Source organism: Paenibacillus sp. JT22N7 (genome assembly GCF_059383875.1).
Map to the genome: position 1 here is coordinate 519,043 of NZ_JBXENY010000004.1, position 115,343 is coordinate 634,385.

Annotated in this window: 98 protein-coding genes and 1 tRNA gene (1 of these 99 running past the window's edge); 28 read left to right on the plus strand and 71 right to left on the minus strand. The window is 48.0% G+C overall.

Annotated elements, in window-relative coordinates:
- On the minus strand, nt 1–95 hold the beginning of the coding sequence (locus AC50Y5_RS13825) for a Crp/Fnr family transcriptional regulator (protein ID WP_056036285.1). 586 nt of this gene lie to the left of the window's left edge; only the first 95 of its 681 coding nucleotides appear in the window; it begins with the start codon at nt 93–95; the stop codon falls past the left edge of the window.
- 430 nt (nt 96–525) lie between these two features.
- Between AC50Y5_RS13825 and AC50Y5_RS13830 the strand changes: the two genes are divergently transcribed.
- From AC50Y5_RS13830 to AC50Y5_RS13850, 5 genes are all read left to right on the plus strand, one after another.
- Nucleotides 526–2,082, plus strand: a complete 1,557-nt coding sequence (locus AC50Y5_RS13830; protein ID WP_056036283.1) for a helix-turn-helix domain-containing protein — start codon at nt 526–528, stop codon at nt 2,080–2,082.
- Between the two features lie 7 nt (nt 2,083–2,089).
- Nucleotides 2,090–3,832 (plus strand): sensor histidine kinase, encoded by a 1,743-nt coding sequence (locus tag AC50Y5_RS13835; RefSeq protein WP_494861365.1) that lies wholly within the window; start codon nt 2,090–2,092, stop codon nt 3,830–3,832.
- Between the two features lie 267 nt (nt 3,833–4,099).
- Nucleotides 4,100–5,476: an ABC transporter substrate-binding protein gene (locus tag AC50Y5_RS13840; protein ID WP_056036279.1), complete on the plus strand. Its 1,377-nt coding sequence runs from the start codon at nt 4,100–4,102 to the stop codon at nt 5,474–5,476.
- An 87-nt stretch (nt 5,477–5,563) separates the two neighbouring features.
- Nucleotides 5,564–6,451 (plus strand): carbohydrate ABC transporter permease, encoded by an 888-nt coding sequence (locus AC50Y5_RS13845; RefSeq protein WP_430161922.1) that lies wholly within the window; start codon nt 5,564–5,566, stop codon nt 6,449–6,451.
- Nucleotides 6,448–7,254: a carbohydrate ABC transporter permease gene (locus AC50Y5_RS13850; protein WP_056036276.1), complete on the plus strand. Its 807-nt coding sequence runs from the start codon at nt 6,448–6,450 to the stop codon at nt 7,252–7,254. Before AC50Y5_RS13845 ends, AC50Y5_RS13850 begins: the two co-directional genes overlap by 4 nt.
- Before the next feature lie 132 nt (nt 7,255–7,386).
- Here the strand turns inward: AC50Y5_RS13850 and AC50Y5_RS13855 are convergent, their stop codons facing one another.
- On the minus strand, nt 7,387–8,418 hold the full coding sequence (locus AC50Y5_RS13855) for an alpha/beta fold hydrolase (protein WP_494861368.1): 1,032 nt from the start codon (nt 8,416–8,418) through the stop codon (nt 7,387–7,389).
- A gap of 211 nt (nt 8,419–8,629) precedes the next feature.
- On the opposite strand from AC50Y5_RS13855, the gene AC50Y5_RS13860 reads away from it, so the two are divergent.
- Nucleotides 8,630–9,322 (plus strand): MIP/aquaporin family protein, encoded by a 693-nt coding sequence (locus AC50Y5_RS13860; RefSeq protein ID WP_056036272.1) that lies wholly within the window; start codon nt 8,630–8,632, stop codon nt 9,320–9,322.
- Nucleotides 9,323–9,444: 122 nt separating this feature from the next.
- On the opposite strand, the gene AC50Y5_RS13865 is transcribed toward AC50Y5_RS13860, so the two are convergent.
- From AC50Y5_RS13865 to AC50Y5_RS13890, 6 genes are all read right to left on the minus strand, one after another.
- Nucleotides 9,445–10,560, minus strand: a complete 1,116-nt coding sequence (locus tag AC50Y5_RS13865) for a response regulator (protein WP_494861371.1) — start codon at nt 10,558–10,560, stop codon at nt 9,445–9,447.
- On the minus strand, nt 10,557–12,290 hold the full coding sequence (locus tag AC50Y5_RS13870; protein WP_494861373.1) for a sensor histidine kinase: 1,734 nt from the start codon (nt 12,288–12,290) through the stop codon (nt 10,557–10,559). Before AC50Y5_RS13870 ends, AC50Y5_RS13865 begins: the two co-directional genes overlap by 4 nt.
- Nucleotides 12,291–12,592: 302 nt before the next feature.
- On the minus strand, nt 12,593–16,453 hold the full coding sequence (locus tag AC50Y5_RS13875) for an RCC1 domain-containing protein (protein ID WP_494861375.1): 3,861 nt from the start codon (nt 16,451–16,453) through the stop codon (nt 12,593–12,595).
- Between the two features lie 701 nt (nt 16,454–17,154).
- Complete coding sequence (locus tag AC50Y5_RS13880) at nt 17,155–18,582, minus strand: NAD-dependent malic enzyme (protein ID WP_056036258.1); 1,428 nt, start codon at nt 18,580–18,582, stop codon at nt 17,155–17,157.
- Between the two features lie 46 nt (nt 18,583–18,628).
- Entirely contained in the window at nt 18,629–20,050 is a 1,422-nt protein-coding gene (aspA, locus tag AC50Y5_RS13885) for an aspartate ammonia-lyase (RefSeq protein ID WP_494861377.1), read from the minus strand.
- A 24-nt stretch (nt 20,051–20,074) separates the two neighbouring features.
- Nucleotides 20,075–21,340 carry a cation:dicarboxylate symporter family transporter gene (locus AC50Y5_RS13890; RefSeq protein ID WP_494861548.1) on the minus strand — a complete coding sequence of 422 codons (1,266 nt, stop codon included), beginning with the start codon at nt 21,338–21,340 and terminating at the stop codon, nt 20,075–20,077.
- A 240-nt stretch (nt 21,341–21,580) separates the two neighbouring features.
- Here AC50Y5_RS13890 and AC50Y5_RS13895 point away from each other — a divergent pair, with 240 nt between their 5' ends.
- The 5 genes from AC50Y5_RS13895 to AC50Y5_RS13915 all read left to right on the plus strand — a co-directional run bounded on the left by AC50Y5_RS13895 (nt 21,581) and on the right by AC50Y5_RS13915 (nt 27,650).
- Nucleotides 21,581–22,879, plus strand: a complete 1,299-nt coding sequence (locus AC50Y5_RS13895; protein WP_494861379.1) for an ATP-binding protein — start codon at nt 21,581–21,583, stop codon at nt 22,877–22,879.
- Nucleotides 22,857–23,786, plus strand: coding sequence for a DNA-binding domain-containing protein (locus AC50Y5_RS13900; RefSeq protein WP_494861381.1), 930 nt, complete (start codon nt 22,857–22,859; stop codon nt 23,784–23,786). Before AC50Y5_RS13895 ends, AC50Y5_RS13900 begins: the two co-directional genes overlap by 23 nt.
- A 737-nt stretch (nt 23,787–24,523) precedes the next feature.
- Nucleotides 24,524–25,363, plus strand: a complete 840-nt coding sequence (locus AC50Y5_RS13905; protein WP_056036248.1) for an AraC family transcriptional regulator — start codon at nt 24,524–24,526, stop codon at nt 25,361–25,363.
- Between the two features lie 181 nt (nt 25,364–25,544).
- Nucleotides 25,545–26,603, plus strand: a complete 1,059-nt coding sequence (locus AC50Y5_RS13910; RefSeq protein WP_056037018.1) for an NAD(P)/FAD-dependent oxidoreductase — start codon at nt 25,545–25,547, stop codon at nt 26,601–26,603.
- A gap of 15 nt (nt 26,604–26,618) precedes the next feature.
- Nucleotides 26,619–27,650, plus strand: coding sequence for an iron-siderophore ABC transporter substrate-binding protein (locus AC50Y5_RS13915; RefSeq protein WP_494861384.1), 1,032 nt, complete (start codon nt 26,619–26,621; stop codon nt 27,648–27,650).
- Nucleotides 27,651–27,753: 103 nt separating this feature from the next.
- Here the strand turns inward: AC50Y5_RS13915 and AC50Y5_RS13920 are convergent, their stop codons facing one another.
- From AC50Y5_RS13920 to AC50Y5_RS13940, 5 genes are all read right to left on the minus strand, one after another.
- Complete coding sequence (locus AC50Y5_RS13920) at nt 27,754–29,346, minus strand: ABC transporter permease (RefSeq protein ID WP_494861386.1); 1,593 nt, start codon at nt 29,344–29,346, stop codon at nt 27,754–27,756.
- On the minus strand, nt 29,343–30,227 hold the full coding sequence (locus AC50Y5_RS13925) for an ABC transporter ATP-binding protein (protein WP_056036242.1): 885 nt from the start codon (nt 30,225–30,227) through the stop codon (nt 29,343–29,345). Before AC50Y5_RS13925 ends, AC50Y5_RS13920 begins: the two co-directional genes overlap by 4 nt.
- Nucleotides 30,228–30,619: 392 nt before the next feature.
- Nucleotides 30,620–31,564 carry an alpha/beta hydrolase gene (locus AC50Y5_RS13930; protein WP_494861389.1) on the minus strand — a complete coding sequence of 315 codons (945 nt, stop codon included), beginning with the start codon at nt 31,562–31,564 and terminating at the stop codon, nt 30,620–30,622.
- A 31-nt stretch (nt 31,565–31,595) separates the two neighbouring features.
- Nucleotides 31,596–32,651 (minus strand): LLM class flavin-dependent oxidoreductase, encoded by a 1,056-nt coding sequence (locus tag AC50Y5_RS13935; RefSeq protein ID WP_056036238.1) that lies wholly within the window; start codon nt 32,649–32,651, stop codon nt 31,596–31,598.
- A 111-nt stretch (nt 32,652–32,762) separates the two neighbouring features.
- Nucleotides 32,763–34,013 carry an MFS transporter gene (locus tag AC50Y5_RS13940; RefSeq protein WP_056036236.1) on the minus strand — a complete coding sequence of 417 codons (1,251 nt, stop codon included), beginning with the start codon at nt 34,011–34,013 and terminating at the stop codon, nt 32,763–32,765.
- A 318-nt stretch (nt 34,014–34,331) separates the two neighbouring features.
- Here AC50Y5_RS13940 and AC50Y5_RS13945 point away from each other — a divergent pair, with 318 nt between their 5' ends.
- Complete coding sequence (locus tag AC50Y5_RS13945) at nt 34,332–34,937, plus strand: TetR/AcrR family transcriptional regulator (protein WP_494861392.1); 606 nt, start codon at nt 34,332–34,334, stop codon at nt 34,935–34,937.
- 208 nt (nt 34,938–35,145) lie between these two features.
- Here the strand turns inward: AC50Y5_RS13945 and AC50Y5_RS13950 are convergent, their stop codons facing one another.
- Nucleotides 35,146–35,370 carry a winged helix-turn-helix transcriptional regulator gene (locus AC50Y5_RS13950; protein ID WP_494861551.1) on the minus strand — a complete coding sequence of 75 codons (225 nt, stop codon included), beginning with the start codon at nt 35,368–35,370 and terminating at the stop codon, nt 35,146–35,148.
- Nucleotides 35,371–35,502: 132 nt separating this feature from the next.
- Here AC50Y5_RS13950 and AC50Y5_RS13955 point away from each other — a divergent pair, with 132 nt between their 5' ends.
- Entirely contained in the window at nt 35,503–35,856 is a 354-nt protein-coding gene (locus AC50Y5_RS13955) for a DoxX family protein (RefSeq protein WP_494861394.1), read from the plus strand.
- Here the strand turns inward: AC50Y5_RS13955 and AC50Y5_RS13960 are convergent.
- From AC50Y5_RS13960 to AC50Y5_RS13975, 4 genes are all read right to left on the minus strand, one after another.
- Nucleotides 35,843–36,766 (minus strand): NAD-dependent epimerase/dehydratase family protein, encoded by a 924-nt coding sequence (locus AC50Y5_RS13960; RefSeq protein WP_494861396.1) that lies wholly within the window; start codon nt 36,764–36,766, stop codon nt 35,843–35,845. The genes AC50Y5_RS13955 and AC50Y5_RS13960 overlap by 14 nt on opposite strands.
- A 101-nt stretch (nt 36,767–36,867) precedes the next feature.
- A complete protein-coding gene (locus AC50Y5_RS13965) occupies nt 36,868–37,476 on the minus strand; it encodes a DUF4304 domain-containing protein (RefSeq protein ID WP_494861398.1) in 609 nt (202 codons plus the stop codon).
- A 306-nt stretch (nt 37,477–37,782) separates the two neighbouring features.
- Entirely contained in the window at nt 37,783–38,247 is a 465-nt protein-coding gene (locus AC50Y5_RS13970; protein ID WP_494861400.1) for a DUF8821 family protein, read from the minus strand.
- A gap of 156 nt (nt 38,248–38,403) precedes the next feature.
- Entirely contained in the window at nt 38,404–41,823 is a 3,420-nt protein-coding gene (locus AC50Y5_RS13975) for an S-layer homology domain-containing protein (RefSeq protein WP_494861402.1), read from the minus strand.
- 337 nt (nt 41,824–42,160) lie between these two features.
- On the opposite strand from AC50Y5_RS13975, the gene AC50Y5_RS13980 reads away from it, so the two are divergent.
- Nucleotides 42,161–43,306 (plus strand): response regulator, encoded by a 1,146-nt coding sequence (locus tag AC50Y5_RS13980; RefSeq protein WP_494861404.1) that lies wholly within the window; start codon nt 42,161–42,163, stop codon nt 43,304–43,306.
- A gap of 197 nt (nt 43,307–43,503) precedes the next feature.
- On the opposite strand, the gene AC50Y5_RS13985 is transcribed toward AC50Y5_RS13980, so the two are convergent.
- Nucleotides 43,504–46,593: a hybrid sensor histidine kinase/response regulator gene (locus tag AC50Y5_RS13985; RefSeq protein WP_494861406.1), complete on the minus strand. Its 3,090-nt coding sequence runs from the start codon at nt 46,591–46,593 to the stop codon at nt 43,504–43,506.
- A 72-nt stretch (nt 46,594–46,665) separates the two neighbouring features.
- On the opposite strand from AC50Y5_RS13985, the gene AC50Y5_RS13990 reads away from it, so the two are divergent.
- A complete protein-coding gene (locus AC50Y5_RS13990; protein WP_235533170.1) occupies nt 46,666–46,812 on the plus strand; it encodes a hypothetical protein in 147 nt (48 codons plus the stop codon).
- Nucleotides 46,813–47,011: 199 nt separating this feature from the next.
- Here the strand turns inward: AC50Y5_RS13990 and AC50Y5_RS13995 are convergent, their stop codons facing one another.
- The 4 genes from AC50Y5_RS13995 to AC50Y5_RS14010 form a co-directional block, all read right to left on the minus strand.
- Complete coding sequence (locus AC50Y5_RS13995; protein ID WP_494861408.1) at nt 47,012–47,788, minus strand: class B sortase; 777 nt, start codon at nt 47,786–47,788, stop codon at nt 47,012–47,014.
- Between the two features lie 19 nt (nt 47,789–47,807).
- Entirely contained in the window at nt 47,808–53,810 is a 6,003-nt protein-coding gene (locus AC50Y5_RS14000) for a DUF7601 domain-containing protein (RefSeq protein WP_494861410.1), read from the minus strand.
- Nucleotides 53,811–54,679: 869 nt separating this feature from the next.
- Nucleotides 54,680–55,141: a DUF8821 family protein gene (locus tag AC50Y5_RS14005; protein WP_056036209.1), complete on the minus strand. Its 462-nt coding sequence runs from the start codon at nt 55,139–55,141 to the stop codon at nt 54,680–54,682.
- A 23-nt stretch (nt 55,142–55,164) separates the two neighbouring features.
- The gene (locus AC50Y5_RS14010) at nt 55,165–55,644 is read right to left on the minus strand and encodes a GyrI-like domain-containing protein (protein ID WP_056036206.1); all 480 of its coding nucleotides are present in this window, start codon (nt 55,642–55,644) and stop codon (nt 55,165–55,167) included.
- Nucleotides 55,645–55,750: 106 nt separating this feature from the next.
- Between AC50Y5_RS14010 and AC50Y5_RS14015 the strand changes: the two genes are divergently transcribed.
- Complete coding sequence (locus AC50Y5_RS14015) at nt 55,751–56,716, plus strand: helix-turn-helix transcriptional regulator (RefSeq protein ID WP_494861413.1); 966 nt, start codon at nt 55,751–55,753, stop codon at nt 56,714–56,716.
- A 407-nt stretch (nt 56,717–57,123) separates the two neighbouring features.
- The gene (locus AC50Y5_RS14020; protein ID WP_494861415.1) at nt 57,124–58,014 is read left to right on the plus strand and encodes a hypothetical protein; all 891 of its coding nucleotides are present in this window, start codon (nt 57,124–57,126) and stop codon (nt 58,012–58,014) included.
- Nucleotides 58,015–58,239: 225 nt separating this feature from the next.
- Here AC50Y5_RS14020 and AC50Y5_RS14025 read toward each other — a convergent pair whose 3' ends face one another.
- The 3 genes from AC50Y5_RS14025 to AC50Y5_RS14035 form a co-directional block, all read right to left on the minus strand.
- A complete protein-coding gene (locus tag AC50Y5_RS14025; RefSeq protein ID WP_494861417.1) occupies nt 58,240–58,809 on the minus strand; it encodes a hypothetical protein in 570 nt (189 codons plus the stop codon).
- A gap of 360 nt (nt 58,810–59,169) precedes the next feature.
- Complete coding sequence (locus AC50Y5_RS14030) at nt 59,170–60,549, minus strand: FAD-binding oxidoreductase (RefSeq protein ID WP_494861419.1); 1,380 nt, start codon at nt 60,547–60,549, stop codon at nt 59,170–59,172.
- A gap of 274 nt (nt 60,550–60,823) precedes the next feature.
- The gene (locus AC50Y5_RS14035; RefSeq protein WP_494861424.1) at nt 60,824–61,789 is read right to left on the minus strand and encodes an alpha/beta fold hydrolase; all 966 of its coding nucleotides are present in this window, start codon (nt 61,787–61,789) and stop codon (nt 60,824–60,826) included.
- Nucleotides 61,790–61,889: 100 nt separating this feature from the next.
- Between AC50Y5_RS14035 and AC50Y5_RS14040 the strand changes: the two genes are divergently transcribed.
- On the plus strand, nt 61,890–62,801 hold the full coding sequence (locus AC50Y5_RS14040; RefSeq protein ID WP_494861426.1) for a helix-turn-helix transcriptional regulator: 912 nt from the start codon (nt 61,890–61,892) through the stop codon (nt 62,799–62,801).
- Nucleotides 62,802–63,384: 583 nt separating this feature from the next.
- On the opposite strand, the gene AC50Y5_RS14045 is transcribed toward AC50Y5_RS14040, so the two are convergent.
- From AC50Y5_RS14045 to AC50Y5_RS14070, 6 genes are all read right to left on the minus strand, one after another.
- On the minus strand, nt 63,385–63,708 hold the full coding sequence (locus AC50Y5_RS14045; RefSeq protein WP_494861428.1) for a DUF2834 domain-containing protein: 324 nt from the start codon (nt 63,706–63,708) through the stop codon (nt 63,385–63,387).
- 154 nt (nt 63,709–63,862) lie between these two features.
- The gene (gene rlmH, locus AC50Y5_RS14050) at nt 63,863–64,342 is read right to left on the minus strand and encodes a 23S rRNA (pseudouridine(1915)-N(3))-methyltransferase RlmH (RefSeq protein WP_056036182.1); all 480 of its coding nucleotides are present in this window, start codon (nt 64,340–64,342) and stop codon (nt 63,863–63,865) included.
- A 218-nt stretch (nt 64,343–64,560) separates the two neighbouring features.
- Nucleotides 64,561–65,577 (minus strand): homocysteine S-methyltransferase, encoded by a 1,017-nt coding sequence (gene mmuM, locus AC50Y5_RS14055; protein ID WP_494861431.1) that lies wholly within the window; start codon nt 65,575–65,577, stop codon nt 64,561–64,563.
- A gap of 100 nt (nt 65,578–65,677) precedes the next feature.
- The gene (mmuP, locus tag AC50Y5_RS14060; protein ID WP_056036179.1) at nt 65,678–67,051 is read right to left on the minus strand and encodes an S-methylmethionine permease; all 1,374 of its coding nucleotides are present in this window, start codon (nt 67,049–67,051) and stop codon (nt 65,678–65,680) included.
- Nucleotides 67,052–67,325: 274 nt separating this feature from the next.
- A complete protein-coding gene (locus AC50Y5_RS14065; protein WP_063838033.1) occupies nt 67,326–67,493 on the minus strand; it encodes a CxxH/CxxC protein in 168 nt (55 codons plus the stop codon).
- 366 nt (nt 67,494–67,859) lie between these two features.
- Nucleotides 67,860–69,206, minus strand: coding sequence for a S1C family serine protease (locus AC50Y5_RS14070; RefSeq protein WP_494861433.1), 1,347 nt, complete (start codon nt 69,204–69,206; stop codon nt 67,860–67,862).
- 192 nt (nt 69,207–69,398) lie between these two features.
- Between AC50Y5_RS14070 and AC50Y5_RS14075 the strand changes: the two genes are divergently transcribed.
- The gene (locus tag AC50Y5_RS14075) at nt 69,399–69,638 is read left to right on the plus strand and encodes a hypothetical protein (RefSeq protein WP_494861435.1); all 240 of its coding nucleotides are present in this window, start codon (nt 69,399–69,401) and stop codon (nt 69,636–69,638) included.
- Here the strand turns inward: AC50Y5_RS14075 and AC50Y5_RS14080 are convergent.
- The 15 genes from AC50Y5_RS14080 to AC50Y5_RS14150 all read right to left on the minus strand — a co-directional run bounded on the left by AC50Y5_RS14080 (nt 69,607) and on the right by AC50Y5_RS14150 (nt 87,242).
- Entirely contained in the window at nt 69,607–70,413 is an 807-nt protein-coding gene (locus tag AC50Y5_RS14080) for an MBL fold metallo-hydrolase (RefSeq protein WP_056036170.1), read from the minus strand. The genes AC50Y5_RS14075 and AC50Y5_RS14080 overlap by 32 nt on opposite strands.
- 62 nt (nt 70,414–70,475) lie before the next feature.
- Entirely contained in the window at nt 70,476–71,213 is a 738-nt protein-coding gene (yycI, locus tag AC50Y5_RS14085) for a two-component system regulatory protein YycI (RefSeq protein ID WP_494861438.1), read from the minus strand.
- A 14-nt stretch (nt 71,214–71,227) separates the two neighbouring features.
- A complete protein-coding gene (locus tag AC50Y5_RS14090; RefSeq protein ID WP_494861440.1) occupies nt 71,228–72,589 on the minus strand; it encodes a YycH family regulatory protein in 1,362 nt (453 codons plus the stop codon).
- Nucleotides 72,589–74,433 (minus strand): cell wall metabolism sensor histidine kinase WalK, encoded by a 1,845-nt coding sequence (walK, locus tag AC50Y5_RS14095; protein WP_494861442.1) that lies wholly within the window; start codon nt 74,431–74,433, stop codon nt 72,589–72,591. Before walK ends, AC50Y5_RS14090 begins: the two co-directional genes overlap by 1 nt.
- Nucleotides 74,430–75,194, minus strand: a complete 765-nt coding sequence (gene yycF, locus AC50Y5_RS14100; RefSeq protein WP_494861444.1) for a response regulator YycF — start codon at nt 75,192–75,194, stop codon at nt 74,430–74,432. Before yycF ends, walK begins: the two co-directional genes overlap by 4 nt.
- 312 nt (nt 75,195–75,506) lie before the next feature.
- Entirely contained in the window at nt 75,507–77,075 is a 1,569-nt protein-coding gene (locus tag AC50Y5_RS14105; RefSeq protein ID WP_494861446.1) for a peptidoglycan DD-metalloendopeptidase family protein, read from the minus strand.
- A gap of 143 nt (nt 77,076–77,218) precedes the next feature.
- Nucleotides 77,219–78,058, minus strand: coding sequence for a hypothetical protein (locus AC50Y5_RS14110; RefSeq protein WP_494861448.1), 840 nt, complete (start codon nt 78,056–78,058; stop codon nt 77,219–77,221).
- Nucleotides 78,059–78,176: 118 nt separating this feature from the next.
- Entirely contained in the window at nt 78,177–78,728 is a 552-nt protein-coding gene (locus tag AC50Y5_RS14115; protein ID WP_494861450.1) for an NADPH-dependent FMN reductase, read from the minus strand.
- A gap of 96 nt (nt 78,729–78,824) precedes the next feature.
- Nucleotides 78,825–80,111, minus strand: a complete 1,287-nt coding sequence (locus AC50Y5_RS14120; RefSeq protein ID WP_056036143.1) for an adenylosuccinate synthase — start codon at nt 80,109–80,111, stop codon at nt 78,825–78,827.
- A gap of 188 nt (nt 80,112–80,299) precedes the next feature.
- Nucleotides 80,300–81,661, minus strand: coding sequence for a replicative DNA helicase (gene dnaB / locus AC50Y5_RS14125; RefSeq protein ID WP_056036140.1), 1,362 nt, complete (start codon nt 81,659–81,661; stop codon nt 80,300–80,302).
- Between the two features lie 19 nt (nt 81,662–81,680).
- Entirely contained in the window at nt 81,681–82,124 is a 444-nt protein-coding gene (gene rplI, locus AC50Y5_RS14130; RefSeq protein WP_056036137.1) for a 50S ribosomal protein L9, read from the minus strand.
- Complete coding sequence (locus AC50Y5_RS14135) at nt 82,121–84,088, minus strand: DHH family phosphoesterase (protein ID WP_056036133.1); 1,968 nt, start codon at nt 84,086–84,088, stop codon at nt 82,121–82,123. Before AC50Y5_RS14135 ends, rplI begins: the two co-directional genes overlap by 4 nt.
- Before the next feature lie 18 nt (nt 84,089–84,106).
- Entirely contained in the window at nt 84,107–85,057 is a 951-nt protein-coding gene (locus tag AC50Y5_RS14140; protein ID WP_235533169.1) for a DUF2232 domain-containing protein, read from the minus strand.
- Nucleotides 85,058–85,715: 658 nt separating this feature from the next.
- A complete protein-coding gene (locus tag AC50Y5_RS14145; RefSeq protein WP_046232653.1) occupies nt 85,716–86,138 on the minus strand; it encodes a CBS domain-containing protein in 423 nt (140 codons plus the stop codon).
- Between the two features lie 54 nt (nt 86,139–86,192).
- On the minus strand, nt 86,193–87,242 hold the full coding sequence (locus AC50Y5_RS14150) for an LCP family protein (RefSeq protein WP_056036130.1): 1,050 nt from the start codon (nt 87,240–87,242) through the stop codon (nt 86,193–86,195).
- Nucleotides 87,243–87,453: 211 nt separating this feature from the next.
- Between AC50Y5_RS14150 and AC50Y5_RS14155 the strand changes: the two genes are divergently transcribed.
- Complete coding sequence (locus tag AC50Y5_RS14155; RefSeq protein ID WP_056036127.1) at nt 87,454–87,807, plus strand: DUF4870 domain-containing protein; 354 nt, start codon at nt 87,454–87,456, stop codon at nt 87,805–87,807.
- A 404-nt stretch (nt 87,808–88,211) separates the two neighbouring features.
- Here AC50Y5_RS14155 and AC50Y5_RS14160 read toward each other — a convergent pair whose 3' ends face one another.
- Nucleotides 88,212–88,979 (minus strand): DUF1836 domain-containing protein, encoded by a 768-nt coding sequence (locus AC50Y5_RS14160; protein WP_056036123.1) that lies wholly within the window; start codon nt 88,977–88,979, stop codon nt 88,212–88,214.
- Nucleotides 88,980–89,223: 244 nt separating this feature from the next.
- Between AC50Y5_RS14160 and AC50Y5_RS14165 the strand changes: the two genes are divergently transcribed.
- Nucleotides 89,224–90,546: a hemolysin family protein gene (locus tag AC50Y5_RS14165; RefSeq protein ID WP_056036120.1), complete on the plus strand. Its 1,323-nt coding sequence runs from the start codon at nt 89,224–89,226 to the stop codon at nt 90,544–90,546.
- Between the two features lie 77 nt (nt 90,547–90,623).
- Here the strand turns inward: AC50Y5_RS14165 and AC50Y5_RS14170 are convergent, their stop codons facing one another.
- The 7 genes from AC50Y5_RS14170 to AC50Y5_RS14200 all read right to left on the minus strand — a co-directional run bounded on the left by AC50Y5_RS14170 (nt 90,624) and on the right by AC50Y5_RS14200 (nt 97,022).
- Nucleotides 90,624–91,019 (minus strand): hypothetical protein, encoded by a 396-nt coding sequence (locus AC50Y5_RS14170; RefSeq protein WP_056036118.1) that lies wholly within the window; start codon nt 91,017–91,019, stop codon nt 90,624–90,626.
- 26 nt (nt 91,020–91,045) lie between these two features.
- Complete coding sequence (locus AC50Y5_RS14175; protein WP_494861455.1) at nt 91,046–92,194, minus strand: cation:proton antiporter; 1,149 nt, start codon at nt 92,192–92,194, stop codon at nt 91,046–91,048.
- A 187-nt stretch (nt 92,195–92,381) separates the two neighbouring features.
- Entirely contained in the window at nt 92,382–92,726 is a 345-nt protein-coding gene (locus AC50Y5_RS14180) for an MmcQ/YjbR family DNA-binding protein (protein WP_056036111.1), read from the minus strand.
- Nucleotides 92,727–92,843: 117 nt separating this feature from the next.
- Nucleotides 92,844–94,022: an NAD(P)/FAD-dependent oxidoreductase gene (locus AC50Y5_RS14185; RefSeq protein ID WP_056036107.1), complete on the minus strand. Its 1,179-nt coding sequence runs from the start codon at nt 94,020–94,022 to the stop codon at nt 92,844–92,846.
- Between the two features lie 31 nt (nt 94,023–94,053).
- Nucleotides 94,054–94,482 (minus strand): DUF1641 domain-containing protein, encoded by a 429-nt coding sequence (locus tag AC50Y5_RS14190; RefSeq protein WP_056036104.1) that lies wholly within the window; start codon nt 94,480–94,482, stop codon nt 94,054–94,056.
- Nucleotides 94,483–94,831: 349 nt separating this feature from the next.
- On the minus strand, nt 94,832–95,998 hold the full coding sequence (locus tag AC50Y5_RS14195) for an AI-2E family transporter (protein ID WP_056036102.1): 1,167 nt from the start codon (nt 95,996–95,998) through the stop codon (nt 94,832–94,834).
- A 31-nt stretch (nt 95,999–96,029) separates the two neighbouring features.
- Complete coding sequence (locus AC50Y5_RS14200; protein WP_494861461.1) at nt 96,030–97,022, minus strand: substrate-binding domain-containing protein; 993 nt, start codon at nt 97,020–97,022, stop codon at nt 96,030–96,032.
- Nucleotides 97,023–97,205: 183 nt separating this feature from the next.
- Between AC50Y5_RS14200 and modA the strand changes: the two genes are divergently transcribed.
- On the plus strand, nt 97,206–98,084 hold the full coding sequence (gene modA, locus AC50Y5_RS14205) for a molybdate ABC transporter substrate-binding protein (RefSeq protein ID WP_494861463.1): 879 nt from the start codon (nt 97,206–97,208) through the stop codon (nt 98,082–98,084).
- Nucleotides 98,081–98,755, plus strand: a complete 675-nt coding sequence (gene modB / locus AC50Y5_RS14210; protein ID WP_494861465.1) for a molybdate ABC transporter permease subunit — start codon at nt 98,081–98,083, stop codon at nt 98,753–98,755. Before modA ends, modB begins: the two co-directional genes overlap by 4 nt.
- An 88-nt stretch (nt 98,756–98,843) precedes the next feature.
- On the opposite strand, the gene AC50Y5_RS14215 is transcribed toward modB, so the two are convergent.
- Nucleotides 98,844–99,137 carry a metal-sensing transcriptional repressor gene (locus tag AC50Y5_RS14215; protein WP_494861467.1) on the minus strand — a complete coding sequence of 98 codons (294 nt, stop codon included), beginning with the start codon at nt 99,135–99,137 and terminating at the stop codon, nt 98,844–98,846.
- Between the two features lie 13 nt (nt 99,138–99,150).
- Nucleotides 99,151–100,515, minus strand: a complete 1,365-nt coding sequence (locus AC50Y5_RS14220) for an MATE family efflux transporter (RefSeq protein ID WP_494861469.1) — start codon at nt 100,513–100,515, stop codon at nt 99,151–99,153.
- A 177-nt stretch (nt 100,516–100,692) separates the two neighbouring features.
- On the opposite strand from AC50Y5_RS14220, the gene AC50Y5_RS14225 reads away from it, so the two are divergent.
- Together AC50Y5_RS14225 and AC50Y5_RS14230 are read left to right on the plus strand one after the other, a co-directional pair.
- On the plus strand, nt 100,693–100,971 hold the full coding sequence (locus tag AC50Y5_RS14225; protein ID WP_056036077.1) for an ArsR/SmtB family transcription factor: 279 nt from the start codon (nt 100,693–100,695) through the stop codon (nt 100,969–100,971).
- 64 nt (nt 100,972–101,035) lie between these two features.
- On the plus strand, nt 101,036–102,226 hold the full coding sequence (locus AC50Y5_RS14230; protein WP_494861472.1) for an MFS transporter: 1,191 nt from the start codon (nt 101,036–101,038) through the stop codon (nt 102,224–102,226).
- A gap of 476 nt (nt 102,227–102,702) precedes the next feature.
- Here AC50Y5_RS14230 and AC50Y5_RS14235 read toward each other — a convergent pair whose 3' ends face one another.
- The 7 genes from AC50Y5_RS14235 to rpsF form a co-directional block, all read right to left on the minus strand.
- A complete protein-coding gene (locus AC50Y5_RS14235) occupies nt 102,703–103,464 on the minus strand; it encodes an SDR family oxidoreductase (protein WP_494861474.1) in 762 nt (253 codons plus the stop codon).
- 123 nt (nt 103,465–103,587) lie between these two features.
- On the minus strand, nt 103,588–103,977 hold the full coding sequence (locus tag AC50Y5_RS14240; RefSeq protein WP_494861476.1) for a nuclear transport factor 2 family protein: 390 nt from the start codon (nt 103,975–103,977) through the stop codon (nt 103,588–103,590).
- 95 nt (nt 103,978–104,072) lie between these two features.
- Nucleotides 104,073–104,732: a VOC family protein gene (locus tag AC50Y5_RS14245; RefSeq protein ID WP_494861478.1), complete on the minus strand. Its 660-nt coding sequence runs from the start codon at nt 104,730–104,732 to the stop codon at nt 104,073–104,075.
- Nucleotides 104,733–105,038: 306 nt separating this feature from the next.
- Complete coding sequence (locus AC50Y5_RS14250) at nt 105,039–105,488, minus strand: MarR family winged helix-turn-helix transcriptional regulator (RefSeq protein WP_494861480.1); 450 nt, start codon at nt 105,486–105,488, stop codon at nt 105,039–105,041.
- Between the two features lie 230 nt (nt 105,489–105,718).
- Nucleotides 105,719–106,003, minus strand: coding sequence for a 30S ribosomal protein S18 (gene rpsR, locus AC50Y5_RS14255; protein ID WP_046234583.1), 285 nt, complete (start codon nt 106,001–106,003; stop codon nt 105,719–105,721).
- A gap of 18 nt (nt 106,004–106,021) precedes the next feature.
- Nucleotides 106,022–106,573, minus strand: a complete 552-nt coding sequence (ssb, locus tag AC50Y5_RS14260; protein WP_056036071.1) for a single-stranded DNA-binding protein — start codon at nt 106,571–106,573, stop codon at nt 106,022–106,024.
- A gap of 38 nt (nt 106,574–106,611) precedes the next feature.
- A complete protein-coding gene (gene rpsF / locus AC50Y5_RS14265; protein ID WP_046234581.1) occupies nt 106,612–106,896 on the minus strand; it encodes a 30S ribosomal protein S6 in 285 nt (94 codons plus the stop codon).
- A gap of 259 nt (nt 106,897–107,155) precedes the next feature.
- Between rpsF and AC50Y5_RS14270 the strand changes: the two genes are divergently transcribed.
- Nucleotides 107,156–107,338, plus strand: coding sequence for a YjzC family protein (locus tag AC50Y5_RS14270; RefSeq protein WP_056036068.1), 183 nt, complete (start codon nt 107,156–107,158; stop codon nt 107,336–107,338).
- A gap of 514 nt (nt 107,339–107,852) precedes the next feature.
- The gene (gene cntE / locus AC50Y5_RS14275; RefSeq protein WP_494861483.1) at nt 107,853–109,052 is read left to right on the plus strand and encodes a staphylopine family metallophore export MFS transporter CntE; all 1,200 of its coding nucleotides are present in this window, start codon (nt 107,853–107,855) and stop codon (nt 109,050–109,052) included.
- Between the two features lie 123 nt (nt 109,053–109,175).
- Here cntE and AC50Y5_RS14280 read toward each other — a convergent pair.
- The 5 genes from AC50Y5_RS14280 to AC50Y5_RS14300 form a co-directional block, all read right to left on the minus strand.
- Nucleotides 109,176–109,266: transfer RNA gene (locus AC50Y5_RS14280), tRNA-Ser, on the minus strand.
- A 51-nt stretch (nt 109,267–109,317) separates the two neighbouring features.
- The gene (asnB, locus tag AC50Y5_RS14285) at nt 109,318–111,237 is read right to left on the minus strand and encodes an asparagine synthase (glutamine-hydrolyzing) (protein ID WP_494861485.1); all 1,920 of its coding nucleotides are present in this window, start codon (nt 111,235–111,237) and stop codon (nt 109,318–109,320) included.
- A 213-nt stretch (nt 111,238–111,450) separates the two neighbouring features.
- A complete protein-coding gene (locus tag AC50Y5_RS14290) occupies nt 111,451–111,693 on the minus strand; it encodes a DUF951 domain-containing protein (RefSeq protein ID WP_494861487.1) in 243 nt (80 codons plus the stop codon).
- Nucleotides 111,683–112,558, minus strand: coding sequence for a mechanosensitive ion channel family protein (locus AC50Y5_RS14295; protein WP_494861489.1), 876 nt, complete (start codon nt 112,556–112,558; stop codon nt 111,683–111,685). The genes AC50Y5_RS14290 and AC50Y5_RS14295 overlap by 11 nt, the downstream gene beginning before the upstream one ends.
- 13 nt (nt 112,559–112,571) lie before the next feature.
- Nucleotides 112,572–112,811: a putative Se/S carrier protein gene (locus AC50Y5_RS14300; protein WP_494861491.1), complete on the minus strand. Its 240-nt coding sequence runs from the start codon at nt 112,809–112,811 to the stop codon at nt 112,572–112,574.
- Nucleotides 112,812–112,927: 116 nt separating this feature from the next.
- Here AC50Y5_RS14300 and yyaC point away from each other — a divergent pair, with 116 nt between their 5' ends.
- Nucleotides 112,928–113,530, plus strand: coding sequence for a spore protease YyaC (gene yyaC, locus AC50Y5_RS14305; RefSeq protein WP_056036050.1), 603 nt, complete (start codon nt 112,928–112,930; stop codon nt 113,528–113,530).
- Nucleotides 113,531–113,559: 29 nt separating this feature from the next.
- On the opposite strand, the gene AC50Y5_RS14310 is transcribed toward yyaC, so the two are convergent.
- A complete protein-coding gene (locus tag AC50Y5_RS14310) occupies nt 113,560–114,042 on the minus strand; it encodes a DUF4446 family protein (RefSeq protein WP_494861493.1) in 483 nt (160 codons plus the stop codon).
- Nucleotides 114,043–114,069: 27 nt separating this feature from the next.
- A complete protein-coding gene (locus AC50Y5_RS14315) occupies nt 114,070–115,242 on the minus strand; it encodes an aminotransferase class V-fold PLP-dependent enzyme (RefSeq protein ID WP_494861554.1) in 1,173 nt (390 codons plus the stop codon).
- Nucleotides 115,243–115,343: the final 101 nt, after the last annotated feature.

Here is a 115,343-nt window from a genome sequence, read left to right on the forward strand (position 1 = left end):
AACTCCTGGAAGAGCTTTGCCAACGTGAGTTGCTCGGCTTCACCGCTATCCGTTACGTTTCCTTCCCAATAGGAGGACATACCCTCTTGGTCCATCGTCGTTCCACCCTTCTCTAGCTGTTGGTGAATTCAAAGTTTACCTATCGGTATTTGCAATTATAATCCATGGTTCAAAACAAAAACAGTCGGCTAGCCGACAAAATATAAGCCGTATCAAACGGCACGAGTGAGAAAGCTGTCTACAATCAGGTCTGGATCGCAACGTTAGTGAGGAACAGTCATATAAAAATACAATTATTCAGGTTTTCGTCGTATACTTGGCGAAAGTTAGTCTATTTCTAAGAGCACCTTGAGTCCTCTAATTTATCTGTCATTTACGAGCCCTCCATGAATGAAATAGGGCATACAGGAAATTATTTTACATAGAGAAAGAATTTGAAAGAGACAGGCTCAGTCGTATTTAGTTACATGGCACAAAAAATGATAACTTCATTTTAAGTATTAAGAATATGGAGGCAAGGAAAAGATGAACTGGGTTAAAGTGATGCTCGTGGATGATGAAGTGCTCGCGATCGAGCATATGAAAAATTTAATATCGTGGCAGCAGCTCGGATATGAGATCGTCTGCACGGCGAATAAGCCGTCGCAGGTCGTAAAATTGGCGCGGGAGCACCGACCGGACCTGATCATTATGGATATCGTCATGCCCGGAAAGGATGGGCTGGCGCTTAGCAGGGAGCTGCTGGCAGAGGGACTGGTGCTGAAAATCGTGCTGCTCACCTCCTACAAGGAATTCGAGTACGCCAAGGAAGCGCTAAAGCTCGGCGTCTCGAATTATTGGATTAAGCATGAGATGGATGCGGAAGCGGTCAAGCGGGAGCTTGGCGGCTTAAGGGAAGAGATCGAGAGCGATAAGCGGCTCCGAAAAAATGATCGCGGCCGATTGCTCATTGATTGGCTCGGCGGGAGACCTCTGTCGGACGCACAGTGGAGGACGGCGACGGCTGAGGTGGGCGAAGCGTTCGACCGGCTTCATCTGCTGGTGCTTGAGCCTGCCCGAATTACTCCGCTGCTGCCCGGCACGGCTATAGGTAAACCCGAATGGCCGACAGAGTGGCCCGATACAGGAGATTCCAGCCTGCTAGCGGCGATCCCCTTTCTAGAAAGCTGCTTTGTTCTTATTTACGGGGATAAGAGCAGCAGGGGTGAGGGCAAGATGCGAGAGCTGCTGGAGGAGAAGGCGGTCGAGGCACGCCGGACGATAGAACAGTTGACGGGCCGCTCTGCATCAATGGCGATGGCCTACGGTTTGCCAAACCGGGCAGACGTTCCGGCAAAGCTGGCTGAAGCTTTGAAATGGCTGTCGCAGGCCATATTCTATGCCCCTAGCCACCTGTTCCGGCTGAACGAGCTTCCGCGTGCAGAAGAGAACGCCCCCATACATTTGGAGTGGGAAGAAGGCCTGGCGAAGACGAAAGAACTGCTGCCGGGCCACCAATATGAAGCAGCAGCACGGGAGATTTCGGCTTTGTTCGCGCGAGCTTTGGCGGCAAAGGATGCGGTTGGCTTCGCCGATCTGTGCCGGCAGCTGGTCGCCGTATTGAACCGCTATCGCTCCACTTGCGGACTGCCTTCTCTAGCAGAAGCTTGGGCAGATGGCCCCGGCACAACAGCCGATTGGACCTCGCTTACGGGGATTCGCGATTGGTTTTTGTCGGAGTTAAATGCGCTTGCAGAAGCGACATCCGGGCTGCCCGCGGTGTCCCGTAAAGTGCGCCAGGCACTCGAGCAGATGGAACGGCATTACGGCGATCCCGAGCTCGATGCAGATGCGATTGCAAGGCAGCTCGGCATTTCGCGCGACCACTTCCGCCACTTGTTCAAGCTGGAGACGGGCCAGACGGCACTCGACCGGCTTACAGAAATCCGGATGGAGAAGGCTAAGCAGCTGCTGGAAGAGGGGAATCTCAAGGTGTATGAAATCGCTGACCGGGTCGGCTTCCGCAATGGGCAGTATTTCAGCCAAGTCTTTCGCAAGACGACGGGCATGACCCCGCTCGAATATATGGAGAAACGCAGGTGAACTTGCAATGCGCATGAGGATACGCACCAAAATTATCGCCAGCACCGTTCTAGTCGTCTCCATTTCGCTTATTCTTAGCGGCTTCTTCATCTATGACTACGCAAAGGACATTATTCGCGAGCAATCGATTAAGGACAGCCGGACGAAGCTCGCGCAAATTTCGTTCCAGTTGAAGAAAATTCAGGAGCAGGTCGTCAAGACAGCAGAGTACATCGTATCCGACGAGGAGATAACCGCCCTTATTAACGCGCCAGCAAGCGAGGATATTGAGGTGAACTATTTTCGCAAGCAGGCCGTACAGGAAAAGCTCGGGCGGTTCGTGGCGCTCAGCAATTTTATTCTGAATGTCGTGATCGTTGCACCGAACGAGGAAACCTATTCGAATTATAGCGGATATGAGGAATATTTCTCCGAGTACTTGAAGCAGGACTGGTTTGTGAAAATGAAAGATACACGCGCTGCCTATAGCGAGCCGCACTCCTTCTTCTTTATTAGCGGCAACCGCCAAGTATTTAGTTACGTGCTGAAATACCGTCCGATCGGGCAGGACTTAGAGGCGGATAGCTATCTTGTTATCGATATTGCCTATTCCGAACTATCCAACGTCTTCTTGCAAAGTGCGCAGGATTTCGAGCAAATCGAGCTGTTCACCGGCTCAGGGGCTTTGCTGTTGGAGGCGAATGAGAAGCTGCCGGATGCAGACCGGGCGTTTATGGCGAGCACCTTGCATTCCGGCCAGCCGTTCGCGGAGGACGCCCGCACCATCGTGTTGACCGACGATGCGATGAGCCAGGGATGGAAACAGGCGGCTTTGCTGTCTAAGAGCAAATTATTTATGAAAATTAATCGCGTTTTCTTTTTCTATATCATCATCATTATTACCGCCATTATCGTAACGCTCATCGTCATGCTGCCTATTATCGTCAATCTGATGAAGCCTTTGATCCGGCTGACAAATGCAATGAAGCGCGTAGCGGTCGGCGATCTTGGGACAAGCGTCCAAATCCGCAGCGGGGATGAGCTGGAAATTTTGGGCACAGGCTTCAATCGGATGGTTAGAGACTTGAAAAGCCTGATGGACACTGCCGTACAGAATGAAACGGTGAAACGGCAAATGCAAATCGATTTATTGATGGCCCAGATCAATCCGCATTTTCTGTACAACTCCTTGAACACTGTCATTTACTTGTCGCATGCCAATCGCGGAGCAGAAGCGGCCGAAGTGACGCAGGCGCTCATCTCTATTTTGCAAAATACGATCAAGACGGGGGAGGGAGCTGTGCGAGCGCCGTTGTCGGAAGAAAAGCGGATTATCGACAAATATACGGTCATCCAGCAGACGCGTTACCCTGGTCAATTCCGGCTCGTCTGGGAGGTGGATGAAACGCTGCTTGACCGTTCGGTTCCCCGGCTGGCGCTTCAGCCGCTCGTGGAGAACGCGATTGTACATGGCATCATTCCGTCGGATCTGGAAGAGGGCACGATTATTGTGCGGGCTTACCGGGAAGGGGAACAGCTTGTTTTGGAAGTGGAGGACGACGGGCAAGGCATGACGGTGCCCGAGGAAGGCTGGAGGATGCAAATAGGACAGGTGGGACAAGAGCCTGAGCGTACGAGGGGAATCGGTCTGTCCAACATTCAGGAGCGGCTGCAAACCCATTTTGGCGCTTCGGCGCGGCTGGAAGTATTTAGCGAATGGGGAGAGGGCACCCTGATACGAATTAAGCTTCCTTGGATGGAACAAGCGTAAACGGCTGAAGCCGTCCTTTGGCGGCAAAGCTACCGTTTCGCGGAGAAATATAGAGAAAGGATGGAAAAATCATATGCTTTCCTATATTTCAAGCGTAAACGGCTGACGCTGCCCTCTGGCGGCAAAGCTTCCGTTTCGCGGGTGAAATCGACTTGATCACCGGATTTTATACGAAATCACCGTTTTGGCTGATTACCGCCTAACAGGGTCCTGAGTTACGATAGCAGTGTAAGCACTTACAAAATTATTTTAGGGGGACTCACCAACATGAACATCAAAAAGAAGGCCAAATGGGTGGGCGGTTTCGTATCTGTGCTGATGCTGACTGGGCTGCTCGCAGCCTGCGGCGGCAACAACACCACTGGAGACAACGGTACTGGCAACAACGGAGGCACTGCTGCTCCTGCGGCATCAACTGCGGCCAGCACAGATCCAACACAGATTAGCGGCACCGTTAAAGTCTGGGATTGGGATGAAGCGTTTCAGAAGGGCATGATCGTAGAATTCAATAAAAAATATCCGAACATCAAAGTCGAAGTAACGGTCGTTAATCCGAACGATTACTTGCAGAAGCTGCAAAGCGGTATCGCTTCCGGCTCTGACGTTCCGGACGTCATTCTTGGGGAGTCGGCCTACCGCGGCAAGCTGTTTGACCTTGGTGTGCTCGACAATCTGGAAGCGGCGCCTTATAACTTCGATAAAAGCACCATTATAGATTACGTTGTGCCTTACGTCTCTAATTCCAAGGGCGAAGTCATTGCCGTTGATCAATCGCTAACGCCTGCTGGCTTCGCTTACCGGAGAGATTTGGCGAAGCAATACTGGGGCACAGATGATCCAGCTGAGCTAGAGAAAAAGATTTCCACTTGGGATGATTTCATCGCTGCCGGCAAGGAGCTTAAAGAGAAAAGTGCTGACAAGGTGCTCATGTTCCCTGGTCTGGGCGACGCCTTTCTCGCTTTGAAAGGTCAGAATTTTGCTTCCTACGTAAACGGCACAGAAATCGATTTGACGAGCAAGCTGCAAAAGCCTTTGAACCGCTTGTTTGAGATGCGTGACGCTGGCATTATCGGCAAAAATGAACTGTGGACGCCAGCTTGGTCTGCTTCCATGGCGAAAGGCGAGTTCATGTTCTATCCAATGGCGCCATGGGGAGCCAAATGGCATATATCCGCGAACGATCCGGACGGTTCGGGACGCTGGGGTCTTCTCAAAGCGCCAGAAGGCGGATTCACCCGCGGCGGAACGGCGATCGGCATTTACAAGGACAGCAAAGTTAAAGAGGCCGCTTGGGCATTTATCCAATACGCTTACTTGTCCGATGAAGGCTCGGCCTTCAACTTTAAGACGTTCGGCAACATGACCAGCTCCAAGTCGTTCTATGAAACCCAAAAAGCGCTCATCGACGCGCCGGGGCCTTATGATGAATTTTTCGGCGGTCAAAATCTTGCGAAATACTTCGTCGAAAATATCGTTCCAGATATGAAAGGCGAAGCACAGTCCAAATACGATTCCGTTGTAGACTCTGTGTTTAACGCGCTGTACCCGCTATGGATGAAGGATGGATCGGTCACTGCCGACTCCGCGCTGCAAAAGTTCATCCAAGAAACGAAAAACAAAGCGTCCGACGCGACCATCAAGTAAATTTTGGGAAAACGAGGGATGACCGTGAATGCGGAACGCATAATTAAGACTTCCGCCGCATCCAGCAAACGCAGATGGGGGCCACGCATGTGGCCCTATCTTTTCGCCCTGCCTTTCGTGCTGACGTATGCGGCGTTTCAATTGTATCCAGTCCTTTACTCATTCGTGCTCAGTCTGCATGACTGGAACGGCATAGGCGACAAGACGTTTATCGGCTTAAAAAACTATGTGCAGCTTTGGACGAATGACCCTTTGTTCATTAAGTCCTTGTGGAACACCCTGATTATGATGGCGATGTTTATTCCAGTAACCTTGATTTTAGGGCTCACGCTGGCGTATTGGACTTTCCATTTGACGCGCGGCAAGAGATTATTTCAGACCATTAATGTACTGCCATATATTACGACTCCGGTAGCCATCGGCTTTATTTTTTCCTACTTGTTTGACTGGCAGACCGGTCTTGTGAACCTGCTCCTTACGAAATTCAGCCTATTGGAAGAAGGTTTTTACTGGCTTCAAGACCCATGGGGCTCCCGGGCTATTATTGCTCTAATGGTCATTTGGCGCAATCTCGGGTATTTTATGATTATTTTCATGGCCGGCATGACCGTCATTCCGCAAGACGTATACGAAGCGGCCAAGATGGATGGCTCTACGGGACTTCATACCTTCCGCAAAATTACGATGCCCTTGCTGCGAAATATTATCGTATTTCTCGTCGTCACCTCCGTTATTAATGGATTGCAATTGTTCGATGAGCCAAAGCTGCTTTACGGCGGATGGTCGGGCTCCGCACAGGTAGGCGGTCCTGATAACACAGCCCTCACTATTATTTGGAAATTTGTGGATGAGTCATTCGGTTCCAATACACGTTTCGGCTATGCTTCGGCCATTGCCTACTCGCTGTTCCTGCTAATCGTATTATTCTCCATTCTTAGCTATAAACTCACAGCACCTAAGGAGGACAAACGATGAAAACAGCCAGCATGTGGTTTTGTCTAATTGTCATCTCCCTGCTCTCGCTCTTTCCGTTCTATATTATGATCGTGATGGGAACGCATTACAGCGAGGATTTATTCAAGGGAATTCCGATTCTTCCGGGCAACTATTTGGGAGAAAACCTGAAGACCGTCCTGCAGGCCGATTTTCTAAAAGTATACGGAAACAGCTTGATCGTATCCGTTGCCTCTGTCTTGCTGGCGACACTCACCAGCACACTCATCGGCTATGCCGTGGCGAAATTTGAATTCCGCGGTCGCAAGCTGCTTCAGACCTTCGTTATTATTACGATGATGGTACCGACCCAGGTCGGATTAATCGGTTATATTATTGAAATGAGACATCTCGGTGTCGGCAATACGCTGTGGCCGGTCATTCTCGTCTGGGCGGCATTTCCGTTCGGTGCATTTTTTATGATCCAGTTCATGCGCGATTCGATTCCAACCGATTTACTGGAATGCGCGCGTATTGACGGCTGCTCCGAGCCGGGTATCTTAATTCGCATTGTACTGCCGATAATGAAACCGGGCTTGGCGACGCTGGCAACGCTGGTGTTTCTATGGTCATGGAACAACTATTTGCTGCCGCTCGTCACGATTAACAAGTCCGAGTGGTACACGCTTCCAATCTTTATCTCGAATCTGGGTATCGTTCACCGGACGGATTACGCAGCGCGAATGACTGCCCTTACGATGACGACGATTCCCGTGCTGATTCTGTTTATTCTTGGTTCGAAAACGTTCATGAAAGGCCTGACCGCTGGTGCGGTCAAAGGCTAAACGTTATAGCAAGGCCACCAAGGCCAGCCAGCTATATTGTGCTTTCAATATGAGAAGGTGAATAGGCTCTCCCTACAGCACAGGTTTTATGACAAACTTGTCTGCTATAGGGGGAGCCTATTCGTTATTTTACTAATCTAGAAAGGTATCCGACATCCACTTAACAAAACGTTCCTTTTCTTCATATTGCGGGTAATGCGCCGATTCCGCATAAGGAAGGAATTCCTTGTGCTCAGCTTCAATGCTGTCAAAATAATGCCGAGCTGCTTGGGATGAAGTCATAAAGTCATAATCCCCCATTACAAAATAGAAGGGCAGATCAAGCTTGTTGACCAAGGTTGGCAACGGTTGCTTAAAAACCTCCTCAATCAATATCCCTTGGGATTGATTCATCCCTTTGTTGTAACGGATGGCATCGAGCAAGTTGTATTCGCTAGTGAACGTCAGATTCACCAGGGTAGCGTCTGGGATTTTGGTTAGTCTGGAAGCCCCGCCGTATTTATTAACATAGTCGCGAGGAGTCAGAGCATCACCATTCTCAATAGCTTCCTGCAATTGCTGCAGTTGATCTGCATCCTCCGCATTTCCTTCTTGCCCAGCCTGTTCCAAAACGTAATGCAGAGCGTCGATCTCGCTTTCTACCGTATCCCCCATTTGACCGATTCCGATATAGGCTTCGTACTTTTCAGGAGCTCTGGAAGCAGCTTGCGTAGCAAGATAGGTGCCGTAGGAATGCCCGATCAGGATAATCTTTTCTTTGCCAAGCCGCTTTGCTATGTAATCCGTTACCGCGAGCAGATCCTTCACCAGCAAATCAGAGGAAAGGTTAGAATAGTCCTCGGAAAAATGATAGGATTTGCCGCTCGCCCTTTGATCGTAGTTAACGATGGTAAACTTCGTTTCCAACAGATCCTGCATGCTTTTTGCAAAGGGAATTTCCGAAGCACCTGGCCCTCCATGCACATTCAAAATGACAGGGTTATTTCGATCATTGCCCCTAATCATAATCTCTTGTTTGGTCCCATTCAGATCAACGTGCTCCAGTACATTTATACTATTCTCGCCTTTTATACGAGGCGTCCATGTCGGGAAGAAGAGCGCTAGCAGGATTAGTGCAATCAGGATGGTGCTAATCATTAAGGCTGGTTTTAAAACGGTTTTCATCTCATGTGTTCCTTTCCATTCCATATCATTTCAGCTGATCATTCCATATTACTTCACTGTCGATCCTTCTAAATCCATCGCATGAATGAAATAGGGCACCGTCTCTGGTTGTATATAACCTCTAGTTGAGCGCTTCTCCACACCATGTTCAGTTTTTGTAGATAAGCCTCCTTTATAATCAAAAAGATTTTTAATCCTTGGGAGGTAAGTTATGAACGCATCATTCAAAAAATATGCAGCCGAATTTATTGGAACCTTCGTCCTTGTTCTATTCGGCTGCGGCAGTGCGGCTACAGCGGGAGCTGAGCTTGGCTATTTGGGCATTGCATTGGCATTCGGGCTGTCTATTGTGGCGATGGCCTACGTCATCGGACCGATATCGGGGTGTCATATCAATCCGGCGGTTTCACTCGCCATGCTTATTAGCCGGAAGCTATCGGGGGCGGATTTCATCGGATACGTGGTTTCGCAAATCGCTGGCGCTATTGCAGGCTCCGCCGTTTTGTACGCCATCATCGTCTCCGCAGGCCTGCCTACGACAGGGCTCGGCCAGAACGGTTTTGGCCCTGGGTACGGAATCGGAATTTCAGCACTAATGGCATTTATTGTCGAAATCATCTTAACCTTCGTATTTATTTATACGATACTGGGAGTGACCTCTACGGAGGGCAATGGAAATGTAACGGGCCTCGTTATCGGGCTGACGCTCGCTTTTGTCCATATTCTTGGCATCGCCTTAACCGGAACGTCCGTCAATCCGGCAAGAAGCTTGGGACCCGCATTGCTGCTTGGCGGCGAGGCGTTATCCCAAGTGTGGGTATTCCTTATTGCCCCGCTTGCCGGCTCGGTGCTGGCCGTTGCCGCTTACAAGTGGCTGAACAGCTACAAGGCGAAGCAAGCCTAAAATGATTTTAAGCTCGTTATGAGGGATTTCGGGAGGAAAGGGCTACTGGGAGGTTTTCCAGCAGCCCTTTTTTTATGTGTATTTTTCTATAAAAAAGACCCCCTCCATATAGGAGGAGGCGATCACCGGTATATTTTATAAATCTGAAGAAATTCCTCTGAAGGCTGCAGGCCAAGCTCATCAAACAGCAATTGCGTATAGTGCTCATAATAGCCGCTTATGGATTGCCGATCTCCCATAGCCACGAGGATTTTCAGCAGCAGCAGATTTGATTCATCTTCAAATTCATTGCGCGCTACGATTCTTCTCGTTATTTGCGCCGCTTCTCTATAACGCTTCTGGTCCAGCAGCCAGCTTGCGAGACGCTTCGCCAAGGAATCATAGATAATGGCCAGCCTCTCACGCTCGACAGCCGCCCACTCAAAGGATTTATCATCAAACAAATCGCCTGTAAATTGTTTCTCCAGCTCTATAGCTGTCGCTGCATTGGATTCATTGATTTCATATAAAGCCTTCGCCTGCTGCTCAAATTGAATAAAATCGACATCAGCCTGATTCAAGTCAATCCGATACTGCTCTTGCGCTGAAATGACCACCTCTTTCAACCCATGCGGCGACAAGACTTTTCTAAGCTGGTATGCCGCTGTACGGAGATACGTTTCTGCATTTTTAAGAGGCATTTCTGAGAAAATGTCCTCTAAAATACGGGTTTTAGAGGTGCTGCGGCCATGGTTGATGAGCAAATAGGCGAATAATTCCATGCTTTTTTTAGAAATCCATCTTACGGTACCTTCTTGCCTGCTGCTCACCTCGAAACACCCTAAACCACGAACCACTAGTCGATTAGAGGAGAGGTCCCCCGTAGGATGGGAAGAAGCATCCTGTCTGCTCGCCGCTTGTGTAATGGTCTGGGCTAAGCGCTTGCGGGTAACCGGCTTAACCATGTAGTCCAACGGATAAACATCGAAAGCTTGAATGGCATATTCAGAATGGGATGTCGTAAATACGATATCCAGCTTAGCACGAAGGGAACGCAAGCTGTGGGCGAGCTTGAGCCCATCATCCCCCGCTATCTTGATATCTAGAAACGCCAGCTCCACGTCATTTGCCCGAACAAAGTCCAGCGCCTCAGCTGCCTTCTGGAAGCTTCCAACAAGCTCCACGTCATCCATAGTGGATAACAACCGCTTCATAGCAAGCAGCATAGCAGGCTCATCGTCAACGATAACCACCTTCATCGCTCTGTTCCGCCTCTCACGCTGAATTGAAATAGGCTACCTTGTCCTAGTTTGCTTTCCACCCATAAATTTCCCCCGCCTAGTTTGACGAATTGCCGGCTTACAAGCAGTCCAAGTCCCGCTCCCTTTTCCCCTAAAGTACCCGTCAATGCGTCCAACTGCTGCTCACTAAGCAGCCTGTGAACCTGATTCTCGTCCATCCCAACTCCGTTATCGTGAACTGAAACGATTACCATGTCCTCTGATAGCTGGGCGTCAATATGAACGGAGCCGCCCACCCCAGTAAATTTAATCGCGTTGGATAACAAATTGCGGATAACTAAGCCAAGCACCTGCTGATCAGCGTACACATAAGTCTGTGCAGCAATGGTATGATGTACATTTATTTGCTTGGCCTCGCTTGTAATATGCAGCAGATGGATGCACTCCTCCACAACCTCAGACAGCTCCAGCAGCTGTAGCCGGAGGGACACATCTTCCCGCTGACTGCGGAACCACTCCAGCAAATTATTGGCTATGCCGAGCGTATTGCGGATCTGGCCACCTAGCGCCTCAACGATTTCCCGGTGATCGCTCTCCATTCTGGCTCTGTCCTCTTCTAGAAGCTCAATCAGTTGGAACTGTAATGCCAGTGGACTGCGGATATCATGCGAGACGATCGTAAACAGTTGATCCTTCAGCTGGTTAAGCTGTGCGATCTGCTCCAGATGGCGCTGCTTCTCTGTTATATCGAAGATAAGGGAAATACTGCCCTGCGTATGCTTGCTCTGCTTTTGCAGCGGATACACGTTTATGCTGTAAATTTTCCTCTCGCCATTAAGCCAAGTGTCAATTTCCACACTGCCCTGCTGCATGGACATGCACAACTTCTGCCATTGCGGCCATGGTGCTAGCAGCTCCGCCATTTCCCGGTCATAAATCTCGGCATGGCCCAGCTCTAAAAACCACTGAACAGCCTTTTTATTGCTGTCGATGATCTTTCCTGAAGCATTCGCGATCAATATACTTTCCTGAAGCGTATCGAGCACGGCATCCCTGGCATAAGGAACAATAGAGAAAAACTTATACCGCATGGCAATGACCAGCATGATCATACCTGTAAATCCACAATAAACCGAGAGCCTTAGCAGCCATGACGACATTTCAGGATTCACGAATTTAATAATCTCAAGCACCAGAGGCAATGATCCTAGACATAGAACCCACATGCCTGGCTTGCGAAAATCATCTCGAATATTACGCACATAATGAATTAAAAAATAAATACATACAGCCACGATGCTGTAGCAAACTAGCGTAAATATGATGGAATAAATAGTTCTTGTCGTTATTAATTCGCCATTATAGAGCTCAATCGTGCGAAAAATCAAATGAAGCTCAGGGTTGAGCCACACCAGCAGCGACCATAGCACAAATACCGTGAACAGCAGGACCTTCCAGCGAAGCTTAATGATCTTGTCGGAACCGATCAAATAATAGACAAATAGAATTAAGAAAGGCACCATTAAATTAAGCATCGTATGCTGAATATTACGAAAAATCAGCTTTTCCGTTAATAGAGAACGGCTCTGCTCCATAATGATGGCACCGGAGAAAATCATTCGACAAATCGTCAAACCGATGAGATAGCCCACTCCGCGCACTCTTCTAAAACCATACTCCGATAATAAAATAATCCCCATCATGATTAATGAAGCAATCATAGAGACGAGCTCTATTGTGGAATCCATAAGGATAGTCCCTCTATATTTGACATAAATAGAATAATAACTTTTTACTCTCTTCATACAGTATACGAATACGAAACCATGGAGCGCAATATATGCCTCCTCCTATTTCATCAAAAAAACCAATTATTCGACAGCATGGGATAAGGGCTAAAGCCGCAGCGTATAGAGAAAGTCAAAAAAAGACTGGCCGAGCATATCATTAACCAATGACATACTCAGCCAATCTAAGTTATAAATCGGGGGATGGGCACTGCAGCATCGGGGGATGAGTACTGCAGCCTATTAAATAAAAATTTGTTGGATTAATAAAGAAAGTTCCAAAGCCGCAACAGCAGGGCAGTAGCTTCGGCTCTAGTTGTAAGTCCAGCTGGCACAAATTTATTGCCTTCCCGGCCCTCTATCAGCCCATTCGCGCGAGCATTGTGAACATGCGTTTTGGCCCAGGCTGGAATATTTGCATCATCGGTAAAGGAAGCAGCTTCCTGAGTGTCAATCTCCCACTTCATTGCCCGGGAGACCATCGCAGCCATTTCCGCTCGGCTTACCGTTTGCTGCGGCCGTAATGTCCCATCGGAATACCCTTCGAGAATACCCTCAGCTACCGCTGTCTGAACGGCCTGTTGTGCCCAGGCTGGAATGCTGTCCTTATCGCTAAAGGGCATCGCAATCGATTTATTGCCAATGGGAATTTGAAGGGTGCGAAGCAGCATAAGAGCAAACTCTGTCCGAGTTACGTAGCCATTAGGCACGAAGGCATCGGCACTCATACCCTCCACAATTCCAAGTTTCGCTGCTTCGCAAATATTTGATGCAGCCCAATGATTATTAATATCTTCAAATGTACATGCAGAGCCTGTATTTCCATTATCAGAAATACGATTAATCTTTAACGTATACGTTTTTATCGTTCCATCCTCGGCTTGAACCGTGATGGCGAACACATTTACTCCCATGACCAAAGGTACAGAAGTTGTCTTTATTACTTGTTCTCCCAGCAATCTAACCGCTGCCATGACATGAGCAGGTGCCAATTGCAGCTCAACTTCTTTTGCATCCGTCTTCGTTCTATACTCCGTAGTCCCGGGTGTAAATACAGGCGACAGCTCTACTGCCTTACCGCCTGCAAAGACGTTCAAATAAGCTAGGTTTGCATTGCTAGAACGTGTTACGGATGGCGGCGTTGCTGCACTCACTATGCTAAAGCTTGCAGTTGCTGCATCAAGCGCATTGCCATATTCATTTTCCACTTCGCCTCCAGCCACATTCACCCTGTATAAGCCATTGTTAAGCGTGCCATTAAACGTCAACGTATACGTTAGCAAAGATTCATCAAACGTTGTCGTATAAGAAGTAAATGCTTGTCCGTCCTTCGTCAGGCTAATCAGAGGCTTTGCATTTGCAGAGGTGAGTGGAGCCCCATCATTAATCCAATATACCGATTCGCTCACAGTCACGGAGACTTGAGTAGGCGGCACAACGAATGCTTGCTGATCGGTAAAGCCACCGAATGCAGTGACGGGTTGTGCCGTGTTATACAACAGGCTGAGCATGTTGGATGCTGTATTGTCCAGTCCTGCGGCATTTACTGCTGCACCCGCACCAATCGATACCGTCACAGCTTGACCACTCGTCAGCGGTGTAATGGTCGCTGTGTAAGTCGATGCGTTAACGGAAACCAAATTAGATGCTGTAGCGTTAACGACTACAAGGTCATCCACGGTGAAACCATTTACATTCTCGTTGAAGAATATGTTCACCGGAAAAGCCGCATTCACGGTTTGGCTTGCTGAACTGGTTACCGTTACTGTCGGTGCCGTGTTGTCCAGCACAAAAGGATTGGATACAGAATTTACAATATTACCCACTTTATCTTTGGCTTGAATGTGCAAGTACCAATCGCCATCAACATTTGTTTGGCTTAACGTATCCTCGCTGCTGAAGGCCGTCCAGCCTCCCGTCGGAACGGCTGTTCCTTGCGTCCAAGCATACAGCAGCGAGGCAGGCTCCACGCCGCTTTGCGTGTCACTAACCGTTACTTTGCTTGAGACGCTTGTTGCAGGCGTTAACCCTCCATCAGTGCTGAACTTTACCACTGGTGGAGTTGAATCAATCTCTAGCGTAATCGTATACCTTTGATTAGGAAAGAAATAGGGCTCGACGCGAACAGGAATGACCGTATCAGCCGTCGCTCCCGCTACATTGATTGTCGCCGCACCGCCACTCAATATAGACTGATTGTTCACATACACCAAAATTTGGTCAGGGTCTGTCATCGTCGGTGTTATATGGGCACTGGACAAAGACTGCCCGTCATAATAATAGGTGTAGGAGGTAACAGTGACGTCAAAGGCTTCCGTAAAATCGCCCTCTTGCAGCTTCAAATCGATCAGCTTGCCCGGTACGGTGCTTTGGCCAAAATCGTCGTTACCCCAGGCAATGACGCTTCCATCTGCTTTCAAAGCGAGCGAATGCTCAGCGCCAGCGGCAATGGACACTACATTTGCCAATCCAGCTGGCACGTTAATCTGACCGCTAGCATTGCTTCCCCATGCGACGACGGTTCCGTCTGCTTTCAAGGCAAGCGAATGCTCAGCGCCAGCGGCAATGGACACTACATTTGCCAATCCATTCGGCACCGCTCTTTGGCCACTATTATTATTTCCCCAGACAACGACAGTGCCGTCCAATTTCAGGGCTAGCGAATGGTTGGCGCCGGCAGCAATGGACACAACTTGATCCAGTCCAGCCGGAACTGTGCTTTGACCGTAATGATTTCTTCCCCACGCGACGACCGTATGGTCTGATTGCAAGGCGAGCGAGTGAAATTCTCCTCCAGCAATTGCAATCACTTCATCGAGTCCGATCGGAACCGTGCTTTCATTATAAGCATTGTTTCCCCATGCAGTGACCGTCCCATCCGCTTCCAGCGCAAGCGAATGATTAGCTCCCGCCGCAATCGATGCTACATTTTCCAGTCCAATAGGAACACTACTTTGACCATTGCTGTTGCTTCCCCACGCTGCAACAGTGCCGTCCGATTTCAGCGCGAGCGAATGATTCGCTCCTCCAGCGATCGACTCCACGCTTCCCAGTCCAGCCGGTATCGCACTTTGTCCATCGCCATTGTCTCCCCAAGCGGAGAGGGTACCATTCGATTTCAAGGCAAGCGTGTGAGACCAGCCCGCTGCGATTCTGCTCCCTTTAATGGGCGAAGCATGATCCGCTGGAACGGTCCTCTGACCATTAGCGTTGCTCCCCCACGCGACCACTGTGCCATCGGCTTTCAAGGCGAGTGTATGAAACCAGCCGGCAGCAATCGCAACCACATCATGCAGTCCCGCCGGTACGTTCGTCTGACCTGCATCATTTTCTCCCCAAGCAACAACAGTACCATCCGCTTTCAGAGCAGTCGCAGTCGCCCTGCTTGCAGAGATCGATATGACTTTGCCATCTGCCGCTGCATTTGGAATTACCGTTTGACCACTAGCGTTGTTTCCCCATGCAACAATCGTGCCATCCGCTTTTAATGCCATCGCAAATAAGGACCCTGCGGCAATCGATACTACGTCACTCAGGCCAGCAGGGACATTCGTTGCGCCAGGCTGACCCCATGCAACGACCGTGCCATCCGCTTTTAATACGAGCGAAAACTCTTTTCCGGCAGCGATTGCGATCACTTCTTGCAATGCCGCTGGGGGTACGCTTGACTGGCCATATTGATTGTCCCCCCATGCTACAACCGTACCATCCGCTTTCAAGGCGAGTGAAGAACCTCCTCCTCCAGCAATCGCTGTCACCCCTCCCGCTGCTAATTCATTCGGCACTGTTATTTCGCCCGAGCTATTGTTCCCCCATCCGACAACTGTCCCATCTGCTTTCAGAGCGAGTGAATGCTCACTCCCAGCAGCAACAGAGATTACATTAGCAAGGCCTCTCGGTACATTCGTTTGGCCCCCACTATTGAGTCCCCATGCGACGACGGTACCATCCGCTTTTAACATGACGGAATGGTTGGCTCCTGCGGAAATCTGTACTCCCTTCACACTTCGCATGCCCTCTTGTGCTGCATAGACGGTGCTCTGCCCATAGGGTGTAAGCAATCCCATTAGCAGCACAAGGATAAGTACAAGGTAAACCGGCTTTCTCGATTGATTGGATGACAATATGTACGCCTTCTTTCATGCCAAAAATTTTGGTTAAAATTCCCTAGTTGAAATTTTAACAAATCCCCGTGAAAGAATAATGAAAGACTTGTTGCTAGGTCCTGTATGCAAACGTAAGCGAGCTGGATCCCGAAAGAAACCAGCGTTTCAACTTCTACCCTCTACTATCGAGAATGGCATAACTTGGAGGACACAGCATCCGCTAATTCAACCGAATCACTGGTTTTGGTACAGGCTTCGGACACAGGAGCCGCTAATGTGCTGCCTATCTTCATTTTGAGAGGAATGTGAGAGCAATAGCGAATCTCCTGTCCGCTTACGACCTGAAATGGGATTAAGAGCTAGAATAGCGGAAGCTCAGTCCGCCAAAAAAGGAATGAGCTTCCAAAACTGCGTGGTCTCAGTCACAGTGCTTTCTGTAGCTGTAGGTCTCTGCACTCCCGATAAGACAATCATTGAGATAGACTCATCCAGCTCTATTGACGGTACCCTTCCCCGCAAACTGGCTGTCCCTTACATCCAAGAGTATTAGAAGGACAAGCTCAAGTAGGATACATGTCATATTTTGGAAAAAGTTCTTGGTAATATGGGTAAACCAGTTTTACTGCCTAAATGATAAAAAGCAGTTATCACAAAAGAACACTTTTGTGATAACTGCTCCTATGAGTAAGCTTCGCAACGCACCGTAATAGTAGCCGAAATTACTCTTTATTGGAATCTCTCAATTTTTTTCGGGCAACTCCGGTATTATAGGCTGCTTCTATAACGGCCTCTCTTACCTTTTCCACTACTTTCTGGTTGAATACGCTCGGAATAATATACGTTTCGCTCAATTCTTCATCCGTCACAACGGATGCGATCGCCTGAGCGGCTGCAAGCTTCATCGCTTCATTGATTTCACTCGCCCGGCAATCCAAGGCACCGCGGAAAATGCCCGGAAAGCAAAGCACGTTATTGATCTGGTTCGGCTTGTCGGACCGCCCTGTCGCCATCACTCGAACGTAAGGCTCGGCCAGCTCTGGATCGATCTCCGGTACCGGGTTCGCCATTGCAAAGACGATCGGGTCTTTCGCCATGGATTGGACATCTTCGACCTTGAGAATATTCGGAGCCGATACGCCGATAAATACATCCGCTCCCTTGATCACTTCAGACAAGCTGCCTGTCTCCAGATGCGGATTAGTCAGCTCGGCAAACGCCTTCCAATGAGGATTGCCATACGGGATGTTCCGATTAATGGCGCCCTCGCGGTCCACACCAATCAAATTGCGCACGCCTGCGGCCAGAAGCATCTTCGAGCAAGCAATGCCTGCTGCGCCGATACCGTTCACAACGACTTTAATATCCGACATTTGCTTACCGGTAATTTTGAGCGCATTGAGCAGCCCGGCCAAGATGACCACAGCGGTTCCGTGTTGGTCATCGTGAAACACAGGGATGTCCAATTCCTGCTTCAAACGCTCCTCGATTTCAAAGCAGCGCGGTGACGAAATGTCTTCCAAATTGATGCCTCCGAATGCCGGAGCGATGGCCTTTACGATGCGGATAATTTCTTCGGTGTCCTTCGTATCCAGGCATATCGGAAAAGCGTCCACACCAGCAAATTCTTTGAACAGCATGGCCTTGCCTTCCATCACCGGCATGGCCGCCATCGGCCCGATGTCGCCAAGTCCGAGTACAGCTGTTCCGTCAGAAACAACGGCAATCGTATTGCGCTTGATCGTCAGCGAGTAGGCCTTATTCGGCTTTTCCGCAATCGCTGTACAAACTTGGGCGACACCGGGTGTATATACCCGCGATAAATCATCACGGTTTTTCACCGGTATTTTGGAGGTGATCTCAATTTTACCGCCCAAATGCACAAGGAAGGTCCGGTCCGACACATGAATGACTTTAACGCCTTGCAGCTTCTCAAGCGATTCGACAATCTGCTTGCTGTGTGCCTGATCGGATACATTAACGGTAATATCGCGGACGGTGCTCGTACGGCTCGATGAGATAACGTCAATCCCCACGATATCCCCGCTTGTCCTTTCAATTGCAGCAGCGATATCGCCGAGAGAAGTTAGTTGTTTATCTATTTGCAGCCGAAATATCATATAGGTACTGGCACCACTTGTTACGGACATCTCGCTCTCTCCTTTGTGGGTCACTCTATTTCTAGAAATTGCTTTTTTATCTTTGGTCCAAAAGCTCCACTCCCGCAATGCCCGGGTTCGTCATCTCATACGGATCAAGAATGATTTGGAGCTCCTCTTCCGTCAGCACGTTGTAAAGCAGGCAAAGCTCACGAACCGGACGGCCTGTCAAAATCGCTTCTCGCGCAATTCGGGCAACAACCTCATAGCCAAGATGCGGGTTGAGCGCAGTGATAACCCCGACGCTTTTCTCCACATACTCTTTGCAGCGCTCGACATTCGCTTCGATTTCCTCCAAGCAATGAGCGCGAAAAACTTTAAATACTTGATTCATCATGCTGAGGGATTGAAGCAAATTAAATACGAGTACTGGCTCCATGACGTTAAGCTCAAGCTGCCCGGCTTCAGAAGCCAAACAAATCGTATGGTCATTGCCTATGACCTGGAACGCCACCTGATTGACAACCTCCGCCATAACCGGATTGACCTTGCCTGGCATGATGGACGAGCCCGGCTGGCGGGCAGGCAAATTCAATTCCCCGAATCCGGCACGCGGCCCGGAAGCCATCAGGCGCAAGTCATTGGCGATCTTGGACATGTTGATCATGCATACTTTGAGCGCCGCAGACACTTCTGTATAAGCATCCGTATTTTGCGTAGCGTCGACCAAGTGCTCTGCATTGATAAGCGGCAAGCCGCTAAGCTCGGCAAGCGATTCAACGACCCGCTTAATGTAGCGGGGATCGGCATTGAGGCCCGTTCCAACGGCCGTTGCCCCCATATTGACATCGTACAAGTGGCCGCGGGTTTGCTTGATCCTCTTAATATCACGCTCCAGAACCCGGCTGTAGGCCTCAAACTCCTGCCCGAGGCGGATCGGTACGCCATCTTGAAGATGCGTCCGCCCCATTTTAATAATGCCATCGAACTGCACAGCCTTTTTCCGAAACGCCGCCAGCATTTCCTCCATCGTCGCCAGCAGCTTATCAATTAAAACGAGTACGGCGATATGAATCGCTGTCGGAAAAGCGTCGTTGGTCGACTGGGACATATTCACATGCGTGTTAGGACTAACATTGAAATAATCGCCCTTCGTTCCTCCAAGGATTTCGATCGCCCTGTTGGCAATGACCTCGTTGGCATTCATATTAATGGAGGTGCCTGCTCCGCCCTGTATCGGGTCAACGATAAATTGCTCATGCCATTTTCCATCTATAATTTCCTGCGCCGCTTGCATAATGGCTTTTCCGGTTTCCGGGTTCAGCTGTCTAATTTCCATGTTCGCTTCAACTGCCGCATGTTTAACGATAGCCATCGCACGGATTAGCTCTTCATGAATGCGGTAACCTGTAATTGGAAAGTTTTCTACTGCTCGCATCGTTTGAATGCCATAATAGGCGTCTTCCGGCACTTCTTTAGAGCCAAGGAAATCTTTTTCGATTCTAAAATGAGCTGACATTGGACATTCCCCCTTGTTATGGTCTTACGAACTTTTTTTGAGCGTCTCCAAATATTGTTGTCCCTTATTCTGATCATATTGTTTCTCCCATTTCGCCATTACAACCGCGGCGATGGAATTTCCAAGGACATTGACTACTGAACGGGCCATATCCAAAATGCGGTCAATACCCGCGATAAAGGCAAGCCCTTCGAGCGGAATGCCAACTGACCCAAGAGTGGCCAGCAGAACGACGTACGAAGCGCCCGGCACCCCGGCAATTCCTTTCGAGGTCAGCATCAGTACAAGCACCAGCATAATTTGAGAGCTGATCGGCATGTGAATGCCGTACATTTGTGCGATAAACAATGCCGTTATCGCTTGATACAAGGTCGACCCATCCAAATTGAACGAATATCCGACCGGGATGACGAAAGAGGTAATGGATTTAGGAACTCCGAACTTCTCCATCTTCTCCATCATCTTGGGAAGCGCTGTTTCGGAGCTTGCTGTCGAATACGCGAGTATGAGTTCATCTTTCAATATGCGAATGATCGATATAAGACTAGTTCCGCATAGCTTCGTTATCAGGCCGAGAATAAGCACTACAAACAGAATCATGCCCACATACACGGCCAATACTAGCTTCCCCAAAGGAAGCAGCGAGGCAATGCCGAATTTAGATACCGTCATGCCGATTAATCCAAAAACGCCGATCGGAGCAAATTTCATAATTTGATTCGTTACCCAAAACATCGATTCGGCAAGACCTTGGAAGAAAGAAAGAACCGGCTTCCCTTTCTCGCCGATAGCGGCAATGCCCAGACCCAGAAATACCGAGAAAAAGATGATGGCGAGCATATCGCCAGCTACTAATGATTCGAAAATGTTTTTTGGAACAATGTTTACAAAGGTATCCATAAAGCTATGATTGGTCACCTTTTCCGTTGCTTCCACATAACCCGAGATGTCCGACTTGGCTAACCCCGTCATATTAACGCCAGCTCCGGGCTGAAAAATATCCGCGATGAGCAGGCCGAAAACAATGGCTGCTGTCGTCACGATTTCAAAATAAAGAATCGTCTTCCCGCCCAGCTTGCCGAGTTTTTTAATATCTCCAACACCAGCTATTCCGACAACTAGAGAGGAGACGACAATGGGAACGACAATCATCTTGATCAATCGTATGAAAATGTCCCCCGCCGGCTTCAAGTAGCTTTCGATGGTTGGGTTGCCATAAAAGATAGCCCCTACAGCTACCCCTAATACGAGGCCGACTAAAATTTGAAAAGCCAAACCAAATTTTTTCATCATGCTTCCCCTTTTCTGTAGGTTATTAAGCGCTTTCATATTGTATAATTTCGCTATTCCTTTGAATGGTTTCATTGTACAGGCAAGCTACACAAATCTATTTAAATCTACATATTCGTTATAAGAATTTATTAATTTCGGCATAATGAGGAGGAAGAAAGAAAGCTTTTTACGGAGGAATATGGAAAAAGATGTCGAATGACTGTTACGTCGTGCAAGAAAGGAGGCTGGGATGTAGCATTGAAAGACAAATGGCTTTTGTTTCTGCTGATGGTTGTTTCGGTGCCGCTTGCGGGGGAATTGAATTTTTATCCGTTTCATAATGATTTTCGGGTCAGTCTGGGAACGCCCACCTTCTTTCTGTTTTTACTCTGGCTGAGGTTTCCTTCCCCTTTTGTCTCCGGTCTGCTTGTCGGCGCTGCGGTTACCTTTTTTCGCACGGGGCTTGAGGTGGCCATCGAACCGGCCAGGAGCTGGGACGCTGCTTTTCTGCACCACTATCCGGTATTCTTCTATTATTTGACCTATGCGGTGGCATTTAGAGCTGTACGACTGAATCGTTATCATAACCGCCCCATTGTTCTCGGCTTATTAGGCGTGACGATTGAAATTGCTGCATCGTTGGCAGAACTGCTGATGCGCTATTCGGTTACGGAGCAAGTCGTGAGCTTCTATACTTGGAATCAAATTTTGCTCATCGGGATTTTTAGAAGCTTCTTTGTGCTTTCCTTATTCAATCTCGTCATATTGCGCCAGTCGAAGGCGGCCGAGGAGCTGACGCGCAAGGAAAACGAGAAGATGCTTCTCCTTATCTCGGAGCTGTACGAGGAATCCATTCAATTGAAGAAAACGCTGCACAATGCGGAGAATATCGCCCGGGACAGCTACGGGTTATATCAATCTTTAAAAGCTGAACAACCCGAGCCGCTTGATGAGCTAGCACAAAAGGCTCTACAAATTGCTGGCCAAGTTCACGATATCAAAAAGGACAATCAACGCATTTATGCCGGGCTGTCCGACTTAATATCGCACGAAAGCGACTATATGCCATTGGAGGCATTAGTTGATATTGTTCTACGATCGAATCAGAAATATGCCCGCTCGCTCGGCAAGCAGATCGATTTTTCGCTGCATACGGAAGGTGTCTTTCCTTTGTGTCACGTATACGTTTCATTGTCCTTGCTCAATAACTTGGTCGTGAATGCCGTCGAGGCACTAAATGAAGCGGGGTCTATCCGAATGGAGGTTAAACGGGAGCAGGAAGCTGTCGTTTTCCGCGTAGCCGATAATGGCCCGGGAATTGCACCCAAGTATCGGGAGAAAATCTTCATACCCGGATATACGACGAAATACGATAAATCCGGCAACCCTTCTACGGGAATCGGTCTGGCTTATGTCAAGCAAGAGACGGAGCGTCTGCTTGGAACTGTCCAAGTTCAAGCTGGGAACGATGAGCAAGGCACTATTTTCACGATCACACTGCCTGTGGGTCAAATAGGAAAGGAGGAGTCGAAGGATGCGTTTCTTTATAATCGATGACGATCCGGCCGTACGCTCCATGCTGGAGCAAATGATTGAGGATGAGGATTTAGGAAGTGTTGTAGGGGAAGCCGAAGACGGAGCGTATGTCGATAATACGCTGCTCGACCTTAAGCAGGTGGATATCGTTCTGATTGATTTGCTGATGCCCATTCGCGACGGCATAGAAACGGTTCGAGAAATATCGAGCAGCTTCAAAGGAAAAATCGTCATGCTGTCTCAAGTGGAGTCGAAGGACATGATCGGCAAAGCCTATTCCTTCGGAATTGAACATTATATCACCAAGCCGATAAATCGTTTGGAATTTATTTCGGTCATACGCAAAGTTTCCGAGCTGCTGCGATTGCATCAATCGCTTCGAGATATTCAAAAGTCGCTCAGTGCCTTAGGCTTAGGCGGCGCAATAACGGAGAAAGAGGCAGCCTCTCCTGATAAAAGCATCATCACTTGCGGAAACTACGTGCTATCCGACCTAGGGCTAATCGGCGAAGCCGGCTGCAAGGACTTGCTGGAGATGCTCGATTATTTGTTCCGTTACGATAGCGAGCATCCATTGGAGCAAGGCTTCCCTCCGCTTCAAGACACGTACAAACAGCTCGCCTTGAAAAAACTCGGCCCCACCGCTTCTGAGACCGACTTGAAAAAGGAGGGAAAAGCCGCCGAACAGCGTGTACGGCGAACGGTGAACCAAGCGCTAACCCACTTGGCCTCCCTGGGGTTACTTGATTACTCCAATCCGAAATTCGAGCAATACGCGAATAAGTTTTTTGATTTAAGCGACATCCGCAAACGGATGAAGGATATAGAGGATGAAGAATCGGCGTCCATTAGCATGATCAGGCAAAACACCAAAAAATTTATTCAAGTCCTTTATTTTGAATCCAAAAAGTTAATGAGCCAGCGATAAGTGGGCGCCGGGAGCCACTTGCGGGCAAGGCCCTAGCTAAAAACGCAGCCTCATTGGCTGCGTTGATAAAGGCTCCCCGGCCATTATCTCTGAGAGGGAAGCAGCTTCCCCTCATTCACTGTTTGTTTGGGCAGGCACTAGGGCATGTATGCAAATGTAAGCGCGACTAGAGCTAGATCCAGAGACAGAGCCAGATCAAGCCAAGCCCAGCATGTCACACGTATTTCCTGTACTGCCGAGAAGATCAGTCCCCGTGAATATGAACTTGTGTACTTAAAGGCAGCTTCATGCTCTTCGTTTCAAGAGTTTTCTCCCAGGATCAAGATAGGTTCGGCGGACACAGCAGCAGCTATTTCAAGCGGATCGTGGGTTATAGCACAGGCTGCGGACTCAGGAGCCGCTATTGTGCTGCAAATGACCATTTTGGAGGGAGGATTAGGGCGATAACGGATCTCCTGTCCGCTTATGGCCAGAAATCGTAGAAAATGCCAGAATAGCGGAATCTGTGTCCTCCAAAAACCATATTTCAGCAGCAACCCTTCCGTTTTCTATACGTCATTATTTGCTGATCCTTATGCCAAAGTAAAGACCGCTTTGGTTGCAGCGCCCCGCAACCGCTGGTTGCCGCCCTTTTTTCGCCTATGAAGTGAACCAATAGCCGCCATCCCGCTACAGTTTTGCTCCGTTCTGACGTATACTTCTATATAAATAGATACTAACGGAAGAAGTGAGGGAGCATGATTAATGTCGAAGAATTAGCCGAAATGTTTGCGGGCCGTTCCTATGATATAGCTGAAGTCCATCGGTTCGTCATCCAGCCCGACAACATCCTGCGCGGTTATAAAACAACAAGACACGGGCTATTGTTTCCCATTCGTGGAGAAGCCCGATTACAGGTGGATGATGCCACCTATGATCTGCAGCCGGGAGCGATTTTTCATTCACCCCCGAACAAGCTGCTGAATTCGCATGTGACAAGCCAATCGGTGTATGAATATTATCTCGTGTTATACCGGCTTGATAACCAGCAAGACACGGATAGTGCCCACACATGCGATACCCATTTCAGACTAGAGCCGGGTGTCCACTCGCGCGTACATGAACATTTGGCCATGCTTCATCAGCATATGCATTCCCCAGGCGGGATTGGAAAGCTTCGAGCTAAGGAATTGTTTCTTGGCATTATGCATCAGGTGCTCGTAGGCTGCAAGCACAGAGAAAGTGGTGAAAGCGGCTATCCGCCTGACAAAACAGCGATCGAAGAAGCAGTTGCCTATATTAACGGCCACTATATGCATCCATTGACACTGGGCGAGCTTTCCGAGCTGCATGCGATGAGCCCAAAACGTTTTTCTTATTTCTTTCATAAATATACCGGATTCCGCCCGATTGACTATGTCATTCATTATCGAATGGAACGAGCCAGCGAGCTATTAAAAATAGGTCAATTCCCCATCCGCGACATTGCGGGAAGTGTCGGCTATTCCAATCCGCTGTATTTCAGCCGCATTTTCAAAAAGAAGTTTGGCTTGTCCCCTTCCGCTTATTCCGAAAAACAGGAGCATGAACATTTATAAACAGGAACTAACAAATCCCCCATGCTCCCGCTCCTTCTTTCTCCCCTTTGATAATAATCCATATCCCATTTGTGATTTGTGCATTCGCAAGCATTCCGGTTCTTGCTATACTACATATTGATAATAATAATCATTATTGATTAAATGAGGGATCAACAACAAAACGAGGTGAATAGGCATGATAAATGAACAAGAATTATATGACCTAACGATTATTGGTGGCGGTCCCGCCGGATTGTTCGGAGCCTTTTACAGCGGGCTGCGGGAAATGAAAACCAAGATTATTGAATTTCAGCCCCAGCTTGGCGGCAAGGTTCATGTCTATCCCGAAAAAATGATCTGGGACGTAGGAGGCGTGACTCCGATACTGGGAGCACAGCTGATTGACCAGATCGTAACGCAGGGGATGACGTTCCATCCGGAGGTGGTGCTCGGCGAGAAGGTCACCTCGATTGACCAAAACGAAGACGGCCATTTCGTCTTGCATACAGCGACCCAGCAGACGCATCTGTCCAAAGCGGTGCTGCTCGCGGTTGGCGGGGGCATTTTGAAGCCCATTAAGCTGGAGATTGAAGGGGCAGAACGGTTCGAGGTCACCAACCTGCACTATACCGTCAAATCATTGGCCCGCTTTAAGGATAAAACCGTATTGATCTCAGGCGGCGGCCATTCTGCAGTAGACTGGGCCAATGAGCTCGCTCATATTGCCAAGAAGGTTTATTTGACCTACCGGAAGGATGCTTTAAAGGGACATGAAGCGGAAGTGACCCGCCTGCAAAAAAACGGTGTGGAATGCCTGCTTAACAGCACCATCGACAAGCTGATCGCAACGGAGGATCATAGCCGGATCGAAACTGTGCTGCTGAACCAGAATGAAGGGGAAAACCTATTCAAGCTGGCAATCGATGAGGTCATCATCAATCACGGCTACGAGCGCGACAAGGAATTGCTGGGCAACAGCAAAATCAATATCGAGCTGCTCAATTATCAGGTTGCGGGAACACCATCGAGCGAAACCTCTGTGCCGGGCCTCTATGCCGCTGGCGATATTCTGCATCATGAAGGCAAGCTGCACCTCATAGCGGGAGCGTTCCAGGATGCCGCCAATGCCGTCAATAAAGCCAAGCAGTTTATAACACCAGATGCTAGCGCTAACGGGATGATATCCTCGCATAACGAACTGTTCACGGAAAAAAATCGCGATTTAATGAAGCATCTTTATACAAAATCACACACTTAATCTGGAGGATTCCTCATGAGCAAACTGCTCGGACTCATTGTTTCCTTTTTTATTCTGACCGCTCTCATCGCCGGTTGTTCTGGCGCAAGCGGAAATAATCAGCCAACAGAAAGCGATCCTGCTCCAAGCGCGAGCAGTCCCTCTCCTTCTGGAAGCGCACAGACCGCCGATACAAGCGCAGACGAAGAAAGCACTGCCGCAGCCGCTGCCGCTTGGCCAAGAACGATTACCGATGGCGCGGGCCATGACGTTGTGCTAGAGGAGCAGCCCAAGCGCGTAGCGGTGCTTCATCCTTTGTATTTGGACTACTTTTTCGCCTTGGACACGCCTCCTATTGCGTCCGGCAGTGCGGCAAGCGCGCTCGCAGAATACGCTACACTGAAGCCTTATGCCGACACAGCCGAGGTTATTGATTTGGGTAGCGGACGGGAGCTCAATCTTGAGAAGATTATCGAGACAAATCCGGATGTCATTGTGACCTTTAAAGGGCATATAGACGCCCTTTATGACGAATTGAGCAAAATCGCTCCGGTCGTTCAAATCAATTACGCAGATACATGGGAAGAGGCCACCATGCTTAGCGCCCAAATTGTAGGCAAAGAGGAATTGGCAGAGCAATACATTAAAGAAACGAAAGAAAACATTGAAAAATCCAGACAGCAGCTTGGCGCTTTGAAAGATAAAACGTTTGCCCTGCTGCGGGTTGGCGATGACGGCACCTTTCATGCCCAAGGCACAAACAACACGACGTACTACAATGAAACGACTGGCTTTGGCTTGCTAGTGCCGAAAGGCTATCCCGCAGACAACGATGTGCTTTCCGTGGAAGCTCTGTCCGATATGAACCCGGATTACATTATTTTTCAGCATGATATAGCGGTGGCCAAAGCCGCCGTTAAGCAAAACGAGAGCCTGGCGGTATGGCAATCACTTGAGGCAGTCAAAAACAATCATGTCCTTTATTTCGACAATTCCCTTAATACAGGAAGTGTGCTCGCTGTTCGGCTAGCCGCAAACCACTTTATGGAATTGGCCGCCGATCAATAACACGAGCTTCTTATCCCCCATTTGCCCCTTACATGAAAAATTGAAAAATCAGACCAAAAAAGCGTCAAAAGCACATCACTGTGCTTTGACGCTTTAACTACTTTTAACTATACATTCTCGCTTGACGTGCTCTTCCCATGACGGCCAGTATCAGCAAAATAATAGTCGCTAGCAAGTAATACACATATACCCCTCGGTCCAGACCTTGCGGTGTCGACCCTATAAAATCCACAGCCTCCCACTTGTTCAAGGGACCCAGATACCACAGCAGCATAAATACCACTTGAAACAGCTTGCCATTCCCAGACCATATGCCCAACGCTACAGCTAATGTAGGTATAAATATTCCGCCAACGACCATAGCCTTTAAGCTTTCCCATTCGCCTGCAATAAGAAAATGAATGAGCGCTCCGCTGCCCGTCAAATAAGCAACGATAATTCCAGCAAGCCACAATCCGATAAATGTATTTCGAACGGGATGCACCGCTGTGAAAATCAATGAATGGGTACGGTAATCCGTTTCATTTGTCCCCATAGTCGACCAAATGAGGATAGGCAGCAGCCATGTAAAAGGTACAACATACGCTGTTAAAGATTCTATCGGCAGTACTAAACCTAATACGATCATAACCAACGCTGCCAAGTACCACCACACGCGTTGCCCTTTGAGCATAAGACGCAGTTCCAGAGCTAATGTTTTAAAATAGTTTGGTTGCCCCTTTGCAGCAGCATAAGGAGTTAGCTTTATTTCTGTTTCCTTCCTATATGCAGGCTTATTGTGCGGCTCTGCTTTTTTAGCTTCATCGGGCTTGCTTGTTCTGTTTATTTTAACGTAACGTGTCAGATCAAATCGGTGAAAAAAGAATGAAGCCACTGTTACGATCATTACTGCCGCAGCAAGCCACATATACCGTTCTAAAAACATCTGGATCGTCCAATGTACGCCGTTCCAGTCGTAGGTTAGCAGGTCTCCCTTCAAGGGGCTTATCCCTGAGACATGGCCTCCATGGCTATTAGGAATCCTTTCGTTTGCCTCGCTCGACATGTTGGTAATAATCGGTGAAATTCCGAACATATCCTGGGTGGAGTGAGTTGCCTTGGTCGAAAAAATCAGCGAAAAGATCCATATCATAAAATATATTAAATTGCCCAATCCCTTACGCAGCCCAGGTACAGCTTCAAAAAAGATGGCAACTGAAGCCACCAAAGCCATTGTCGGCAATGTCGAATACATAAATGGTAGCCATAAAGCGACCAAATCAACCGCGTAATCTTCCCCTCTAATGAGCTGCATGGCAAGCGCAGATACCATTAACACAGCAACGATAGACAGCAAGTAAACGAAGTTGCTCCACATTTTGCCCATGGTGTACATCCACCTAGTAATCGGAGTCGTCGCAATGATTTGCCCAACCCCAGTCTGCACATCTCGTTCTATCGCATTTTTCACTAGAAAAAACGCCGGAAGACTTAATAGCATGGATGCTAATACCGCGACTCCGCTACCGACCCATGCAGAGTTATATAGGCCGCGCATCGATTGCAGCGATAAGGTTAAATAATTTTCATCACTTGAAGGTATGCACTTATATACGAGGAAAATGGAGAGGAGCACTGTAATCAAAAAGCTATAGCGTCGGACCCTTTCCAAATAGTCAGCTTTCATCATATGAAAGAGAATACGAAGCGAGGTCATGCTGTTGCCCCCTGCTTGTGTGCTGAAATGTAATACAAATATGCATCCTCTAAAGTCGGCGTAACCAAGCGGCTCTCCGCAGAAGGCTGAGTATCGGCAATAACCCTTACACGTACCCCTTCACTGGTTTGAATGGTGCTGCTGACCAGCAGTTGTTTGCGTACCTCCATCCATGTATGACTCGGGATCAGCCACTCCCACACTTTGCCTACCGTTGCTGCCAATAGTTCGCTTGGAGCCGCCTGTATGACACTTCGACCTTGATTGACAATGGCGATATCGGTTGCGGTCGCTTCAATGTCGGATACGATATGGGTGGATAAAATAACAATACGTTCTCCAGATAATTCGGATAGCAGATTACGGAACCGAATACGTTCCTCAGGATCAAGCCCAACTGTGGGCTCATCAACAATCAGTAGCTGAGGATCGTTCAGTAACGCCTGTGCTATACCTACTCGTTGCCTCATCCCGCCAGAAAAACCGTTCAGCGGTTTTTTGCGAACCTCATGCAGATTAACCAGGTGCAGCAGCTCGTCAATTCTTTTTCTTGCGATTTTATAATCCAGCCCTCTGATTGACGCCAAATATTCCAAAAACTCAACCGCATTTAAATGCGGGTAGACGCCAAAATCTTGTGGCAAATAGCCTAAAATGTGCCGCACAGCATTGGGTTCTTTCGTAATATCGATGCCGTTCCAGCTCACCTTGCCCCCTGTCGGCCGAGTAATGGTGGATAAAATTCTCATCAACGTCGATTTCCCAGCACCATTCGGGCCCAGCAATCCCAAAACGCCTGTTGTTATCTCTAGAGATAAGTCCCTGAGTCCATAAAAATCCCCCTTATATTTCTTGCTCACATTTTCAATGATTAATTCCATAAATGCACCCCGCCTATATGTTAATTAAATACCTCTGCAACTTACTTTAACTAAAAATTACCTTTTCCATATCTGTCTTAGGTTCAATTCATTACTGGACTTGGGTCTCGGAGAGAACGGAGGGGAAACGTTAGGGGGTGCACTGGATATCGACCATGTGGGTACGAACGTTGTCATTACGCAATCCGGAAACGGACTAATCAAGATTGGCGAGGTAAAAGGGACCACAACCCAGAATAAAAAGCAGTAGCGGTAAAGCCATCGCCGTTGACTAGGAAAGGGGCTTTAGCTGCGATCAACAGGTTCTACTTCAAGATATCGTATCATACTTATATTGCGAAAAAACTTGCCCCTACTTATGGTACGGTTCCGCTTAAAGGTCATCTATGTGTTCAAGGATTAAGCGCTCTCGCCATCGCATCTATATAGCTCTGACTGGCGCGTTGACTGACTTCCGCTTGTGGAACCATCATTTCAAAGCTGTGGAAAGTGCCGGGATACATATGAAATTCGACGTCTACACCCGCTTGCGCAAGTCGTATCACATATTCGATCGTCTCATCTCGAAACAAATCGAGCTGACCTATGCACGTATAGGTAGGCGGTAGCCCTGCCAAACTTTCCGCTCTCGACGGTACCGCATATGGAGATAACTCGCTGTCTTCTGTGTGCTTACCTAAGTACATGTTCCAAGCCTCCAAATTATTCGTCCGATTCCAGATTGCGTTATCGGCCGTAATCTCATAACTTGACGCCGTAACATTTCGGTCGTCGATCATCGGATACAGCGGCATTTGGAAAATGAGGGCTGGACCACCCTTGTCACGGGCCATTAGAGCAAGAGCTGCAGTCAGACCACCGCCCCCGCTTGCACCTGCAATTGCGATCCGATTCAGATCGATGCCCAGCGACTCAGCCTCGCCCGTCATCCACGTTAAGCTGGCATAACAGTCATTGATAGCAGCTGGATAGGGATGCTCCGGGGCAAGTCGATAATCAACAGACACGACGACGCAATTAGCCGCTTGCACAAAACGTTCGCACAATGCATCGTCCATATCAGGGTTCCCCAGCACATAACCTCCCCCGTGAATCCATAACATCGCCGGAAGCTTAGCATCCGTTTCCGTTCGCTCACTTGGTTCGTAAATTTTGACCCGCACCTCCCCTTCTGCGCTTGGGATCATGCGGCTTGTCGTGCGTACATGCGTTGACCCCTCAATAGGAGAACTCGACAAATAGCTCCTGCTCAATTCTAAATTTCCCTCCAGTTGAAAACCAGGAAATTGTGTTAATATCGGCCTTAATTCCGGTAATACCCGACTTTCGAGATCCATGCAAATTCCTCCAATATCATTCAATGTACTTTCAAATGTCCATCTCAGCTTCCCACTTGGCTACTTCCTCCCGAACTCGGGGTGCTACCTCTGTTCCAAGCAGCTCAATGGCTCTCATTACCTCGGCATGCGGCATCGTGCTTAACGGTACATACAGCATAAAGCGTGTAACGCCTACATTTTTGCGAAGGTGAATGATCTTCTGGGCAACCGTCTCGGGGTCGCCGACATACAGTGCACCTTCGAAGCTGCGCGCGGCATCGTAGCTAGAGCGATCATAATGCGCCCATCCCCGCTCCATGCCTAATCGATTCATACCTGCCATGGTAGAAGGAAAAAATGTATCTGCAGCTCGCTTCGTATTCTCTCCAACAAATCCTATCGAGTGCGCCCCAACCTTAAGCCGCGATTCGTCATGGCCAGCGTGCGCCGCTGCTTTCTTATACAGCTGCACGAGCGGTGCAAAATCCGTTGGACTTCCACCAATGATCGCCAGCATCAGTGGTAGTCCTAACAAACCTGCACGGACAGCCGACTCCTGTCTCCCCCCGCTGCCAACCCATATCGGTATTGAATCCTGAACGGGCCGTGGATATACGCCCAAATTGTTAATCGCTGGCCGATGCCCGCCCTTCCAGGTTACTTTCTCGGATCCCCGTATTTTAAGGAGCAATTCCAAATGCTCTTCATACAGCTCAGCATAATCGTCCAAATCATAGCCAAACAATGGGAAAGATTCGATAAAGGACCCTCGGCCCGCCATAATCTCCGCACGTCCATTTGAAATGCCGTCGAGCGTAGCAAAATCCTGAAACACACGCACCGGATCAAGGGAAGAAAGCACTGTCACAGCGCTGGTCAGCCGTATCCGTTTCGTCTGAGCTGCAGCCGCAGCCAGTACAATAGCTGGTGAAGATGCCGCATAGTCCTCCCGATGATGCTCACCTATGCCAAACACATCAAGTCCCACCTGATCAGCAAGGACAATTTCCTCGACAACTTCACGCAGCCGCTGTGCGTGACTGATCACTTCACCCGTGTGAACATCCGGCTTGGTTTCTACAAACGAGGTTATACCTATTTCCACGAACACCCGCTCCTTTAATCAAAAAGTTTCTATTGCATTGAGAGAAATTAATTCAGATTGATTTGTAGCTGCAGTTTTATGACGATGAATCTGTACTCATGCGACAGAAGCTTACTTTATTGCGGCAGCCGTAGTGCGGAGAGTCATTGCCCAAAACAGCAGCGCTGCAGCACTAACAGAAGCCCCAAGCATGCATACTCCTTCCCAGCCGTAATGCGCGTAGATGTGGGTCGAAGCAATGGAACCACCAGCACTTCCAATCGAATAGAACACCATATACCCGGCGGTAAGTCGACTACGAGCCTCTGCACGCAACGGGAGGATCATCGTCTGATTCGTAACATGTACGGCCTGTACGGCCAAATCGAGAAGCACGATACCAATGACCAATGCAAACAGCGATTGTTCTGTATAGCTGATGAACAACCATGAAACCAATAACAAGGTTAGAGCAGTGCCCGTCGTTCTCTGTCCGTAACCTCGATCAGCAAGCTTCCCCGCTCGAGCTGCAGCTAACGCTCCAGCTACACCTGCAAGACCGAATGCTCCAATTGCACTGTGCGAAAGCGATAATGGTGCAGAGCTAAGAGGCAGTACGAGTGAAGTCCATAAAATACTGAAATCAGCAAAAATCAGCAGAGCGAGAATAGAACGGATACGTAATATTCGTTCTTGAATAAATAACCTAAACACCGATCCTAGCAGTTGAGGATAGGACAGTGATTTCACCTCGCGTTCAACACGAGGCAGTACCTTATAAAACATACAAACCATAACAAGCATCAGCGCTGCAGAGACCATATACACGGATCGCCAACCCGCAAGATCGGTTAATATGCCTGAAATGGACCGCGCAAGAAGTATGCCGATTACGATCCCGCTTGTTACCATGCCAACGACACGTCCCCGTTCAGCAGGCGCCGCCATAGTTGCCGCGAACGCCACAAGAGTCTGCGTCACAACGGCTAGCAGGCCCACCATAGCCATACCTGCAAATAGTACGGTGCTGTTGGCCGCTGTTCCAACGATAACCAGAGCTATCATGGACAATAACATCTGACCGATAACCAAGCGGCGTTGGTTCAGTAAATCTCCAAGCGGTACCAAGAGCAGCAGGCCCAATCCATAAAAAATCTGCGTGATGGTAACAACGATGCCAATGATCGAATAGTCAATACCGAACTCACTTGACAGCCGATCGAGTATCGGTTGTGCGAAGTAGATATTGGCAACCGACATCCCGCAGGCAACCGCAAACAATAGAGTCACATAGCGAGACATAGAAGCAGGTTGCTCTGAATCAGACCCGATCAGCGGTGCCTGTGACGAATCTGCCTTGCTATTGGCGTTGACTGCTGCCATTTCTAAAACCTCCTCTGTTTTGTACACACCTTTCCCCCTTCATATGACATGATAATAAAAATAACATACTAATCGGTACGTTATTATCCCCAGTAAATATAGACCGCTGTTATACTTAATGTCAATAAAAAAATGATTTTACTGGTCATTTCCTTATAAATCTTCTCCTTTGTTGAAATAGACCCGGCTTCATTTGACAAATTATCCGGCTAAATATAAAATGATAATATACTTTTTGGTACAGAAAAATCGACAGTTGAGATGTCCGGAATCATGGAGTAATGAACAAAAATTCAAGATTAACGAGGGGTATTCATTATGGCAAGAACCCGTGAATTTGATGAACAAAAAGTATTAGAAGCAGCGATGGAGCTATTTTGGGAAAAGGGATATGAAGCTACCTCATTAAGCGATTTAACTTCCAGAATGGGGATTCAACGCCCTAGTATATACTCGACCTTTGGAGACAAGAAAGAATTGTTCGAAGCTGCGCTACGAAGATACACAATGTCCCGCGCATCCGAAGTACGAGCTAGACTACAGAACCATTCTTCTGTAATAGAAGCTTTTTCCGCTTATTTTGAAAGCGTGGTTGTTGAGGAATATGCAGAAGATCGAAGTCGGGGCTGTTTATGCATCAATACCATGGTCGAACTTGCGCCCCATGACGAGAAATTTGAAATTCTCACCAGAGAACATCAAATGTACCTATCTGTCATATTTCAAGAGACCATTGAACGAGGTATTCAATCAGGTGAGCTCAAGCGTGGTATCAATGCGAAGGCTTTGGCGCAGGCGCTAATCTTATCGTTAATCGGACTAACCGTAATCTTGAAATCTCGTCCAGAGCGATCATTTGTTGATCAGGCGATAGCGGTCACACTTACACTGCTTAATTCGAATGAAGTCACCCCCGTTAAATAGATTTTTATAAAAGTGATCATAGCATGGATTCCAATTGTAGTATTTGCTAACTTAGCCATAGATCTATCCTCTATTTACCATCACTTGTGATACGGTACACCACGCTGTCTGTAACGGCAAGTTTTTGGGCACCTTAACAGGTGCCCTTCGCATTATTTAACGCCTAGCAGGCTTATATAACCTCTGCTCGCTCTATTTTTTACCCAAATTAATCATCTGAACCAACTTCTCCGTGCAGCTCAATCATATGCTCGCTATGGGTCTCTCCCCAATCGTTAAGTGCCTGCAACACCGTGCTTAAGCCTTTGCCGTATTCTGAAATGGAGTATTCCACTTTCGGCGGAATCTGGTTATACACCTTGCGATAAACGATATCGTTATACTCAAGCTCTCTTAATTGCTGCGTGAGCATCTTTTTGTTGATATCCGGTATTGCTCTGTGCTAGGTAAAGGTAACTTTTTGTTAGCTATGTTTAGTTAAAGTGCCTACTTCCTTAAATGAATGACTAAGGTCTATTATACCTTTAGCAAGTAGCGAATACGCAGCCAGGAGGAGGCTTTATTAATGAATATCGTGTTATGGATCGTTCAAGGTCTGGCAGCACTGGGTTTTGTTTATTCAGGGTGGTTGAAGGCGTTTCAGTATGAAAAAGCCAAGGCGTCCTGGGGCTGGGTAAAGGACGTTTCAAAAGCGTTCGTGGTCTTTATTGGGTTAGCAGAATTGCTCGGGGCAATTGGAATCATTTTGCCTCAAGCGACAAATATCTTGCCTGTACTGACGCCAATTGCCGCAATTGCATTTGCCGCAGTCGTTCTTTTTGGCGCCCTCTTTCATATTAAGCGTAAGGAATACCGGGAAATCAGCGTGAACATCGTCTTCTTCGCGCTCGCTGTATTTGTTGCGGTCAGCCGTTTTTAGGCCGATGCTCTTCGTGAGGCATAATCCAACTTTTGGCTTGTTCCTCCAATTGAACAACGGTTTCTTCGAATTTTTTTATTGGAAGGTAGCCCAAGTCATTTCTTATTTTGTTGCAATTATACGTCATTCTAATTGGGTTTCCATCGGGTACTATGAGCGTTTTTTTCATAGCATGCGCAAGACGTACAGTAAACTCTCTTTCTGTATAGTTTCCGTCCACAGCGTTGTAGGTCTGATTTACTGCCGCAGGATGCGTCGCTGCTAATACGCACATCTCAGCTAAGTTATCCGCATGCACCCATGGTGTCAAATCCTCAGGATGAATCCAATCCACCTTTTCTACAGCAGCAAGCTTTGCGACCAGCTTGTCGCCCCAGTGGGAGTTTTTTTCGGCACAAATAATGCCTGGGCGCAAAATGACACCTTTTAGTCCATTAGCCATTGCATCTTGTAAAATCCGTTCCGATTCACATTTCGTTGAAGTGTATACCTCAGAGTGGCCATATGCTAAATTGCGTGCTTCATCCAGCTCCACATCTCCTTCAAGATGACCATAAACAGATACAGTGGAAATATGTACGAAGCGTTCAACTCCTGCCGATATAGCCCCCTCAACCAGATTTTGGACCCCATGAATATTAGATTGCTCAGCAGTGGCTCTATCGCCACCGAGATACGCCGCAGCGTGAATGACAATGTCAACATCTTTTAGCGCTTCCTTAATCGCTTCCCTATCCGTTAAGTCTCCAATTATGGGTATTATGCCAAGATTATTGCAGAGGTAAATTTTTTCTTTGTCACGTATAAGCCCTTTGACTTTTGCCCCCTCTTTGAGGCACTTAGTCGCAATTTTGTCCCCTGTAGTTCCCGAAACACCTGTTACAAGAACAACTTTATCTTTAAGTTTCATTTAATTTCTCCTATATTAAGACAAGCGTTCCTCTTAACCAATGAATTCCACACTAATTTTCCGCAAAATATGCCCTTTAACTGCAATAATCATGTCTGAGGTTATAGCTTATTAAATTCCACTCCGTATTTATTGAAGATGGCCTCGTACTTATTTTCGAATATGGCCCACCGATTTTCCGCTCCGTACTTTTCCTGCAAAGCCTTCAAATATTGGTTAGCCGCTGCTGTATCGTTCGATTGCAAAAGCAGATGAAAGCTCTCTTCGCCCAGATGCAAAAATGGACCCGAAATGTAATAGTCCACAATGGATCTAGCACTGGTCATCGTATCATAGAAATGAATAACTTCTTCTAATCCGCCTAACAGCGTTTTTCTTAACTCATCCCTATCCGTATCAGGAGTAATTGCGAATCGATCTGGAGCAGCCGGGGCAATTTCCCCGATTCTTGCTCTGAAGTGACACTCCGCTTCCTGAGGCGCCGTCAAAATCTCTTTCGATTGAATCTGCGCCAACTTCGCTGCATAAATGCCGCAGTTCACATAAAACATAACATTTTCCGCCGAATTGCCCGAGGATTTTTGGAAATTGAACATGTAGATGAGACCATCTGTTTTTCTACTGAAATTCAAACTCTTCTTGGCAAAGCCATGCTTTGCAAGGAACGGCTTTACATCCTGCTTTATCAGATCGATAAATAGCTGCTGCAATACAATTCCTCCTGTCTGACTTTTCATATTACTGCCAAACCCGGTTATATGACGAAGTCCTGTGCACGTTTGTTATTTTTATTATAATGCTCGTGTTTCCTGAGTCCACCTCCTTTTTACCTGAATTTTGGAAATGATTTTTATAAGGGTATCCTATTTTCGCTGTCACTTCTAACTTGATTCGCCATGCTGTCGGTTATGACAAGATTTAGGGCCATCCTTTGCGGGATGGCCCTTTCTTTGATCTCGTATTTTTTGCAAACAGAATAAGTGGATAGACCCCTTCAAATTGCGGTTTTGCTTATTTTAATATTCTTTTTTAATTACAAAAAATGAGCCCCGAATGGTACCAGCTAGTTTAGACTTCTGTCTGGCAAACTTAAACTTCTCTTCTAGCTCCTTTGGTATCTCCATCCCCTCAGAAAGCTTAAAACCAACGGCCCGCTTCTTAGGGTCATCAACCGTATACATGACGTTGATTGCAAGACCATCCTCATAAAAGACATAGGCAAATTTGATATTTTCCACTTGAAACTGCGACGTTTCTAAAGGTTTGGCCGCAAATTCAATATCACGTTCTTCTTTCAAAATCCGGTTCACATATTCAAGAGTCTCTTGGCTTTCACCAGCTTGTACAACCGTAAATTCATGCTTGTATTTGTTCATGAAATAACGGGCTTCATTAGCACGTAATCCAGCCAGTGCTTCTACTACAGGTGAAGACTCTAAACCAACTGTAGATACATTTTTAAAATCAACGATATAGGACATTTCCATCTCTCCTTTTATTTTATTATTTCCAAAAAACTTGCTGTTATTTATGAAACAGTTCAGCTAAACGGATCTATCGGCAAAAATAGATGTATTAAGCATAAAAACAACCTTTGCTCACTTTAAATGTAAGCAAAGGTTGTTCGATCTACAAGATTACTTATCAATAATGTCCGTTATTTTCAACATTCTTGCAATTAATGCCGTGACCTCCGCACGCGTCATTGGTGCTTTCGGACTGAGAACCTCTGGTCCATTACCTTGAATAATTTCCGCTGCGATCAGTTGGGCAACATCTGCTTTTGCCCAAGCAGATACGTCAGGCGCATCCTTGTATCCAGCCAGTGCCGAAGCTGCTTGTTCTTCACTCAACGCGGCTCCTGAGTCTATCATACGGTATGCACGGGCAATCATCGAAAATCCCTGTTCTCTAGTAATTTCCTGATTGCCGTAGAAGCTTCCATCGTTGTAGCCGCGAACGATACCGAACTCATTCGCAATGGCTACGGAAGCACCGTACCATGCTGAATCCGTAACATCCGGGAAAATATTTTGCGGTGCATCCTGACGCATTAAGCCCAGACCCAATACAACAATGTCAGCAAATTCCGAGCGCGTAACATTGCGGTTCGGCGAAAACGAATTGTTGCCCGTTCCTTCAAGATCAAGTCTTGCTGCAACATTGTTCGTGTCCATTTTGCCCCAATGGTTCTTCACATCGTCGAAATCTCGCGGATTCCAGATGACCGAATAGGAACCATGGCTGCGCAAGTCGTTAATTTGTGCGTAATAACGGCCATTGATTTTCGCTAAAACCGTCGGCACATGGAATACACTTCCGTCCGAATTAACAACGACACCTGTCGTGATACGGTTCGGATCGATACCTTCCGGAAGAGCGATGTACTTAGGCGCATATCCACTCAGTTGCTCAGATCTTTTCGTCTTACCGCTATTCGTGAAGGTCAAGTCGAGATCAACCGGGTTAACCAGCAGTTGGTAACCTTGCGATGTCGCTTTATTCTTAGCGCTCTGAATCAATGCATCCGCTGAACGGGAGATGTTGATTTGAACGGCTATATCGTTTAATGCGGGGTTCCCCAATTGCTTGGACACCGAGTCAAGGTCCATCTTTCCGCCAGGAACAGGATAGATTGCCAGCTCATTGCTGATTTCGAGGTTTGCCTTTTTATCAGCCAATGTTTTCACAGTTCCTGCCGTTAATCCGTCTACTTTAAGATCGCCATTTTTAGGTGAGTGGATTACAAGTTTCTGTCCGTTGCCTTGTGCCAGGGACTCGTTCAGCTTGTTCAGATCAACTTGAACCGACGTTGTCGTACGGTCTTCTAAAGTTGACGTTTTGCCGGTTGCAAACGTGCCCTCCTTGTCGTTCACAGAGGTTTGGATTCCCGACTCATCCGGCTTTGTAGGTGTTATTGGAGTCGTCGTGCTTCCGCCACCAGTTCCGCTATTGTTTCCATTTGATGTTGAAGCCGACGTGCGAATCTTGGCGGACGCGCTGATGGTGGACGCGCTTTGTGTCACTGTTGCTTTCACTCGCGTTACAAACGAATACTCCGTATCCGGCGTCAGTCCAATGAACGTCGGGCTGCTTTGCCACGTTAAGCCGCCATCCTTGCTGTACTCCTGGCCGTCAACGGCCTGCAACGTGATGCTCGTTGCGGTCTTACTATCCTCTACCGGAACGCTAGGTGCCGGTGGACCATCCACTTTCGCGACCGGTGCCGTAGCCTCGCTTGCTACACTGCCAGTCGCATGCGTGCCATCAGCTATAACCTTCACGGTAATAGCCTTGCCGATATCGTCTTCAGTTAACGCGTAGCTGGCACTCTCCGCTCCCGGAATGGCGACTCCGTCGCGATACCACTGGTACATCGTCGCGTCTTCCGTCGTGTCCGGCGTATAGTTGATACCCGATAGATCGGCCGTCAACGTTTGACCAATCTGGGCTGTACCCCTGATCGACACGGTGCCTCCCATTACCGAATATTCCGGTGTTGTAACTCTCGTGCCACTTAAGTCTGTTGTAGGAGGCTCACCGATCATATCTTCAGGAACTGTCACAATTTGATAGGTGGTCCCAGGGTCAAGGTTATAAAAGGTTAAATCTGAACCCGTACCTGTTTTCCAATCACTGACCACATTGCCTTGTGCATCAGCTATAGCATATTTAACCAGAGTCGATGAAGGGTTTACAGTAATTGTTGTTTTACCGGGATTTACCGAATCTTTTCCTACTGCAACGTTATCATTTACTGTCGGCAATGTAATACTTTGCGTCTCAGTAACCGTACCTGGAGTTGTTGTACTTGCATTAAATGTCGTCGAAGCGGCAACTTTGTAAGTACCACCAGGCATTAAAGGTTGAAAGACAATTGGGTTTCCGTTGCTTGGATACCACCCGTGTGAATCGGCCATAATTTCATTGCCGTTTTGATCATATGCTTTATATCCTGTAACCGGGTTCCCGTCCAGATCGGTAACGCTCATCACCGTACTTACGTCAAGAGGGGTTCCAATGATTGTGCCGGAACCGTTATAAACGGAATAAACTGCTGACGTTACACTCTTGATACCGCTTGAAAAGCTTGCAACATCTTTTGTGGCAGTGATGACGTTAATGACACCAGAATCATACTCAACGATAACTCCTGGATCTTTATATTGGCTAGTAACACCGTGTGTATTATTTACGGGTAAGTATCCTATTTTAGTATCATCTTTGTCTAGCATAAGTGTAAGATGGGTAGGGATTCCATTTGGCAGAAGAGTTGCTTCCAGACCTGTTTGCTGATTCGGGTTTGTTACATACCTTGTTTCGCTATAAACAGAAGTGTCCCAATTAGGTCCTTGAGTTTTAGTAGCGCCTATAAAGCTTAAAAAATGCCAAATCCCTCCATCCCCCGCCCAGGGACTTTGACTTTTAAATTCTTTAAACATACTGGCAATCGCAAACATTTCACCAGGATTGTCTGCTGTCGGCTCTACAAGATGTCCGTGATTGTTTGTTGCAATATCCACAGCATCTTTAAAACCCATGGTATTCTGTCTTGCCACATATACAAAATGACGTCCATTGTAGGTACGTACAGATGTTTTTCCATCGTTCAATGGTTCTCCTGGCGCTACATTTACTGTTACACTTTGGGTTTGACCTGAATTTTGTGTAAATGTCAGATTTCGAATAATGGCTTGAATTTCTTCATTAGTTGTACCGCTTGAAAAATTGAATACTCTATTTGTAGGTGTAGATTCGTCAGTAATAACGCCACTAATGTTTATGCCATTCGTCAACTCGGTAATACCGCTTGAAAGAGTTCCAACAGTAATTGTGCCATTATTTACAGTCACAATAAAGTATCCGCTCTCTTCATCAAGTCCTCCAAATGTAGCATTGGATAGCTGATAGGTTGATTCGGATAATCGAACAGGAGTACCAAGATCAAATGTTGGTGTATCCGCCGCTCTTGCCTCTAACGGATAAAAAGGCATCGTCGTCAACACCATAACGATTGCCATTAGAAAAGATAACATGCTTCGATTTTTTAATTTCATCTTTGGTTCTTTCCTCCTAATGAAAGTATTGAAATTCTCCCCGCCATGGTCAGATGATTATAACGCTATCTTGTCATGTCGCAACACCCCGTTCTGAGTTCAACTAAACAAATAGCGGAGAGAGACCGTAATGAGCGGTTTTCTATAAACCACATTATAGACAAAACTTCTAACCAAACTCTAACCACAAATAATAGATTTGACGGAAGTGAGCCTGCTCTCAACTTCGGACCAAAAATCCAACCATTTCCTTATTAAATAGATATCGTTTCTTACCGATATAGATATAGCATCAGAAATATGGATTCAATGTTCGACGATTGGGGGCTGCGTACGAATGAAGGTCATGTTGATAGACGATGAGCGGCTGGCGTTAGTCAGGTTGGAAAAAATGCTGGGGGAATTTCACGATTGCCAAGTAATCGGCTCCTTTTCGAAGGCAGAGTTGGCGATCAATCATATTGGCGAATTCAAACCCGACGCCGTCTTTCTGGATATTCATATGCCGGGATTGAATGGTTTGAGAGCAACCGAGAGAATACGTTCTGTCTCGCCGGACACGAAAATCATCTATGTGACAGCCTATGACGAATACGCGATTGAGGCATTCGAACTGGATGCGACCGATTACTTAATGAAGCCGTTAAGACGCGAACGCGTGAGCCGAACCATACAGCGTCTACGGGAGCGCGTTGTTGAGCATAAATTGGAGTCTCCGGAAGAAGGTTTGTTGTACCATTGCTTGGGTGCCATGCAAATCCGGAAGCCAAACGGGGAAATGGAGTTCCTGAAGTGGAGAACGACGAAAGCGAAAGAGTTGTTTGCCTACTTACTGCATCATCGCGGGAAACTCATTAGCAAGAACGCCTTGCTGGAGCTGCTGTGGCCGGAATTGGACGAACGCAAAGGGCTCGCCAACCTGCAGACAAGTATTAATCGGATTCGGAGCTTATGGAAGAATACGTTCGGAGAAGGCTATATATCCATCCGATATTCTCAGTACGGATATGTCCTTGAGTCGAAACAGCTGCTAATCGATGCGGAGGAATGGGAACAAGAGCTTCGCCGATTAAACCCTGTGTCCATTGAGCAGGCCCCTGAACATCAGCGATTGCTCGATATGTATCGCGCTAATTTTTACGAAGAGGATCATTATGTGTGGGCGGAGAGCGAACGCCAAAGGCTCAAGGGACTATGGTTGCAACATGCCCAGCAGTTGGGGCAATTCTATTGTTCTAACGACATGAATATGGAAGCGCTTGGGGTTTATCATCAAATACAAAAGCAGGATCCTCTGAATGAAGATAGTTACCTCACGCTTATGAATATATATGCTCGGCTGAGTGACGCCGATTCTGTTCATAAACAATATGAATTTATAGTTCGAATATTGAAACAAGAAGTAGCGACCGATCCCAGTATTGGCATATTGGAATGGTATACACGATGGAAAAAGTCAGATAAAAGCGTGGTGCACCATTAGACGATTGGACGCAATCTGTACCTGAAATCAAGCGCGTTACCTGGGCTGCATGGAGTCGGTTGACAAAAAAACCGTTCGTCCGATCGTTGTACCAAGGGATTGAACGAACGGTGGTGGGACTTATTAAATCCTATTGATAACGCAAGTGTAAGCGCGAGTGTTCTTATATTTATGTTTGGTTCATTTACGGATTTAGGCTAAGCCTTTTTCCTCCCAATTTTTGGAACTACAAAACTGACAATTGTGCCTTGATTCGGAACACTTCGGATTTGCAGTCCTTTGCCGTATATTTGTTTCAATCGCCGATCCGTATTGAACAAGCCGATTCCCGCCCTTCCTTCCAGCCGACTGTCCAGGATACGCCTCACCGTTTCCTCATCCATACCTAAACCGTTATCTGCAACCGAAATTTCCGCATCATGTTCTTTTTCAGTAATTCGGATATGAATCTCTCCACCTTCATCACGACTTAGTAGGCCGTGTCGTATTGCGTTTTCGACAAGAGGCTGGATGCTGAGCGGGGGGACTTGCAAATGAAGCCTTGAGTCGACCTCCCAGCGAATGTTTAATCTATCCTCAAAACGTTCCTTTTCGATATACAGATATGAGCGGACAAGACCAAGCTCCTGGTCAAGTGAAACGAGCCGTTCCAAATTCCGAAAATCGAAGCTTGCCCGCAAGTAGTGGCCGAATGCTTCAAGCAAAGCGCTCATTTTATCATTATCGATTTCGCTGAGAGCGGCTATTGAATTGAGCGTATTGTAAAGAAAATGTGGTTGGATTTGCGCCTGAAGCCAGGCTGCTTCCATGCGCAGCCTTTCACGCACCGATTGCCTCAATTCAGTCAATGCCCGCACCCTGGACTTCAATTCCATCGCATCAACCGGCTTCGTTACGTAATCGTTGGCGCCAGACAAGAATCCGATATCTATATCTTCCGGTCTGCTACGAGCGGTCAGGAGCAAGATGGGTAGCTCCGAAATGGAAAATCGCTCACGAATAAAGCGGGACAATTCATACCCCGACATATGGGGCATCATAATGTCGGTAATGATCAAGTCCCATTCTCTGGTATCCAAAATGGCAAGCGCTTCAGATCCACTTACAGCTGTGACGACGGTATACTTTTCCGAAGCAAGGATATTGCTCAGTATATTTAAATTGACGGCATCATCGTCTATGACCAGAATGTTTGGCCAATCAGCATCGGCCGCCGACTCCAGTTTGGTAATGTCAACGCGAGGTCCCGAGGAAACAGTAACGGCCGCTTCTGCATAAACGGCCGTTACCGGTGCAATCATTGCAGTCTCGCTTTGCCTGCTCGATACATCGGAGAACGGCAAGGCTAAGCTGAATACTGAACCTTGGCCCGGAATGGAGCTAACCTCCAACATGCTTCCATGCAGCTCCACCAGCTGCTTGCATATACTTAACCCGAGCCCGAGCCCATTTCCAATCGCCGTTATGCCAGAGTCCCCCTGCTCGTAAGGAGCAAACATCCTTTGCTGTGTCTCCAGATCTATCCCCATGCCGGTGTCGGCGACGACAATATTCGCCTTACCGTCCTTCACCTCAGCCTTTATTGTGATTTGTCCTTGATCTGTATATTTCACCGCATTGTGAAGCAGGTTGAACAAAATTTGCGTAAGCCGGTTTTCATCGGCCATGACACTAGGGAAGTTGACCGGAATGTCGTTGACGATACGAACCGGCTTGCCTTCCGTCAAGAAACGAAGCATATCGGTTACACCGGATGCGACTCCCTGAACGCGGACACTCCCTATGTGCAGGCGGATCCCATTCTCCTGAAGTCGTCTCATGTCCAGCAGATCGTTAAGCATGTATGACATTCGCTTGCCTACGGAAATAAGCAGCTTCATGTTCTCTCTGTTTTTGTCGTCTTTATCGTTAATTCCGGTATCCAGAACGGTCTGGGCGATGTTAAGTATGCCATGCAGCGGATTCCGCAATTCATGGGATGTGTTTGCCAGGAAATCGTCTTTCAGCTTGTCCACTTTCTGCAGCTTCTCGGCGAGCTTCGCCGTTTGGGTGGTAACGTGGAAATAGCGTTTGAACCAGAAAGACGCAAAAGCGAGGAACGCAACGATCAAGTCAATCGGGTAATAACCCATAGCGAGCAGACCCTTAAGATAACCCCCAATGATATTAGTCAAAATGCAGGTTAGACCAAAGACCAAATAAATGGCATTCTTATCGCTTATCAGGGCTGTACGCAGCGAGAACATCAGAAAGTACAAACAAGCTATTAAATCTATGGTGTAGTATACAGCCAATGCGCTCAGCCCATATCCCGCTGGCAATAGTACAATCGCCAGTGTAGCAATCACGCAGAGCAAGGGGAACCATCGGAACACCCTGTTCTCCTCATGCTCCGGCAAGAGACTTTTGGCAAACTGCAGCAGGAAGGCGCCTACTCCAATAAAGGACAGAAGGATGAGTTTAATGGACCACTCGTAGCTGAGGGCCGGCAGCCATGCCAGCAAAAGTTTATCGTCGTCGAGCAGTGTCATGACAATAGTACTAACAACGAGCATAAAAAAGTTGATCAAAGATTTATTCCGTGTTCCGATCACGTAAAGAATCAAGGCATACAAGGCATGAATCATCAGAACGACAACTACGACTATCTGCATGTTAACGGAAAACCCTACTTCTTTTTTCACCGCTCGTTCACTGCCGAACTTGATCGATCCAGTCACACCGCCTCTTATGCTGTTGTCATAATTCGCGGCATGTACGACAATATCAATTTCGTCAGTATCGGCCTTGAAAATAGCGGTATAGGGCGTGCTTCGGGCTGTATACTGCTGTTTGTTCTTTGCTGGTTGCCCATCTTTCGCCAATAGACGACCGTTTACGTATAGCTCGGACGATGTAGCCACATTCGGAACGCGGATGCCATAGGTTAGTTCGTTATCCAGGTCCACCTTGACGCGCAGACGATAAGAGCCATAGCCATATGGCGAGTTGTTCGCGGATAATAACGAGTCCCACTTTCCGGGAACCGGGATGAACATCCTCCCTTCTCGGGATGAGAGTGTGTTCGACTCGCCTTGTTTCACAAATTTGCCGGGATAAAACTCCCACTCTCCGTCTAATGTAATCGTGCGATCATTGGTGAAGTCGAAACCGCGCAAATCCAACTCGCCCCGAACCGCATGAGGGTGATCCGGCGACGTCAGAAGAAATGCCCAAATGATTCGAATCAGGATTAAGGTGATAAAGAATGACCCTGTAATAAGGACCGCTTTTCGTTTTGTCATCATAATCCAACCTATTTCGACAAAAACCAGGAAATCCCTTTGATGATAACTATTAAATCTTGAAAAATGGAACATATGCTGATAATCACAGCTTCCATACCGGGTATTGATGGTCGTATCTACAATGCCCTCGACGATGCGCCGATTTCCGTTGCAGAGTTGCTTCAGCTTCATAATAGCGAAATTTTGTCGGAAGCACTGCATCAGGATTATTATCCATAGGACATGATCGTTGATACAACACGTATAAGAAAGGAATTACAATATCGACCGATTTACCCGTCGTTCTATTCGGCGAAAGATACAGGGGCATTTTAAGGACAAGGATATAATACCACAGAGTTTCGGAGGCAAAAAAATCGCGTCCTCCAAGTGGAGAACGCGATATGAAGCAGTTTGATTTCGTGTTTCAATATCGTCATTAACGCTTTCGGGCAACCACCGCTAACCGGCCGTTTTCGGTCGAGTACTCGCACGTGGACAGCACAATAAGCTTGTCGCCATACCGGGCTGTTACTCCAGTGTCATAAAGAGCGAGTTCATTGATGTTCTGAACATACGAATCGAACTCGGCGGGCGTACTTACATTCTCAATCTGGTAGTATTTAAAAACGTCGTCCGATTTGCGATAAACTTTTGAAAGAATAACGGCAACTATCTCATACTCTTCCTGTTCGTAAAGCGTGCTGAACTGGAACGTAGCATGCTCTTTATAAAAGCTTTCGTTCTTGTACTTCATTAAATCTTTAAACATCCAGCCGCTTTTCATGTGATGTCCATGAATCAGCAAAATGTCCGAACCGTTAGTCCGGCTATGCGCGTCCAAAAATGGGAGGCCGCCTTTGTTTTCCTTTTTATCGAAATCATGATTGAGATAGTACTCCGCATCCTGTTGATTCTGCATGACTGGGTACTCAATTCGGGTACCGTCAATCTTCAGCCAGCCGACGATGTCCGGGTTCCTCTCGTAAAGCTCTCGAAATTCGGGAAGCATGACCGGCTCATTCGCCTTATTGAACAAAAGGGAGGGGAATGCATCCCCTCCGACTTTGTCCGACCCTTCCTCCCAAACTTTTGTCAGCTCTTCGATTTTCTGCTGCTCAGCATAATCCCGCAGGAGAGTTCTCGCAGCACTAACGAGAGAAAATACCAACACAAGGAAGGAAACGGCGATAAGAATTTTTTTAGTTTTGCTCATTTTCTTACCGCCTTTCCGATCACTGGATGTGCTTTTTCTTCTTATTACCGAGTAGACAGAATCCGATCGTCATCAAAGACATCAGCGCCAAAGCCATATAGAAGATTGGCGGTACGCTGTTGTCGCCAGTCAACGGAGCATCGTCCAGCTCGTTGTTACCGTTGCCGATTTCATTGTTACCGTTGTCGGTTCCGCTATTACCGTTGCCGGTTCCGCTGTTACCGTTGTCGGTTCCGTTGTTACCGTTGTCGGTTCCGCTGTTACCGTTGTCGGTTCCGTTGTTACCGTTGTCGGTTCCGCTGTTACCGTTGTCGGTTCCGCTGTTACCGTTGTCGGTTCCGCCGTTACCGTTGTCGGTTCCGCCGTTACCGTTGTCGGTTCCGCCGTTGCCGTTGTCGGTTCCGCCGTTGCCGTTGTCGGTTCCGCCGTTGCCGTTGTCGGTTCCGCCGTTGCCGTTGCCGGTTCCGCCGTTACCGTTGTCGGTTCCGCCGTTACCATTGTCGGTTCCGCCGTTACCGTTGCCGCCGGTTCCGCCGTTACCGTTGCCGCCGGAACTGATCGGCTTCATTGGCACATCGTATTTTACAATGTCAAAATCGACAGAAATCGTATCACTCCTGTGCGTTTCGTATCCGTCCTTCGTTACGATCAGATAGTAATCCGCTTCAGGAAACACCATGTAAGCATAGAAGCCATTTGCGTCGCTATCCTGCTCCGGGCTCTCATTGTCGTGCGGCGGAAAATTCGGAACCTGAGGAAGCGTTACTTTCGTATCCGGAATGCGGCCGTTATCTCTATTCCGCTGCGTATCCGCATAATACAATGTAACTTTGGCTCCATCAATTTTCTTGCCAGTGTTGGCATTTCCTGTCGTTTCATCATAAACCGTACCGTAAGGGTCGACCAATTCCTCGGAAATATTCAACTCTCCGTTAGCCTTCACGTCCAGTTGCGTCACTTTGAGGAGCAGTTCCTCGCCGGTCTCAGCTTTATAACGAACTTCCATTGTGTACTTCTGCTCGCTTAGCCCTTCCACGGAGAAAGTTCCGTTCAAAGCCATTGGGAATGCCTTGGGACGACCGTTCTCCATAATATAATTGCCGTGCTGATCCTTCAAATAGATATGCATATGGCTGGTAAACGAATCGTTGAATAGCTCTTTCGCTCCATCCGGCTGCTTGAACAGAACGATCCCTACCGCCGTAATGTCCGCCGGAACGGTCTCTTCCGTTACGCTGCCGTCCACATTTGCTTTTTGCGTGAACTCGACAGGGACATCCTTCCCGCCTATCTGATACCTCTTCGTATATGTGATCGTATAGTCGGTATCCGCTGTGACTGGGACCGAATATTCACCCTTCTCATTCGTCTCCACCTGAAGCTCCTTGCCTGTCTTCAGATCGGTCACTGTAATGGGCGCATTCGGAATGGCTTCTCCTGTGTTGTTGTCACGCAGTACGCCTTCCAGATACGGGCGGGTATTGACAAAGTGTGCTTCGGCCACTTTTTTCTCCGGAATGGTGCCTGTGCGAACGAGACTTTCGGGATCCGTCACATAGCCGTCATTCGTATAATCATCTTGGGTCACCTTATACTGGAGATCTGTCGGAAGTCCTTGCACAACGAGCGTCTGGCCATCTGCAAGCTCGAAGGTCTCTCCGCTCTTAATTGTGCCCTTGCTGCCGTCTGACTTCTCATAGGAGTAGGATTCGCTCTCTCCTTCGCCTGTGAAGGTGACCGTGTACTTGAACGGCTTCTGTTTGTCTTCGTCTTTGCCTTTAACCGTGTTGCTGATTAGTAGGCCGCCCTTCAAGACTCGCAAGTTCGTAAACGGGGCAGCTTCATCTTTGCCCTCCACGATTCCGGTATAATACCGTTCCTCAGGAATGGTCACGTATTCGTCGGCTGTGTATTCCTTCTGGGTAATGGTATATTTCAGACCCTTAGGCAGATCCAAAATATCCAGTGTCTCTCCATCCTTGAGCCTGAAGGTATCACGGGACTTGATCGTACCTGTGCCACCGCCCGACTTCAAGTAAGAGTAGCTTCCATCCTTGCCTGTATCCTCAAAGATGACGGTGTACTCGAACTCCTTCGTCTTGTCGCCGCCGTTGCCCATGACCGTATTGCTGACGGTCAGCTTGTTAACGGTTCGCTCATTGATGAAGTCCACCTTGTGGTCGCCTTTATTCACGATTGTTCCGGACAGCTCTCTCGTATCCGGCGTGATGGTATAACCGTCAACGGTCGTATAATCGGCCTCCGTTATGGTATAGACCAGATCCGCAGGCAATGTAGGGAGCGTCAGAGATTCTCCGTCCTTGAGGGTAATCTTGTCTCCACTCTTAATCGTGCCAGACGTATTATCCGACTTCTGATAGGCGTACTCTCCGTCCTTGCCTTCGCCGGTGAAGTTCACGGTGTATTCAAAATTCTTGGAAGAGTCGCTGCCGTTTCCTTCCACCTTATTGCTGATGGTCAGCTTTCCTTGCGCTGGCGTAGGCACGACCAACGGATTATCAGAGGTTACTTTCACACCGTCTACCCAGATGGGCTTTCCAGGCGTATTCCCGACGTAAACCTGATAAATTCTCGTAGTTGGCAACCATGTCGTTGTGTCAATATAAGTTTCCTTCAGCTCATAATACCCTGGATCTGGGAATAGCAGATTAAGTTTTCCTCCGCTATCGGTTGTTCCTTTAGCGACTTGAGTTCCGTCGCCTTTCTTATAGAGCGTAAACTCTACGTCTTTTAGCGGATTGTTGTCGGGATCTACCTTTTTCAGGGGCAGCAGGGCATTGGAGCTTGAACTGCCGGCCACGTCTGAACTGTCCAGCGTGCTTTCACTTTTGGCACTGACAGATTTCAGCTTATCATCGCCCATCAGCTTTACCTCGTTGCCCATTTTATCGCCAGCATTCGCTTTAGAAGGATCAACCTCGGTTTGGTACACAAACTGGTAAAACTTATTAGGGTCGTCCATTTTAAATAATAGAACCGTGGTGCCGCCCTCACCTGGCCCGGCCTCCACCTGAACTTCTGAATTCGGGTCGCTGAGATTCAGTGCAGCACCGTCTCGTTCAAGAGCACCGCCGGCAGTCAGTTTAGCAGGATAGACTGCCATACTAGGCGCTGTCAGCACAAGCTTTCCGTTTACTTCATAGCGCAGATTCATACCTGCACCTAGGGTATCCTGTAAATAAACACCCTGCTCCATGTTGAATGGCGGGGTATAGTTTACCGTCCATTCCAGCACCCCTGGAACTGGCTTAGTTACCGATTTGCCCAGAGTCTGAATAGGTACAATAACTTTGCGCTGTTCGGTGAGAACCTTCTCTTCTCCGCCCCATGTCATATGTAGGTCGGCTTTGTTATACAGCACCTGCTTGTCTGTGCCGTTGGTGGTGTACTCCTCTAAATATTTCTCTAGAGCCGTATTGGAAGGTCTTGCCTTAACCAGAATGACATAAGGGCTTTCCAACTTGGAGAAGGTAAAGGTGCCTTCATTGCCGCTATGGGAGAAACTCGCCACATGAGCAGGACTGTTTGGCTCAATGATTGACACGGCGTTGTTTCGGACCCCATAGCCAGTGCCGCTGACATTATCCGAGTAGCCCTTATAAAGCTCATAGTCCTTTCCCTCTCCAAAAGGAACGAACTCCCAACCCTCGGGCAAGGTGTCCACCAGCTTAACATCGGTGATAACCCGACTTCCACCGTCTTTCGCCATTTCGACTGTGTTGTAGCCCGGCATATTGATGCTTAGGCGGAAGGTGACCGTCTTAGTTATTCGGTCATAACCAGCTAAGGTGTATGCATCGCCGCTTGATGAGCTGTCATAACCGATATAGCGTTGAACGTTGTTCGGAGTATACCATGTGTCAGCCGTCCCATCCCCCTTAATAGGGTAGGATGCCGTAAGCATATCCTTGTTCAGCATACGCAGGTGAAGGTTGGCGCTGTTTTGCGCTTGCTTTACGGTTTCGCCGTCAATGAGCAAAGCCCGATTCCAGATTGTTTTCCCTGCGTTAATATCCTGTCTGAAGAGGATGTCTGTGTTGGTCTCAAGGGCACGGAAGCTGAAGGATGAAGCTACTTCGGTATAACCGGTCACCTTGATCAAATCAGCCACCACTTTACCGTCCACGGTCAAAGGAATATTTTTCATGGTCAGGCTAGTTGCATTGGTCTTCAAAGTTCCCGACTGGTATTGCTTCCAAAGCTGCGCAGAATTGACGTTTCCTTTGATTTTCGCAATCGTTTCCGCACTCACTTCGCCCGTTTCATCCACAGCGTTGTCCAAGACGTTCAAATCTCCGCCATGCACCAGCACATCGTATACCGCAGCATTTGGCAAAGCATACTGTGGCGTTAGATTAACGGTCCATGTGATACTGCCCAGGTTATAATCCTCCATCGTAATAGCGCCTGTTTTTGTAAAAGTGTGCGCCCCAATGGTGACAATTGCCTCGTCAGTCACTGCGTTAGGTCTTGTGCCAGTCATTACATCGTTGTTCTGTATGCCATTTGGTGTATCCAAATTCCAGTTGGCACGAGGATCGATTCTGAAGCTGGAACCGCTTTTCACCTTGCTCTTAATTACTAATTCTACTTTACCGTTAATATCCCCAAAGGAATAAACTCCGTTTGAATCTGGTGTAATTTGTGTTTCTTCAGATACAGTGCCATCTACCGTTGTCTTCCATGCAGCCGATTCAAATTCCAGCCCAGCAGGTAATACATTGGTTATAGAAAAGTCCTTTAACCCTTTTTTGTTATATTGGTTAACTGTTACTTTCCATGTAATCGTTTCATTTGGATGGTCATATGAAGCCGAGGCTTGAATCCAGTCGGGTGCTACCCACGTTTCCCGTACTGCGCTGGCTTTTACAGCAGCACTCTCATCCCTCAGTTCAACTTTTGGATCAAAACGCTGTCCATTAGATCGACCGGGATCAAGCCCCACGCCCCGATACTCTTTATAAAACAAATCCTTATTGAACCATGCTTGATACTCAACCTTCGGGTCCACACCAGTTCCCGCTGGGAAGATGTAGCTCAGCCCGCCATCAGCATCTATGGTTGGCTCTACCGTAGTGCCGTTTACCTTGAAGGAGCCCGGTACATAGACCATTCGGTAATCGGCAGGCTTCGTATAGAAAGTCATCCCATCTAGTGGCAGCTTGATTGCTGCATCAAGCACATCAAAGGAGGATGGAGTAGACTGGATGGTCAGATAACCATCCTGATAGGCTGGCACGGTCACATACCACCAAGTCCAGCTCCCATTCTTTGGCCAGTTGTTTCCTGTCAAGCTAATGCTGTACGCCGGCGTAACATCAGGGTTCTTTAGCTCATACGCTCCCCCGAAAATCGAGATAGGCTTTGTATCGCCGTAATTTATGCCCGTTACATCCGAATTGGCAGTGGTTTCAAAGCCGAAGGTAACCGCTTTTCCAACACCATTGAAAAACCAATCGTCGCCATTAAATACAATCTTGATGCTATTTGGGGTGAAATAAGCGGTGCCAAGCTGTTTCACTCCAAAATCAGTTGTGGCCATCAAGGATTTGGTTGCTGTTGGCAGCACCACTTCCTTGAAGTAGGGATCCCTGTTTAGCTCGATCGAGTCTCCCTTCTGAATGTACTTGGTCGTGTCATTTTCATCCGGCGTATTTGCATAATCCCCCTTTACCGGCACCTTGAGGCCCTCTGATTTGAGGGTAAATGCCTGTCGGCCCTGAATTGTACCGCCTGGAGCAATTTCAGCTCCCTGCGTCACCTTCAGCGGAAAGGTTGAATTAGCATCCATGAACACCACCGTTTTGTCCGTCACGGCTGCCGCCATCATTATGGAATTGTTCGGCACATCGTACACTGCCTCAGTTACTGATTGCGGTTCGTCCGCACTCGGCGCGCTCTCCGCATATGCAGGGACAGAGAATGCCACCGTCTGCAAGACAAGCATAATTGCCAGGCAGAAAGAGAGTATTGCTTTACCTATGCTGCGTTTACGTTTCAAGACACATTTCTCCTCCATTCCCGAAACTACTGATATACTTCCACCCAAATTTCGACACTTTCTTTCCTAGTTTAAAAACCTGGACTCTACAAAATCTCTACAATGTATATAATTTCCTTCTCCTTTTAAATTTCAATAAAAATCAACCACTGACAGACTTCAAAGCGTTAAATATAGATCGCAATAATAGCTTTCTAACATCGCATTAATTTTGAGAAACCAAAAAAAATTTGGCCTATTCCTCGTGTGAGTTTTTTCCTTTATATGCATAGTTCGGGGTGTGGAGAATGTGTGATTTATTGTGTTTTTCTAGAAATTTTATTCCATTAGAGGGTGTTCGGAAACGGTACTGTAAAAAGCAAAACGAGCCTGCCGGTAATGGCGCAGGACTCGTCTGTGGCTATGCTGCGAGGAGATACGTCGGTCAATTGTCACTGGTCCGAATCTTGACGAGCAGGCTGCTCTTGTGCAGGTGGGGAATCGTGATGCCGAATATCCCGAGCTCGATTTGAAGAGATTACCAATGATTCTTTGGTTAGGAAGCTGGTACGGAAAGCACCGGGATAAAATGGTTGCCTCCGTACATTTGCCGATTACCGGACGATTTTAAAAGATGAACAGAGGGCTTCCGTCCTACAGTTCGCTGTAATTGGCAGTAATGCCCAACGGATTGCTAAAGTGATTACTCTCATTAACCGAGATTACGCTAAGCCTCTGCGTATTGATGAGCTAGCTAGCAACAACTGCTAGCATGAGCGCATCTTCCTTGCACACTCATTTTAAAGAAGTTACTGCAATGAGCCCCTTGCAATATCAAAAACAAGTAAGCTTAGTAGTCTCAAATCTGCCCGCTTACGCTTTTACTTACTTTAATATTGTCCTTTAATTACAAAAAACGAGCCCCGAATGGTTCCAGCTAGTTTAGACTTCTGCCTAGCAAACTTAAACTTCCCTTCCAACTCCTTTGGTACCTCCATCCCCTCAGCAAGCTTAAAACCAACGGCCCGCTTCTTAGGGTCATCAACCGTATACATGACATTAATGCCAAGACCATCCTCATAAAAGACGTAGGTAAATTGGATATTTTCCACTTGAAAACGCGACGTTTCTAAAGGTTTGGCCGTAAACGCAATATCACGCTCTTTCAAAATGCGGTTCACATACTCAAGGTTTTCCTGACTTTCGCTTGCGGGTACGATCGTAAATTCATGTTTGTATTTGTTCATAAAGTAGCGGGCTTCATTAGCACGTAAACCAGCTAGCGCTTCTGCTACAGGTGAAGACTCTAAACCAACTGTAGACACATTTTTAAAATCAACGATATAGGACATTCTCATCTCTCCAATGAATTCGTTTATTTTCTAACAACAGGAATCCATATTTCACCATAGACGAGGCCGTCTCGCTGCCCCATCTCAACCGTTGCATTGGGTCCACCAACATAGGCGAAAATTTGGGCTTCTGGCAAGACTTGACCAAAGGCAATACCTGTAAGCTTATTGCTCATCTCTTCGGCCGTATTTCCTTCGCCTTTAACGACGAGGTATTGCCCCTTCGGAAATTGAATAACTCTGTGCTCTTCCGGTACCGATGCTTCTGTCATGACACCAGCATAATACATCATTTTGTGATTTACAGCTTCGTTCACGGCAAAAATGTAGTCATTCATGGCAATGGCCTTTAAAGCGTTAAGCCTTCCATCCTGCTCCACTGCCCGCCAAAAGTTTTCCTTTTCCTTATTCATGCCGGCATAATCTGTGTAATCGCTCTTCAACTCCGTGCCAATACCTAGAACGATAAAGCTTTCTTTTTCCTCAAGGGTATACACTGCCATGATCAACACTCCTTTTTTTGAATGAACTAAATAATTTGTTTTTTCACTTGATACGTTTATAATAGCTATAAATCATGTCAAAATATGATACTGTTTAGAGGGACACATGAAAAAAGTTGAACGGATTAACATCATCATGCGGTACATCAACAACCGCGCCCACTTTACTATTTCTGAAATCATGCGAGAATTCAACATCTCTCGTTCGACGGCGATTAGAGATGTCAGAGAAATTGAGGCGATGGGAATGCCGCTTGTCGCCGAAGTCGGGAGGGACGGGGGTTATTTTGTCATGAGTAACTCTGTCCTACCCACTGTCCGCTTTACCGATAATGAAATTAAAGCTCTTTTTATTGCCTTTATGGCCACAAGAAACCAACAACTCCCCTATCTTAAGAGTCGCCAATCTTTAGCGGAAAAAATACTCGGCCTCATCCCGAAAAACCAGCAGGATGATCTTGTTCTGTTAAATCAAATTTTGCTGTTCGAAGGAACCAACCCCCACAATCCCGACCTGCTTGATCTGACAGATCTGCCCCATCCTACTTTAGAACAACTCATCCAAATTCTTCTTATTGACAGCTATTTAGTGGTTTCCGTCGAAGAAGGAAGAGAACTAAAGTCTTATCCCATTTACCTCATGCATCTATATCGTGAAAAAAGCTCATGGCAAATTGAAGGCTTTGACTTAGATGAGGAAAAGAGGCGGATCATTCCTGTCGACAATCTCACCGATGTCAAACCATACCCTGAGAAAAAAAGAATAAGCAAGAAGATGATTGTCGAACAACTAAGCAAGCAGGAAGAAGCCATCAACCTGGTCCTCGAACTCGGTCCAAAGGCGATTGCCCAGTACAAAAAATACTATCCCTTACATATTTCCATTTCATACACAAATCCTTATCAAACTACAGCTGTTCTAAAAACATTTATCAATGTTCATCATGCGGAGGAATTGGCTGAAATAACAAATTGGCTGCTTTTTCTAGGGGGTGACATCAAGGTTAGGAAGGTGCCGAAAGAGGTTTTGGAGATTTTGCAGGAGAGGGTGGATGTTTTAGGAAACCGTTGAAAACCATAATAACACCTCCATCTAACAACGAAACAACACGAGTGCATAGCGCACTACGTGTTGTTTTCTTTATTCACATCGAATAACCCTAACTAATCGTATGGTTAGGCATTTTTGAAATGCATGTCTACTTGGGGGTATTTACAGCGGGCAGCCTTATAGTGGTAAAATATAGATAAGAAATATTGGGGGGGGAAGATGTGTATGGCTGAGTACGAAGATAATAGGAAGTTGAATTTTCTATTACGGCACCTAGAATATCATTATACCTACAATAAAACGTTCAATAATGAGGAAGAAAAGGGGAAGAAGCTCCTCCATTTTATAGTTGATCATCCCGGCCGCGTCGCGGGGAATCCCCCTCCGCCGCTCTGGGTGCGAGTAGCTTTCTCGGGAGGGCGATGCCAATGAGGGATGCTGCGGAGGGTCAGCAGAAGCACGGGCAGCAAGAACATTTCGAGACGCTGCCGCTGTTTTCCACCTCGGATAAGAACGGACGGATGACTATGCTCCGGCCGGGACGTCGCGTCGGACGCGCGGCTCCGTTAATGCCGTGGCTGCTTACAGCTGCTGCACTGTGGTCGCTGACAGGCTCCGTGCCGTTCGGTGCATTGCTCGGCATGGCGCCGACACCGGCAATCAGCATGCTCCTCGGTCATCCGGTCACAGTCGGCGTCGCCGTTTTGCTGTTGTTCGTCGCGATAGGTACGAGCGGCGGAGTGTACTCGCGATCGATTGAGCAGTTCGGACAGACCAGGGTGGCCGGCCTGTTCGCGACGCTATCGGTAACAGGAGGGCTCGCAGCAGTCGCGGGAGTCCTCCTGTTCTGGACGCTGACAAGCGACCTGTCGCGCCCCTTTGACCTCGAGGCCATAGCAACATCGCCGACGATCCCGCTAGAGCTCGGCGCAGTCGTCGGAGCTAGCTTCGCCCTCTGGGCCGCCATTACGCTCCTGCGGTTGCCCGGCTCTATCGCCCATGCCCGGCGGCGTCAGGCGGACATCGAGCGACTCCGCGTGGAGGGTTCGTCATGCACCGGGACGTTGACCGCCGTCAATTTTACTAACAGTTGGCTCTTTAATTTCCCGTTGTTCACGGTTGAGGTAAATTATATCGTTTACGGTGCTTCTCGTGTCGTCTCAGCACACATGCGCACCAGCGCCGACCGCGTTCCCCTCGTCGGGTCGCGAATGATCGTGCTGACCGACGGTCGCGGAACTACCCACGTGGAGCTGGACCTGGCAAGCGGAGCGGCATTCGAGCCGGACGTGGGGAAGTACGCCCCGTCGGACGGTTGATTTTGCGGCCCTGAACAGCTGCCATCATTGGAAGGGTATGATTTTATTCCATATCTCCCTAGCTTCACTTTAATTTCAGGGCTAATCATTAATTTTTCGCCGTTACTTGTAATATGGTTCTCCGCGCTGTCTGTAACGGCAAGATTTAGGACCATCCTTTGAGGGATGGTCCTTTCTTTTTCCCGCTTTATTCAAATATCATACCCATATGCAATAAGATTACACTTAGAATTTTTTCTTTCTTGCCCTTACGAAAAAGACTATAATGACCGCAAGTACTATTGCTATTACAACTACGATATACAAATCGATATCCTGCTCAAACATAAACCACATCTTGTGTTCTAAGTTTACTTGTTGTTTTGGTTGAACTCCTTCACCGAATAGTTCAGTTGCTTGGCTCAGGTTATTCATTTCGATTGTCGAACTGCACGGACTACTGCTTAATTCGCCATCCACTTCGCTAACGTATATTAAGTATTTTTTGCCTTCCCTGAATTCAAAACCCCAATTGTAGTCAGTTGCGACAATGATTTGAGAGTCAACTTCAATATTCCAACTTCGTTCAACTTCTACTATAAGATATTTAATTTTTTCTTTTGTCCCCGTAAACCCCTCTTGCTTCAAGTCAACCTTTATTTGCTTAACTTCACCGTAAACGGCTCCACTATATATCTCTAATGCTTCTTTGGGACTTCCCACTTCAGCACAGGACAAAGCTTTAGCCTCTTGTCCATTTGAAACAAAAAATACGGTAGTGAAAAAAAATATTAACGTGAGTAAACGAAGTTTCAATTTTCTCACCTGCTCTCATGATGTTTTTTTATACATCCTTATTGACTTCTTAAACAGGTGGAATGTTGCAATGATCTACCCTTTAGCTTGAAACCGATTCAAGCAGTTTTTGGTACATATATCATAATCGTGAACTAGAGCCAAGCCCCCTTTTCAGGAGGTATATAGATTGAGAATCATTAAAACAGGGCCGGACATTGTCATTTTGCATCGCGCGGAAGTGCTACCCTGAGGCGCTCCGCTACAAAAAGAGCTTGCCCTTATTTATGATACGGTTCAGCTTAATGGGGCTATTGGCGAAAAATGCGAAAGGAGCTGCCGCTGTCAGCTCCTTTGCTTCAATTAGTTCTGGTGCGAGTATCATTTTCTGACCCGTTTACCCACTGGAATACTCTGAGCAAAACGAAATACATTATGTGGATCGTACTTTCGTTTCACCTGCTTCAATCTGCCAAAGTTCACGCCATAATACGCCTTGGGCCAGTTCTTAATCTGTAAATCGGGGAAGTTCACATAATCCCCCTTAACAAAGGGACGTAACGCTCTGCGGAACCTTTTCACCCACTGAATATTCCGCTTCTGCTCCCCGTTGTTCCTCCAGCGTGCTGACAGTTCGTAGATGGTCTCAGCTTTCCGATGAGGATAGGCGGTTGCAGTAGGCGATACTCGACTCACCGCGCTTCCTGCACCACCTAAGCTTTGACTCCACACGGTAGAATGCCTGTTGGGTGCTTTGGATAAAAAATCACGTATAATTCGTATTCCTTCACGAGGCAAAGGTTGAAGCCCGTAAGCCCCGCTTATTTTAAATTTCGGCTCCAAATTCAGGTCCGATTCTGCGAAAAATTTGGTTGCTTTAATAAATGGCACTGTCTTCACCAGCACCTTCACCGGAGTGCCAGCTCGCAAGAGCGGTCTAATCAATCGACGCAGCTCCTCTGCACCGCCAAGTAATTGCCCGGTAGATTCAATCGTTCCGACCTTCTTGGCAGCCACCTCAATGGTTGAGGTTAAGCGGTTCGTGACAGACGGGGCCCAGCGCTGCCAAACCGGCAGCACCTTCTCCAAATCGCCCCATTTCCAAGTGACGCTGTATATAGAAACCGTTGAAATGGGTCTAACCCGAAAAGTATAGGCTGTAGCAACGCCAAAGTTTCCTCCCCCGCCGCCTCGTGATGCCCACAATAGATCGGAATGTTTCCTCTTGTTTGCCACAATCGTCTTTGCTCCATACAGCCCCGAAGCTACGACCATCTTCACTTGTTTCAAGTTATCGCACGTAAGTCCATATTTGCGGGACAGAAGTCCAATACCGCCTCCCAGGGTAAGCCCGGCTACGCCTACGTCGGGCGCTGTCCCAGCCGGAAGTGCCACACGCTTATTCCACAGCTTTTTGTACACTCGGGCAAGTGGATTTCCCGTCTGTACTATGGCCACCCTATTTTTTCGATCAACCTTAACCTTATTCATCTCGCTTACATCGATAATAATACCGCCATTTACAGCCGAAAAACCTTCATAGCTGTGCCGCCCGCTGCGTACTCGCAGCCGTACACCATGCTCACGAGCCCATTTGACTGCGTTGATCACATCCTGAGTTCGTCTGCAAAAAACAATGACCTTTGGAAATTTGGAAAATCGCCTATTGAACTCCATTCTGGCGGCATTATATGACGGATTGCCCGGAAATACGAGCCGCCCTGTTAATCGTGTACCTCGCTTTTTCCGGTTTTGTGTCATCCACTTTACACCATCCCTGTTCATGGCATTAGCCTTTCTCATCAGCTTATGTAGGGATACTTGACCTAGTAGCGGCAAACGCCCTGTTTGTATCGTAAAATAGTTCAAATCGCCGTCACTTATGGTACGGTTCTCCGCGCTGTCTGTAACGGCAAGTTTTTTAGGCCATCCCTTGTGGGGATAGCCCTTCTAGTACATCTAATGAACATCAAACACTTGAACTCAATAACTCACCGAATTCCTTACCAAGGGATATTAATTAAATTGAAGTGAATTATGACGAAATGCACTTATTTACCTTGGCATCCTGCTGTTTCAGCCATCTCAAAATCGCTTGGTTTGTTTCTTCCGGCTTTTCTTGCTGGATCCAATGACCGCAATCCAGATTGACCACTTCCGCATTGAGCACGAACTTTGTCAAGTTTTCTGACTTTTGAACCGCATCCCGGTCGCCGTAGATCATGAGAGTCGGCTGTTGAATGATTGGGTTCACCTCCGCCAATAAGCGCCAGTTGCGGTCAAGGTTCCTGTACCAATTTATGCTGCCCGTGAACCCTGATGTTTCAAAAGCAGAGACGAGAACGGCCAGTTCGCTGTCGCTCATCAAGGGCTCACCCAGTGGTGTTTCTGCTCTGGCGAGTTTGATCAACGCCATACCTGGCTGAGGCTCTGTGGGGGGCTCGTTCTTCCTGTACAGGTTGCGAAGGAACCGGAACGTATTGTCTTCGAATACGGCGTCCGCGACGCCTGGCTGTCGATTGAAGTGGACGAAATAGAAGTCGCCGCCAAGTATTTCTTCCATGAACTCGATCCAGGGTTTTTCTCCGCGCTCTTGGTAAGGCAAGCTCAGATTTATCACTTTGCTTACACGGTTTGGATGCAATAAAGTCAGTCCCCAAACGACCATTGCACCCCAATCATGACCGACAAAGGTGGCGTCTTCGTAACCGTAGTGATCGAGTAGTGCGATGAGATCACCTGACAAGTGTTCAATGTCATAGTCTGTTACTTCGGTCGGACGGGATGAGTTGCCGTATCCCCGCTGGTTTGGGACGATGACATGGTAGCCCGCTGCGGCAAGGGCGGCCACCTGATGGCGCCAAGAAAAGGCATGCTCTGGCCAGCCGTGACAGAGGACAATGGGTTTTCCGGCATTTTGTCGGCCTGCTTCAAAGACTTCGAGTTCCACACCGTTGACTGAAATAAGGGTGGGCTTGGGAAAATCAGTTGGATTAAACATAAATCAAAACCTCCTTCTTGTGATACATGTAGTATAATGGACAAAAGGTGACATCTAGGTGGCACCGTTCTGAAATTATGTAGAAAAAAAGAGGGCAATTATGGATAAAGTGGAGAGACTCATTTCGATTATCATGATATTGCTGAAAAAAGAGGTTGTTTCTACAAAGGAATTCTCACAACTATTCAATGTTTCCAAAAGAACGATCCTTCGCGATATGGAAACATTGAGCTTATCGAACATCCCGATCTACTCTGTCACTGGGGTCAAAGGCGGCTACGGCATAATGGATGAATACAAGGTTGATAAACGCCTTTTAAGCAGCTCCGATTTACAGAATATATTAACTGCACTCGGTGGATTGGAACAAATCCTCCTTACTGAAGAAGTTGAAAGGACGATAAAAAAAATAGAGGCAATGGTTAGTCCATTGTCTCTGAATCGTACCATTCAACTGTCTTTTTATGATTGGGAAGGTCGGTCCGAGATTGTTGAAACCTTAAAGACATGTCAAGAATCCATATTAAAGAAAAGGCTGGTTTCGTTTAATTATACAGATAAAGACGGGACTGTAACGAATAGAATGATCGAGCCCTATGAGCTGCATTTTAGCGAATCGAGTTGGTACTTGAGAGGATTCTGTTTACATCGACAGGGATATCGAACATTCAAGTTATTCCGAATCGATCCTATTACTATGGATGAACGCGCGTTTCATCCTAGAGACGATTGGTCAGAGCAAGGACACGAAGCAAATTATGTACCGCAATTCGTCACGATTAAGGCACGGATATCGCCCAGCATAAAAGATCAAATCATCGAAAGGTATGGTCGAAGAAGTATTGAAGACCATAGTTCTGGATTTTTATTAGCAACCCTTTATGTCCCTCAAAACCGTATGGGATTTCAATTATTAGCAAGCTTCGGCACTCATCTAAAAGTTGTAGAGCCCAAAGCCTATGTTGAAGATTTTCGAAATTATTTATATCAAATGATGGAGAACTATTCCTGATCAAGGTCTCGTCTCGGCCTATATGACCGATTCCACATGAGTTGGGTCTTTACGCGCTTCTTCATAGATTTAGCATCGTAGCTTCAATCCTCAACTCAACTTTTCGCCGTCACTTATGGCACGGTTCTCCGCTCAGTCTGTACCGGCAAGCTTTCATACTAAAACAGATTATAGTGGACAACCCTTCAATTCATTTGCAGGAAGCCTTTAGCCTGGTACCGCTGGTACGTCAACTTCAACATCAGGCCCATCGTTTACGATGTACACTACTAAAGAACCATTAAGTTCTATTGTCGGACGTTTCGTTTCCCACTCTTCTAACCGCAGCTTTAATTCTGTTGATGACTCCGGAAAAAGAGTAAGGGAAGATGCCTCAATCTGAGCAAGCAAACGACCCACGCTATCTGTTTCAATAATGAAATGAAAGGTGGTCATGTGTTTGGCGAACGTTTTGAAGTTTACGATCTATGCCCCTGTATCCTAGATAACATTCTTTGCTGCGTCGATGGCATCATGACGTTCAAGAAATGCCGAACATTTTAAACTGATTCGTTTAACCATGTTTCCGTTCCCATCTTTGATGCTATTTTAGAATGTTTTTCTCCAAGTGTAATTGTCGAAGAAACAAAAACAAGGGAAGACCCAGTGAAGGACCTACCAGTAGCGTACCTGCAATCGGCAACCATAAATATTTCATTTTCTTTCTGGTGCCTTCTAACAGAATAAATCCCATAAGCACGATCACGGTAACTAAAACATCCATCCATGCAAAAGCTCCGATACGCGTACTGGTTATGGCTTCAAATAGGAGAGACAAATCGAGGCCGTTGCGCACGACCCAAGGGATGAATTGCGAATAGGGCAAGACGAGTCCCAAAAAAGATAATACTCCGTAAAAGTACTTCATTTATAACCCTCCATTATTTTGTAATTTGCAACTCCAAAAAGCTCGCAAAAGTCCGTTTGCTCCATCTTCGCTGCTGCGCGTGACCGCTCTTCAACCCATGTCCTTCAAGGCTCCGTTCCAAGCCCTCAGCGCGATTTTTCAAAAAAACTTGCCCCTACTTATGGTACGGTTCCCCCCGCATAATTTTAAACACCCGATAAACCTGCTCCGTCAGCACAAGACGGAGCAGCTGATGCGGATAGGTAATCCGCCCAAAAGAAAGCTTCATATTAGCGCGGCGCAGCACTTCATCAGCGAGTCCCAAGCTCCCGCCAATGACAAAAGCGATCTGGCTCTTCCCATACGTACCAAGCTCCTCGACATGCTTCGCCAATTGCTCCGACGTCCACATCTCGCCTTCAATTGCCATTGCGACAACGTACGTATCCTGCTTGATATGGCTCAGTATCCGCTCGCCCTCCTTCGCCTTTACCTGCTGCTCTTCACTCGCACTAAGCTGCTCCGGCGCCTTCTCATCCGCTACCTCGACTAGCGTTAGCTTTGCATACGGAGCCAAGCGCTTAGCGTATTCCGCGATCCCTTGCGTTAAATATTTCTCCTTCAGCTTGCCCACTGAAATAATCTGTATTTGCACTGACAACGTCTCCTTTATTCGCAGCCTATATATCGGCCTGTCCTATTAGTACCAATCATACCATTCGTCCGCAGCAACAACACATTATTAGGCCTAGAAAAAAAGGCCAACCAGAGAGCTCTCTGGCTGGCCTTGTGATTCAAAAACCTAAACATTATCCTCGCATGTCCATTAGGCTCTACTACTCACTAATATCCATCAGGCTCTTGCACAGCATCTCAAGCTCGCCATTTCCTAGCGATCGCTTCAATCTGCTGCGGCGAAGTCCGGCAGCAGCCTCCAATAATACGGGCGCCGGCTTCATACCAGCCTTCCGCCTCCTCCAGGAAGCTCGGGCAGCTGCCCTCGCCATGCCACGTCTTTGTCTCCGGATTATAGCTTTCCCCGGAATTCGGATAAACAATAATCGGCTTCTGCGAGTGAGCGCGAAGCACCTTAATCGCCTCCGTCACGACAGCGCCGGGGGCGCAGTTCATGCCGATCGCGGCAATCTGCTCGCTTTGCGCGAAGGCAGCCGCGCATTCCGCCAGCGGAGTGCCTTCGCTGATCGCCGTTTCATTTTTCAATGAGAACGACAGCCACGCATACACGCCCGGGAACTCCTTCAGCAGGGCATCCAGCACTCTGGCTTCCTGTAGAGATGGAACCGTCTCGAACGCCAATAGGTCGGCACCAGCCTCAATGACAGCCGCCATTCTTGGACGGTGGAACTCCGTCAGTACCTCATCCGACACGCCATAGTTGCCCACGTACTCCGAACCATCCGCCAAATAAGCGCCATATGGCCCGATGGATGCAGCAACAAGCGGTTTAGGCCTGTTAGCGTACTGAGCGCCCCACGCAGAAGCCTGATCACCATTACCCTCCTTAGCAGCACCTGCACCTGCTCCTTCTTGCTCCCAATAATCATCACGCGCTTTCCTTGCCAGCTCGACCGTGCTTTTAATCAGCTTCAAAGCTTCCTCTTCACTAAGCCCTCGCTTGCGAAAACCATCCACTGTCGCCTGATAGCTCGACGTCGTCGCGCAATCCGCTCCTGCGCGGTAATAATCCAGATGCACCTGATAGATCAGCTCAGGCTGTGACAGCAGCACTCGCGCGGACCAAAGCGAATCATTCAGATCGCAGCCGTGCCGTTCCAGTTCCGTCGCCATTGCGCCATCCAGCACCATAATCTCATGCTTCTGCAAAATATCCTCTATTACATTGTGCGTAGCACCATTAAACTTTTCCATAACACTTCTCCTCCCTTTTCCGTTCTCTTTTTCTTTTTCTTTTTCGGTCTCTTTCAGCTCTATATTTTCCGTCACTTCACGTCACGCCCTGCCTAACTCGCTACTTCTTCACACGATAAAACGAATAATAGCTAATGTAGCACAGCGCAATAAACGGAACCCCGCAATACAGCGCAATCCGCTGTGTCGGATCGAACGCAATACCGATACAGGACGCAAGACACAACACGAACGAAGCAATCGGCACAAAAGGATACCAAGGCGTCCGATAAGCCAGCTTGTCCACCGAGTTCCCCTCGCGAACATACTGCCTGCGGAACATAAACTGCGAAGCGCTAATGCTCATCCACACAACGACCACGGCAAGCCCTGATATCGAAACTAGAGCAATGTACACCGTATCCGGCGCGACAATGCTGGAGAGCAGCGCAAGTCCGCCGCCCATCATACTAAGAATGACAGCATTCAGCGGCACACCATGCTTCGTCAGCTTGGCGAACAAAGGCGAAATGGTCTTCTTGTCGGCTAGCGACCACAGCATCCGTGACGACGCATACAATCCCGAGTTCGCCGCCGACAAAATCGCTGTCAAAATAACAAAGTTCATCACATCCGCCGCATACGGCACGCCGACCCGCTCCATTACCGTGACGAAGGGACTTTCCGTTACCCCCGCCTCCGACATAGGCAGCAGTGCCGACAGCACAACAATCGTTCCAATGAAAAAAATAACGAGACGGAACAGCGTCGTGCGAATCGCTTTCGGTATCGTCCGCTCGGGATTCACCGATTCTCCCGCTGCAATCCCGATCAACTCCGTGCCGGAGAAGGCGAAATTCACCGCCAGCATCGTCAATAAAATGGCAAAGGCTCCATTCGGGAACCAGCCTGCGCTCGTAATATTGGTCAACAAGGGCGCTGGAGCCGCATCCGCCATTGGGACAATGCCGAAGATCGCTCCCGCTCCGATAACTATAAACAGCACAATCGTCAAAACCTTTACAGACGAGAACCAAAATTCCGATTCCGCGAAAAACCGCACCGATCGTGCATTTAAGACAAAGATTAACGCAGCGAATAACGCGCTCCAAATCCATACATTAACCGAAGGGAACCAGCGCTGCATGAGCAGCCCAGCCGCCGTAAATTCCGAGCCTAACGCCACCGTCCAGGTGAGCCAGTACAGCCAAGCGACGGTGTAGCCGGTAGCGGGTCCGAGATATTTTGCCGCATAGCTGTGAAAAGCGCCTGTCTCGGGCATATGTACCGACAGCTCGCCCAAGCACAGCATCACGAGATACACAGCAATAGCCCCAACCAGATAGGACAAAATCGCGCCAAACGGACCTGCCTGCTGAATCGTATAACCGGAGCTTAAGAACAGGCCCGTCCCAATAACACCGCCCAGCGAGAGCATAACGATATGCCGCGTCTGCATTTTCCGCCTAAACTGCTGCTTACTTCCATTGTCCACGTTCATTCTCCTAAGTGTCATATTCGGACAAATAAAAGCACACCCCTTTTGAAAAAGAGTGCGCTGCTAACGAAACCGCATAAGCGGATTTCAAATTTTTTTCGCCCCTGCAACAAGTTAACTTCAATATATCGGGCTGTCAGGTTCATGTCAATGTTAATATTGACCGACAGCTTGACACGCAGAGGAACACATTTTAAAATCCGCAAAAAATCGCTGGGCATATAGATACGCCCAGCGATAGATGAACACTATTCTTATATCGGTTCTTCCCTTATACGACCAAAAACAGTGCCCCATCATCGCATAAATCGCATTTGCGCGGCGGGTCCCAGTCTGCAAATTCCGTTTCCTTCAAATCCACGATATCCGGCGCGTCCTCATACTCATCAACGAACTTATCGATCGCTAGCTCCACGTGTTTTTTGCATACACAATACATAGTTGGTTCGCTTCCTCTTCTGCTTGATTTAATCAGGGTGTTGTCCCTTTGCCTTCCGTTAGCATAACAAACAACCTGCATATTGTGAAGCCCGCACCTTTCCGTCCTAAGAGAAACGCCTGGCGGCGTCCTTACTATTAGACGCCATCGTTTTGGCGAAACGTATAGAGAAAGCATGAGAAAATTCATATACTTTCCTATACGTCAAGGTGAAACGCGCCGTCCTCTGGCGGCGCGTTTCATTCCAAGAAATATAGAGAAAGGATGGAAACATCATATACTTTCCTATATTTTAAAGAAAAAAAGAGCCGCCGCAACAGGCTTCCTCCTGTCCACGACCGCTCTCCCTAATAGGATGACGATATTTTATTCTTCCACCTTATCGGTTAACGAAAGTTGCGCCGTCGTCAGCTTGCCGTCCCGGTAGAAGGTCACTTCTACCTTGTCGCCGATATGCTTCTTGGAGTACAGGTACTTCCGCAGCTCCATCGTGCTGCCAACCGCTTGCTTATCGAGCTTGACGATCACATCGTTGAAGAGGAGACCAGCCTCCTTCGCTGGACCGACCGCCTCCAGCACAATGACGCCCGCACGGACATCCTCCGGCAAAATAAGCTGCGCCGCGCCTTCAGCCTCATCGTCGCTGCCATCTGTCGAACTGCCGGCTTTCCCGCCAGCGCTGCCGCCCTGCTGCGCAAAATATTGCGCCAGGTCCATCGTGTACACGCCCAAATACGGACGCGGCACATAGCCTTTTTCCAGCAAATCGTTTACGATTGGCATCGCATTATTCGTCGGAATGGCGAAGCCGAGGCCTTCCACGCCGATATCTGCGATTTTCATACTGTTGATGCCGACAACCTGGCCGTTCAAATTAATGAGCGGTCCGCCGCTGTTGCCTTGGTTGATGGACGCATCCACTTGAATAACCTCTTGCTCCCAATCATAGTTGCCATCCTGGTTCAACGATACAGGAACGATTTGACGTGTTTTGCTCACGATACCCATGGATAAGGAATCGCCCAACCCGAGCGGATTGCCGATGGCAATGACGAATTCAGCCGGCTGCAAGGCAGAGGAATCGCCAATTTCCGCAACGGTATCAATGCCCTTGTCGTCGATTTCCAATACAGCCAGATCAGAAATTTGATCTTCGCCAATCATTTTCGCCGCACGCTCTTCGCCGCTAATGAGCGTCACTTTTAGCGCATCCGCATCGACGGTGACATGGTAGTTTGTCATTATATAGGCTTTGCCATTTTCTTTTTTGAAAATAAATCCTGAACCAACGCCGGCCTGCTGCAAGCTGTTCTTCTCTATACTGTCTTTGCTTTCATTCTTGCTGCCATCGCCTTCATCATTCGGAACGCCCATGCTGAAAACCTGCCGCTGCTCATTAATAACGCTAACGACAGCTGGCCTGACCTTCGCTGAAGCTTGAATCGTCTTCATTTCCAGCGATTCGCTGTCATCGGACATCTTCGCCGTAGAAACCGCCTGCACTTTGGCGCTGCCGCCAACTCCGCCATTAAAGAACAGCCCGAACAGCAGCACGGCCGCTATTGCGCTTGTAGATGAAGAGATAAAGGCAATGCGCACACTGGACCAATTCCGCCTCGTCTGCTTGCTTGACAAGATGCGCCGCTCCTTGCTGAAGGCGCGTGTGCGTCTGGATACTTTCGTCGAATAGAAATCGTCATCGAATAATCCCATATCTATCTCTCCTCTCGATGTCCGGCCGACATCAAGACTATTTGGTATATCTCTCAATCGAAATCAACGCTGCTAGGAATAATTTCGGAAGATTGGACTACAATAATAATAGATTACAATCCGCAGCTAGAAAAATTTTTTGTTAAAAGATGATTTGCTTTCCACTTCATTGCCAAAGGAGCTTGATTTTTAATGAAAAAACCTACTTCCATCCCATCCGCTTGGGAGCATGTGCAGCTCGGCGCGATGCTCGCAGATCTGAAAGAGGAGCACTATCGCACCGTTCTGACCTTAAGCGCATTGCTAGAGCTTCTGCTAGAGAAAGGCATTGTTACAGTAGAGGAATTACAAGCCAAGACTAGCCAGCTTGACGGGCAAATGGATGAACAGCTGCACAGGCTTATTTCTTCTTCACTTCGTCCCATTCAGTAGGCTTGTCGTGATACGTGTGCCGCAGGGGGAAGTCCTCTTTTTTGAAGAAAATCCCGTTGTCTTCTAATATGTTATTAACGGTTAGCATCGCTAAGTCCATTAAATTATGATCAAGGCTAAGATGGGCCAAATACACCCGTTTTGTCCGGTCAGTCAGCAGCTCGCAGAGCGCTTCCCCAGCCGCTACATTGGATAAATGTCCGACGTCGCTTAAGATGCGCCGTTTCGTATTCCATGGATAACGCCCCATCCGAAGCATCTCCGTATCATGATTGGATTCTAGCACCAGCACATCCGAATCAATGATCGCCTGCTTCACCTTATCGCTCATATAACCAAGGTCGGTCGCCAAACTCAGCTTAACGCCCTGATCGACGAAGGTGTAGCCCACCGGCTCCGCAGCATCATGCGAAATCGGAAAAGACTGTATTTGCAGCGAACCGAAGTTTAGCGTATCTCCCGTCTCGATTACAATGCGCTTATCGGCATCGATTTTGCCCACATGCCGCTCCATCGCGCCCCAAGTCGCTTCATTCGCATAAATAGGCAGCTCGTGCTTGCGCGCAAACGCGCCGAGCCCTTTAATATGATCGGAGTGCTCATGCGTGACGAACAGCGCGTCCAGCTGGTGGCCGAACACTCCGCGCTCCTTCATGAGCTCCTCCATTTTTTTGGCGCTTAGCCCCGCATCGACGAGTACCATCTTGTCGCCATTATTAATAATTGTGCCATTCCCCGTTGAACCGCTTGCCAGTACTGTAAACCATAGTCCCATTTCCGCCTCGTCCTATCCTTTCTCCCACTTGAGCCTGTCGCTGAATAACTCTGCGCCTTCTCCTACTGCTCCTTATCCTGGGCAACCTCACCGCTTACCGCATGGATATAATAAGGGCGGTCCGCATCCTCCACCAGCACACGCCAATAGGGCGCGGATACCTGCATCTCCGTATCGAACGTCTGTCCATGATAGCCAAGCTGGATATCGGTAATGACCGAGCCATCCGGCAAATTCCGCTCAATGAACGGCGCTACCGCTTTCGCTGCAGGCAGCACCGTCTGCTGCTTCGCATCATTGCTCTCCAGCACCTCAATGCGCGACTGCTTAAAACCTGTAATTTTCTGATTGCTGTAATACAGCTCCAGCTTGACCTCGAACAACGGCCGGTTATCGACCATCCGGTACAAGACGAATACACCTGCCTTGCTGCCCAATGGATCGAAAGCGTACTGTTCAATGTCCGGAATTTGATCGCCTAATGCGGTCAGCAGATCCGCTTGCGAGAATACAATTCGTCTATCCACTGGCGTCTCCAGCTTCACAACTTCCTGCTCCTCCAGACTTTGCGACTGGAGCTGGTACGTTAAATCACGCATGCTTGGCGTTTCAAGCGGCAAGTTGGCGTTCAGCTCGATGCGCTTCTGCTTCATGACCAGGGCGGTGTCCGGCGGAAGCTCCGCGGAGTGATTGTTGATGTCCAGCTGCTCCCGCACCTCTAGCCATACCTGATAGCCAAGCAAAATATTAAGCAGCAGGAAGCTGCCAATCAACACACTTTTCGCTCTGCTCCAATCCAAACGCCTCTCACCTCCTACTTCGCCGCTCCAGCCGTTCCTTCAGCACCGTTCGTGGCTTCCAGCGGAACGTAGCCCGTCGGATAAGCCTCCATCAGCACTTCCTGCGTCCCATCCGCAAGCTTCACGCCCCATACGGGGACAAAATCCAGCTTGCTGCCTTCCTTCGGCACCGCCTGCAGTGCTGGGAACAGACTAACGACCTCCGATAGCCTTGCATAACGCTCCAACGCATTGCGCAGATCATCGCCACCCGGCAAATAACGCGGCTCCCTCGATTCTGCCTGATCGCCAAGCGTAATCAGCGAACGGTTATACTCGGTCACCACGCCCTGCTGCAAAATCAGCCGAATCCAGCCGTACTGAAAGCCTGCCGCCTCCAACACCGGATATTGCTCCAAATACTGCTGGAACAGCACCGTTCTGCCCAGCTTGCTGTCCGTATCCAGTACAGGATTAACAAAGCGATGCGTGCCATCCCAGCCGCCATGCTGATTCACAAACTCCACTGCGGCGTACATATTATCGCTCAATATATTATCCGCGCTCTTCGACGCTGCCGGATCGGTATAAATCATCCAGTTGCCGCTTTGCTCCACTTGAAGCCCGCGTTTGCCATCGGTATAGATTTGTGCGCCGCTGCGATCCTTGAGCGCCTTCGTCGTTCCTGGATCGAAGAACAGATTGCGCTGCACCACATCCGCAGAATAAACCGTATACGGATAAACCATTTCCACCGACTGCAGCGGCTTATCCGGGATATACAGATCGCCGTCCGCATACTGGTAATTCGTCTGATATTCCCCGAACCCGACGTAATCCTGCACATCACGAACCGTCAAGTCGGCCTGAACCGATTCATAGACGATATCGCCATCAGCGCTAAAGAAGAAGGTCCGCACCTCTTCCGTATTGCTCGTTTTGAAAATCCAGATGCGGTCAATCGTCTCATTTAGAAACATAATGTCGCCCTGCACCTTAAGCAGCTTGCGCAGCAGATCAACAGGCACGCCATTCTGGAAGCGCAGCTCAACGCCGGCATCCTTTTTCCGCACCTGCTCCCAATCCATTACATCAATCGGGCTCCGCTGAAACCCTTTAAACTCGCGGCCCTGTATGCGATCCTTGAGAATCATGTTATAGAAGGTCATGCCTGGATACAGCACCGTGTGCTTGTCCCCGCCGAAGTGGATAATCAGCTCATCGGGAAAAATAACGTTTTCCACCGTCGTCTCCTCGCCAAGCGGCTCCGCATTGATGTAGTCCTGCTCTGTGCGTACCGTAGCACCAAGTCCTGGCATACTATAAGCGAGAAAATAGCTCTGCATGAGGCTAAAGGCGACCAAAAAAATTAATATCATCGTTTTCGCCCGTTCCATTAGCTCCGCTCACCGTCCTCTTCCAGCATCGGCAGCGTGAACGTAACCGTCGTCCCGACATTCAGCTCCGAATCAAGCGAAATCGTGCCGCCATGCGCTTTGACGATTTCCCGGGCAATGGACAAGCCGAGCCCCGTTCCGCCCATATTGCGCGAACGCGCTTTGTCTACGCGGTAGAAGCGGTCAAAGATTTTTTGCAAATCCCGCTTCGGAATGCCAATCCCCGTATCCTTGACGCTGATTGCTATTAACGATTGCTCCTGCTTGCGGGCGCTCAGCTGAATTTTGCCGCCGTCCAGCGTATATTTAATCGCATTGGAAAAAAGATTGTCCAGCACCTGATCAATTTGATCCCGGTCCAGCCAAGCCTCCGTCAGCTCGCTATCGACCTGAATAGAAGCCCGAATCGACTTCTGGCGCAGCTGGAACGAGAACCGGTCTGCCACCTCGTCGAGCATATCGTGGATATTTGTCTGCCTGCGCCGCATAGGCGCCTGATTGGAATCCAGCCGCGATAAATGCAGCAGATCGGTTACGAGACGAATCATCCGCTCCGTCTCATTGCTGATGACGCCAACGAATCGCTCCGACAGCTCCCGCTCTGCTAGCGCTCCGTCATTCAGCGCCTCTGCATAGCTCTTGATCGTCGTCAGCGGCGTCCGCAGCTCATGGGAGACATTCGCAACGAACTGCCGGCGCGACTGCTCCAGCTTCTCCTGCTCGGTGACATCCTGCAGGACGACAATAGTGCCGGTCGTCCCTTTATCCCGGCGATGAATGGGCGTAAAGGTGACGCGCATAATCCCTTCCGCCTCATCCATTTCCGCTTCCTCGCCCCGGTCCAGAATGAGCGTCTGCTCCTTGCCCTGCCGCAGCTCGTCCAGCCGCTGCTGAGGCAGCGCAAGCAGCTCGGTCAGGCTGCAATTTTCGCAGCTTTTGCGATCAAGCATTTCCAGCGACCGCCGATTCCAGACGATGACCTTCCCATGCTCATCCGCTGCAATAACGCCATCGCTCATATTGGAGAGAATGGAATTCAGCTTCTCATTCTCCTCCTCATTGACCGACAGCGCCTCCTTGAGCCGGATCGTCATATCGTTAAACGCCATGCTGAGCCGCCCAATTTCATCATCGCCAAGCACGGGCACCTTGAGGTCGAACTTGCCTTCAGCGACCGCTGCCGCCTGCCGGGTCAGTCCTTGAATTGGGCTCGTGATCGTGTGAGCCAGCAAAATGCCCAGCACCCCCGTCAGCCCCAAGGCGATAAGCGTTCCCGAGAAAAAAATCTGATTGACCCGGTTCACCGTGTCATACAGGCTGTCCATCGACGCGACCATGTAGACCGCGCCGAGCACATTGTCATTGTCGTTGTCCGTTACTGGCAGCGCAATGATCTTTTTCCGGACATTATTTTCATCAATGATCTCTTCCTCATTCTCTGGAATGCCCACCAGCGCCCGGCTCACGGCGAGCGACGGGTTTTTCTTGCCTACATACGATTCCGGCACCTGAACGGACGTCGCAACGATTTTGCCGTTCGCGTCGAGCACCTGCACCTCTGTGCCGCTAATGCTGAACAAGTTGCGAACGACGAGGCTGAGCCCTTCCGCGCTTTCCACATTCGTATCCAAATCCCCGCCGGGCTTGATCGATAAGTGGCGCGCCGCCAGCTTGGACAATATATCGGCCTGCTCCTTGAGGTTGTTCGTGAAGCTGTCCGTCAGCGACGTCTTAACCGTGCTGATGAAATAAACGCCAATCAACTGCATCGCTACCAAAATCAGCAGCAAATAAATAATGACCAGCTTCACTTGGATCGTGCGAAAAAATCGCCGCCCCATCATACGTAACCGTAACCTCCTGGCTTCGTGCTTCGCATCATATAGCCAAGCCCGCGCCGTGTCATAATGAATTCCGGCCTGCTCGGATCGTCCTCAATTTTCTCGCGCAGCCTGCGGATCGTCACATCCACCGTTCGCACATCGCCAAAATACTCAAAGCCCCATACCGCCTGCAGCAAATGCTCACGCGTCATGACCTTCCCGCTGTTGCGCGCCATATAATACACAAGCTCGTATTCCCGGTGCGTCAAATCAAGCGGCTGATTGTCCTTATAGACGACATACATGTCGGTATCAATGAACAAATTAAACAGACGCAGTCCCTGCTTCTCCTGTTCAGCGTCCTGTCCGCCATCCGAACCGTGCACGCCTGCCGCACTTACCGTAGCCTCCGCCGACTTCTGCTGCCTTCTTAGATGGGCCTTCACCCTTGCCAGCAGCTCGCGGGTGCTGAACGGCTTCGTCACATAATCATCTGCGCCAAGCTCTAGGCCCAGCACCTTATCGATTTCCGTATCCTTCGCCGTCAGCATAATGATCGGCATATGCAGCTTTGCGCGAACCTCGCGGCACACATCCATGCCATCCTTCACCGGAAGCATCAAGTCAAGCAGCATTAAATCCGGCTTCTCTGCGAAAGCAAGCTCCACAGCCTGTCCGCCGTCAAAAGCACAAATGACCTCGTAGCCTTCTTTCTCCAAGTTGAACTTCAATATATCTGCAATCGGCTGTTCGTCGTCGACCACTAAAATTTTACCGTGCATCGTCACACCGCCTGTCGCTTCCTAATTCTTATCGGTTTAATCTTCCCATACTTTAGGGTATAACTTTATACACATAGCAATACTATCTTACCATACTGCCATACCTAGTTCCCAATTAAAGTTCCTTCATGCGACTGGGCCAAGGTGAAACGGCTGCCGCCGTCCTTTGGCGGCGTGGCGCGTTTCAGTCCGAGAAATATAAGCCTATTTATAGATGTGAAACTTATAAATGCTTATATTTTTAAAATAATAAAAGGAGCGCCCCCGCAAGCTTTCGCTTCGGCAGCACTCCCCCTGATGGTATAAGTCCGATTATAAATATTTCAACGGGTTTTGAAGCTCTCCGTCTTTATGAATTTCAAAATGAAGGTGGACACCGTAAGAACGTCCCGTGTTGCCCATAATACCCAGTGTATCGCCTTTTTCTAATATATCGCCTACGCTGACGCTAATCGAGTCAAGATGCCCGTACAGCGTTTCATATCCATTCTTATGATCAATGATGACTACATTGCCGTAGCCGTTCTTCGTGCCTGCAAAAATAACAACGCCATTGTCGGCTGCTGTAATCGTTTTGCCGCCCGTCATGTCAATCCCTTTATGCAATCGGCCCCAACGCGTTCCGAACGTACTGGACACCGAATAGCCCGATACGGGAGCAGAGAATAATCCCGTTCCTTCGCCCAAAATGACCTTCGTGCCCTTCATCATGACCGTTGGAACAGCTTCCTTAATGACCTGCTGGTCTACCAGCTCTTCGCTGATTAGGTAACCATTCTCTTTCACGATTTTGTAGGTCAGGCTCTTGGAGCCGCTGACGCCTGCACTAATCAGCTTGGATTCTCCAACACGCATATCATCGTTTTTCTGAACCTCAGTTGGCGGGTCGATCGTCACGATTTCCGTCAAATTCTCGGTTGTCCGGACCGACAGCTCCGGCTGGCGAACGGTAAGATCAAGTACATCTCCAACCTTGATCATATCATCTTCAATACCTTTGTTATTCTTATAAATCACTTGCGGTGAAATATCAAATTTCTGAGCGATACAACCGACGCAATCGCCTTGCTGTACCGTATATTTCGTTGGCTTAATCGTGCCCTCTACGAGCAGCTTGTACATATCATTGTCTGAAACGATGTCGCTAGGCGAAGTCGATACCGCATCCGTCTCCACCTTCTCTACGAAAGCAACATCCGTCAGTTCCTTGCCTGCCTTAGGTGTATTCTTGTCCGCCTCTTCTTCCTCTGGTGAAAAAGCGAGTGCGCGAACCTTCGTTGAATCCTTCTCCGTCTTCTCCTCCGGTGCATATTTGCTCTGCACGCGTGCCAGTACGGCGTCTGCTGCTGCTTGGCTCTTCACAATACCGATTACTTTGCCATTTACCTTCACCTCTACGCCAATAGCGTGGGTTGTAAGCAAGCCTTCCAGCTTCGCAAGCGTCTGCTGCGTATCTGGGTTGCCTTTGTAAGCACTTGTACTCGTATATGTAAGCTGACCTGATTCCACCATAATTGGAATATCTGGCGTTTCCTGCTGTGCTTCAGATGCCTTCTGCTCAAGCAGCGCTCCAACCTCCAGCGGGCTGCCGACCGTTCCTACTTCGGTGCCGTTCATATATAAGTGATAATAGTCATTCGTGTTAGCCTTAACGTATTGTATACCGCCAATTCCGACTGCTGCCAAAATCGCGATTATTCCGCCTGCAAGGATGATAGGTTTTTTATAGTTAGTAGCTGCTGTAGTTGTCGATGTCGCTTGCACTGCTGCGGACGGTTGTTGATTGATGCCTTTCGAGTCTTGTGTTCGGAATTGCCGAAAGAACTGAATGGAGGTATTCCACGCCTTTCGGATCCGACCCGTTCCCCTAAAATCGGTCATGATCGTCTCCTTCTCGCCTTAATGCCGCTATCTTAATTAGGTCTTCCGATTCATATCAGGGCCCTTTGTCCCGACAGAACACCCGAATATTACTTTAACATAGCCTTAATACGAGGAGCAACCTCTCCGATTACCGCTTAATATTAATATTTCTTCAGAATACTCATAATTTGCTCGTATTCTTCCTTGCTCAAATGCTGGGCAATGACCTGCTGAAGCTGGGTCAGCTCTTCATCTGTAAGGCCATTTTCCATGTAGCCGGATATCGTCTGCCAAGCTTCCTGGGGCAGCTTGGTCATTAATAATCCGAACAGCTCCGTCTTGTCCGTGTCGCTCATTTGGCTTTTGACCTGGTTCAGCTGATCCGTCGTAACCGCTGTTTCCGTACCGTCAATGGAGGAGCTGCCTGTGCCGGATTCTGATTCCGCTAAAGGCTGCTCTCCGTCCACTGCTTCCGCATCCCCGTTCGTCGTGCTGCCTTCTGTACCGCTTTCTGTGCTGCCCGCTCCTATGCCTGAGGCCGCGCCGCTATCCGCTTTCGTCCCGCCGCCAATGCCAATATCGGTAAGCGGCGGGGCCGTTTGCTGCCCGAAAGCATCAATCGCAAGCGGGGAATCTTCCCCTGCCCCTGCGTCCCCGCCTGAAGAAATCGCTCCATCTGGCTTCTGCGCCCCCGTCTCTCCTTGCTCAGCCGAGCTGCCGCTGCTTGCCCCTGAGCTATCCTTTCCAGTCTGCGAGGCGCCAGACTGCCCTTTAGAGCCGCCTGTATCCGCCATCAGCGGATCAGCGCCCCATATTTTTCCCCATAATCCAGTTAGCGCCATCGGCTTTACTTCCAGAGGCAAATTATATTGCTTCAAAATCGTATCCAAATAACTGCTCACAATATAGCCCGTCGTCCAAATCGACAAAAAGCTTATAATGATTCCTGCCGCCACCGTTTTCGCCAGCCAGCCCGTCATCTTCCACATGCTCTCCACCATACCCTTCCTGCTTGACCCATCCGTATAATGAGACCTGCTAGCTCATAGCATTTGAATGGTTTCTTTTACCATTATGGACAAGAGAAAGGGCACATAACCGCTGCTTGGCGCGATGAATCTATAAAGCTTTGGAATGGGGCTGTCCCAGACTAGCCAGCATGGCGAGCAGCTGCTGCTTCGTTTCTTCATCCGTAATTGCGCCTTCTTTGCTCATCTTGAGAGTGATATGCGGAATCATCACTACGCCGTGATCTACGATAATAGCATTAATCATATTCAGTGTGAGCAGCAGCGAAGCATTGGCTTTATCCCCGCCCATCGGAGATGGCGATGCGGTGACGACCGCCACCCTCTTGTTGACGAATTCGCCAGAGGACACGATCCAGTCGAGTGCATTTTTCAAGGAGCCTGGAACGCCATTCCCGTATTCCGGTGTACAGATGAGGACGCCGTCTGCCTCCATTAGCTGTCTCCGCAGCTCCCCAACCGTTGCTGGCCCTTCCTCTACATCCAAATCCGGATTAAAATGCGGCAGTTCGCCCAGCCCGCTGTAAACGCTGAAACGTACATGTTCCGCAGCAAGCGCGATAATAGCATTCATAAGCGCAGTATTGGAAGACTTCTCACGCAAGCTCCCCGAAATGGCCAAAAGCTGAATCTCCTTCTTCATCCCTCATCATCCCTTTTCATTCATTATTGTGAAAAAAAAGAAAGAAGACAGCATTCGCAGCTGTCTTCCCCTTCTATATCCGTCTAACGGATTCGTCTATTCGTAAATAGCTACAACCGGATTTGTCTGCTCGCGGTTGCGGCCGACTGAGAAAATCGCAATCGGAATACCTGTCAGCTCCGATACGCGGTTCAAGTAATTGCGCGTGTTCACTGGCAGATCATCCAGCGTTTTTGCGCCAGAAATATCCTCGGACCAGCCTGGAAGCTCCTCATATACCGCTTCGCATTCCGCAAGCATTTTCAGGCTTGCTGGATAGTGCGTAATGATTTCGCCCTTATATTTGTAGCCAGTGCAAATTTTAACCGTTTCAATGCCCGTCATAACGTCAAGCGAGTTAAGCGACAAGCCTGTAATTCCGCTAACACGGCGAGCGTGGCGCACAACGACGCTGTCGAACCAGCCTACACGGCGCGGACGGCCAGTAACTGTACCGTACTCGTGGCCTTTATCGCGAATCAAATCGCCGATTGCATTGTTTTGCTCCGTTGGGAATGGGCCATCGCCTACACGTGTTGTATAAGCTTTCGCTACTCCGATAACTTGCTGAATTTTCGATGGGCCTACGCCAGAACCGATACATACGCCGCCAGCGGATGGATTGGACGAAGTTACGAATGGATATGTACCTTGGTCAATATCCAGCATAACGCCTTGCGCGCCTTCGAACAGCACCTTGTTGCCAGCATCAATCGCATCATTCAGTACAACGGACGTGTCCGTTACATACGAGCGAAGCACTTCAGCATAAGCGAGGTATTCCTCAACGATGCTGTCTGCATTCAGCGGCTCGCCGCCGAATACTTGCTCAATCACTTGGTTTTTCTCAACAACAAGACGGCGCAGCTTTTGCTCAAACTCTTCTGCATCCATCAGATCGGCAATCCGAATGCCGTTGCGAGCGGCTTTATCCATGTAGCAAGGACCGATGCCTTTGCCCGTTGTACCAATTTTATTATCGCCTTTACGCGTTTCTTCCAATGCATCAAGTACGATATGATAAGGCATAATGACATGGGCACGATCGCTGATTTTCAAGTTCTCAGTCGAAAACCCGTTTTCTTGAATATAGTTAATTTCTTCAATTAGCGCTTTAGGGTTAATAACCATACCATTACCGATGACACACACTTTATTGTGATTAAAAATACCCGAAGGTACCATCGTTAATTTATATTTCTTATTGTCAATGAGAATAGTGTGCCCGGCATTGTTACCGCCTTGATAGCGAGCGACGACGTCGGCGCCTTCAGCCAGATAATCGGTAATTTTGCCTTTTCCTTCGTCTCCCCACTGCGTACCAACCACAACAACCGTAGACATAAACATACCCCCGTCCGGTGTATAGACACACCGAAATTTACTGTTCTTCTATTGCACCGGTTTTCCCTTTCGTACGAGAACAACGGGTGTCACACGAAGACAGCAATATTAGTGTAGCAGTACCCGAAATAGAAGTCAAACTAAAAACGAACAATTGTAGAAGTAGCTCTACAATTGTTCGGATATCATTAAGATGCCTGCGATGGATCCTCATGAGAACGGTCCAAGCTGACGAATTTATTGAAATTTTTCAGAAACACCAGCTCTACCGTACCAACGGGTCCATTCCGCTGCTTGGCGATAATGATCTCGATAATATTCTTTTTCTCCGATTCCTTATCATAATAATCATCCCGATAAAGGAAGGATACAATATCAGCATCTTGCTCAATCGAACCGGATTCCCGAAGGTCGGACATCATCGGACGCTTGTCCTGACGCTGCTCAACGCCCCGGCTGAGCTGCGACAGCGCGATAACAGGCACTTCAAGCTCACGGGCAATCTGCTTCAGGGTACGGGAAATTTCCGATACTTCCTGCTGCCGATTTTCCCCTGCCTTGCCGCGGCCGGAAATGAGCTGGAGATAATCGATCAAAATCATGCCAAGCCCGCGCTCTTTCTTCAGACGACGGCATTTCGCACGAATATCGGCAACCGTTATGCCGGGCGTATCATCAATAAAGATTTGCGCCTCGGATAAGGCACCAATCGCCATCGTCAGCTTTTCCCAGTCGTCGCCCTCCAGATAACCTGTCCGCATCCGTCCTGCATCCACGTTCGCTTCTGCACAAATCATACGCTGCACAAGCTGGGCTGCCGACATCTCCAGACTGAATATGGCGACGGTCTCGCGTGCGCGCACGCCGACGTTTTGGGCAATATTCAGCGCAAATGCTGTCTTACCAACGGAAGGACGGGCTGCAACGATAATAAGATCGCTGCGCTGGAAGCCGGACGTCATTTTATCCAAATCGACAAAGCCCGATGGAATGCCTGACGTACCGCCTTTGTTCATATACAAATGCTCGACCTTCTCAAACACTTCCATCAGCACGTCGCGGATAGATATAAACCCGCTGCTGGAACGCCGATTGGAAATTTCGAGAATTTTCTGCTCCGCATCGCCGAGCAGCGCACCCACCTGCTCTGTTCCGGCATAACCTTCGGTTACGATATTCGTAGCCGTGCGGATCAGACGCCGCAGCAAGGATTTCTCCTCTACGATCTGCGCGTAATAATCGACATTCGCTGCCGTTGGAACGGAGCTGGCCAGCCGTGCCAAATAAGACACGCCGCCAATTTCGTCGAGCAGCTGCTGGTCCTGCAAATGCGCAGTCAGCGTGACAAGATCGATCGGCTGATTATTTTCAGCCAATTCAATCATCGCTTCATATATGCGCTGATGGGGGCCGCTGTAAAAATCTTCACTGCGAAGACGCTCCATAGCTGTAATCAGCGCTTCCGCCTGCAGCAGTACGGCACCGATAACGGCTTGTTCCGCCTCCATGTTCTGCGGCGGAACGCGATCAAACTTCAGCTCTGTACTCATCATTTCCCCCTATAATCTATTATTCCTCCGTTGTTTGAACGCGCAGCTTGGCTTTCACTTCAGGATGCAGCTTCACAAGCACTTCCGTCATGCCAAGTGTGCGGATCGGTTCTTCCAACTCAATTTTACGTTTGTCGACCTTAACGCCTTGTGCAGCAAGCTGCTCGCCGATTTGCTTGGATGTGATGGCGCCGAACAGGCGGCCGCCTTCGCCAGCCTTCGTCTTCAGCACGATCGTCATTTCCTCCATCTTCTTCGCAAGCGTCTTCGCATCTTCCTTCTCCTGCGCTTTACGCTTCTGCTCGGAAGCATTTTGCACTTCGAGCGTCTTCAGATTGCCGTCTGATGCCGGCTTTGCCAGTCCTTTAGGAAGTAAAAAATTACGCACATAACCTTCGGATACGTCTTTAACCTCGCCTTTTTTTCCTTGTCCCTTAACATCTGCCAAAAAAATTACTTTCATTCAAATAACCCCTCTTCCTTATCAATTTCTTTTAGTACCGCTTTAAGCTTCTCCGCAACTTCACTAACGGTGCCTTCAAGCTGGGCGGCAGCGTTCGTTAAATGCCCGCCTCCGCCCATTCTTTCCATTACGACCTGCACGTTCATGTCGCCAAGCGAACGCGCGCTAATACCAATTAGGCCGTCTGTGCGCTCGCCAACGACGAACGATGCCAAAATATCGGTCATATTGAGCAGCGTATCTGCTGCCTGCGCAATCAACAGCTGGCCAACCTTGCGGCCCGGCTCGGTAACCGCAATCGCGATATGCTCATAATGCACGCTCGCATGCTTAATAATTTCCGCCTTGCGGACATACTCTTCCAAATCTTCCTTCAGCATCCGCTGCACCAGCATCGAATCCGCACCGTTGCGACGCAGGAACGATGCCGCCTCAAACGTTCTGGCACCGGTACGAAGGGAGAAGCTCTTCGTATCTACCGTAATGCCAGCGAGCAGCGCGGTCGCTTCCCGGACATCAAGCACAATCCGATCCGCAATGTATTGAAGAAGCTCGGCAACGAGCTCGCAAGTGGAGGACGCATACGGCTCCATATAAACCAGCAGCGCATTCGCAATAAACTCCTCGCCGCGGCGATGATGGTCGATGACCACGATTTTCCCATGCGCTCCAATGAGCCGCGGTTCCTTCACCATCGATGCCTTATGGGTATCGACGACAACCGTCAGCGTCTTATTGTTCGTCATGGACATCGCCTGCTCCGGCGTAATGAACCGTTTGGAGAAACGCTCATCCTCGCGCAGCATCTCCATCATTTTCTGAATCGAAGGATTAATGCCCTCCAGCACGATAAAAGCTTCCTTGCCGAATATTTGCGCCGCCTTCGTAATCCCAATAGCTGCGCCGATTGCATCCATGTCCGGCATCTTATGGCCCATAATAATAATATTGCCGCTTTCCTTAATCAAATCTCTAAGCGCATGCGCCACGACGCGAGCCCGAACGCGGGTCCGCTTCTCGACCGCATTGGACTTGCCGCCATAGAAGGACTGCCTGCCGCCGATTTTGACAGCTGCTTGATCCCCGCCGCGCCCAAGGGCAATATCAAGGCTGGATTGCGCCCACTGTCCCAGCTCGACGATGCTCTCTGCCTCGGCTGCAAAGCCAATGCTGAGCGTTGTTGGGATTTTCTGATCACAGGTCAGCTCACGAACCTCGTCGAGCAGGACAAACCGCGATTGCTCCAGCTGTCTAAGGGTCTTGAGGTCCGTAATGAGCATAAACCGGTCTGAGGTAAGCCGCTTAATATGAAGCTGATAGCGCTGCGCCCACTCGGTAATCTCTGTCGTCACCTTGGACAGCAGCGCCGAACGCTGATTATCGTCCATGCCCTGCGTCACTTCATCCAAGCTGTCAATCATGACGATACCAAGTGCCAGCTTCTCTTCTTCATATTTCTTGGAGAGATGCCAGAGCTCCGTAATATTTTTCACATACAAAATACGTTCTTCCGGCTTGAAAATCAGTTGAAAAACATAGTTCCCCACTATAACCTGCTGCTCTGCCTCGCGTTCCTTGTCCTTTGACTGGTGCAAGGAGGGGAACAGCTCTGCGATGGTCTGGCCCACGACAGAATCATGGCCCAAAATCTCAGCAATATAAGGGTTATGCCATTCAACCGTCTTGTCTTCATTATACAATATAATACCGAAAGGAAGCTCGCTAATCACATCATTGCCAGCCTTCTTTACCCGGTAAGAAATCGTACCTAAATACGTTTTTAAATCTTTGCGGAACGCCCGCTCCGCCAGAAAACCATATACGCTGAAACCGATCATAAACAGCAGAGCAATAAGCCCGATTCGCCATTCGAACCAAGCAAGTGCTGTCGTCATAACCGCCATAATAGCGAAAGCCGCCAACTGATGCATGCCATGCCAGCGAACAACTAAAAACTTTGGCATTTCCTGATCGCTCCTGTGCTAGGATTTCTTCGTAAATGACTTGCGGATGGGGAAAGCAGCATCAAGCACACCGATTAAGCTAAGCGGTGAGAAAATTAGTACAGGTATTGCAATCAGCACCGGGATAGCCGGGTTCCATTTACGTTCATGAGCCAAATAGAAGAAGAAACCGACGGCTTGAATTGCAAAAGCCAGCCTCAGCAATGGCAGCAAATTAAGCACTGCTACTCCGATGAAGGATTTGCTGTCAGGACTGACAAACAGGCTTAGAATGTAAACAATCACATAATAAATGACTAAAACCCGCGGCAGCATCCAATCTTTCGCCAGCGGCATTCTCGGCACCTCAATGCCTGAAGAACCAAGCACACGCCGTGAAATATACTGGGTAACAACAGCGTAAAAGAACGATACGCTAATAACAGCGAGCGGAATCGTATTCAGCATCATTTGAATGAGCATCTCGGTATACTCATCGCTCCATTCCACAGGAAGCAAAGGCTGCAATTGTGGATCATTAAATACGGAGCGAACAAAATTGCCCATTTCGCTAGTCAGAGACAAATCTAAAATCACTTCAAAAGCTGCAAATTCCATCAAAAACAGTACAAGCAGCGTAATAACCGTTCTTGACAGCACTTTATGTGCAGGCAGCTGCTTCTTGAACATATGCCCCATCACTATAGAGGGAACAAGGAAAAACAAACCGATAATTAACGCTGGAGCTCCTAATATGAGGAAGGACAGCACCCATACCGGCAGCATATGCAGAATGAACCCACGCGCGGGAAGCGCTGTGTACAACACCACATAAGGAACCATAAGAAACAATATGGTCAAAATATTAAGAACAGGTACAGCTATGGACAATAACAGGAGCAGTGCTGCCGCGCTCCATAAAACAGATTTCATACCGGTCTTCAAACCGTTCACCTCTTGCACATGTATATTCGTAATTCTTGCCGCCATGCTTGCCAGACCCCATTATATCATAAATAAGCTTCACCGCATCCAACAAGCGTAAACGGCATTGGCATACTTTGTGGGCAATGCTCGTTTCGCGATGAAATAGAAGCTTATTTATATAGACAAATTTATAATACCTTATATTTCAAGCGTAAACGGCTTTGCCTTACTTTGTAGGCAATGCTCGTTTCGCGATGAAATGTTAGGACGTGTATGCCAACGTAAGCGAGCCAAATGATAATCGAATGTAGCTTCATACGTATTCCTACTCCTACTGGGAATATCACCTATCCTGAATGTGAATCCACGTAACGAAAGGCAATGGCGTACTCTTCGATTAGGGGCTTTATGCCTTTACATCTTGAACAAAGATAAACTTGGCGGACACAGCAGCAGCTATTTCAACAGAATCGCAGGTTTGGGTACAGCTTGCGGACTCAGGAGCCGCTAATGCGCTGCAAATAGCCATTTTGGCGGGAAAATTAAGACAATAACGCCTTTCCAGTCCGCTTAGAGCCAGAAACCGTATCAAAAGCCAGAATAGCGGAACCTCAGTCCGTCAAAAATGGAGTGAGCCTCCCGAACTGCGTGATCTCAGCAACAGAGGTCTTACATTGATAAAAGGCGAAGAGCCGCTGCTCTCCGCCTTCCTTGAAAAAGACTATGCTTCAATCGCAATCGCGCTTTGCATAATCGTCTGGCAATAATCAATAATTTCACTGCGCCGCACAATGCCAATAAAATGCTCGCTGTCATCGACGACCGGCACAAAGTTCTGCACCTTCGCCAGCATAATGAGGTCTTCCATGTTCGCGTCAATTCGAACCGAGCGGTGATTCAGCCGCAGCGGGACGTCCGCCAGCTTGACTTTATTCGTCATTTCGAAAGTCAGCTCCGGCCTATTTTTCATAAACCATAATAAATCGCCTTCTGTGACAGCACCTGCATATTCGCCTTCGGCATTAATAATCGGTACGGCTGTATAACGGTGATGCTCCATTTTCTCCAGCGTCTGCCTAAGTGTTGCGTCATGCGTTACCGTTACGACTTCCTGCTTGGGCAGCAGAAAAAACGCAATGTTCATCCGTCACTCAACTCCATTTCTTCCTTCGCTTACCGCCATGAGACTGCCCGCAGTCTACTCAGCGTCGCTTGCGCTGGACAATGAGCCAACCGGCTTCTGCACTTTCGAAGCGTACTCATCCGGCATAATTAAATCCTGCTTTGCCGTATCGGGGTTCAGCCAGCTGCCAATCATCGCCTGCGTCTTGGACAAATCGTCTTTATCCGCAAAATAATACCATGCGCCGCCGTTCGTCAGCCTGTGTCCCTCGCCTTTCAGCGTATGGCTGTATATCGTGCGGTTATCCTGCTGCAGCAACTGCTGCGCCAGCTTGATCATCTGGTCAGGCTGGATGTCCGTACTGAAATTTTCACCCATAATGTCAATCAGATCAGGAATTTTGCTCCATTGGCCGACCTCAGATACTTTATCCAGCAGCTGGTTCAGAAAAACTTGATGTCTTCCCGTACGGCTCATATCGCCTCCGGCATCTTCACGGTAACGAACATAATTCAGCGCATCATTGCCATTATATACATCCTGACCGCCTTTCACGACAAACTTTTCGTGATCGGGATCTTTATTTACTATATCTTCTGCAATCGGCAGGGAAATCCCTCCCATTGCATCAATAACATCTCTGAACCCTTGAAAATTAATAGCGGCATAATAGTTGATAGGCTGGTTAAATAGATTTTCGACCGTCTCTATCGCCATCTTGGCTCCACCAAATGCGTACGCATGCGTAATTTTGTCCTCTTTGTTTTTACCCACAATTTCCGTATACGTATCACGCGGGATGGACACCATGAGAATAGCGCCGTCCTTCGGACGTATGACCGTATAAATCATCGTATCCGATCTTCCCGTCTCCTTGCCGCGCTGGTCAACGCCGAGCAGCATAAGGGCGAACGGATTCGTATTCATATTGCCGACCTGAATAGGTTCGCGGCCTTCTATTGGTTTATAGGTTTGCTCCAGTTGGGTAGCTACCTGATCGGAGAGAAACCAGTTGAAGCCCAGCATAGCAAGCGCTCCACGATTGAAATAGCCCGCCGTTCCAAGCACAAGCACCGCTGCGCAGAGCGTATATATCCACTTCTTCTTTTTTGTCCATTTTGACATTGCTCTAACTCCTAACTAGTAAGATTATAGTGCTCAAGAAGCACACTCATCATCATAAACGACAACACTAAGCCATAAGTTACAAAACTTTTACAAGACTTTGCTACCAAATGATGTATTCTAGCGAGTTTTGGCAGGAATAATAGCGGGTAAGGAAGAATATAGTGTAACGCACATTCATTTTTAGAATCAGAAAGGATGACCTACACAAATGCAACAATTTAATCAACCTGATCAATCCTCAACTGGGCTCGATCCTAAGGTCGCAGCGCTGCTTTGTTATGTTTTGAGCTTTGTCACTGGAATTATCTTCCTTGTATTGGAGAAAAACAGCCGGTACGTGAAATTTCATGCAATGCAATCGATTATTACATTCGGCGGCTTAACCGTGGTCATGATGGTGCTGAACATCATTCCGTTTATCGGGTCACTGATTAGCGCCCTGCTTGGTATTCTCGGCTTCGCTCTCTGGATCTTCCTGATGCTTCAAGCTTACCAAGGCAAACAATTCAAGCTGCCTTACGTTGGCGACATCGCCGAGAAGCAAGCTGCACAATTCAAGTAATTTGGTCAAGGTGAAACGGCTGGCTCCATCCTTTGGCGGGACGGCGCGTTTCATTCCGAGAAATATAGAGAAAGGATAACGTTATAATAGACTTTCCTATATTTCAAGGTGAAACGGCTGGCTCCATCCTTTGGTGGGACGGCGCGTTTCATTCCGAGAAATATAGAGAAAGGATAGCGTTTCGATATACTTTCCTATATTTCAAGGTGAAACGGCTGGCTCAATCCTTTGGCGGGACGGTGCGTTTCATTCCGAGAAATATAGAGAAAGGATAACGTTATAATAGACTTTCCTATATTTCAAAAATAAGGCTCCTGTCCGCTTTAGGATAGGAGCCTTATTATTTACCCGCCTTGCGCACACTTGCGCAGCCAGCCTAATCGGACAGGTCCCCTGCCGCATCATTACCGATGCAGAAACAGGGTGGCATTCAAATACCGGCGAGCCAGCGAGTGGAAATACGCCGTCTGGATCGAAATCGCCGCAATGAACAAAATATTGCGGAGCGCCTCCGACTGGTCGTTCGTCAAATCCGGCAGCTTCTGGGCAAAACGGTCCGCCGATGCTCTAATCGCATTTTCCGTCAATGCATCCTGCTTGCTGCCGCCCTTCACATGGCCGAAGGTATCTAGAAGCTGGTCATTATTCGCATCCAGCTCTTCAAACATGGCCGAGTAAGACGCATATAGCTCAAGCGGGCCAATTAGATCGGCCGATTCATCCTCCGGCTTGATGAATAAAATCTCAAGCAGCTTGCGAATCGACTCAAAATCGAGATTCGACTTCAAATCATCAATGACGAACAACAGCGCCGCTTGATTCAGCGAATATTTTTTGCCCATTTTTGGACAATTGAAATACGCCTTAAAATCGCGCTTCACCCAATTCTGCATAGAGGTAATAGACATGTTGGAATACTCCACCATATGGCCGAGCGTAGCGATTTCCTGCAGTGAGAAGCCTCTCACCTCATTGCCTTTTATCATCTTCTCCAGAATGGGGGGAAGGGCCGTGGATAAGAAGGCTGGCAGGGAAGCTCCAGCTTCCAATGCATTGCGGTGCGTCTTCTTCCAGGCATCCTGCAGCACCTGCAAAGGACGATGTCCATCCTGTCCATCCAGCGCCATCAGCAGGCAAGCCATTTCTTTTCGAGTAAGCGTGAAAGACTCCATATCGCTTTCCTCCTACTTGTACTGAACCATTTCAAGTTCGAATGAACTTATCATACGCCCGTGATATAGGAATGTAAAGATGAGATAATAGCCAATAATATCAACATTTTTCGCATTTTTGCCTGTAATTTGCCTCATATGGCCTGCTAACAACGAATGGCGAGATTGCATATTGACCCTTGAGTTCGGTATATTAGTTCATAAGAACTTAAAATTCATTTAAAAAGGATAGTGAAAAGTAGACATGGGTATAGGACTTAATCTGTTATTGATTGCATTATTAATTGTGATGACTGCCTTTTTCGTAGCAACGGAATTTGCTGTTATCAGGCTCCGGGCAAGCCGAGTCGATCAATTAGTGCTTGAAGGCAAGAAAAACGCTCTTGCCGTACAACAGGTTACAAGCAATTTGGATGGTTATCTGTCGGCCTGTCAGCTTGGTATTACCATTACAGCGCTCGGGTTAGGTTGGCTAGGTGAACCGACAGTGGAGAAAATCCTGTTCCCTCTTTTTCAACAGCTTAGTATAAGTAGTGAAGTCAGTCACGTATTGTCCTTTATTATCGCTTTTGCTTCCGTAACCTTTCTGCACGTCGTTATTGGTGAGCTTGCTCCGAAGACGTGGGCGATTCAAAAAGCGGAATTCATCAGCTTTACAGTAGCAAAGCCAATCATCTTGTTCCACAAAATTATGTATCCTTTCATCTGGGTATTGAACGGTTCTGCAAATGCGCTTGTGCGCTTGTTCGGACTAAAGCCGGTGAAAGAGCATGAAGACGCTCATAGCGAAGAAGAAATTCAGATTATTCTGAATGACAGCTACCAGAGCGGCAAAATCAACAACACGGAGTATGGCTACGTGAGCCGCATTTTCGCTTTTGACGAAATGCTCGCGAAGGAGATTATGGTGCCCCGCACCGATATGATCTGCCTGTATTCCAATAAATCGTTAGTTGAAAACATGGAAATCATTCATAAAGAACAATATACACGCTTTCCTGTCGCACAAGACAGCAAAGACAACATTATCGGCATGATCAATACGAAGCAAATGTTTTTGCAATTTCATCATAATAAAGAGTTTGATTTCAAAAAGCTGATCCATCCTGTACTTACGGTTTCCGAAGTGCTGCCTGTCAAAACGCTGCTCAAGCGCATGCAGCAGGAGCAAGTGCATATCGCCATTTTGATGGATGAATACGGCGGAACGTCAGGCCTCATTACGATTGAAGATATTTTAGAAGAAATTGTTGGCGAAATTCGTGATGAATTTGATGCTGACGAGCGCAAGGACATTGAGAAGCTTGCTGACAACTGTTACCTGCTTGACGGCAAAGTATCACTCGACGAATTGAGCGAGCTTACAGGGGTCAATCTGGAGCATGAGGAAGTCGATACGGTCGGCGGCTGGCTGTACAGCGAAATTCAAGATCCGCGCATCGGCAAAGAACTTCATCATCATAATATGCGATTTATTATTCGTGAGATCGGCAAGCACCGAATTAAGAAGGTTGAGCTGATCATTGAAACGGATGAAATAGAGACTCAGGTCGAGACAACGGCCTAAGGCCAATAAAATAAAAACGGGGTGCATCTCTTAAATGAGAGGCGCCCCGTTTTTTCGAATGTTTTGTTGCCCCTGCCTCATGACGGAGACCATGTACGATGAAGCCCTGAAATGATAGAGATTACAACGAGCGAGCAGACAAGCGAAAGCGGAACAGCGCTGCCCGTTAAATAGCAAATACCCCCGATCAAAAGGCCGCCTGCGCCGTTAAACAGAATAAACTTAGTAGCTGCTCTTGCCCTTGTACCGCCTATACGAAATGCAGCATAATGGATCGCACACATAAGGACATGTATAACGTATAAACTAGCAAAAAATATAAAGAACACAGCAAAACCGAAATCCCCATTGATGTCCGTTTCATGCGATAAAAAATAGTAATCCGCTTTGATCCATACAAAGCTGTAAATCGCGCTTAAAATAAAGGACACTGCGCTGACATTGACGATAAATTCTTTTTGCAATTTCCCCATAACCGACTCCTTGTCCCTTGCATGAGTTAGTTAGCTGGCTGCTCCCGCTTGAACAGCTGCTTCATGAGCGGCGGGGTGACTAACGTTGTCACCATAATAACGAGTACGACCGGGGTAAAATAAGCCTGCGGCAGCAGCGCCGACTGCAAGCCGGAAGCGGCGATAATGAGCGCTACCTCGCCTCTAGATATCATTCCCGCCCCAATTCCTATGGACGAGCGCATATTGAAGCCTGTGAGTCTTGCTCCGGCTGCGGCGCCGAACAGCTTTGTCAGTATCGCAACAACGGATAACAAAGCGATAAACCCTATTTGCTCGCCGATTCCCGCAAAAGTAACGTTAAGCCCAATGCTGATGAAAAAAACAGGTACAAATAGCGAATAGGCGATCGGCTCGATCTTCGTTTCAACCGTGTGGCGAAGCGGCGTTTGCCCAATCGCAATCCCCGCAGCGAATGCTCCGATAATGCCAGCAACGCCCATAGCGTCTGCGAAATAAGCGAAGCCGAAGCAGATAACCAGCGCAGCACTTATCGCTGCCTCTGTAACTGGGAAGCGGGCCAGCCGTTTCATGATAAACGGCACCAGCCACCAGCTCGCGGCAATAATAACAGCAAAGAACAGCACTTTTTTCCCGAGCAGCAGGGGAATCGATACATCTCCTCCTGATCCAAGCAAGCTCATGACAACAGCCAGCAAAACAACGACCACCACGTCATCTACAACCGCCGCTCCTAGTATCGTCGTGCCTTCCCTGGAGCTCAGCTTGTTCATTTCCTTCAACGTTTGCACCGATATGCTGACCGAGGTGGCGGAGAGCAGCAGCCCCAGAAAGATCGCCTGCGCGGAGGACAAGCCGAACAAGACAGCAGCCCCATATCCTCCGGCGAATGGCAAAATAATGCCCCCTAGCGCCACTGAAAATGACGCTTTCCAGTCTTTACGCAGCTGCTCCAGATCCGTCTCAAGCCCTGCGATAAACATGAGCAGCAGCACGCCGATTTCTGAGAAATGAGCCAGCCAGTCGCTATTGTCTACCCACCCAAGCAAGGCGGGACCAACGACTATACCTGCAAGCAGCTTTCCGAGTACAGCAGGCTGGCCAGCCTTGACGGAAAGTGCTCCTGCTATTTTGGACACCGCGATAATTAGCATTAACGTTAAAATAAATTCCATTTAATTTCCCTCCTTATTTGCAGCAAAAAACATAAAAAAAGAGCCCGCATATATACGGGCTCTTTACAAGCAGACAGAGAAATCCCGTTGTTGACAGACTCCTCCGAAAAACTTCTTTTTATTCAATTAAACGCTCAATACTTTTATTATACCTAAAATGAGCCTCGAAAACCATACTTTCCGCCCATTAACTGCCGCTTATGCTCTCGCGTACCGCCTTCGGAAGCGACTTTACAACCAGCTCATAGGAGTGGGTGATCATGCTCTCGACCTCTTCTTGCTCCAGGCTGCCGTCCAGCAGCACCGTATTCCAGTGCTTCTTATTCATATGGTAGCCAGGGATAACCGCCGCATGCTGCTCGCGTAAATTTTCAGCAATGATAGGGTCGCATTTGAGCGATATCGATTTCCGGTCGTCAGAAATTAAGGCAAACATCTTTCCCTCAACCTTCATAACCAGCGCTTCCGGTCCGAAAGGATAATCTTCAAAAGCGCCCTTCTTGCCCAGGCAATATTTAATATAATGCTCCATGGCCGTTGTCCCCCTTTTTGCCTTATCGTACCATTTTTCAGTGAGAAAAATAAAGTCCTCGCCCAAACAGCTGCTGCCGTTTAAACGAGGACTTATTATGGTTATTAATGAATTAAATTAGTAAACGAGCGAGAACAAGCCGTTAACATGCGACAGGTAACGAACGTTACTTGCTTCTTTCATCAGGGAAGCTGTAGTGCCTCTCAGACGAAGCTGGCTTGCGCCAACAGTTCCGATTGCATCTTTGCGGCCAAGGCTCGCAAGAACGCCGGAGTTAACGAATGTAAACGATTTTTGCGGCAAGCCTTTGGATTGCGCGAACAGGTTGTAGCCGATTGCTTCGCCCATTTGCCATGCGATTTGTGCGCTTGGCGGATATGGACGGCCGTCTGGGCTAAATACAACTGCGTTGTCGCCAGCCAGGTAAACTTCAGGGTGCGAAGTCGATTGCAGAAACTCATTAACTGTAGCGCGGCCACGGTTTACTTCAATACCGCAGTTTGCTACGACAGGGTTGCCTGTAACGCCGCCAGTCCATACGAATGTGTTAGCCACAAGCGTTTGACCGTCTTTCAAAATAACTTGGTTGCCTTTTACTTCTGTAACCGCAATACCCATCAGCAATTGAACGCCGCGTTTTTCAAGGCTTGCTTTCGCACGGTCAACAAGCTCCACAGGGAAACCAGCCAGAATCGACGGGCCTGCTTCAACATTGTATACCGATACTTCGCTGATGTTAACGCCGTACTGCTCACACCATTTTGGCAGCATGTCGGCAATTTCACCGATCAGCTCAATACCAGTCAGGCCGCCGCCGCCAACAACGATCGTTGCGTCAGCTTTGTCTTTGGATTTTGCATACGCAGCAAGGCGCTCTTGAATGTGCGCGCTCACGCGGTTTGCTTCCTCAACCGATTTCAGCGTCAGGCTGTTCTCTTCAAGGCCTGGGATGCCGAAAAATGCTGTTTCGCCACCAAGAGCGATAACAAGCGTATCGTAGGAAGTTTTTGCACCGCTGGAAAGGTGAACTTGCTTCTGGTCCGGATCAATTTTGTCGACTGTGTCGATAACCAAATTGATGGATTTATCTTTGAACAGCTTCGTCAGCGGCAAAGCAACGTTGTTCTCATGAACGCCGCCAACGGCCAGACGATGCAATTCCGTTACGATTTGGTGCGATGGAATACGGTTAACAACGGTAATGCTTGCTTCCTCGGGGGACATATATTTGCGAGTTGTCAATGCGCTCAGCAAACCGCCATAACCGCCACCCAAAATCAAAATATGCTTAGACATACTGATCCTCCGTTCTCATTCTGATCCGATCTTAACGCTGTTTGTTGCGCTCTGCCAATACATCCAAGAACGATTGCGCGAAACGCAATGTTTGTTGGACCTGCGGATCTTTCAGCATTTTGAGAATGCCGAACAGACCGATTGTCGTAGGCTCTGCATGTGCACGATCATTAGCTTCTACAGCAGCCGATGCAATGCCTTTTGCTTTGTCCGTAATTGGCTTAACGAATTCCTCGATACCATGCTTCATGTCGCCCATAAGCACTTGGTCATTCGCTACAGTTGTTGCCACATCATAAGCTTTGGTCATCAAAGTAACCATTTCAGCAAGCTTAGGCAAGCTTTCTACCAGCTGATTCAGCGAGCTTTGGATTTCCGGTTTAAGCAATTGCTCCAGAACGTCCAGTTCACTACGTACAGATCCCGTCTGTACTTCTTGCTCTGTTAATGTTTCCGACATACGAAAAATGCCTCCCTTGCGTTGATTGTTGCATGATTAGTTAAACGCCGTTACAACTGCAAGCCGCCTCTGAAAAAAACCTGAAATTGTGAAATGTTTCACAATAAGGATGCATCATTAGAGGGACTTGACCACACTCATGTTCATTTTATTCCTTTGCGACAAAAACTGCAATTACAACTTTTAGTTACTTTTGAAAAGTTCAAACGCAAACGGCATTGCAGCCCCTTGAAGGCACTGCCGTTACGCGTTGAAATAGAGGAAAATGTTATGCAGCCAGATTATACTTCCTTATATTTTAATAAAAAGACTGCTTTTGCAAGCAGCCCTTCGTTTTATAATGCTTATATTATAGCTTAAAATCATTATCCGCATTCACTTCCTCCGCTGCGTAGAGCGGCGAACGGGCCTGCAGCCAGTGGAAGAAATTCGTCGCAATAACTTTCAGCACCGCATAACCTGGAACGGCTAAAATAATGCCCGCCAATCCAAACAAATTTCCAGCGGTCAAAATGACGAAAATAATCGTAATGGGATGAATATGCATGCTTTTCCCCATAATTTGCGGGGAGATAAACTTCCCTTCGATAAGCTGGACAATCGTCCAGATCACAAGCATTTTCAGCAGCATGACGGGTGAGGTTACCATCGCAACAATGAGCGCTGGCGTAATCGCGATAGCTGGGCCCAGATACGGAATGATGGCTGTACATGCGGCAATCAGCGCCAGCACCAGCGAATATTCAAGCCCAATGATCAAATAACCAATATATAGCAGCACCCCAATGCAGAAGCTTACAATAATCTGGCCTCTTATGTAACTGCTGATTTGGCCGTTCATTTCGCCCATAATGCGCTTCGTGTGCGCTCTCATGTTCATTGGCAGTATAGCCGCAATATAATCCGGCAGCCTTTTGCCATCTTTTAATAGGTAGAAAAGAATAAATGGCAGCGTAATGACGGCAAGCACGACATCTTTAAGCGCCCCCACGAATGAACCTAAACTTTGCCATACCCCATTCAGCAGCTCCGTCGCCCGCTTCGTAATATTGCCGCTCAAATCCGAAGGGTTAACATTGAGCCACCGCTCAATATCCCGCAGGTCTCCGCTGTGCATCAGCTCATCAAACTTCGTTCGCAGCTGATCCCCATAGCCCGGCAAATTATCGACCAGACTGACGATCTGTGTAGTTACAAGCGGAATGACCACCGTCAGCAAAATCGTAAGCAGCCCTAAAATAACCGCAAAAATCACAAAGATGGAATAAATACGCGGAGCCTTCTTCGTCTCCAAATAATCTACAATCGGATTCAGCAAATAATAAGCTACACCCGCCAAAATAATCGGCAGCAGCACCGTCTTGAACAATACAGCGAGCGGCGTGAACACGTAGGAGATTTTGCTCATGACAAAAATATTCAGACTAACCAGGAGCAGCACGAGCAAAAATATGACGAATTTATTATTTAAAATAAACTGTACAAACCGTTCTTTTCCTGTTTTAAAATGGTCCATCCGCTGTTCCTTCTTCCTGCTTATGATGTTCTCAGCTTTCTGCAACGATTTCCCCTGTACGGGTCAAGTCATACCCTTCGATGGCTCCCAGTTCCTGCTTGAAGCTTTGCGACCGTAAAATGCGAATGACCGCATTAATGAATAGTTGATTGTCCGGCTTCTTCAGCATAACCAGGTCGTATTGCTCCTGAACGAGTGGTATATAGGTAAGGCGGGAGACGATCGCTGCAGCCCTCTCCGTTCCAATACCCACATCAGCCTCGCCTGACGCAACCTGCGCCGCTACTGCAAGATGGTTCGTCTGCTCCTGGTCATAGCCTAGTATTGAAGCTGCCGGAATACCGTGCAATCGAAGCTGCTCATCCAGCAGCACGCGCGCACCGGCCCCACGCTCCCGATTAATGAGGCGAAGTCCTGGCTTCGCCAAATCGGCCCAGCTTGCCAGCTTAAGCGGATTGCCCTGCTGCACGAACAAGCCTGCGCTCCTCGTCAGCATATGAACAACGATATAAGGTGCCCCAATCAATAGTTTACGAATATAGGGAACGTTATATTCCCCTGTATCGCCATCCAGCAAATGCGTGCTGACGATGTCTGATTCTCCTCTATACATCGATATCAGGCTGTCCATGCTGCCGACATAGGAGCGCAGCGGGCGCAAGCCAGGTCCCTCCCGCTCCATATGCTTGGCCAAAATATCCAGGCTCATATCTTGTCCGGTAATGACGATCGGGCGTCCCCCGCCAGCTGTTGACAAGGCAGCGTTTCGGTCCGATAAATCCAGCGCGTTCGCGTATGGAGACCCTTGCTGCTGGGAAGCCATTGTCTTGCCGGCAGGCGCACTGGCTTGGAGGCCTTTTGCCCGCAGCTTGTACGCTTCCAGATCGGAAGCGTCAATTCGCATCTGCTTGCCTACCCGATAGGAGGGCAGATCTCCTTTTTTAATCAAATCGTATACGGTTAGTTTGGAAATCTTTAGAAGCTTGGCAATTTCTTCAGTTGTATATGAGATGTCAGCGGACATATAGAATCTCCTTAGCCTCGTTCAGCCCAGGTTGAAGGTTGAATTCGGTTATTATTTTCATACCTTTAATTGTAGCATAATCTATTTCAAACCTCCCATCTCACTTTACAGTCGAATTGACACCAGTCTATAATGATGTTTAGTTATAAATAGATATAATAAACTATATTTGGAGGAGAGTTTATGCTTACACCTTTCAAGAAACCTGCTGCACTATTTTTCATGTTGGCTGTGCTGCTTGTATGCGCGGCGTGCGGGGCGAACAATACTGGAACGGCTGCCTTAGACACAAGCGCAAGCAGTCCCAGCGCTGCTGTTGTAGAATCGGCATCTCCGCAGGCGAGCGAGGCTCCTGCACCTGCCGAGAAAGTAGATTTAACGATCTCTGCTGCTGCCAGCTTGACCGATGCCCTTCAAGAACTCAAGCAAGCTTATGAAGCTGCGAATCCATCTATTTCCTTAAACTTCAACTTCGGCGCATCCGGCGCATTGCAGCAGCAAATAGAACAAGGCGCCCCGGCTGACCTGTTCCTCTCTGCTTCTTCCAAAAACCTGAAAGCACTCGTTGAAGGAGGCTTTATTGCGGAAGACCAGCAAATAAAACTTCTGGCTAACGAACTCGTTATTGTAACGGGAGCTGACAGCAAAGTGGAAGTAGCCGCTATTGCCGACCTCAGCCAAGATACCCTTGGCAAAATCGCAATCGGTATTCCAGAGAGCGTGCCTGCTGGCAACTATGCAATGGAAGCTTTGACGAACGCTAAGCTGTGGGACAGCCTGCAATCCAAGCTTGTCCAAGCGAAAGACGTGCGCCAAGTGCTGCAATATGTAGAAACAGGAAATGTAGACGCCGGTTTCGTCTATCGTACAGATGCACTGACTTCCGATAAAGTGACAATCGCTGCTGCTGTTGATCCAGAAACTTATACGCCAATTGTATATCCAATCGGTATTGTGAAAGAAACGAAGCATCAAAGTGAAGCGGAAGCTTTATACGCTTACCTGCAAACCGAAGATGCCATGAACGTATTTACTAAATACGGGTTCTCCGCGGCGAAATGATTGGGGCAGGCATAGATTGGCCCGCATTTTGGACGCCGATCCGGCTTTCTCTACAGGTTGCCTTACTATCGAGTGTCGTAACCCTTTTGCTTGGAGTCCTTATTGCAAGATGGATGTCGAAAGCAACGTTCAAAGGCAAGCTGCTGCTTGAAACATTATTTATGCTGCCGCTTGTACTGCCGCCGACGGTCGTTGGTTTTCTGCTGCTTGTGCTGCTCGGCCGCAGAGGCTGGATGGGCAAGCTGATCGAGTGGGTGTTTCATGCTCCAGTCATTTTCACCTGGTGGGCGGCGGTTATCGCCTCCATAGTCGTTGCCTTCCCCCTCGTCTACCAGACGATGAAGGTTGGCTTCTCAGGAGTAGATCGTAATTTAGAGGATGCGGGCCGCTCTATGGGCGGCAATGAATCGCAGATTTTTCGCTACATTACGCTGCCGCTTGTATGGCCTTCTCTCATCAGCGCTTATATACTCGGCTTCGCCAGAGCGCTCGGCGAGTTCGGGGCAACACTCATGATTGCTGGCAATATTCCGGGTGTTACCCAGACGGTGCCAACCGCGATCTACGTCGCTGTAGACGGTGGCAACATGACGATGGCTTGGGCATGGACGATTGCCATCGTTCTGATTTCGTTCCTTATGCTGGCGCTCACCCGCAGGAAGACTGAATAGCTGTTTAGAATAAAAAAACATAGAACAAGCCGTGTTTCTCTGCAGCAGAGAAACACGGCTTGTTTTTACCTTTTGCAGCAAGCTTTATCTAGCGTATAAAATGCTCCAGCGCCTTATTTAAATCCTCCAGCGTTTTCTTCTCCCCATTGTGAATGGCATCCACCACACAGCTTTCCAGATGATCCTTCAGCAGCAGCTTGGCCGCATTATCGAGCGCCTTGCGCACCGCTGCAATCTGCAGCAAAATATCAGAGCAGTCACGCCCGTCAGCCGTCATTTCCTTCACGGATCGAACATGCCCCTCAATACGGGCCAATCGATTAATAATTTGTTTGCGATGCTTATGCTCATGCATATGCGTGTGTGTATGATCCTGCTCCAATGCACATCCCCCTCTACTCGACTTGAACGATCGTCTGTTTCGCATTCATCCGAGACTTGAAGCGCTGCATCAAATAAATGGAGCGCATCAGTTGATCAATCGCGCTGACCAGCCAGACACCTGCGATGCCCATCTGAAAATGCAAGCACAGCACATAAATGCCGAGCACTCGTATTCCCCATATACCAATGATTGTACTATACATTGGACTCTTCGTGTCGCCTGCCCCTTGAAGAGCGCCTGCAAGGACTAGACTCATCGCCAGAAACGGCTGGGCAAATGCATCAATGCCGAGCGCAGTGCGGACCATTTCAACGATGACGGTCTCGCCCGTAAACCAGCTTGCCGCTATACCTGATCCAAGCCAGAAAACGATGCCGATTATGGTCATGAACACTACGGCTATCCACGCCGTCAGCAGCCCATATTCATAGCTATCCCGCGTTCGCCCCGCCCCCAGTTGCTGGCCAACCAGCGTTGTAGCTGCTACTGCCAAGCCATAACCCGGCAGATAAGACAGGGCAATCACATTGCCTGCTATTAAATGCGCAGCGTATACTTCGGTACTTATTCGAATGACGAGGCCCAAATAAAACATTTGTCCGACACGCATAATCAACCGTTCTGCCGCAGCCGGTAATGATAAATTTAATAGCGGGTATGTGTAGCTCTGCACAGATTGTTTTTTCAATAGGGAAAAAGAAAGCTTAGATTGCTGTATGTATTTGTACAACACCACAGTTCCAATGACGCGGACAATGGACGTCGCCCAGCCTGCTCCGGCAATTCCCCAGCCTTCCCAGCCGCCAATGCCGAATATGAGTACATAATCCAACACGATATGAATGAGATTGACCCATATGCCAACAATCATCGGCGCTCTTGTATTGCCCGCAGAACGCAAAATGCTTCCGAAGATCGCCATAAGCGATATAAACAAGGAAGGCACCGCAACAATTTGAAAATAAATAACCCCCTGTGCCAGAACATCTGGAGCTGCCCCCATTAAACGCAAAATGGACTCCGCAAAAAATAAGCTTACAATGCCTAATGCTAAGCCTGTAAACGCCGATATCCATGTCGACTGCCTGGCTATGGCCGTAGCCTTAGTGAAATCCCCGGCGCCTACTGCTCTGGCTATTAGTGAAGAGGTGCCAATTCCTAAAGCTGTAAATAGCGCAATATAGACCGCTATAACCGTGTTGCCCACCCCAACGGCAGCTACTTCATTCAGACCGATTCTAGAAACAAATAATGTATCGATAAATCCAACTATCGTGAGCAAAAAGTTCTCAATCATTGTCGGCACAGCAAGCGCTAATATGATTTTTATTTTTTGCCGCCGTGTTGTCATTCCGGCCTGTTGAGCTTCCAGCATGGCATCCCAGCCCCCTGATCCTTTAAGCTTAATCCCCTCATTATATCCCCCTATGGGGGATATAACAAAGAAAATCTCATCTCAGCATATCCTGAAATTAAAGCTTTACTAATCAGGGGCCAGTATGTTAGCCTTATTTCTACAGATATAGAAATAGTAATGGAGGAGGGACTACGCATGGAGGAGCAGGAAGCCATTCAAGCAGCCGTTAAAGTTTATAAAGCGCTCGGAGAACCGACCCGCTTCAAAATCGCCCAACTGCTTGCCAAGCAGCCTGATCAGTGCTGCAGCACGCTTGGACAGCAATTAGAAATGGTTGCAAGCTCTACGCTTTCCCATCATTTGAAGCAGCTATCAGAATGCGGCCTGTTAAAAATGCGCAAGGAAGGCACGTTTATTTACTACAGCCCGGATATGGACGTTATACAGAAATACGCTCCTTATTTGCTGGCATAATTTTTTTAGTTTATATTTCTATATTTTTAGAAATATAGAAATATAAGTGGAGAGGACTATCATCATGCTATCGAACACATTGAAAATTTATTTGCTTGCCTTAATTAGTTTTTTGGTTGGAACATCGGAGTATGTCATTGCTGGGATATTGGATAAAATTTCGGAGGATATTGGCGTATCGGTCAGTGCCGCCGGCCAGCTCATTACCTTTTTCTCGCTTACTTACGCGCTTGGCACACCTATTCTGATGGCCCTGACGGGACGGATTGAACGGCGCAAGCTGCTGCTTTACGCGATGTTTGTCTTTGTGCTTGGCAACTTGCTTGCCATTGCTCTGCCAGGCTTCGGCTTGTTCATCGCTGCGCGCATCATTATGGCGCTTGGAGCAGGCGTCGTCGTCGTAACCTCACTAACGCTTGCTGCAAAAATGGCCGCTCCCGGCAAACAGGCCAGCGCAATCGCCACCGTCGTCACCGGGTTTACTGCCGCGCTAATCATCGGAATTCCGATCGGCCGTATGGTAGCCGCATCTTATGACTGGAAAAGCGTCTTCGGTGGCATTGGCGTGCTCGGACTGCTTGCCATCATTATGATTGTCTTTGCCATTCCGCGATACGATGGCGAGCCTTCTGTACCGCTGCGCGAGCAGCTAGCCTTGCTTAAGACACCAAAAATTGCTGCTGCTTTAGGCGTCACTTTTCTATGGATAGTCGGCTACTCGATTCCTTATACGTATATATCGCCCTACCTCCTGCAAGTGACCGCTATGAGCGAAAATACACTAAGCATCGCCTTATTCGGATTTGGGGTAGCCAGCCTGATCGGCTCCAAGCTAGGCGGCTACAGCACAGACAAATGGGGCGTGAAGCGTACATTAATGGGTGGCATGCTTGTTCATGCCGCTGCCCTGCTGCTCATTTCCTTCAGTGCCAGCTCCTCGGCTATTGTTTTCCCGCTGCTTATGCTATGGTCATTTGCTGCTTGGTCATCCGGGCCTACACAGCAATACAATTTGCTGACGCTTGCGCCAAGCGCATCGAGCATTATGCTGAGTCTGAACACTTCCGTGCTGCAGCTCGCTATGGCAGTTGGGGCAAGCGCAGGCGGACTAATCGTCGCCAAAGTCTCCTTGCCTAGCATTACGTGGATTGGCGCATCCGGCGTCTTGCTCGCTGTGATTCTGATTGTCCTTTCACGCAAGCTGACCAGCAACCGCGAGCCAGCAACCGTTCCTAGTGTCGCTCCACAGGCTTGAGTTGACATGAAATGACTTGCAATGATTAGTAATGTATTTGCAAAGTTCTCTTCATCTTGCTTTAATAAACAACCTCTATACTAGTACTCAACCCCCCTTTTAATTAATATAAATGTTTAGACCCACGCTGTGGGTCTATTTTTTTGCCGTTTTTCAGCTTGCCTGCCTGAATCAGCCATCGTAAATAAGCATAAAAAGAAGCCTATTAAATTCTCTTTTTTGCTGAATGACCGATAGGATATTGGATAATTAAAGCAGGATATAGTCAATTATGTCCTGAATATAAATAAATTGAAAGCCTAACCGATACCAAACCGGTCAGGCTAACATTAAATTGCGATTATAAAATCGAATTAAACAAGGAAGAAAAATGAATGCAGTCACGAGCATGTTGCAATATAATGAACAAAAAGTAGATAGAAAGGTCTATCTACTTTTTGTTTTCCTAATTTTTAGTTAATTTAATAATAGGTGGATTAATGACTCTTCGGAGGTTCAGAGTTCATCATATCGTTAAACTGGGTCACCAAAACGCCTTCGTTCGGGCCAGGGTTACTTCGAAACACTTTCACTTCGTCCACCAGAACTTCGTCTGTATCCGTGCCAAGTACCTTCATCGTTGCTTCAATGAATGCCGCAAGTGGCATTGCACGCGGTTCATCGTTGCTATTCAGCAAATCCGTTTGAACCCATGGTGGCGCAATTTCCAGTACTTTTACCGATGTGTCTTTAAGCATGTACCGTTGGGATAGCGTATAGGTATGAAGAGCTGCCTTCGTCGCACAGTATACAGCGTTCGCCGCTAGTGGCACAAATCCAAGTATCGAAGTCGTGTTGATGACAACCGCTTCTTCTTTAGACTTCAAATGCTCGATCAATGCAGAGGTCATACGAATTGGCCCTAGCAGGTTTGTCGTGACCGTCGAAACCAAAACTTCTTCATCGACCACGCCCGCCGCATCATCGAACAGCATGATGCCGGCATTGTTAAACAGGACATTTAAATCCGGGTATTCTTCGATTAACTGCTTGGCGGCCGCCTTTATGCTGGCAGGATCTTGTACATTCAACTCCACTGCGGACATGCCGGGATTCGCTTTGATCGTCTCCTCCAGACGTTCTTTACGCCGACCAGAGATAATCACTTTGTTTCCAAGTTTGTGGAGAGCTTCTGCTAGCGCACGTCCAATTCCCGAACCGCCGCCTGTAATAAAAATCGTGTTTCCTGTAAGCTTCATTTTGTCCCCCCCTGATTTATTATTAATAAACAATTTATTGATCAAAACCTAAAAACAATAAAAATTTCGCAATTTCATGACATGTTGATGGATTCTGTCCTTATAAGGCATGCTAAGCATACGTTATTTCAAGATCGGTTGAATTTTCAGCACTCGGCTAGCCAAGCGCCAGCCTAAGGGTGTCTTCCGAAGCGTATCGGAATAGGTGACACTAGCAATCGCCCCATCTGACAGGATGCCAAGGCCCTTCGATTCTGCGATGAGGTCTTCTCCGGGGCCATCTATGACATATACGTTCGTCAAATGATGCGCTCGAGCGTGACCTTCCTGATTTGACATTTCCCGAATGGCATCAATGCCGAAAGCAGGTGCAAATCCAAATACACTGGAGTCAAAAAAGGCATCATCGGTAAAGACCTCACCAAACCGATCCCATTCACGTTTGTCTACTAAGTGGCCCCAAAGGGACAAAAGCTGGTTAACCTCAACGATGTCATTGTTAGATGGTTTCATGGACAATCCTCCGTTTTGTGATTATGTGGGTGATAATAGTTGCAATTCTTTTTATGTTGATGAATTCGGTCCTTATAAGGCATGCTAAGCATACATTATTTAGGTTCTGCAGGATTAAAACCTGGTGGAAGTGGTTGGCTTTGAGCACCTTCGATGAACTCGCCTGCATAAGAACGTTCATGCAGTTCTGCCTGCGTTGCTCCTGACTGCCATGCTTTCAGGTAGGTTTCTGGATTGATTGGCATAAACATTATTTTAGGATCGGATGTAAAGAGATCAGGATTATGTTGCATTTTCGACATGAATTCCAGTCCTTTTTGCGGAGCAAAGTTGTCGAACTCTAACTCGATAATATTGCAATCAGGATCTTGGTAATAGAGTGCTGTGTTCGGACCATGATTCACCGCTATGAACGGATGAATATTGTTGCGTTTCAAATGCTGGTACACACGCATCAAATCATCAACGGTGTCGTATGCATAAGCTATATGGTGTATTCCCTTACTAGCTTGCGCTTCCGAACTTAGTGACGGGTCGTTAAAGATAACCAATCGATGGTGTACTAAGTCAAAGGTATAAAAGCCCACGACTTGCTCTACTTCCAATGTAGGACGAAAGTTTAATAATGACCGATAGAAGTCACACATCTCGTTAAATTGGTTCGTCTTAAGGGCGATATGATGGAGCTTTGGGGCGATTACCACTTCGCCAGCCTGATGCAACTGATTGGATATAGATGCTTTTCCTTCATTCATAATTGCTTCCTCCTTTTATTACTGTAAATTCTTCTGTTGCTTCACCTTATATTTGGTGATTTTTTAATAAAGCTTTACAACAACACGCTTATGAAATTCATCATTTTTTCCTACACACTTACTTTTAATATGCAGAAAAAAAGTTGATATAGCAACTATTTGATATGGGTATATATTTGCTGGCCAGAAAGTGGTACACGTTTAATAGTTATTTTATTTAAACAACCATTAAACGTGAAGAAAATTGTTTCTCTCCTAGCGTGACATAAACCTATTAAGTGATACAATTAATAGGCTTATAATGCGTTAAATCTGTTGGATGTTCTGACGCATTTTAGAAAGAATTCTTATCACTTCCTGTATCTCTTCAGGTGAAATTCCTTTACATATCAGCCGATTAATTTCTTCAGAAATTCGAATTACATTGTCCATACTTTTCTTTCCTTCTGCCGTTAAATATACGTTTTGTATACGTCGGTCACCTTGACTAATGCTTCTCCGGATAAATCCTTTTTGTTCAAGACTATCGACCATACGCGTAATAACTGCTTTATCTTTATCCAGCTTTTGAGAAATTTCTTTTTGGGTCAATCCGTCTTCATTCCGGAGAAGCATCGTGATCAAACTCTGTTCAGGTGCAATATTGAAAGGAGCTAATTCATTCTTTGCATAGTTACAAAGTGCTAAATCGATTTGATGAATAAAAATACCAATATTATCAAAACCAGCAATCTTGTCCTCAGAAAACAATGTCACATACACCCGCCTCGCAAATAGTAGCTATATCAACAGTTGATGTAGCAATCATATATTCAATTGAGAACATTGTCAAGTAATTAGCTATCTAAGAAAATGAATGACCAGAAGTGTACTATCTGATTAGGGCCCTGCTTATTTCGTACATAGGGTATGAATAAATCAAAACTGAAAATTAAAAGAAGCCTGCCGAGACGAATCTCAGGCAGACTTCTTTCGAATAGAAAAATCTATTCTGTAGTGTACGGCAGCAATGCTACTTGGCGCGAACGTTTGATCGCGATAGTCAGCAGGCGTTGGTACTTTGCGCTTGTTCCAGTTACACGACGTGGCAAGATTTTGCCGCGCTCGCTGATAAACTTTTTAAGCAGGTCCGTGTCTTTATAATCAACTTTAGTGATTTTGTTCACGGTGAAGAAGCAAACTTTACGGCGTTTGTTACGTCCGCCTTTGCGGCCGCCGAATTTGCGTTCTGGACGCTCTCCGTCTCCGCCTTCTCTTGGCTTAAAGCTCATTCGAATCCATCCTTTCAATTAAAATGGCAAATCATCCTCAGATATATCGATCGGTCGACCATCATCCGAGAACGGATCACGGTTGTCGTTACGTGAGTTGTTACTGGAGCGGCCGCTATTGTTATTACTGTTGTTGTTGCTGTTATAGCCGCCTCCGCCTCCTCCACCGTTACCGTAGGAAGAACCGCCTCCGAAAGAACCGCTTCCGCCGCTCATACCACCGCTATCTTCACGCGCTCCGCCCGCATCCTTGTTGGATTCCAAGAAACGGACGTTGTCAGCGATTACTTCCGTCACATAGACGCGCTTGCCTTCGTTGTTCTCGTAGTTCCGAACCTGAATACGACCTTCAACCGCTGTTAAGCGGCCTTTACGCAAGTAGTTGGCGCATGTCTCGGCTAGCTGACGCCACGTGACTACCGGAATGAAATCCGCTTCACGCTCGCCCTGACCGCTCGTAAACGGACGGTCAACTGCTATTGTAAATTGCGCTACTGCAACGCCAGCAGGCGTGTAACGCAATTCAGGGTCTCTCGTCAATCTACCAATAAGTATTACACGATTCAACATCGTCTCTGACCTCCCAATCGATCAATCCTTGGCTTCAACTAAGCTACGTCTCTGACGACCAAGAAGCGGATAACTTCATCCGTAATCTTCAGGATACGGTCAAGTTCGTTAACGACTTCCGTAGTTCCGTTGAAATGAACCAGAACGTAGTATCCCTCACGAATCTTGTTGATCTCATACGCAAGACGGCGTTTACCGCTAACATCTTGTTTCGTAACTTCTCCACCATTGGAGATGATGCCATTAAATTTCTCAACGACAGCTTGAAGAGCTTCTTGCTCAACATCAGGACGAACAATGTACATCACTTCGTATTTGCGCATTATGTTTCACCTCCTTTTGGACTAACGGCCCCATAAATGGAGCAAGGAGCGAGGTTCTTACTCGCATCCTCTAACTATACCAAATATATAGCCCAAAAACAAGCTTCTATTTCCTCCCGTTATCTGGTGTTCATGAACGCCCGCCCCCCGGCTCATATTAAGGTAGCGGGCAGCTGAACTCATACTGCTTGCAGGCTTATGCCATTACGGCATAACTGCTTAAGTGGCAATCTACATCATATACAGGAGGTAATTTAAGATGGGCGAAGGAACGTTGTTTTCCGCTGGTGATAAGGCGCCGAATGATGGCACGTACATCGAGGATGGCGTCAATTCCTTTCACCAAGGCATTCAAAATCCGCAGAAGGTGAAACTGAGCAAAGGCCAGCGCTTCCCGGACAACACGAACCATGAACGCAAATGGAAGCGAATGGGCCACTAATATTTCAAAACGCATGTATAGCTTTCGCCCAGCGTGGGCATTCTAATTTATGACGGTGTGAAGAGAGGTGTGGTTCCGTTGGACTTTTTAGTGCAAGGGCTGCTACAAGAGGAATTTGTCCACTGAGCTTTAGAAGCGGAGGGTTGTGCCAAAGACAATGTCCGTAACACACGCACACTTGTCCATCTCCAAAAGTAAAGCGGTATATGCCGCCTGCCAAAAGAATGGACAGGTCAGTTAACGAATACGCAGCAGCGGAAACGTTGGTACTGATTGAACAGTGATTGCTCCCATGTTTCTGTTGCAAAGTAGTGTGAAAATGTACTCAATCGATCAAACACCGTCAGGAGAAGGAGCTCGCAAGAGCTCCTTTTTTGCATGCTTATTTTTTTCATTATAAAATGCTCGTTCCATGGTAAAGTAATCAGAGTATGTCGTATGAAATTGAGGGTTTGGAATTTAGGGTTTGGATTATAATTCACAGCAATTGATTTGCACAAAGGTGGGTATTATCTTGCATTCTGTAACGACGAAGCAGCATCCTTCCTCTGCTTCCTTTATTCGCTTGTATGTTTTGGCCTTTTTCTTTTTCGCCGCCAATTCTGCTTTAACGATTATTTTGCCGCTCCGAAGCGAGGCGGTGGGTATGAATCAGGCGGAGATTGGTTTAATTATGGGGGCCTATATGTTTACCTGCATGCTCCTCAGACCCTTTGCTGCACAGCTCATTGGACGTTATGGGCCGCTTTCCGTTATGAAATGGCTGCTTTGCGCCCATGCTGTCCTCCTTCTCCTTTATACCGTTAGCGGAACGGAGCAATACATATGGCTTAGAGCTCTACAGGGAGCTATAACGGCTTTTTTCTCCATGACGATGCAGGTGGGGATCGTGGAATCGTTGGAAAATAAAGATCGCGCCCAGGGGCTGTCCATGTACACGTTATTTACAATGGTCCCGTCACTCGTTATTCCGATCGCCGCTTTACAAATATGGCAAAGCAACAGCGAGCTGCTATTCGCCCTGCTGATGATCGTACTGGCTGCCGTTCCTCTGCTCATTTTCTATCGTACGGCGCTTCCGAAACGGACCTTGCAGGATAAAACCTATACGCTCCGCGATATGGCTGTATCACTCGGTACGATTTGGAAAAGCCCGCCCATGCTCATTAGCAGCATCGTTATGCTGCTGGCCTCCTGCGTGTTTGGAGCCACTGCTACCTTTCTTCCGCTATTTATGCTTGCCGCTGGCTCAGGGGATGCAGGCATATATTTAACGATACAGGGCCTGGTCGTCATCACCTGTCGCTTTGTTTTGCGCAAAAAAATCCCGTCCAATGGCAGCTGGAATACGTGGCTCATGGCCGGGCTGCTGTTGTCTGCTGCGCTTGGGAGCCAGTTGTTAGCCATGCTGGACATCGTAGGCGCATTTGTATATGTGTCAGCCGTATGTAATGGCTTTGCCGTGGCGCTGCTCTATCCGACGCTGACGACCTATCTCTCTTTTATTTTGCCAGAGAAAAGCCGCTATGTGCTGATGGCGATTTTTTTATCGTCCTACGATCTTGGTTTTTCCCTTGGCGGATTCGCAATGGGCATTCTACTGCAAAGCAGCTCCTACCCTGCCATGTTTACGTGCTGTACCCTATTGTCAGTTACAGCGGCGCTTATTATTATCCTGTCCAAAAGAACGATGGAAGTGAAGCCAGCCCCTTAAGGAGCTGGCTTCATTCAAGTCAAGCACAACCAAAAAAGCCGATTCCCGTTTCAACCAGGAATCAGCCTTTTCATATCAACTCTATAGTATTACAATCGCCGTTACAGCGCATATGTGCGAGAATGGCGGAGAAGGTGGGATTCGAACCCACGCACGCTTTGACACGCCTAGCTGATTTCGAGTCAGCCCCCTTGGGCCTCTTGGGTACCTCTCCGCATATAAGAAGATCTTATCATATTTGCCGCCCCGATGCAACTAAAACCTCTTATATTTTTATGCCGCTTGCATGCAGCCGATTCGTCCCTATTTGCATTTGCTGCGTGCGAGCTTGCCCATAGCGATATTCGCCAATAAAGGTGGAATGCCACACTGCGAAAATATATAGTGCCCATAGCTTCCGCGAGTAATCGCCCTTGCCTTCCCGGTGCTGCATCAGCATGAGACGCGCAGCATGGACATCAAACCATTGCGGCACAACGCTAATTTGCTCCAGCATTTGATCCCCGAACTTACCATGCAGCCACTTGCGCAGCGGGATCGGAAACCCGAGCTTAGGCCGCTGCAATAACGGCTCTGGAAGAATGCCTCGCATCGCTTCCCTCAGCACGTATTTGGTCGTGCCATTTGCCAGCTTGTATTCGGCTGGAATTTTGCGGGCCACCTCAAACACCTCTTTATCGAGAAAAGGAACGCGCAGCTCCAGCGAATGCGCCATGCTCATTTTATCCGCCTTCGTTAAAATATCGCCCGGCAGCCAAAAGTTCATATCAATCAGCTGCATACGAGTCAGATCATCCAGATGGCGGCTGTTATAATAAACGTCGCTTGTCAGCGAAGCCGAGGGCAGCATCGCCTCCAAACGCTCGGAGCCAAGCAGCGCGATTTGTCGTTTGTCTGATTCATTGAACAGCTTAGCATTTCCATAAAAACGCTGTTCAATCGGCGAGAACCCCCGCAGCAAATAGTTTTTCCCGCGAAAAGCGAGCGGAACCCGCTCCACCATGCGATGCAGCCGCGACTTCATGCCGTTTGGCAGCCACGATACAGGGCGCAACGAGCGCGGCTCGCCATAGATGCCATAGCCGCCGAACAGCTCATCCGCTCCCTCCCCTGACATCACGACCGTTACCTGCTTCCCGGCCAGCTGAGATAAGCTGTATAACGCAATGGCTGACGGATCAGCAACGGGCTCGTCCAAATGCCATACTGCCTTCTGCGTATTTGCAAAAAATTGCTCAGGCGTGATTTCCTCCTCATCATGCATGGAGCCAATCGCCTTTGCCGCTGCCCGGGCATACTCATTTTCATTACCCTCTCCTGCAAAGCCTACCGAGAACGTTTTCGTTAACTGCTCCTGCATCGATAACGCCGCAATCGCCGACGAGTCAATTCCGCCTGATAAAAAGCTGCCGAGCGGCACATCCCCTTGGCGATGCAGCTTCACCGAATCGCGCAGCACGGCTCTGATTTCCTCGATAAACGTGCCTATCGGCCGCTGTTCGGGTTCAAAAACAGGCTCCCAATATCGCCGCTTGGTTACCCTGCCCTCCCGATCGACAAGCATAAAATGTCCCGGCTCCAGCTTCTGAACCCCTTCAAACATCGTCTGCGGCTGAGGGACGTACTGAAAGGTCAAATAGTGCATCATACTGGCATAATCCACATGCGGCGCTTGCCCGCTTACAGTCAGGAGCCCTTTTAATTCCGATGAAAAAAGAAACTGGTGCTCCTCCTGCGCATAATAAAACGGCTTTATCCCAAAATGATCCCGCGCAGCAAACAGCCGTTGCTCCGCCCGATCCCAAATGGCAAAGCTGAACATGCCTCTCAAATGGTGCACGCAGTCTATACCATATTCCTCATAGAGATGCACGATGATCTCTGAATCACTTCGATTGCGAAACTGATGGCCTTTGCTCTGCAGCATGAGTCTCAGCTCTTTATAATTGTATATTTCTCCATTAAAAATAAGCCAAACCTGTCCATTTTCATTGGTCATCGGTTGGGCGCCATCTTCAATATCTACAATAGAAAGCCTGTTAAAGCCTAATCCAGCTCTATCCATAAGCTGTATGCCGGATTGGTTAGGACCTCGATGTCCCATCTGCTCCATCATGCTGCTAATCTCTCTATCCGTTGGGTCACTTCCATTGCCATATCGGATGATTCCGGAAATTCCACACATCGGCTTCTTTCCTCCACTCTCTCCTGATCGGTAATATATAGTATTTCTAATGTCAAAACATACTATACGGAGCAAAAGTATCCGAAAGACGTCCACCTTGTTTCCAAGCTGTAAACAATGAAAGTGCCGAAAAACAACAAAAAAACCTCCATCGCCCTTAACGATAAGGCTGGAGGTCATTCATTCCCTTTATCATTCATTCCGTAAACGATCTTAAATGGGGTCCGGCTCAGTCTGGGCCGGCGCTTGCCCGCCATCAGCAGAAGCGGTGGAACGCAGCACCTTTTTCATATTTTTCTCAAATTTAGCCCGTGGTATTAATACACTGTGCTTGCAGCCTACGCATTTAATGCGAATATCCATGCCCATTCGAATCACTTCCATTTCATTCGAACCGCAAGGATGCTGTTTTTTCATCTGGACGACATCGCCAAGCTCAAATTGCTTACGCTCCATTTCTTTCTCCGCTCCTCTCATCACGATGATAGGTAACCATGCGTGGATACGGCGTATCCATACCGTTCTCAACCAGCGCTTTCTTCACCTGCAAATTAATTTTTCTGGCCAGCGCATGCTGCGTATTAGGCAAGCATTCCGCTATAATACGAATTTTCACTTCCGTTGCGCCCATGAGCTGAATGCCGAGCACCTCCGGCGGCTTCGCAAGATTTTCATCTTCCAGCTTATCGACCGTCGCTTGAATTATGCTCGTTGCCCGATCTACATCTTCCTCATAACCGATCGAAACGTCCACGACGGCTACAGAATTTCGCAAGGAGAAGTTCGTCACCTCATTAATCATGCCGTTCGGAATGATGAAAATCTCCCCTGTCCAGCTCAGCAGCCTGGTCGTCCGCAATCCAATAACCTCGACCGTCCCTTTGAACTGTCCAGCCTGAATGACATCCCCTACAGCAAACTGATCCTCCAAAATAATAAAGAATCCCGTAATAATGTCCTTCACCAGGCTTTGCGCGCCAAACCCAATAGCCAAACCGACGATTCCGGCACCTGCCAGCAGCGGCCCCAGCTGAATGCCCAGCTCCGACATCAACAGCATGCCGCCAATTAGATAGCAGGCGTACATGACGATATTTTTGAGCAGCCGTCCTACCGTGACCATCCTTCTAGTCTGCATCGGCAATCGACTCGTTTGTTTATTTGATAATATACGATCAATCGATTTGTTGACAATCCATATAAGCAAATGCGTAATAACAATAATGAGCGCTATGCGAATCGCAGATTCACCGAAACGCTGCCATGTCTCTATATTCGTCAACCACTCCATGAAGTTTTTGTACATGTTTAGTGTTTTCAAGAGCTATTTCCTCCTACAGATTCACTTGTTCATATCCCGAACGAATAGGTTTAAAAATCCCTCTTATTTCAACCTTCTCGGACACAATGACCTGCTGCACTGTCTCTAAATCATCCTCTGGAAAATGAATGGACAAGGCGCAGCCCGCCGTAATCTCTTTAGGGGTCGGACAAATATCTATTTCAATTTCTGCATATTCGAGCAGCATTTCCGCTCGCAACGCCTGCTGTGTGGAATCAAAAGCAATCAACATAAGCCACTTTTCTCCTCTCCCTCTTTTTACGCAACGTAATCAGTGGGTTTATGACGTATAAAATGGTTGTCCTATCCATATACTAGATAACATATTAGCTATAACGGAGGGATTCTATGAAACTTTCTTTTTTGAAAGAAGTGCCGTTGAAAGTTCCGCATACCGATACCAACGCCATGACGTTAATCGTAAACCGCCTCTCCCTTATGCTCAACGAGCTTGCAGGCGCCAGACCGCTCATCATTGTATGCGTGGGCACTGACCGTTCAACGGGCGATTCGCTTGGCCCCATTATCGGAACCTCTCTCGCAAAATACAACAGCCCTTACTTTACTTTATACGGCACGCTGGAAGAGCCGGTTCACGCGATGAACTTGACCGATACACTGGCACTTATCCATCAAAACCATCACAATCCATTCATCATTGGCATCGATGCTTGTTTAGGACAAGTTTCCAGCATCGGCTCTGTTCATATCGGGACGGGTCCGGTACGCCCTGGCGCCGGCGTTAATAAGGAGCTCCCGCCTGTCGGTGATATGCACATAACCGGTATTGTGAATGTGGGCGGTTTTATGGAATATTTCGTGCTGCAAAATACTCGTCTGCATCTTGTCATTAAGATGGCCGACCTTATTGCTTTCAGCCTTTTCTCCGCTATAATGGGCAGCAATCGTGTTATGCTTCAGGCTAGGGAACAAGCTGCATCAGCCGAATGATCCAGTCTCCAGCTTTTGGCTCATCCTTTTTATTTCGCTTTAGCAATTGCCTGCAGCTCTTCCGGTGTTAACGGATACGTTGATTGTCCGGCCTCTAATGGCTTGGCATACACATATGCACTATCCCTGCTATGAATACTCGACACGACGACTCCGTCTTGCGCCGCATTTACAATCGCGATGGAGAAGCTAAGGTCGCTTCCTTGCTCCGAGAATGCATTATAGCGAATAACACCCAAGCGTCCCTTCTCCTCAAGCTGGCGCCGTTCCAGTTGTTCCAGCTTCGCCTCTACTACTCTCGAATGCCTGGCATGCTCGGCTATTTCCTGCTTCAACCCAATAACGACTTCTTCAATGTTCGTAATACCCGTATCACCCATAACCTCTACGTACTGCTTGCGTAATTTTTTAAGCCTTCTTCCAAGCCTTATGACCCAAATTAAAATAATAAAAAGCAGCACTACCAGCAATGCCAACAAACCGTATAAAGGGTTGTTCATCCAATCATTCATGTAAACCTTTCCGCCCCCAGAAATAAATCAAATTTTATATTGCGCACGTATTTCACGCACCGCATCAACGAGCGCACTCACTTCCGCTTCCGTTGTAAAATAACCCACACTCGCTCTAACCGCTCCTGTAGCCATCGTACCCGCACTGGCATGGGCAAGCGGCGTACAATGAAAGCCCGCACGTACAGCGATTTGATAATGCTGGTCCAAAATAAAAGACATCTCCGAAGGATCAACGCCATACGCTACAAAAGAAACCATGCCGGTCCGCTGCTCCCCAAGCCTCGGTCCAAGCAGCCTGATTCCTTCTACCGTGGATAACCCCTCCATCATCTGCTGTGTAAGTGTCCATTCCTTAGTATGGATTTTATGAACCGTCTCATTCAGAACATATTCTACGCCTGCCTTCAAACCTGCCAGGCCGGGTGTGTTTTGCGTCCCTGCTTCATATCGATCCGGACGCACATAAGGCTGCTCAGCTGCCTCAGATTGACTTCCAGTTCCTCCATGCAGCATTGGGACAAGGTCTAGCTCCGGATGGATGTACAAGCCCCCTGTGCCCTGTGGGCCGAGCAACCCTTTATGTCCAGGGAAAGCCAGCATATCAATTCCCATTGCTTCAACATCAATTTCCAAAATCCCCGCACTTTGAGCCGCATCCACTAGCAGCTTTACACCTCTTTGGCGGGTTAGCTCGCCAATCTCAGCTAAAGGAACAATGGTTCCGAGCAGGTTTGAGCTATGACTTACGATAACAAGCGTCGTCTGTGGCATAAGCGCATCTCGCACTTGATCTACCGTTATGTTCCCCTGTTCATCTGCCTCAACATAGGTAACCTTTATCCCGAGCGACTGCTTTAGAAATTCTAACGGCCGTCTTACGGAATTATGCTCAATCCCAGTAGCAACTACATGATCGCCTTCTTTTATATACCCTTTTATCGCCATATTCAAAGCGCCTGTTGTATTCCCTGCAAAGGCAATATCATTAGGGTTTCTCACCTTAAACAACTTAGCTAGCTGCTTTCGTGTATCAAACAACACACGACTAGCACGCACAGCCATGCGATGACTGCCTCTCCCCGGGTTAGCCGCGTCATGCATCATAGCATGCTGCACCGCTTCAATAACCGAGTTAGGCTTCGGCCATGATGTTGCAGCATGATCTAAATAAATGATTTCCTCACCATTAGCCTTCATCATTCATCCACTCCCACCATCACTTACGTGTCTTCTCATAACAATAGCATACCTTAGTTTAATCTTCAGGATCAAAGATTACACCTCGGGTATGCTATCTT

Coding starts and splice junctions, on each gene's coding strand:
- AC50Y5_RS14185 (WP_056036107.1), bottom strand. CDS start 94,022: ATGTCTAAGCATATTTTGATTTTGGGTGGCGGTTATGGCGGTTTGCTG.
- AC50Y5_RS13945 (WP_494861392.1), top strand. CDS start 34,332: ATGGCAAGAACCCGTGAATTTGATGAACAAAAAGTATTAGAAGCAGCG.
- AC50Y5_RS14290 (WP_494861487.1), bottom strand. CDS start 111,693: ATGGAGCGTAAGCAATTTGAGCTTGGCGATGTCGTCCAGATGAAAAAA.
- AC50Y5_RS14235 (WP_494861474.1), bottom strand. CDS start 103,464: ATGAAGCTTACAGGAAACACGATTTTTATTACAGGCGGCGGTTCGGGA.
- AC50Y5_RS13990 (WP_235533170.1), top strand. CDS start 46,666: ATGCTGATAATCACAGCTTCCATACCGGGTATTGATGGTCGTATCTAC.
- AC50Y5_RS13855 (WP_494861368.1), bottom strand. CDS start 8,418: ATGAAAACCGTTTTAAAACCAGCCTTAATGATTAGCACCATCCTGATT.
- AC50Y5_RS13840 (WP_056036279.1), top strand. CDS start 4,100: ATGAACATCAAAAAGAAGGCCAAATGGGTGGGCGGTTTCGTATCTGTG.
- AC50Y5_RS14110 (WP_494861448.1), bottom strand. CDS start 78,058: ATGGTGGAGAGCATGTGGAAGATGACGGGCTGGCTGGCGAAAACGGTG.
- AC50Y5_RS14010 (WP_056036206.1), bottom strand. CDS start 55,644: ATGGCAGTGTATACCCTTGAGGAAAAAGAAAGCTTTATCGTTCTAGGT.
- AC50Y5_RS14045 (WP_494861428.1), bottom strand. CDS start 63,708: ATGAAGTACTTTTACGGAGTATTATCTTTTTTGGGACTCGTCTTGCCC.
- AC50Y5_RS14190 (WP_056036104.1), bottom strand. CDS start 94,482: ATGTCGGAAACATTAACAGAGCAAGAAGTACAGACGGGATCTGTACGT.
- AC50Y5_RS14145 (WP_046232653.1), bottom strand. CDS start 86,138: ATGAACATTGCGTTTTTTCTGCTGCCCAAGCAGGAAGTCGTAACGGTA.
- AC50Y5_RS13870 (WP_494861373.1), bottom strand. CDS start 12,290: ATGGATTCCACAATAGAGCTCGTCTCTATGATTGCTTCATTAATCATG.
- AC50Y5_RS13850 (WP_056036276.1), top strand. CDS start 6,448: ATGAAAACAGCCAGCATGTGGTTTTGTCTAATTGTCATCTCCCTGCTC.
- AC50Y5_RS14035 (WP_494861424.1), bottom strand. CDS start 61,789: ATGTTTAATCCAACTGATTTTCCCAAGCCCACCCTTATTTCAGTCAAC.
- AC50Y5_RS14175 (WP_494861455.1), bottom strand. CDS start 92,194: ATGGAATTTATTTTAACGTTAATGCTAATTATCGCGGTGTCCAAAATA.
- AC50Y5_RS13975 (WP_494861402.1), bottom strand. CDS start 41,823: ATGAAATTAAAAAATCGAAGCATGTTATCTTTTCTAATGGCAATCGTT.
- AC50Y5_RS14040 (WP_494861426.1), top strand. CDS start 61,890: ATGGATAAAGTGGAGAGACTCATTTCGATTATCATGATATTGCTGAAA.
- AC50Y5_RS14075 (WP_494861435.1), top strand. CDS start 69,399: ATGAAAAAACCTACTTCCATCCCATCCGCTTGGGAGCATGTGCAGCTC.
- AC50Y5_RS14230 (WP_494861472.1), top strand. CDS start 101,036: ATGCTATCGAACACATTGAAAATTTATTTGCTTGCCTTAATTAGTTTT.
- AC50Y5_RS13925 (WP_056036242.1), bottom strand. CDS start 30,227: ATGGAATTAATCATTGAAAATGTGAGCAAGAAATATAAGGGGGATTTT.
- rplI (WP_056036137.1), bottom strand. CDS start 82,124: ATGAAAGTAATTTTTTTGGCAGATGTTAAGGGACAAGGAAAAAAAGGC.
- AC50Y5_RS14105 (WP_494861446.1), bottom strand. CDS start 77,075: ATGACCGATTTTAGGGGAACGGGTCGGATCCGAAAGGCGTGGAATACC.
- AC50Y5_RS14120 (WP_056036143.1), bottom strand. CDS start 80,111: ATGTCTACGGTTGTTGTGGTTGGTACGCAGTGGGGAGACGAAGGAAAA.
- AC50Y5_RS14180 (WP_056036111.1), bottom strand. CDS start 92,726: ATGGAGCATTATATTAAATATTGCCTGGGCAAGAAGGGCGCTTTTGAA.
- modB (WP_494861465.1), top strand. CDS start 98,081: ATGATTGGGGCAGGCATAGATTGGCCCGCATTTTGGACGCCGATCCGG.
- AC50Y5_RS13995 (WP_494861408.1), bottom strand. CDS start 47,788: ATGAGCAAAACTAAAAAAATTCTTATCGCCGTTTCCTTCCTTGTGTTG.
- AC50Y5_RS13980 (WP_494861404.1), top strand. CDS start 42,161: ATGAAGGTCATGTTGATAGACGATGAGCGGCTGGCGTTAGTCAGGTTG.
- AC50Y5_RS14030 (WP_494861419.1), bottom strand. CDS start 60,549: ATGACACAAAACCGGAAAAAGCGAGGTACACGATTAACAGGGCGGCTC.
- AC50Y5_RS13955 (WP_494861394.1), top strand. CDS start 35,503: ATGAATATCGTGTTATGGATCGTTCAAGGTCTGGCAGCACTGGGTTTT.
- AC50Y5_RS14020 (WP_494861415.1), top strand. CDS start 57,124: ATGAGGGATGCTGCGGAGGGTCAGCAGAAGCACGGGCAGCAAGAACAT.
- AC50Y5_RS14195 (WP_056036102.1), bottom strand. CDS start 95,998: ATGGACCATTTTAAAACAGGAAAAGAACGGTTTGTACAGTTTATTTTA.
- AC50Y5_RS13960 (WP_494861396.1), bottom strand. CDS start 36,766: ATGAAACTTAAAGATAAAGTTGTTCTTGTAACAGGTGTTTCGGGAACT.
- AC50Y5_RS14270 (WP_056036068.1), top strand. CDS start 107,156: ATGGGCGAAGGAACGTTGTTTTCCGCTGGTGATAAGGCGCCGAATGAT.
- AC50Y5_RS14155 (WP_056036127.1), top strand. CDS start 87,454: ATGCAACAATTTAATCAACCTGATCAATCCTCAACTGGGCTCGATCCT.
- AC50Y5_RS14115 (WP_494861450.1), bottom strand. CDS start 78,728: ATGAAGAAGGAGATTCAGCTTTTGGCCATTTCGGGGAGCTTGCGTGAG.
- AC50Y5_RS13860 (WP_056036272.1), top strand. CDS start 8,630: ATGAACGCATCATTCAAAAAATATGCAGCCGAATTTATTGGAACCTTC.
- AC50Y5_RS13905 (WP_056036248.1), top strand. CDS start 24,524: ATGATTAATGTCGAAGAATTAGCCGAAATGTTTGCGGGCCGTTCCTAT.
- AC50Y5_RS13865 (WP_494861371.1), bottom strand. CDS start 10,560: ATGAAGGTGGTTATCGTTGACGATGAGCCTGCTATGCTGCTTGCTATG.
- walK (WP_494861442.1), bottom strand. CDS start 74,433: ATGATGGGGCGGCGATTTTTTCGCACGATCCAAGTGAAGCTGGTCATT.
- asnB (WP_494861485.1), bottom strand. CDS start 111,237: ATGTGTGGAATTTCCGGAATCATCCGATATGGCAATGGAAGTGACCCA.
- AC50Y5_RS14310 (WP_494861493.1), bottom strand. CDS start 114,042: ATGAATGATTGGATGAACAACCCTTTATACGGTTTGTTGGCATTGCTG.
- AC50Y5_RS14240 (WP_494861476.1), bottom strand. CDS start 103,977: ATGAAACCATCTAACAATGACATCGTTGAGGTTAACCAGCTTTTGTCC.
- AC50Y5_RS14140 (WP_235533169.1), bottom strand. CDS start 85,057: ATGGCGGCAAGAATTACGAATATACATGTGCAAGAGGTGAACGGTTTG.
- AC50Y5_RS13835 (WP_494861365.1), top strand. CDS start 2,090: ATGCGCATGAGGATACGCACCAAAATTATCGCCAGCACCGTTCTAGTC.
- modA (WP_494861463.1), top strand. CDS start 97,206: ATGCTTACACCTTTCAAGAAACCTGCTGCACTATTTTTCATGTTGGCT.
- AC50Y5_RS14005 (WP_056036209.1), bottom strand. CDS start 55,141: ATGTCCTATATCGTTGATTTTAAAAATGTGTCTACAGTTGGTTTAGAG.
- AC50Y5_RS14090 (WP_494861440.1), bottom strand. CDS start 72,589: ATGGAACGGGCGAAAACGATGATATTAATTTTTTTGGTCGCCTTTAGC.
- AC50Y5_RS13890 (WP_494861548.1), bottom strand. CDS start 21,340: ATGAAAAAATTTGGTTTGGCTTTTCAAATTTTAGTCGGCCTCGTATTA.
- AC50Y5_RS14165 (WP_056036120.1), top strand. CDS start 89,224: ATGGGTATAGGACTTAATCTGTTATTGATTGCATTATTAATTGTGATG.
- dnaB (WP_056036140.1), bottom strand. CDS start 81,661: ATGAGTACAGAGCTGAAGTTTGATCGCGTTCCGCCGCAGAACATGGAG.
- AC50Y5_RS14150 (WP_056036130.1), bottom strand. CDS start 87,242: ATGTCAAAATGGACAAAAAAGAAGAAGTGGATATATACGCTCTGCGCA.
- AC50Y5_RS14080 (WP_056036170.1), bottom strand. CDS start 70,413: ATGGGACTATGGTTTACAGTACTGGCAAGCGGTTCAACGGGGAATGGC.
- AC50Y5_RS14065 (WP_063838033.1), bottom strand. CDS start 67,493: ATGTATTGTGTATGCAAAAAACACGTGGAGCTAGCGATCGATAAGTTC.
- aspA (WP_494861377.1), bottom strand. CDS start 20,050: ATGTCAGCTCATTTTAGAATCGAAAAAGATTTCCTTGGCTCTAAAGAA.
- AC50Y5_RS13830 (WP_056036283.1), top strand. CDS start 526: ATGAACTGGGTTAAAGTGATGCTCGTGGATGATGAAGTGCTCGCGATC.
- AC50Y5_RS14160 (WP_056036123.1), bottom strand. CDS start 88,979: ATGGAGTCTTTCACGCTTACTCGAAAAGAAATGGCTTGCCTGCTGATG.
- AC50Y5_RS13845 (WP_430161922.1), top strand. CDS start 5,564: ATGTGGCCCTATCTTTTCGCCCTGCCTTTCGTGCTGACGTATGCGGCG.
- AC50Y5_RS14070 (WP_494861433.1), bottom strand. CDS start 69,206: ATGGGATTATTCGATGACGATTTCTATTCGACGAAAGTATCCAGACGC.
- AC50Y5_RS14225 (WP_056036077.1), top strand. CDS start 100,693: ATGGAGGAGCAGGAAGCCATTCAAGCAGCCGTTAAAGTTTATAAAGCG.
- AC50Y5_RS13900 (WP_494861381.1), top strand. CDS start 22,857: ATGCGTTTCTTTATAATCGATGACGATCCGGCCGTACGCTCCATGCTG.
- AC50Y5_RS14300 (WP_494861491.1), bottom strand. CDS start 112,811: ATGTTGATTGCTTTTGATTCCACACAGCAGGCGTTGCGAGCGGAAATG.
- yyaC (WP_056036050.1), top strand. CDS start 112,928: ATGAAACTTTCTTTTTTGAAAGAAGTGCCGTTGAAAGTTCCGCATACC.
- rpsR (WP_046234583.1), bottom strand. CDS start 106,003: ATGAGCTTTAAGCCAAGAGAAGGCGGAGACGGAGAGCGTCCAGAACGC.
- AC50Y5_RS14245 (WP_494861478.1), bottom strand. CDS start 104,732: ATGAATGAAGGAAAAGCATCTATATCCAATCAGTTGCATCAGGCTGGC.
- mmuM (WP_494861431.1), bottom strand. CDS start 65,577: ATGGAAAAGTTTAATGGTGCTACGCACAATGTAATAGAGGATATTTTG.
- AC50Y5_RS13880 (WP_056036258.1), bottom strand. CDS start 18,582: ATGTCCGTAACAAGTGGTGCCAGTACCTATATGATATTTCGGCTGCAA.
- AC50Y5_RS13985 (WP_494861406.1), bottom strand. CDS start 46,593: ATGATGACAAAACGAAAAGCGGTCCTTATTACAGGGTCATTCTTTATC.
- AC50Y5_RS14220 (WP_494861469.1), bottom strand. CDS start 100,515: ATGCTGGAAGCTCAACAGGCCGGAATGACAACACGGCGGCAAAAAATA.
- AC50Y5_RS14170 (WP_056036118.1), bottom strand. CDS start 91,019: ATGGGGAAATTGCAAAAAGAATTTATCGTCAATGTCAGCGCAGTGTCC.
- AC50Y5_RS13920 (WP_494861386.1), bottom strand. CDS start 29,346: ATGACCTCGCTTCGTATTCTCTTTCATATGATGAAAGCTGACTATTTG.
- AC50Y5_RS13930 (WP_494861389.1), bottom strand. CDS start 31,564: ATGGATCTCGAAAGTCGGGTATTACCGGAATTAAGGCCGATATTAACA.
- yycF (WP_494861444.1), bottom strand. CDS start 75,194: ATGCACGGTAAAATTTTAGTGGTCGACGACGAACAGCCGATTGCAGAT.
- rpsF (WP_046234581.1), bottom strand. CDS start 106,896: ATGCGCAAATACGAAGTGATGTACATTGTTCGTCCTGATGTTGAGCAA.
- ssb (WP_056036071.1), bottom strand. CDS start 106,573: ATGTTGAATCGTGTAATACTTATTGGTAGATTGACGAGAGACCCTGAA.
- AC50Y5_RS14015 (WP_494861413.1), top strand. CDS start 55,751: ATGAAAAAAGTTGAACGGATTAACATCATCATGCGGTACATCAACAAC.
- AC50Y5_RS14200 (WP_494861461.1), bottom strand. CDS start 97,022: ATGTCCGCTGACATCTCATATACAACTGAAGAAATTGCCAAGCTTCTA.
- AC50Y5_RS13915 (WP_494861384.1), top strand. CDS start 26,619: ATGAGCAAACTGCTCGGACTCATTGTTTCCTTTTTTATTCTGACCGCT.
- AC50Y5_RS13970 (WP_494861400.1), bottom strand. CDS start 38,247: ATGTCCTATATCGTTGATTTTAAAAATGTATCTACAGTTGGTTTAGAG.
- AC50Y5_RS14135 (WP_056036133.1), bottom strand. CDS start 84,088: ATGCCAAAGTTTTTAGTTGTTCGCTGGCATGGCATGCATCAGTTGGCG.
- AC50Y5_RS13940 (WP_056036236.1), bottom strand. CDS start 34,013: ATGGCAGCAGTCAACGCCAATAGCAAGGCAGATTCGTCACAGGCACCG.
- AC50Y5_RS14315 (WP_494861554.1), bottom strand. CDS start 115,242: ATGAAGGCTAATGGTGAGGAAATCATTTATTTAGATCATGCTGCAACA.